The organism is Algoriphagus ornithinivorans (genome assembly GCF_900115305.1).
GTDB lineage: Bacteria > Bacteroidota > Bacteroidia > Cytophagales > Cyclobacteriaceae > Algoriphagus > Algoriphagus ornithinivorans.
Map to the genome: position 1 here is coordinate 288357 of NZ_FOVW01000006.1, position 94472 is coordinate 382828.

Below are 94472 nucleotides of genomic sequence, written 5' to 3' on the forward strand. Positions count from 1 at the left end.
TCTACCTCCTTTCGAAAGATGGCAATCAATTAACTCCTGGAGGGTTCAACAAAATTTGCAGAATCGATAATGGTTATTTCTTGGTAGAAAATGATCAAAAGGTTGGTCTGCTGGACCCAAATGGAAAGCAGGTCCTATCCACTGAGTATGAATATTTAAAAAGGGAAAGAGGAAATTGGGTCATAGCCAGGAAAAATAATAAGAGCGGTCTTATAGATGAAAAAGGAGAAACGCTCTTACCCTTTGATTATGAGGAAATCCTTTTTGATAATGCAAACAGGCAAATTTTAGTAAGGGGAAGTTATCAACCTATTGTGGTCGTAGAACCTGAAACGCAGGGAAGAAAAAGAAAAAGGGGCAATTAAGCCCCTTTTTTATTTTTTATCTCCTCTAGATTTTCCAGAATCTTTAGAATCATCATCCGATTTTGCGATTGATTCTCTCATGGAAGTATCAGACTTAATATTCTCCATTCTATAGTAGTCCATCACTCCCAGTTTTCCTGATCGGAAGGCCTCAGCTAGAGCCTTAGGGACTTCTGCTTCCGCTTCAATTACTTTCGCTCTCATTTCTACATTACGAGCTTTCATTTCTTGTTCCAAAGCAACGGCCATGGCTCTTCTTTCTTCAGCTTTGGCTTCAGCCACTTTCAAATCTGCAGAGGCCTGATCAATTTGCAATTTTGCTCCAATGTTTGTTCCCACATCGATATCAGCAATATCAATGGATAGAATTTCAAATGCTGTTCCCGCATCCAAACCTCTTTGTAATACCAGTTTGGAGATTTTATCAGGGTTTTCCAATACGCTTTTATGCGTGTCAGCAGAACCGATTGAGGTCACAATTCCTTCTCCTACTCTTGCCAAAATAGTGTCCTCTCCTGCTCCACCTACCAGTTGAGCGATGTTTGCTCTTACAGTAACTCTAGCCTTCGCTATCAATTGAATCCCATCAGCGGCCACGGCGGCTACATTAGGCGTATTGATTACTTTTGGATTTACAGAGATCTGAACAGCTTCAAACACATCTCTACCGGCCAAATCAATGGCTGTTGCCTGCTTGAAGGTCAAGTTGATATTCGCCTTATCAGCAGAGATCAAAGCCCTTATAACATTAGGCACATTACCACCCGCCAAATAGTGGGTTTCCAGATCATTGGTGGTTAAATCCAAACCAGCCTTAGTGGCTGTAATCATTGAGTTCACAATAATGCTTGGTGGCACCTTTCTAATTCTCATTCCGATAAGCTCCCCAATACCAACTCTTACATTGGCAAATTGAGCAGTAATCCAAAGATTAACCGGCACAAAGTATAAAAAGATGAAAAGTAAAATGATGCCTGCAAATGCGGCAATCAAAATGAAAATTGAACTAGATGGATCCATATTATTTGACTATTATTTTATTGTTTTCAACTTTGATAATGGTAATCTCAGACTCTACTGGTATAAAACCTGACTCGGACTTTACTTCATAAATAGAGTCCTCAAATGATGCCTTTCCAATTGGCTTGATATCTGAGATTGCCTTTCCCTTCATGCCTGCTTCCAATCCTAAAGTCCTTCCGTCGAAAGTGCCTCCTTTTATTGCAGACTTGAGGGAAAACTTATCCCAAACCCCTGAGCGAAACCCATAAATCACTGCCGCTAAATTCAAAATAGCGGCAATGCCGGTGATCCACCAGGCAGTTTCTGCAGAATAAATACTAAATGCATAAATGACTCCAGCCAAACTGATCACTAAGCCCAATATCCCCACTACCGTGGTTCCTGGAATGAATAATACTTCTGCGAGCAACAATATTAATCCTATTCCCAAAAGACTAGCTAAAATGACTATACTCATAAGTAAAGAGATTAGATTCCTAAAATACTAGAAACAATTGAACCCTTAACATTTTGCAAAAAAAAACCCGGAATTAAATCCGGGTGAAGTTTAGTAAGCTTTAGCAAATAAGACTCTGCCCTGAGATGGCTTACCTGTGAGAATGCATTTACCTTCTTCCTCTTTCTGATCCAAAGGAATACAACGAATGGTTGCCTTTGTCAACTCCTTGATTTTATCCTCGGTCTCAGAAGTCCCATCCCAATGAGCAGATACAAATCCTGCTTTATCATTTAATACTTCCTGAAACTCATCCCAAGAGTTGACCTCAGTAGTTTTTTCTTTTCTAAAGCTTAAAGCTTTTTGATATATACTATCCTGAATCTCCTCCAATAATTTAGGAATCATTATCTCGATAGGTTCTGATGAAAGATCAAAAGTAGACTTCGTTAAAGTATCTCTTCTGGCCAATTCTATGGTTCCATTTTCGAGATCTCTAGGGCCTATCGCTATTCTCAATGGCACACCCTTCAATTCATATTCAGCAAATTTCCATCCCGGCTTGTGCGTATCCCTATTATCAAACTTAACAGATACACCAACTTTTCTTAAAGCAGCCATGATTTCATTCGCCTTTTCGGAAATAGCATTCAACTCTTCTTCCGCTCTGTAAATAGGAACAATGACAACCTGAATTGGAGCCAATTTTGGAGGCAAAACCAGTCCGTTATCATCTGAATGAGCCATGATCAAGGCACCCATCAGACGTGTACTGACTCCCCAAGAGGTTCCCCAAACAAATTCAAGCCCTCCTTCTTTGGTTGCAAACTTCACATCAAATGCCTTTGCGAAATTTTGGCCTAGAAAATGGGATGTTCCGGCTTGCAGCGCCTTGCCATCCTGCATCATTGCTTCAATACAGAAGGTCTCATCAGCTCCGGCAAATCTTTCATTCTCAGTTTTTCTGCCTTTTACTACCGGTAAGGCCATGAATTCTTCAGCAAACTGAGCGTAAAGATTCATCATCTGAACAGTTTCATCCATCGCCTCTTCTTTGGTAGCATGGGCTGTATGCCCTTCTTGCCATAGAAACTCAGCAGTACGGAGGAAAAGTCTAGTTCTCATCTCCCATCTTACCACATTCGCCCATTGATTAACTAAAAGCGGTAAATCACGATAGGATTGAATCCAATTTTTATAGGTGCTCCAAATAACTGTTTCAGAAGTAGGTCTTACAATCAGTTCTTCCTCCAATTTTGCATCAGGATCCACAATAACCCCAGAACCATCTTCTGCATTTTTCAATCTGTAATGAGTGACTACCGCGCATTCTTTGGCAAAGCCTTCCACGTGTGAAGCTTCTTTGCTCAAAAATGATTTAGGAATAAATAAAGGGAAGTATGCATTGGTATGGCCAGTTTCTTTGAACATTCGATCTAGCTCGGCCTGCATTTTTTCCCAAATAGAGTATCCATAGGGTTTGATAACCATGCAACCTCTGACTGCTGAATTTTCGGCTAGGTCGGCACGCTTCACTAACTCGTTGTACCATTGGGAATAATCCTCGCTACGCTTTGGTAATCCTTTACTCATACTTGTTGATTTGGATATGAAATGTCTATATTTTTGCTAAATTGAGCGGGGCAAATATAACTTAAAAAGTATAACCCTTCACTCGGTACGCCGTATAACATAGTAACAATCCAACTTCTAGTATGAAGAAATTTTCAAAAATATTAACTCCAGCAGTCATAGGGACATTTATCCTTGCTTCTTGCAGTACATCTCAGATGGCATCTAGAGGCGAGTCGGATAACTTGTACTTCATGGCTTCTGACGCAAAACTTGTAAGTCAGTATGCGGTTCAAAATAACAGGCCTGAGACTTTTCAGGAATTTGATGCTTTGAACAGCGTGCCTGATGAAAGTTTTTCAAGCAGAAACGTTAATCCTGATTACCTTTCAAGATACCAATCAGAATCAGTAGAAACTGGTGATGAGGTAGTTTATTTCGATGAATTTGAAGGGCAAGAAAATTCAGGAAATATAGACGCATACAATAATTATAGAGTGGGTGGTGCCAATACCAGTCCATTCAGCAATCCTTCCATTAATTTCAATATGGGATTCATGTACGGGTTCAATCCTTGGGGATTTGGATTCTTTGACCCTTTCTGGGGTCCAGGATGGGGCTTTAGACCAGGCTTTAATGTAAGTTTAGGCTTTGGTTGGGGTAATCCATTCTATGGGCAGTTCGGAAGACCTTTCGGCATGGGCTTCTATGATCCTTTCTGGGGTCCAGCTTTTGGACCTAGATTTGGTGGATGGGGATTCCCGGGTTATGCATGGGGAGGCTATCCAGGTTGGGGCATTCCAGTATATGCGGGAAATCCGATTTACGTTCTTCCAGGAAGTGAATTTAGCAACAGAGGAGTTGTTAGAGGTGCTAGACCAACACGTGGTGCCGGCTTAGCAGGTACAGGCTTTGATAGAGCTAGCTCAGCTGCTTTACCTAGTACAGCCAGAGCAGAGGCCAGAAGAAATGTATTGAATCAAAACAGAAGCCTAGTAGGGTCAGATAGAGCAAGATCTACTTCTCGTGACTTCAGCTCAAGTCAAAATGACTATTATAATTCAGGTAGATCAAGAGTATCAACTTCAAGAGCGGGAGCTCGAACTGCAAGCTCACCTGCTTTAGACAGATCGTCTTCAATTAGAACAAGAAGTGCAATGCCTTCAGCAAGACCAACAATGAGATCTTACGGAAGCACAAATTCCAGAAGTAGCATGGACAATTATAGAAGACCATCTTCTAGTCCATCCTATGGTAGATCATCAAGTCCTTCTTATAATAGAAGTGCGGTACCAAGCAGAAGTGCTAGCCCTTCATACAACAGAGGTTCAAGCGGTTCAAATTCAAGAAGTGTTTATACTCCTAGCAGAGGTTCTTCAGGAGGTAGCGTAAGCGTACCAAGTAGAAGTTCTTCCGGTGGAGGAGGAATGAGTTCTGGTGGATCCCGAGGAGGAGGAGGCGGAAGCAGCTCCTCATCAGGATCCAGAGGAGGAAGGGGGAATTAATTCCCCCCTTTTTTTTGCCAAATTCTAACCAAAAAGTACATTTTTCCCGTTATATCTAGGAAATCAACAATTTATTTAATGAAAATTCAATCTTCTATTTTCATAGCATTCACTCTCTTTTTGTCTACTCTATCTTATGGTCAAAGTGGATATTTTGAGGATGCATTAAGATTTAGCCAAAACGTACCAGCAGGTTCAGCAAGAATGATTGGTATAGGAGGAACTCAATGGTCCTTAGGAGGTGACGTTTCAAACATTGCTGGAAATCCAGCAGGACTTGGATTCTTTAGAAAATCTGAAGCCAGCATCACATTTGGTTATTCAGATTGGAGAGTTGACACCCAATATTTGGGGCAGCCTAGACAATATAATACCAGTAATTTTTCAATCCCCAACCTTTCGGTCGTTTTCGCCAGCCCCAAAGGCCCTTTAAATAGAGGCGCATTTAAGGGAGGTTCATTTGGTATCAGTATCCAAAGAATTGCGAATTTTAACACCGAATACGGCTTTTTCTCAGATGAAATTGGGTCAACTTCCATCATAGATTTCTATCTCCAAAATGCTATCGGAGTTCCTGAATCTCAAATCCCAGGTCTGGGCTTAACAGGTTTAGCATATAATACTTACTTAATTAATCCATTATTGGACTCCAATGGAAATGCAATTCCCGGTGAATATGATCCGGTAATTGGGTTTGAAATCGGAGCCTTTCAGGATGAAAACATCACACAAGAGGGAAATGCAAGTCAAATAACCTTTTCTTATGGAGCAAACTTTAATCATAAGGTATTTGTGGGAGGATCCTTGGGAATTCGATCATTAAATTTTGCTTCTAGAAAAGTTTATAATGAAGAGTTTGCGGAAGGCCCATTGTTCAATACTTCTCTCAGAGAAAATTTATTTATCAACGGGACAGGAGTGAATTTAAATTTAGGTTTAATCTATAAGCCAATTGACCACTTGAATCTTGGTTTCAACTTCCAAAGTCCGACTTGGTATTCCCTTAGTGAAGAATATGACGCCAGAATTATAGCTGAGTTTGATAACTTCTATTATGCCCCTGAGGATATAACCTTAAGAAGAGAGGAGGCTGCTACAGATTTCATACTGAGTTCTTATGGGCTCAACTCACCATTAAAAGTTGGTGCTGGAGCTACTTTCTTCTTGGGGAAAAATGGATTTATTTCAGCAGATGTGGATTATGTAGACTTTAGCGCTGCAAGATTAAACTCCAATGATTTTAACGAAGGTCCGGATAACCAAGCTATCAGAGATTTCTACACCAGCACATTGAATTTCCGACTTGGTGGAGAAGCAAGATTGGAAATTTTTAGAATAAGAGCAGGCTTTGCACACTTTGGAGATCCTTACAGCAACTCTAACTTCGATAGAAGTATGCAGCAATATAGTGGAGGATTTGGAGCCAGATTAAATAATTTCACTATTGATTTTGCTGTGGTAAACAGAAGATCGAACGCTTTATATAACTCTTACCAAGTACTTGATCAGCAGGGAAATAATATTGGACCATTCACTGAGTTGAATAATAGTATTTTCTCAGGGGTTTTGACTTTAGGAATTACTTTCTAAGCTGGTGAATTAGCTCAGATATTAAAAGCTCAGTGGAGAAATCAGATCCACTGAGCTTTATTTTTGCCATATTATAATACTCTTCTCTTTCTGCCAGAAGGTTTTTTAATTTTAGGATAATCTCACCACCCTCCATGCCTTGGAACATGGGTCTATTTTGAATTCTAGCTCCCTCCAAGCGATCAGAAATATCATTTAGGGGTACATCCAAGTACACAGAAATTGCTTGTGAATTAATCAAATCCATGTTGTCATTAAAGCAGGGGCAACCACCTCCCGAAGCTAGAACAAATGATCTATCATAACTTAATGCCTGAGCCAACATTTCAGATTCCATTTCTCTAAACTTCCCCTCTCCCATTCTGGAAAAAATGTCTGGGATTTTCATTTGATTTTTTTGCTCGATCATAGCATCCAAATCATAAAAAGGGAAGTTTAAGGACTGAGCTAATTGTCTTCCAAAAGTACTTTTGCCTGAACCTGGAAGCCCTACCAAAACTACTTTTAAATGCTCGCTCATTGAATATACAAATCTAAGACCTCTGAAGCATCAGGAGTATTGTTATGATGAAACTTACCGATAACGGTTCCTTCTTTCAGCAACATGATGCCTGGGTTTGACCTGACTATTGTCTTCACTACGGTAGCATCTGCTTGCAAAGCAAGGATATTCCAACCTTGGTCTATTAACAACTGGTCAATTTCTTCTTGAGATGCCGCCGCAACCAAAACCACTTGGATAGGTGAGCTCTTTAAGTCCTTCACCAAAGCATCAATTTCATCCAAATTTGAAGAACTCATCTTAGCTCGATTGCTAATTAAAATCAACAATTTATTTCCTGAAAAAATCTCTTCAGAATAATCTCCGTCCTCATTCCAAACCGCGAAATCAGAAATCTTCGGAAGGGCTTCTGGATTTTTTAACACCATTTCCACAAACTCATATCCCCCCTCAGTTGGATATTGGTCTAAAGACACTGTTTGCCCATCTTTCTTCATGATATATGAATATTGCAATGGAGAGGATGGCTGCATACTTTTGGGGATATTGACCCCAATTTTATATGCTCTAAAATCAATAAAAGGCAGATTTCTAATCGCTGTGATTGATAAAATCAAAGATAAAACTGCCACTGCTATCACAGATTTTTTAGCCCATCCCGGGGCATGAGTTGGAAGGTGATTTCTCAATAATAAAATACCGCCGATCAAAACCATTAGGATCACATCCTTATAGAAAGACTCCCATGGAGTCAACTTTATTGCATCACCAAAACATCCGCAATCAGTTACTTTGTTGAAATAGGCCGAGAAAAAAGTCAAAAATGTAAAAAAGAGAATCATGGCCGCTAATGCCCAAGCAGTCAATTTACTCCTTACACCCAAAATCAGCATCACTCCCAAAACTACCTCAAGTACAACCAAAACAACACCTATATATAATGCGAATGGCTTGAAATAGATGAAAAATCCTGCAATGTCATTAGAAAAAACGTCAAAATACTCTTCCAGCTTAATAGCAGTTCCGACAGGATCATTCACTTTGATTAGACCAGAGAAAATAAATAGACCTCCTACCAAAAGTCTCAAAACCCACAATATTCCTTTATTAAGCATGGTAATTCAATTTTATTAAACAAAACACTGAGTAATTAATCATATCCTGATAATTCGCCTCTATTCCTTCAGACACCAAGGTTTGGCCTTCATTGTCTTCTATTTGCTTTACTCTGTAAAGTTTCATCAAAATAATATCTGTCATAGAGCTCACCCGCATATCTCTCCATGCTTCTCCATAGTCATGGTTCTTGTTTTCCAAAAGTCCTTTGGTTTGACTGACCCATTTATCGTACACAGGCTCTATGTCATCAAATGGAATTTCCATCCTTTCATCTTTTTCAAAACTAATTTGTAATAAAGCAATCAGACAATAATTAATGATACCCACAAATTCGTCTACAATAGGATCCTCAACTTTCTGATTTCCTTTTTCCTGGATAGAGCGGATCCGCTGGGCTTTGATAAAAATTTGATCTGTAATAGAAGAAAGTCTTAATATCCTCCAAGCGGTCCCATAATCGATGGTTTTCTTGCGGAATAGTTCTTTACAACGGGCAATTACTTGCGTATATTCGTTACTCGTTTTGTTTTCCAATTTATTCTAATTTAATGTTACCTGCCAACAGCGTGACTTCTTCGATCGAAGATAAATTATTTCCTCAAAAATATACACTTCAAATTAAGGGAAGGCTTATTCATTGGGAAAAGCCACAAATTATGGGTATTTTAAACAGTACTCCTGATTCTTTTTTTGATAAAAGTCGAGTAAAGGCGGAAAAGGACATTATTTTGAAGAAGGCCGAAGAAATGATTCGGCAAGGGGCAAGCATTTTAGATATTGGCGGATATAGTAGCCGCCCGGGTGCTTCGGAAGTAAGTGTAGAAGAAGAATTGAATAGAGTAATCCAACCTATAATTTGGATTAATAAAGAGTTTCCGGAAGTGCTTATCTCCATAGATTCTTTTCGATCAAGAGTTGCCAAAGATGCCATAGAATCGGGTGCTCACATCGTAAATGATATCAGCGGAGGGGAGTTGGATAAAGAAATGTTTGAAACAGTCGCTAAGCTAAAAATACCCTATATCATGATGCATATGAGGGGAAATCCGGCGACAATGCAGACAAAAACAAACTATTCTGACATTCTTGTTGAAATATTGAACTATTTCGCGGAAAAACTGGATGTTATAAGAAAGTTTGGCATCAAAGATGTAATTATTGATCCGGGCTTTGGCTTTGCAAAAAACCTAGATCAAAATTATTTTCTTTTAAGAAACTTAGATTATTTGAAGGCCTTGGGACTTCCCATTTTAGCAGGACTTTCTAGGAAATCCATGATTTATAAAACCTTGGATTGTGATTCTTCGGAAGCCCTCAATGGAACAACTGCCTTAAATATGGTAGCGCTTTTGAAAGGTGCTAACATCCTGAGAGTTCATGACGTTAAAGAAGCAAATGAAACCCTAAAATTATATAAACAATTATACCCTTGACCTTACTTTTTAAAATAGGATTCTTAGAAATATCCATCGTCAATATGATCGATATTGCGTTGGTATCTTTTCTATTGTATCAAGTCTACAAATTGCTGAAAGGGAGTGTTGCAATCAAGATTTTCTTGGGCTTCCTCTCAATTTACCTTGTTTACCTATTAGTGCGTGCCCTTAGAATGGAATTGCTTTCCTCTATTCTTGGCCAATTTATGGGAGTAGGTGTTATCGCTGCAATTATCATTTTTGCCCCTGAAATCAGAAAGTTCCTCCTATTGATTGGAAGATCTTCCTTATTGTCGGACGATAATGTCTGGAAAGACATTTTGTTCTTTTGGAGAAAAAAGGACAATTCCTCCTTCAATATCAGTCCTATAATTGATGCGTCCAAAACTTTGGCGGGTTCCAACACCGGCGCATTAATGGTTATTTCAAAAAGCACAGAACTGAAATTTTACGCTGAAAGTGGAGATATTCTGGATGCAGAGCTTTCTAAAAGATTATTGGTTTCGATTTTCAATAAATACAGCCCACTTCATGATGGAGCTGTGATTATTCATAACGGGAAAATAAAAGCAGCTCGTTGTATTTTGCCTGTAACAGAACGCGAAGTACCTGCTCAATTTGGTTTAAGACACCGCGCAGGTATAGGGATGTCGGAGGCAACTGATGCAGTGATTCTCATTGTCTCAGAAGAAACTGGCCAGATTTCAATGGCAAAAAATGGTAAAGTTTTGCATAATATGTCTTTCCAAGAGGTAAGGGAAACCCTGAACGATTACCTCAACAGCTTAGATGTAGACTCTAGGTTTGAAAACCTGGAAGACTACGAAATGAAAAAGAAAAGAAAACTGGCTATGACCAGTAAATCATAAAAAAAGCCGAACATTCAGTTCGGCTTTATCTATATCAATATCTGCTTTCTTATCAGTAAGAAGAAGAATATGGCTTAGAATTAGGCCAAATTAGCAGAATCCCGATTCTTCGGTCATCGGTCTTCCAACCGTTTAAGCAAAGAAAATATGCTTAGTGGCAAGATTGCCGATAATCAGATTATTTTTAAATAACTTTCAATTCTTTTCCTACTTCAATGAAAGCATTGATTGCCTGATCTAAATGTTCGCGATCATGTCCAGCTGAGATTTGAACACGAATTCTAGCTTGCCCTTTAGGAACTACAGGATAATAAAATCCAATCACATAAATTCCCTTTTCCAATAGCTTTTCTGCCATTTTTTGGGATAACACCGCATCATACAGCATCACGGGTACAATAGGATGAGTACCCGGCTTGATATCGAATCCAGCCTCGGTCATCTTTGCTCTGAAATACTGGGTATTTTCTTCTAGTTTATCCCGTAATTCAGTTGTCTCTGATAGCAAGTCCAAGACAGCAATTGAGGCACCTGTAATAGAAGGAGCTAAAGTGTTAGAAAACAAGTAAGGTCTTGAGCGCTGTCTCAACAATTCAATGATTTCTTTTCTTCCAGATGTAAAACCACCTGAAGCACCACCAAGAGCTTTACCTAATGTACCAGTAATGATATCCATCTTACCCATTACATTGCAAAGCTCGTGAACTCCCCTACCGGTTTTACCCATGAAGCCTGTTGAATGACATTCATCTGACATCACCAAAGCCTCATATTTTTCTGCCAATGCTACAATTTTATCGAGTTGAGCAATGGTTCCATCCATGGAGAATACTCCATCAGTCACAATGATTTTTTGTTTGGCCCCTTTAGCAACAGCATCTTTCAGTTGTGCTTCTAAATCCTCCATATTGTTATGCTCATATCTATAGCGCATAGCCTTACACAGACGAACGCCATCAATGATTGAAGCATGATTCAAGGCATCGGATATGATAGCGTCCTCAGGGCCTAATAATGGCTCAAACACCCCGCCGTTTGCGTCAAAGGCGGCAGCGTAAAGGATTGTATCTTCAGTGCCCAGAAATTCAGAGATTTTTCTCTCAAGTTCTTTATGAATATCCTGAGTACCGCAAATAAAACGAACAGAAGACATCCCAAAACCGTGGGTATCAATTGCTTTTTTAGCAGCCTCAATCACTTGAGGATGAGAGGATAGACCTAGGTAATTATTAGCACAAAAGTTTAATACCTTTTTTCCTCCGGATATTGTAATCTCAGCAGCTTGAGGAGAGGTAATAACTCTTTCTCTCTTAAACAATCCTGCCTCTTCTATGGATTTTAATTCCTCTTGTAATTTGGGTTTAAATTGATCGTACATTTTAAAATTTTATTTACTGATAATTTTCGATTCCCATTGGTCAAAAATTCTGTTTGACCCTCTGATTTTTCTTACTTTTGCGCAAGCAAACCCAAATATAAACAAAAAGCCTCGGAAGGATGAGGGCTTTTTTAAACACCTGAAAATGGAAAAAATCTTAATCATTGGCGCTGCTGGACAACTGGGTTCAGAACTTACCAAAGCATTAGCGGATAGAGTTGGAGGAGAGCAAGTAATCGCAACAGATTTAAGGGATTCTGCAAGAGATTCTTTTGATTACTGCAGATTTGAAGTACTGGATGTATTGAACAAAGAAGCGCTTTACGATTTGGTAAAAGAAGAAAATGTAAGTCAGATTTACCATTTGGCAGCAGTACTTTCTGCGACTGGAGAGAAGAATCCTCATTTCGCGTGGCATCTAAATATGGAAAGCTTACTTTCTGTTTTAGAACTTGGAAAAGAAACCAAATTGGATAAAATCTATTGGCCTTCCTCCATTGCGGTATTTGGTCCAAATACTCCAAAAATCAATACTCCTCAATATTGTGTTAAAGAGCCCAACACAGTTTATGGAATCAGCAAACAAGCAGGAGAAAGATGGTGCGAGTACTACTTCCAAAAATATGGTGTAGATGTCAGAAGCTTAAGATATCCAGGATTAATCGGTTACAAATCCCTTCCTGGAGGTGGAACTACTGATTATGCAGTAGATATTTATCATAAGGCTTTGGCAGGGGAAAAATTCAATTGTTTTCTTAGAGAGGATTCCAACCTCCCAATGATGTATATGCCTGATGCTATTAAGGCGACCTTGGATTTGATGGATGCTCCCAAGGAGGCTGTAAAAGTTAGATCCAGTTATAATCTGGCAGGAATGAGTTTCACTCCAAAGGAAATCTTCGAAAGCATCAAAAAACACATCCCTGAATTTGAAATAGAGTACCAACCAGACTTTAGGCAGCAGATTGCAGACTCTTGGCCTGACAGTATAGATGACAGCAAAGCCAAAGAAGATTGGGGCTGGCAACCAGATTTCACCTTAGATGCAATGACTAAGGACATACTTGAAAATTTACCGGATTATTTCCCTGTTGAAAAATAATCTAAAATCAAACAAAAAGCCTGGTAGTTAATTTCTACCAGGCTTTTTTTATAGTTTCTCTGAAATCAACTTTTCATCAAAACCTAAAGTCAAACTTGTATCCGGATACAGGATTATAGGCCTTTTAATCATACTGGAATTTTCAGCCAAAATAGGAACGGCAGTTTCTTTTTGTTCTAAGTCTTTCCTTTGCTGCTCGTCCATCTTACGATAGGTCATTCCTTTCTTATTGACCAATTGGTCCAATTCAGTCTTTTCTAAAAATTTGTTTAAGAGATCAGAGGATGGTTTTTGCTTTTTGTAATCGATAAACTCATAATCAACTCCCTTTGAATCCAGGTAGTCAAAGGTTTTTTTCATCGTATTACAATTCTTGATTCCGTAAACTTTCACTGACATAATTAATGTATTGAGTTTTATTTTTTAAGTAATATTTAAGCCCAGAGTCATTCAAAATCACAAATCAAAAGCTAAGACAAGCTTCTAATTTGCTGAAATTTGTCGATCCCTGACTTCCTTTTAAAATCTAATAAAAGGACAAATTGTTCCTTACTGCCCCAAATGATTCCAATTGATTAAGGTATTCCATACCAAAGGAGCATCATGGTGATTCAGAAAACGATGTAATGGGTCAAAAGTAAAGGCCACTACTCTGCCTTTACCAACCGGCACATTGAATATTCCTCCATGACCAATAATGGTTTGCTCATTTCGCACCATACCAGATCTTACATACGGAGCCTGTTTTCCTGAATCTGCTTTCTTTTCAAGGTTTTTGTTGGGATTTTCCATCCCCATTATTGGCCCAGTGTATGGTTCTTCATCTTTTAGAGGTTTGGTTCCATATTGTAACACCATCAAATCCCTTTTTGCTAAGTCAACTTGGTAAAGTGGGCCATTCCCCTTGAAAATCGAAAATGTTTCTGGATACCCATATAATATTGGGCTAGATGTATTCTTTGCTTTCACAGTGACCACCGAACCTGGATGAAATAAACCTGAGGCAGTATAAGACTCTAAATCCCTTGTGATTCCAGTTTCAGCTATCATTCTGGTAGAATTATCAATACTGATTACAACTCCACCATTTTCAATGAATTTTTTCAATTGATCAATTCCCACAAATCCAGGTCCTCCAGTCATATCATTGGTTTGATCTGGATATCCATGAGAAGGAAAATCTGCAGTCTTGGTATAAGGCATAGGGCCAAACCTGCTGTCTATTCCATGGATAAAATCCGCAGCTTCTCCCCTAGCTCTCGGGATTAGGATTACATCGAATCGGGAATTTAGGTTTCCTGCTTTGAGATCATCTTTATCAATAGAAGTGTAAGGAATTTCTCTTTGCTCAAAGGTAAAACGGGACCAGCCTTCGTCTTGCGTATTAAACCAAGTATGATAAATAGCTATTCTTGGCAAACTTACTTTTTGTAGATCTGATTGATTAGGCCCTGAATTACTTTTAATTAAATCCAAAGCAAATTTCTGCGTCAACTCTTCAGAATCGGAAGAACTTATTCCCTTGATCATAATAGACCCAGATTTTAAAGTATCTGATTCGAGGGCAAACTCAGATTTCAATACTTGAATATCCGCGCCACTCTTTTTCTGCTTGATCCAGTAAAGTGCCGGTAAGACATTATTTTGGGCCTTATAGGAAATGTAATACGTGGAGCCGGAACCTTTAACTTCTCCTTTGTATGCAACATTATTTTCTAGCATTTTTAAAGAAGACACATCAAAATCAATTGAATCTTTTGCATCAACCTCTACTCCGTATAAATAACTCAATGTCCAAGCAATGTCGTCGTAGGGCGGAAACTTTGCATCTTTTGGATAATTCTGTTCTGAAAGAAGCGTCACTGCTAAATTTCTATAAGCCTGATCCAAAAGAATGACATAGTCTTCATTTTCTGCCTGATGAACTTCTATTGCCTGAGCTCTCAATTGATTGACCAAATAAGCTGCCATGGCTGGATCTCGTTGTTCCTTTGGAATCACATAAGCCCTCGGCCCTTCGGTCTTCCCTTTACGGATAGAATTCACCCCTTTTTGATAAAAATTCCGCAATAACTGCTCTCCGTTTTGGGCAGCGTAGGTTAGAGAAGCTAATACTCCTGCCTGCATATAATTGATATTGTTTCTCGCAGACCAATACACTTTTTCTGTTGGAGGATCAGGTCTATACCATTCTCTAGTGGTGGCAGGGTCTCCAGCATACCTGGATTTCGATAAATCTCTTAGGTAGGTATTAGCCCCAGCATTTCCGAAAGTCTCATAAAAGCGTCCATTGGAATTATGGTTATTCGCTACCCAAATTCCATATCCAGGCCACCAACCATCATAAAAAGCCCATGTAAAAGCTCCAGGCATGCCTTGAGCAGCCAAAGTGGTGATATCATGGTTAGCCATAACTTGCCACTCTCCTATAGTCACAGGATCAACTTGTTCATTATAAGGCCCTGTACCGGTTGAAATATAAAGTAATGGCACAGACTCATGAAGATCCAGCATGACCGTAGGATGCCACTCGTAAAATATGGAAAATATACCCTTTGTGATAGCCTGAGAAACCTGTAGTCCATCTCTATTATTATCGTGGAATACATATTTCCCCCAATAAGGAGCTGATCTTGGAAACCCGTCATCCCACTCGGTTCTGGCTTTGGTATATCTGTTGTACCAATCCACCAACTTATCTCTACCATCCGGCTCAGAGACAGGATTAATTAAAACAATAACATTCTCCCGAATTTGCTTAACAGTTCTGTCTTCACTTGTAATCAAACGATAAGCAAGCTCCATGAGCATTTCCGGTGAACCCATTTCGGTAGAATGCATTCCACCATTCAAATAATAGACAGGCTTTGCTTTTTGAAAAATATCTTCAGCTTGGTCGGTAGAGATTTTTCTAGGATCCGCTAATTGATCAAGGTATTCTTTATAAGTATCCAGACCATTCATACTTTCGTTATTCCCGATCACCACCAGATAAATCGGTCTTCCTTCTTCAGTGGTTTCTACCTGTTGTATGGATAAATGATCTGATTTTTCTGCCAATAATTGGTAATACTGATAAATGTCAGATGTTCTATGCATGACACCGGGAGCTCCTATTATCTCTCCAAAATGCTTGGAAGGTGATGGAATACTGGGATGATCTATTACGTCTAAAACAGAGTTAGGCAAAAATCTCGCATCTGTAGTATACTCCCTGATTTTAGCATTGTAAGCTTCATCTACCTTTTGTCCATAGCCAGACAAAAAAGGTAAAATGAATATGCATGCCAGAAGAAATGATTTTAGCTTCATGGATTTTTGGGTTGGTGGTAAATAAAATTTCTTGGGGAAGAAGTTAAGGGATTTACCCGAAAGCTTTCCTGAAATTTTCATAAACAGGTCAGCCAATTTATGAGTGGGCATAAAAAAAGGCCGAATTAACGGCCTTTCACTTATGAATGGATTTCCAACATACTTTCTCTATGAGCATCAAGAATTTTTTGAATCAAATCATCTGTCAATGCAGTGGATAGAAATAAGCTCTCAAATTGAGAAGGAGCCAAGTAAACTCCTCTTTTCAGCATAGCTTGGAAGTACTTACCAAAAAGCGCTGTATTTGACTTCTTTGCAGATTCAAAATCAATCACAGGCTCATCAGAAAAGAATAAGGAATACATACTGCCTAAATGATTAACCGTGTAAGAGTAGCCTAATTCAATATTAATCTTCTTTATTCCCTCAGAAATTTTTCTTCCGATTTCATTTAGAGCTCCGTAAATCCCATGATGTGCATTTAAATGCCTCAGCATTGCCAAGCCTGCGGCCATGGCTATAGGGTTTCCTGATAATGTACCTGCTTGATAAACCGGTCCTGCTGGAGAAACATGCTCCATGATTTCTTTCTTGCCACCATAAGCACCTACCGGCATGCCACCGCCGATAATTTTTCCCAGAGTAGTCATGTCAGGAGTTACTCCATATAGTTCTTGCGCACCACCGGGAGCTAATCTAAACCCTGTCATGACCTCGTCAAAAATCAAAACGATTCCCTCACGGGTACAAATCTCTCTCAAACCTTCCAAATAGCCAGGCATAGGAGTAGCCAAGCCCATGTTACCGGGAACAGGCTCTAAAATCAATGCCGCTATTTCTCCTTTATTAGCAGCCACCAATTTCTCAATTGCATCCAAAGAATTATAAGGTGCAAGCAAGGTGTCTTTTGCTGTTCCTTTGGTGACTCCTGGTGAATCGGGATTTCCCATGGTAATAGCACCTGAACCAGCAGAAATCAAAAATGAATCTCCGTGTCCATGATAATGCCCTTCCATTTTGACAATCTTGTCCCGACCAGTATACCCTCTAGCCAGACGAATCGCAGACATGGTTGCTTCAGTTCCCGAATTAACCATCCTCACTTTCTCTACCGAGGGAACCATACTGATAATCAATTCGGCAATTTCAATTTCTCTTGCGGTAGGAGCCCCGAATGAGGTTCCATTATCCATAGCTTTAATCACAGCCTCCCTAATCAGAGCATGATTGTGGCCAATAATCATTGGCCCCCAGCTATTAATCAACTCTATATATTTGTTGTCATCTTCATCAAAGATAAATGCCCCATCGGCTCTTTTGATGAAAATAGGATCACCCCCCACTGCACGAAATGCACGGACTGGTGAGTTTACTCCACCTGGAATAAAATTTTGGGCATGGGCAAAAAGCCGCTTGCTTTCAGAAATATTCATTGATTTGTTAAAGGTTTCAATTCACCGTATTCAAAACCGAATACAGGTACATAATTATTTGAATTGCTGTTTAGAAAATTAAATCCCCAGGTTATGTTTCCTTGTTGAAACTGCTGTTGATTCAAGCTCCTTCTAAGATCAAACCCAAAGCTTGGGCTTAAGTTGGAGGAAAGCCAAAATATTAGCTCCTTCCCCAAAACAGCATTCATGGAAGGGAAGACTAAATTTTTGTTATAAAAATCCGTTTTAAACGCAATCATTTCCTCTTTATCCAAAGCTGGAGAATTGTTGGAGATAAAGTAGAAATTCTGATCCTCCAACATCTCAAAATTCGCAAAATTGAAACCAAGCCAGGAATCCATTACCAAAATCGGTAAAGAGGTTGTTACTGATTCTATCAAGGAAAGTGTAGACTGGGCTATGGCAGGATCATCGCTCAGCATTATCACCTGATCCACCTTCAAATTGGCACTATCTCTTCCAGGCCTAACTCCTAAATCAGCAAGAAAACTAGCTGCATTTCTGGGATTCAAAGGTTGGGAATCCACTATTCTAAACCCTTCTTTCGTCAATTTTTCCTTCAGAAAGGCATTCATTTTTTCATCCCTTGAGCTATTGCTGTACCCAATGGCCACTCTTTTACCCCACCTTTGAGATTTCAGATTTTGAACAATTCCATCTACTATATTCTCAGCAGATGGTCTGAATAAATAGCTATACTGCTTATCCTGAAATCTTTCTCCCAAATTGGAAAGAGGGTGGATAAAAGGAATCTTGGCATTTTCCGCAAATGCGCTCACTAAATCAGATTCCTCCAAGTAAATAGGTCCAACTATTACATCGGCACGTTTTACTGCAGGTTCTTTCAGTATATTCTGCAAGTGGTTTAAATCTCGCTTAGAATCAAAGGAAATCAAATTCACCCTTTTCCCTTCTTTTTTAAGTTGATTTACGCCAAACCGAATCCCTTCAAATAATTCATAGGTAAATGATGATGGAGAAATTTCACCAGACCTGCCATCAGTAAAAGGAAGAATTACCACAATATCCAAAACCTCATCTTTGATTTTAGATGAACCACTTAATTCTCCTATTCCCTGAAGCTCATAATACAGTGCTCTTTCTTCGGAAGAAAGTACCGATTTGCTATTCAAAACAGTACTTAAAGCTGCTGTGTAGCCGGATAATTCCTGAAACTCTCTCAAATTTCTAATCAAGAAATCAGGGCTTTGCTTGATTAGAAATTCATAAATTAAATTCTGCGCTTTTCTTTTGATCTCTTCATTTTGAAGCTGGCTAACTTCCTTCAGCCCCTGCAGTACCTGACTATTTTGAAAGTATGCTGTTGCTAAAAGGTATTTAGCCTCCTCGCCTTTATTCCAATTTCGGGATGCAAGAGGTTCAAGAAAATCTATGGCTTGATTAGGCTGATTGGCACCCAAAGCAGCCTGAGCTCCGTGAAATGCTGCGTAATTGGCTAGATTCCCATATTTTTCAACAGAAACAAATTCCTTAAAAGAATTCATGGCCTCCCAATAGGACCCGGAATTTAATTGAACTTGGGCTCGTCTATAACTCTCAGGTAAATTCTGAGACCAAGCCAAAATACTAATGAAAAAAACTGCTAGGAAAAGGAAGGATTTTCTCATGAATCAAGGGTATGAATCAAACTGAATAGACAAATTTAAGCCATTATTTCCAAACCCAAAGTTTGGACCATAATAGATTATAAAAGCAAAACCCGAAGACAAAGCCTCGGGTTTTAACATTTATTGATTTTTTAAAATTATTCCCACTCGATTGTTGCTGGTGGCTTGGAAGAAATATCATAGACTACTCTATTTACACCTTTTACACGGTTGATGATTTCGTTGGACATTTTTCCCAAGAACTCATACGGTAAATGAATCCAATCTGCAGTCATTCCATCTACGGAACCTACTGCTCTCAAGGCAACCACTCTTTCGTAGGTACGCTCATCACCCATCACCCCTACAGACTGAATAGGAAGAAGTATAGCACCAGCTTGCCAAACTTGATCATATAAACCATGATTTTTCAAGCCTTGAATAAAAATATGATCAACCTCTTGCAAGGTTTTTACCTTTTCGGCAGTGATATCTCCCAAGATTCGTATAGCTAGACCCGGACCAGGGAAAGGATGTCTTCCAATAATGGTTTCGGGAATCTCTAAAGCTCTTCCCACTTCTCTTACCTCATCTTTGAATAAGGTATTCAAAGGCTCGACAACGGATAGCTTCATGAAATCTGGAAGTCCTCCTACATTGTGATGGGATTTAATGGTGGCAGAAGGACCTTTGACGGATACTGACTCAATCACGTCTGGGTAGATCGTACCTTGACCCAGCCATTTAACTCCGTCAATTTTGTGAGCCTCATCGTCAAATACTTCAATGAATACTCTTCCGATTGCTTTTCTTTTGGCTTCAGGATCTGTTAATCCAGCCAAGGCGTCATAAAACCTTTGCTTGGAATCTACACCTATCACATTCAGACCCATGTCTTTGTAGGATTCTAGTACTTCTTCGAATTCATTCTTTCGAAGCAATCCATTGTCTACAAATACGCAGGTAAGTTGATCACCAATTGCTCTGTGAATTAAAGTTGCAGCAACTGATGAATCAACACCACCGGATAAGCCCATCACTACTTTATCTGATCCGATTTTGGATTTCAAATCTTCAATAGTCGCATCAATAAAAACATCAGAGGTCCAATCCTGAGCACATCCGCAAATAGAAACCACGAAGTTTCTTAGAAGATTTTTTCCTTCCGTAGAGTGTGTTACTTCAGGGTGGAACTGTATCCCGTAGGTTTTTTCTCCTTCAATCTTAAATGCAGCCACTTCCACAGAAGACGTACTGGCAATAACTTTAAAACCTTCCGGTAATTTTTTGATGGTATCTCCATGAGACATCCAAACAGTAGAACCATGAGTCATTTCTTTCAGAAGATCATGGTGCAGGTCAATATGGTCAAGATTAGCTCTTCCGTACTCACGAATCGTGGAAGGAAGCACCTCGCCCCCATATTTATGCGCTAAAAGCTGGGATCCATAACAAACTCCCAAAATCGGCAGCCTGCCTCTCAAGCTATCCAAATCCAAATCAGGAGCTCCTTCATCTCTTACGCTGCAAGGAGACCCGGATAAAATGATCCCTTTGATATCATCATTGATCTCAGGAACATTATTAAAAGGGTGAATTTCACAATAAACATTCAGTTCTCGAACTCTTCGGGCGATGAGTTGGGTGTACTGAGAACCGAAATCGAGGATCAAAATTTGTTCTGCCATGCGCAAAGGTAAGCAGGATGGTCGGTTTGCTGAAATACGGCAAAGAAAATTTGGTGATAGTTTTAAACAATATTCCAGTAAAATTCATAAATAAACTAATTATCAGCTATTTATAGAATAATAATTACTGCGTATCCTCTTCCTCTCCAAATAAGGTTTTTAACTCAACTGCATCTATCCCCTTTTCTTCCTGAAGGTATTTCCCAAAAACTGCAGTGGAACCATGAGTCAGATAGACTTTTTCAGCTTCAGTAGCAGTAATTGCCTGTATCAATCCCTCCCAATCAGCATGATCTGATAAAACAAATCCCCTGTCGGCTGCTCTCCTCCTTCTGGTGCCTCTAATTGCCATCCAGCCTGAACAAATCCCTGTCCTATAGGGAGAAAATTTTCGCATCCAGGGAGTTCCCATGGCCGATGGTGGCGCTATAATCAAAGCCCCTTTGTATTTACTTTTTGGAATTTCTTGAGTGACTTTTGGGACATCCCAAAGGAAAATGCCATTTGCCAATAAAGCTTGGTTGGTGTTCCAGACTGCTCCATGAACGAAAACTTCACCAATATCAGGATTCAAGTTTTGCAATATTCTTTGTGCCTTTCCTAAAGAATAAGCAAATAGCACAGAATTTCGGCCTTCGGCTGCATTTTCTTTCCACCAAGAATTGATTTGATTGAAAATCTCTTTTTGACTTTCCCATTTATAAATTGGTAGTCCGAACGTGCACTCTGATACAAATTCATGGCACTTAACAGGCTCAAATGCAGCTGATAGTCCATCATCTTCCACTTTGTAATCACCGCTGACTACAGCTACACGGCCTTTGTGTTCCAATCTAATTTGAGCCGATCCGGGAATATGTCCAGCAGGATGAAAAGAAACTTTAACTCCGTTAATTAAAAGTTCATCACCGTATTCGAGGGTTTGAAGATTGATATCCTCACCCAACCTCAATTTCATCACTTCCGCAGAGTGATGATGAGCTAGGTAAGCCCTCATTCCCCAACGGGAGTGGTCTGAATGCGCATGGGTGATCAGCGCTTTGTCAACCGGCCTCCAAGGATCAATAAATACTTGGGCGGGAGGGCAATACAAACCGGATTCTGTAAGTTCTAGCAAATTCAATTGGATATAGATCTTTGATAAATTTAAGCCAGAGAACCCCTATATTGTTTATTTCAACTCATAAAAGTAAAAAGTCTGAAAATCTCTTTCTTCAGCATTCGGGTCTTCACCGGGTTTGGCATTAACTGAATAGAGTAACTCTTTTTTTGCCTGAAGTTTAATTGGCCACTCCCCTTCCCAAAGCTTTTTATCATCTTTAAAAATCTGGTATACAGGCGTTTTATATTTATCTTCTACGCTCATATACTTTTCATCCCCAACTACTCTCCTATCTAAAGCATCAACTTCTTCATCCGGTGCTCCTTTCAAATACCAGGTTATTAAATAATCATTTGAAAAGGTGAAATTCTGATACCTAGAACCTCGAAGAACCTCGAAAAATACATCGAAGTTTTGATTGGGGATTGTCGGCTTTGTAATTTTAAAATTTTCACCAGGATTTAAATCTATAGAATCCAAAAGATTCAATTCAGGAAAAGAATACTTATATAGTTTTGGCGTTAATGTGAACTGCAAGAAAATTTGATCATTTTTCAAATAAGCATTTGGTTCATAACTAAGATATTCACCTTTATCTTGAATATAGTTTAATGATTTCGGGACTTTAGAAGAATAAAGCTGATTTCCATCTGCAGTACTAACCTTAAGAAAATCATAAGTACTCATTTCCATTAGACCATTTTTTAAAAATTGATCTTGCTCACTTTCCCTAAACCCAAACATAAATACCATTCCATCTTTTGAAATAAGACTGGGAGTATCTCCCATCAACCTTGATAAAATGTGAATTTGTGTTGGATGCTGCTCAATTAATTCAAATTCAAGATTGTAAATAAAATTTCCTGAGAAAGTTTTTACTAAAATTTTATCATTAGAAATAAATCTTGAGGCTTCAAAATATCCGGATTTATAACTATCAGGCCCGTCCTGAGCTCGATTAGCAACCTTGAGAATATTACCAGAATTGTCTGTTAGGATAAATTCATTGCTTTTAAAATCGAATAACAAAAATTTCTGAGCATCATCAGAATAATCCAGTAAAGTTGGAACAACCAAACGGCCTACCTGTATACTGTCCACCAATACTAATTCTGGGACATAAGCACCTGAGACTTCCTCGGATTTTTTTTGACTGCAGGAGTATAAAACTAAAACTGCGATAAGAGTAGAAAAGAAAAATTTCATAAAAAGTCTTTTTCCAAAACTATCAAATACTCATAAAAAAGAAAATCCTCTTTCGAGGATTTAAATTTCTTGTGGAAGTTTGTCAGGTTTGGCGTAACTAAGTCTACTCAGCTTTTCACCGACATGATACTCATCCAAACCTGAAACCGTTACAGATTCCAAAATATTTAGATCAAGAGATCCATCTTGCCTTAGCCCTTTTTCTTCCACGTAAATGTGATCTATAGAAGCTATCAGCAAAACAGTTTCATTAATTTTTAATGTTTGTGTCTCAACTAATGAACAGCCCAATTTGAGAGGACTCTTTTTAACAAAAGGGGCATAGAATTGCTCCAAATATTCCTCTTCAAGCCCAGTTTTTTCAAATTCCGAACCCTCCCATCTAGCTGAGGTCCAGTGAGCTTCTTTGTAAAATTCTGGGGTAACATGATTGAGAGTAAAAACCTCTGTTTCCAGAATATTTTCCAGCGTATCTCTTTGAACAGTATGAGGCCTAAAGAGAATCCCCACCAACGGAGGAGATGCACCTATATGAAAAACCTGAGAAAAAGGAGCCAAATTATTGATTCCTGATTTACTCTTTGTACCAATTAGGTTTAGGCTTTTATATCCTGATAGGCAATTAATCAGATTTCTTCTGAAAAATGAGTCAGATTCCAGAATATCCTCTTTGCTGAAATGCTTGATCATTTTTTAATTGCCTCTTCAATGGTATCACAATATTTGATATCCAATTGATCAATAATATTATCCGGATAGGTTTCCAAAATCTGATTCTTAGCTATTTGAACCATTTTTTCAAACCACTTTTCATCTGGAAGGATTTTACGATGGGTTTTCACACCATATGCTAACATATCTTTCTTCCAATGAATAAAATACCATTCCATTGTAGGTTGATGGAAGGCTCTCAGAGATCTCTTGTCGAAAATGAATTTTTCGTACTTACCTGCTTTAACTATCTCCCCTATTTGATTGAAAGTTTCCTTAAAATCTTCAATTGGGATATAGTCTGCAAGTAATTCACAAATCACAATTCCTTTGTCAGGATTAATTAAAACGCGTGCATACTTTTCTTCAAAAGCCAGTTCAAAATCTCGCGTTTCTGATGGATATAAGGTGTCGTTCATGGCAAGATGGTGAGGGATTAATAGACTGTATTTTTACGCTTGGTTTCAGATTGATTGACTTCGTCTTTGAATTGCTCCAAGCGAACTTCTAGGTTTGAGGCATATTCGAGAGTAGTCCGCATCATATCCTGCTGAGACTTAATTTGCTCTTTCAGCCTCGCAAGCTCTTGATTAACTTCTGCAAGCTTATTCTCATAGTCTTTCTTTAGCCTTTCTTTTTCGAGTTGGGCTTTCCTCAATTCTTCCTTAAACAATAGGAATGATTCAGGTGGAGTCTTCATATTCACAGCTCGTTCTTCTCGGGACCGTACCCTAAGTAATGACAAAATTCTATTGAAATTGTTTAAAGTTTATTTAAGATTGGACATTCCTCCATCCAAATGCACTATCTGACCTGTCATCCAGGAACTTTCCTCAGACAGCAAAAATACTGCAGCATTAGCAATGTCTTCCGGAGTGCCATATCTTCCGATAGGATGTCTTTTATTACTTGCTTCTTTTTTATCATCAGATGACAACAATGCATTTGCCAATGGGGTGTCTGTCAAAGATGGAGCTATGGCGTTTACTCGAATCTTTGAAGGAGCCCATTCGGCCGCCAATGATCTTGTCAGCCCTTCTACAGCACCTTTTGCTGCTGCAATACTGGCATGAAAACCCATACCAGTCTGAACTGCAACCGTGCTAAACATTACAACTGAAGGCGAATCAGACTTTTTCAAAGCCTTTATAGAAGCTTGCAAAACTTTAACTGCTCCCAAAAAATTAATGTCTAATTCTTTTTGGAAATCACTTATGCTAATTCTATGAAAAGGCTTCAGATTTATAGTGCCTGGACAATAAACCAAACCATCAATAACATCAGGTGAATCTGGTAACTGGTCAAAATCTTCGGTGATGTCCAATTCAGTAGTTCCATCACCACTTTTGGAGTACAAATAGAGATTTGCACCTTTTGATTTTAATGATTCCGAAATAGCTTTTCCAATTCCTGAGTTTCCTCCGATGATAACAATATTTTTTTCTTGCATAACTTGTTTGGTTTCATGTATAAAAGCATTTGATGAAGGAATTTGTTTTGGGAAAAACAAAAAAAACCGAGCTTTTGCCCGGTTTTTAAAGTTGGTTTAGTAGGATATATTTTACTTTTCTAAACTGATATACTTCAGAAATTCATTTCTAGCCTGTTCGTCTCGCTCAAACTTACCTGAATAAAAGGAAGTAACGGTTGAGCTGTTGGTATCATTGACACCTCTCGAGCTGACACACATATGATAAGCATCCATGATAATAGCTACGTCTTCAGTGCCTAAAACTTCTTTCAACTCATTTCCAATTTGCATGGTCAATCTTTCTTGAACCTGAGGCCTTTTGGCAAAATACTGTACTATTCTATTGATTTTTGAAAGACCGATCACGTTTCCATTAGAAATGTAAGCCACATGAGCCTTACCATAGATCGGAACGAAATGATGTTCGCAATGAGAATGAAACGTGATATCTTTTTCTACCAACATTTCATTGTATTTGTACTTGTTCTCAAAAAGTTTTGCAGCTGGCTTATTCTTTGGATTCAAACCTGCGAAAACCTCCTTCACATACATTTTGGCCACCCGATGAGGAGTACCTTTCAAACTATCATCTGTGAGGTCTAATCCCAAAATGTTCATGATTTCACGGAAATGCTTTTCAATCAATTCCACTTTTAAATCATCATCCATTTCGAAAGCATCCTCTCTCAGAGGGGTTTCTAAAGAAGTTCCAACATGCTCTTCACCGATTTCCTCAAATGAAGCCCGGGACAGATTAATTCCCATCGTATTCAACAAAGTTTCTTTCTGTTTCATAAAGTCGAATCGTTAATTCGAATTTCCGATCAATTTTTTCCCTCAAAATATTCCAAATAACCACTGCAATATTTTCAGCGGAAGGGTTGAGATTTTTGAATTCATCGGTATCCAAGTTTAGGTTTTTGTGGTCAAATTTATTTAATACGTGCTTTTTGATAAGATCGCTAAGCACTTTCATGTCATAAACGTATCCTGTATCAGGATCAACTTCTCCCCTGAGTTTTACTATCAAATCATAATTGTGTCCGTGGTAATTGGGATTATTGCATTTACCAAAAACAGCTTGGTTTTTTTCAGGTGACCAGGCAGGATTATTAAGCCTGTGCGCGGCGTTGAAGTGCTCTTTGCGGAATACGGTTACTTTCATTACTTCTCTGAACAGCAGTTCCATTATTTTTGTTTAATTTTTATTCAAATTCTTTAAACAGAAATTTCAAACTCCTGCTGTTCAACCATTTATTTTTTGCAGTCGGCAAAATTAACCATTTATCAAATTCAGAGGTAATAAATAGAAATTTTCACCGTAAAAGGAACAAAAGTCCACTTTATTTTAGTTCCTTAAAGTGGACGTTCGCTTATCACCCAGATTAGCCAAGTCCTTGATAATCAAATAATATCCTAGTTAAATATTTGGCTTGGCATTTGTAAAGAAGGAAAAACTATGACCCTACCTACCATAATTCACACGCTAATAAGCTTTGCTTTAACAGCAAATATCATCCACACTACTACTACTCCCAACCTCTCTAAAATATCTGAAAGTGAAAAAATTTATCAAATGATAGTTGATGATGCACCTTTGGTTCCTTCTAAAGAAATTTTTGAGCTTGCTATGAATGGGTGGGAAAAGTTGGAGAATAATTTGGAAAATCCTGTATTGACAATTATCGATTTCAGCCTCCCATCTACCGAGAAAAGACTTTGGGTAATCGATATGGAAAAATCAGAAATCTTAATCAACACAGTTGTATCACACGGTAGAAATTCCGGTCAATTGATGGCTGAATCTTTTTCCAATAAACCCGAATCTTATAAGAGTAGCTTAGGATTTTTTAAAACAGCGGAGACTTATTTTGGGAAGCATGGTTACTCATTGAGAATCGATGGACTGGAAAAGGGAATCAATGATCAAGCACGAAACAGAGCTATAGTTATCCATGGCGCAGATTATGCAAAGGAGGAATTTGCTAAGGCTACAGGACGATTAGGAAGAAGCTTAGGCTGTCCAGCACTCCCCCCTGATATCAGCAAAGAAGCAATAGACATTATAAAAGAAGGATCATTAATGTTCGTGTTCGGCAAAGCTCCTGACTACTTAGAAAATTCCGAACTAGCTCAACCTTAAAAAGATCTTAGGGCCGCTAAAATCTCAGCGTCACGCTGATAGATATCTGATCTGAAATGACCCTTTCCATTTGAGTCCGCCCAGAAAGTAAGGTAAACCAAGATAACGGGTATCTTTTTGTCCAAGTTTACAATTTGTTCTCTAGGCTGATTCATAGCTTTTTCAATTTTTTGTGAATCCCAATCTTGATTGTTTTTTAATAGTAATTGTGCTAGTTGGGTGGGATTTTTCAATCTGATACAACCATGCGAGAGCGCTCGTTCTTCCTTTTCGAATAGGTTTCTCGTGGGAGTATCATGAATATAAACGCTGTACTTGTTCGGAAACATAAACTTAACTAGTCCAAGCGAATTATTTTGTCCTGGCTTTTGCCTAATCAAGTATGGAAAGGACTTGCTGCTAAAATCTACAGTAGAAGGATCTACATATTTCCCTGATCGGGTAATCACCTCCATATTATTTCTAGTTAAATAAGAAGGGTTTTTTCGAATTGCAGGAAGGGTTTCATTCCGCATAATGGAATAAGGAATATTCCAATATGGACTGAAAACAATATAACTCATCTGAGCTGAAAAGACTGGAGACTGATGATAAGGCTGGCCAACAATCACTTTTTCAGAAAAAAGCGTGTCCCGATTATCAATAAAGTCCAATTCAAAATTGGCAATATTGACCAAAATGTAGGTGGAATTTTGAATTGTGTCCGGAAGCCACCTCAACCTTTCCAAGTTTACTGAAGCTTTATCGATCAAACTTTTTGGAGATTGATTAAGAGCCTCCAAAGTCATTTTACCTAAGATTCCATCTGCATCAAGTCCATTGTCTGCCTGATATCTTTTTACCGCTTCAATAAGAAGAGAGTCATAGAGTTTTGACGATTTATCAGCAACAGTAGATCCGACAAGATATCCCCAGAAAATCAATCTATCTCGTAAAGCGGGAATAGAAGAATTAGTCTCACCAAATTTAATTGATTTGTTTTCTTTGACTGGTTTCCAATCCAAAGAATCATTTTTCGCAATGGATTCGAGATTTCTGACTACTTCTCTGCCCTTTCGATAGATTTCAAATTTAGGATAAACAGACTGGATCACTGGCCGAATTTCCTTTCTCATAAGAGCAGTATGCAGTAATTCTATATAGTCTAATTGCTTTTGAATAGGCTCAATTCCCCAGTTACTTTTCAAGGATGATGGGTCAACTTTTCCAACTTCCAAATGAGTAACCAGCTTGAAAAACGCATCAGTCAAAAGCAAATCAAAATCAGCCAAATCACTGAAATCATTCGCATTTTTCTTCTTTTTATTACTTTCAAAAGCTTCAAAATAGGTCTGAATTAATTTCAAATTATACTCTTCAGGGTTTAGCCCATCATATTTTGACTGGATGATCTCGTAGCGCATCTCATATGCAAATTCGGTCAATTCCCCATTGAAAGACCAAACTGGGTTAAACTCTCTCGCTCCGTAAAAAGTATGAATTTCACTGGATGTCAATAATGGCAAGCCCCTCACTTCCAATTTTCTTTGGGGTTGATCGGTCTCCAGGATAAATCTGATCTTATCAGCAACCTCCTTTTGACTGGGAAAAGCCGAGCAAACGCTTAAGAATAAAAAAACCGCCATTAAAAAGAAGCGGTTTATATAGTGGCTATTAGCTTTCATAAATTTTGAATTATTCTTCGACCTTAAAATCCTGGTATTTTCTTCCCAAAGCCCAAGACTCTTTCAACATAGTCAAAAAATCTCCCATTTTGGCTAAAGGAATCAAATTTGGTCCGTCACTCAATGCCTTTGCTGGTTCTGGGTGGGTTTCAATAAAGAAGCCATCTATTCCTGTTGCGGCAGCTGCTCTCGCTAAAACCGGAGCAAACTCTCTTTGACCTCCGCTGCTTCCGCCTTGGCCTCCAGGCTGTTGAACTGAGTGGGTGATATCAAATACCACAGGAGCAAATTGCCGCATGATCGGAAGACCTCTCATATCTACAACCAGATTATGATACCCCAATGAGAACCCACGCTCGGTCAAACAAACATTTTCATTTCCGACAGATCTTACTTTCTTGACTGCATACTGCATGTCTTCAGGAGCCATAAACTGACCTCTCTTAATTTTTACAGCCTTTCCGGTCTCTGCTGCAGCCAGAAGTAAATCTGTTTGCCTACATAAGAAAGCCGGAATCTGAAGCACGTCTACTACTTCGGCCACTTCAGCTGCCTGATAACTTTCATGAATATCAGTTACCAAGGGCACATCCAAAGCTTTACCTACCCGTTGCAAAACCTCCAAAGATTTATCCATTCCTATGCTTCGGAAAGAATTGGAAGAGGTTCTATTTGCTTTGTCAAATGAGGCTTTGAAAACATAGTGAAAGCCATTTTCCTGAGCCCAAGCCTTCACTTTCGTTCCTATTTCCAGACAAATATCATAGCTCTCCACGGCACAAGGGCCAGAGAAAAGGACAGGTTTATCGGAACCTAAAACAATTCCCTCTCTGATTTTCATGGTGCTTGTGGTTCTATTCATCTTCTTTTGCTTTAACGATATGATTTTCTATCAAAGGAATCAATTTGCCTTTGGAATGTAATATTAAGTCTGCTACTTCTCTGAAAACACCTTTTCCTCCTGCAGCAGCGGTGATATAATCTACTTGAGGTTTGACATATGCCAGTGCATCTGCTGGAGCTACTGAAAATCCAATTTTACTTAAAATAGGCAGGTCAATCAGGTCATCTCCAATATAGGCGACCTCATGCAGTTCTATTTCCAGCGTTTCCAGGATTTCGCTTAGTTTTTTCCATTTATCCTTTACCCCGTGATAATGAAAATCGAAACGCAATTCCTCGCATCTATTCTCCACTACCTTGGATGAGCGACCTGTAATTGCACCCACCATAATGCGGTTTTTTCTCAAATGCTGTACAATCAAGCCATCTTTGACATTGTATTTCTTATACTCCGTGCCTAAGTCATCATAGATGATCCCACCGTCGGTCAGCACACCATCTACATCAGTAATCAGTAATTTGATAGCGGATGCTTTTTGCAAAACCTCCTCTGAAATCCCGGAAAAGAGTTGATTGATTATTTCTTCTGTTTCCATTGTATAGAGTATAGGTCTAGTCTTCGTTGTTCTAAGTTTCTTACACTTCCAGCTTTTCTTTGCTTAGTCAAAAGATCTAAGTCCACATCCGCGACAATTGTAGTTTCTGCATTTTCAGATGCTTGGGCTACGATTGAATCATGTGGAAATGAGAAATCTGAAGGGGAATATATAGCAGCCTGTGAGTATTGAATATCCATGTTTTCCACTTTTGGAAGGTTACCCACAGAACCTGTGATCGCTACATAGCATTCGTTTTCGATTGCTCTCGATCTTGCGCAGGTATTTACCCGTAGGAAAGCATTTTTTGTATCCGTCCAGAAAGGAACAAATAAAATATCCATGTTTTGCTCTGCTAGAATTCTCCCTAATTCAGGAAACTCCACATCATAACAAATTAGAATTCCAACCCTTCCTGCATCCGTATCAAAAACATTGATTCCATTTCCGCCCTGAAGCCCCCAATATGCTGCTTCATCTGGTGTAATGTGAAGTTTGTATTGCTTGGCATGCGTTCCATCTCTCCTACACAGGTAACTTACATTTCGAAGTTTCTTGCCATCATATTCCGGCATGGATCCAGCAATAATGTTCACATTGTAAGAAACCGCCAAATCACTCATTCTACTCACAATCTCTTCCGTGTAGTCTGCCAGATTTCGGATTGCTTCTGAGGCATCCATATCATTAAACTCAGCCAATAGCGGAGCATTGAAGAATTCAGGAAGTAAGCAAAAATCCGATTTATATCCAGAAACAGTATCGACGAAAAATTCAACCTGCTGCATCAGATCATCCACATTGGAAAACCTTCTCATTTTCCATTGAACCAATCCTAGACGAACAATGGATTTTTTATTACCAATGAGTTTTTCGTCTTTTTCATAATAAATATTGATCCATTCAAGTAAAGTTGCGTAGGCTCTGGAATCAATATCCTCCGGAAGATATTTCGTGATCACCTTCCTCACGTGGAACTCATTGGCGAGTTGGAATGAAAGAACGGAATCGAAAATCTCCTTATTCTTGACCAAATCGATGTACTTCCTTGGAGTCATTTCATCGGCATAATTAGCATAGCCGGGAATTCTTCCACCAGCAATGATGGAGCGGAGATTCAGGTTTTCGCAAAGCTCTTTACGGGCATCATAAAGTCGACGACCCAATCGCATTCCACGATATTCTTGATGCACGAATACATCCGTGCCATAGAGCGTATCACCCTCATCATCATGGGTATCGAATTTGCCGTATCCGGTGATTTGATCGTAAGTATGGTTATCTCCAAATTGAGAATAATCAACAATTATACTGAGAGCAGCAGCGACTACCTTTCCATTATCTTCAATACAAATCTGACCTTCAGGAAAAACCTTCAGCTGGTTCTTCAATTCCTGACGGGTCCAGGCCATGCCTTTATCTTTGTATATCGATACCATGATATCACGGATATCATCGAAATCGGAAAGCTTAATATTTCGGAGTTTTAATCGGTGCTCGAGTTCTTCTCTGTGTTTACTCATGTCACAAAATTAACTAAAATCAATCGATAATTTCAGAAGGGGAAAATTTCCAACCTATAAACAAAATAAAATATGGATTTTTTAATCCAGCTAAAATTACTTTAGATTGGGTATTCAATTCTGATGATTAATCGACGAATTTCGAAAAATACAGCGATTTTCTATGCAAAGTGAAGCAAATAATACAAAAGCAGCTCCTGTCTCTAATTTTATAGATTGGCTTGAGGAAATTTTAAATGTCAGTTTGGTCAATTTGGGTGAGTCTAAACTAACAATAGGCCTACTTCTTACGCTGATTTTTTCATTTATCGCACTTTTTGTGATTTCAGAATGGATTCGAAGACTCTTAGTCAATAAAATATTAAAGCGCTACGATATCACCACCGGAACCAGGCAATCCATTGGAACCATGGTCAAATATATCCTGATTTTAGCAGGTATATTTTCAATTTTACAAACGAACGGAATTGACCTCAGCGCATTTGGAGTTCTTGCAGGAGCTATTGGTGTTGGTATTGGTTTTGGTTTGCAAAATGTGACCAACAACTTTATCAGCGGTTTGATTATTCTATTCGAGCAACCCATAAAAGTTGGGGATAGAATAGAAGTTGGAGATGTGACTGGAGATGTAATCAAAATTTCTGCCCGCTCAACCATGATAGTCACCAACGATAATATCACCATTATTGTCCCGAACAGTCAGTTCATTGATAGTCAGGTAATTAATTGGTCTCATTCAGATAGAATGGTCAGGTTTAATTTTCCTGTTGGGGTTTCTTACAAAGAAAATCCACAAAGGGTCAAAGAAATTTTATTGGATGTGGCCAAGAAAAATCCGGGGGTACTTAACACTCCTGAAACTGATGTACTCTTCTCGGATTATGGCGATAACTCCATTAATTTTACTTTAAGGGTTTGGACTTCAGAATATATCAACAGACCCAATGTGCTCAAAAGCCAACTTTATTATGAAGTATTTAAGAGGTTTGGTGAAGAAGGAATTGAAATTCCATTCCCTCAAAGAGACTTGCATCTAAAATCAGGATTTGAAAATTTAAAAAATTAGGCTATTTTTCGATAAATTACCTGAGGAGTAGGCTTACAACTGGCCTAAAGATGAGAAAGTTACTTCTAATATTATTTTTATTTATCAGCTTTGAGTCTATCTCCCAAAGCTTCTATCGCTATCGTTTTGAGGAGCCATGGTCTTTTTCTGCCAGTATCGGACCTACTCAATATTTTGGAGAATTATATTCCTTTTGGAAATATAATGAGGGGGTTCAGCCGGATTGGAATGCTAATATTGCATTCCATTATACAATAGGAACTCATTTACGGGCAAGAGGAGATTTTTCATATTATAAAATGTCGGGTCAAGATCCTCCTTCGGATCCAAGAGCCTTCAGAACTCCCAGAAATCTTCATTTCCGAGCTCAGAATTGGGAAGTAACAGGAATTATCGAATACTATTGGGACCCTGTGAAGGTTCCTAATATTCATAGACCACTCTGGAACCCTTATATATTCGTTGGAATAGGTATGTCAACTAATAACCCAGAAGCTCAACTTGATGGAGAATGGGTAGACCTGAGACCTCTTCAATTAGAAAACAATCCTTATGAAAGGTATATTGTAGTTTTTCCTATGGGATTGGGATTCAAATACAAACTTAATGTCTACATGGATTTGACATTTGAAGGGAATTACAGGTTCACTTTGACTGATTACATGGATGATATTTCAGCCTATAATATCAGTGAATTTTACCTGGACTTAGTTGATGACTATGTAACGGGAAGAAATCCCGATAGATTGAGGCTAGCTATTAGAAACCCGGGTTTTTTGGATGACAATGGTATGCCGGATGTAGATAAAATCCTTCGTAATGGTGGAAGAATACGTAGAGGTTCGGGCCTTACTCACCGCTTTGATGGCTACATGACTGTCAATGTTGGGCTGGAAATCCACTTCTCCAGAGATATTTTTGACAACTGGATTTTCAGAAACAGAGTTAACGAAAAGAGATTCAGATTCTGGTAAACCTGCTTTTTATCATTTTTCATTCTTCATATTTCCATTAATTTCCGTAAATGATTTCCTCTAAACGAGGTGTTATCTTTCTATGGAAAATCTTAACTATTGGGAATTTATAGCAGGATTGGGAATTTTCCTTTTGGGAATGCACCAAATGGAAAGTGGGCTCAAAGAGCTTGCTGGTAAATCCTTTAGGACCCTACTCCAAAAATTTACCAACAAAAGCTGGAAAGGTATCCTTACAGGAACCTTTATTACTTCAATTTTACAGAGTAGCTCTTTAGTTACTTTGATGGTGTTAGCATTTTTAGGAGCAGGTCTCATCAGCCTTCAAAACTCCATTGGAGTAATACTAGGAGCTAACCTAGGGACTACAGTTACCGCATGGATAGTTGCCACTTTAGGGTTTAAAATCAGCATTTCTTCTTTTTCACTCCCATTTATAGGAATAGGAGCCCTTTTTTATCAATTTTTTAGTAAAAGAATATATCTGAAAAATTTTGGCCTCCTTCTATTAGGTTTCGGGTTTTTATTTTTTGGGATTGATTTAATGAAAACCTCCATTGAATTGCTGGCTCAAAAAATGGAATTGAGTCAATTTGCAGAGGTAAGACTGATATTCTTTTTAGGGCTAGGCATTGTTCTTACTGCTTTGATTCAATCCAGCTCAGCTTCACTGGTAATTTTACTCAGTGCATTAAATTCGGATGTAATCACTTTAGATCAAGCGGCAGCTGCAACAGTGGGAGCTAATATTGGAACAACCATCACTGTTATTATGGGAGCAATTGGTGGAACTCCCGATAAAAAAAGGTTGGCTTCAGTCCATTTCATATTTAATTTCTGTACTGGGATACTGATTTTTCCATTTATCCCCTATTTCATCACCGTCTTAGAAAACAGTAGAATTGGAGGAGATCATTTGATCTTATTGGTTGTATTCAACACGTTGATGAACCTAGCGGGAATTATCATTTTCTTTCCTTTTTTGGGTTTTTTGAGATCTTGGATTAATCAACGTTTTAAAACCAAAAAAATCAGCTTAACCTCATTTATTCACAATGTAGACACTTCTGTTCCGGAAGCAGCCATTAAAGCTGTAGAGAAAGAGCTGGACTCGGTTTTCGACCGCACCAAATTCTTTATCAAGGAGACTCTGGGAATCGAGGCAAAAGCAGGAGAACATGAAAGTATTTGGCAAAAAGTATTGGGTCGCTCATTTGAATTAATCCATGTCTACAACGAAATCAAAGAAATCGAAGACGAAATTACAGAGTATCATATAAAGATTCAAAGCGAACCAATCTCTGAAGTTGAGGCAAGACATCTAAGTTCGCTCATGGAATCGCTTAGGTCCATGGTTTATTCAGCTAAAGCTATGAAAGGCATCACCCAAAACATTAAAGAGTTAGAATCAGCTGAAAGAAACCTACCAAAAAAATTCCTGCTTAGGATTCAGGATCATGCAAAAGTGTTATTTGAACAAATAGAAAAGCTGAGGCTGGAAGAAAAAGAAAACAGAGAAGTACCTCAATGGCTACAGCAACTTCAATATCAAGATCAAATTTTTATGGAAGACTTATACAAAGAAGCAAAAAGCCATCAGACAGATATTCCTTTTTCTACCTTAAGCAATGTTGGAAATGAATATTGTAGAAGTCTTTACAGTTTGGGTGTTGCTGTCTTGCATTGGCAACACCCAAAAACTGAATCATCTAATCTAGATCAACCAAAATAAGCTACTGCTTGATACTCAAAACGCCCAAATTGCCTTTAAATAAGACCGTTTCTGTAGTTCCTACTTGATAAGAAAGACTTTTCTCATGGTGGCCTGTTTCAATTGCTATCCATTTGATACCATTTTCAGAAGTGAAGTTGATAATTCCATTTTCCACTTCTTTTGCATTGTGAATATGCTGATGAAAAACAATTTCCTCATTTCCTTTTTGAAACATATCCATTCCTTTTTTGACTTCCTCGGAAGAAATAAAGTGATCGGGAGTATTCACATAAAGCAAATGAACACTACACTTGAATGCTTTAAGGAGGGATTTAATGATTGAAAAGCTTTCTCTTGATTTAAGATGGAAATTGGAACAAAAAGCAATTTTCCTTAGATCATTTCCATCCAAGGCTTCCTTCACAGCCAAAACAGGACAAGGAGAATTTCTCAATACTTTTTGCAAGGTAGAGCCTATAAATTTCCCCTCAGAATAACCTTTCCCATAAGCTCCCATTACCAGAAGCTCAATATTTTCTTCCTTAATCGTCCTCAAAATCATTTCTGATGGAACTCCTACCTTCACTTGATAATCTACCTGAGATTTAGCAGGTGCAATCTCTTTTACATATTCCGGCAAAACCAATTCAGCTTCTTGCTTTTGCTCAGTTAGCTCAGAGTATTTCTTCTTGGCTTCTTCAGAAAGTTTTTCAAAGTCGACTTCCGAAGGGATGACCGTAATCACTAAAATATTGGCATTGGTTTTCGCGCTTATTTTCTGTGCAGTCTTGAGGGCTGCAAGAGAATAAGAGGAAAAATCAAATGGAACAGCAATAGTTTTCATGGCTTCTAGATTTTTGATGTACCCACAAGTTCATGAAAAGCAGGACAAATTCCTTTGAAAAAGGTCAGTGAAAAAACTGATAAAAATCAGCAAATCAGCTCATTAAAGCTGCACTTCCATCATTAAGTCACATCTGCAATATTTTCCATCCCGAACTGGCACTTCTTGAAACCCTAAGTTCTGGTATATTTTCAATGCTGCCTGAAGCTTAGTATGTGTATATAAAACCACTTTACGGGCACCCATTTCTTTGGCTTTTTCCAAAATTGCAATGCCAAGCTTCTTCCCTATCCCCAAGCCCTGAGCATTCTTGGAAACGCCCATTTTGATCAATTCATAGGTTTGCTCATCAATTTTGGAAAGTCCAACAGTACCTACGATTTCCTCTCCTTTTTTGGCGAAAATAATGGCGCCTCCTTTTTCCAAAATCGTTTTTTCCGGCTGTTCCAATTGTTCTTTATCAAATGGCTCTATAGCAAACAGCTCTTCTACCCAAGCCTTATTGATGATTTCAAAATGAGTACGAAGTGAATTTTCGAAAGGAATAATTTGAATAGCTTCCACAATTACAGATAGGTTAAATAGGTAGTTATGAATTATTCTGCTAGATTAGGTTGGTTCAATCAAAAATCCAATGAAAAAATTACTTGCCCTCGTTTTTATCTTCTTTTGCTTTTCGAATTTTAGCAATGCACAAAGCCCAGAAGAAAAATTAAAAGAATTGGGAATAGAGCTTCCCGAAATTAGTGCCCCCATTGCCAATTATGTAAAGTGGAAACAAGTGGGTAATCTGATCTTTTTGGCTGGGAATGGACCTGATATTTATGGAAAAGTAGGAGCAGATTTGAGTCCTGAGGAAGGCTATCAGGCTGCTAGGGAGACCGGTATTGAAATCCTCGCGGTGCTTAAAGCAGCAACTGGAGGAGACTTAAGTAAAATCAAGCAGTTTGTAAAGGTGCTGGGCATGGTGAATTCGGCACCAGACTTTACCGGACATCCTGCTGTTATCAATGGTTTTTCTGATCTGATGGTCGAAGTCTTTGGAGAAAAAGGAAAACATGCCCGTTCGGCAGTAGGTGTAGCAGCCCTACCGAATGACATTGCCGTTGAAATCGAGGTGATTGTGGAAGTGGAAGATTGATGATCAAGGCTTTTTTTTCAATTCTTATGCCTTTGGCCCTTCTTTTCGCAACAAAGGAAAAGACCTTCTTGCCAGAATATATTTATGTCGATGGATTGGCATTTCGGCAACAAGGACTGAAGGGGATTTTTGAAAAGTACGGACCAACAAAGAGTACAGAAACCGACTACGAATGTGGTTTCCATTCCAATCAGGAACAGGGAAAAAGCTATTATCAGCTAACCTATGATCAAGTCACTTGGATAGGGAATACTGAGGAAGGTTACATCCCAGAATTGGTTGTTTTCGACCCGGAAGGTAAAATGAAATGGACGTATTATGAGGAGATCGAATTCAGTGGAAAAAGCACCCTTCAGGAAGTTGAGCTTTTTATGGAAAAAAAAGCTGAACCCATCGAAATTAACGGAAGAGATGATGAGCTATTATCTAGTATCAAGGGCCGATTTACTGATGCCGATGAAGGGTTTTTCTTTCTTTTTCGGGAAGGAAAGTTGATTGAATTTCAGTATTGGAGTCCTTGTTGAAAAGAGAGAGAAAGGAACTGTGAAAAACTCCAATTCAATAAAAAAAGTGCATTTCTAAGATTTAAACAGAATTAATAAAGTCAGAAGTATAACTAAGAAAAAGCTCTTAGGATCATTTGAGTTTAACTGAAAACAGGGAAGCCAAAAACTGGATAGAGTAGGCAGACTTTCAAATAATTCATTATGAATAAAATAAAGACATCACTCTATTTCATCATTATTTTGCTGGTAATTCATCACAGCCCTGTTCTCGCCCAAACTCCAAGCGATTCCACTCTAATAAGGGAAACAGTTCTGAATTATCTTGAAGGGATGGAGACCAACAATCCCCAAAGAATTGAAAAAGCTATGCATCCCGATTTGGCAAAGCGGACTATAGAAAAAAATAAGGAAGGCATGGAATATCCTTTAAATATGACGGCAGCAAGCTTGATAGGATATTCTAAAGAATTTGATTTCGGCCTATTCTACAAGGGAGATATTGACCCTGAAGTAACTTTAAAATCGGAAGTCACCATTTATGAAATATCCAATGGTATCGCAACTGTAAAGGCGGAGACAAACAAATTTGAATTTGTCGATTATATCCACCTTGGAAAATTAAATGGAGAATGGAAGATTATCAACATTCTTTGGGTAATGACGGGAAATACGAATAAATGGATGAATCAGGAGTAAGAGATTAAGTCAAAACATTACTCAACTTCTTTACTATCATCGTTCTAGGTTTTTCTAAAAAACTACAATTATTTTGAATTCTAGAGGCTTCTTATCTATTGAATTAATTCAAATCGAATATTATTCAAGAATCCGTTTACAATTACTTATTAAATCAATGGTAGACTAGCAACCATTTCAAAAAAACAGGGCGACTCTGAAAAGCCAGATGAGTAGGATATTAAAATTAATATTATGAATAAAAACGTCATTTGGACTTATTTACTTGCCTCATCTTTAGGTGTTCTTTCTATAGTGCTTCCAATATTTTTTCTGCCCGATATAAAACAGTACGATTCTCCATTATTTTCAATTATCAGAACCGGGGTTGAGGGAATTTCATATTGGAGTTTTGGACTGCTTTTTCTAAGCGGTTTTGTAATAAAGATTTTTAGTCAGGCTTCGAGCTTGAAACTAGGTTTGGCAACCATGGCCCTCTTTCCAATAATGGTAATTCTAGAAATAATTGTTGATCCAACATCTCACAACATGTTTCCATTCGAATTTATATATTATGGAATACTCACCGTTCCTGCTATAACTGGAGCTTACATTTCCCAAGGGATTTTTAAAAAAGGAGAAAAAAAATAAACTTCATTTGAAATACTTTTTTTGATTGAAATTGACTGCTTTTAAATGAGCTAGTGCTACTATTTTAAAACTTCATCAAAATTTTCAACTCGCAATGAAACACCAATTACTTCTACTTACAATCTTGATATCTACCTCAGTTTTAGGACAGAAAAATGAGAATAAATACATCGACGATGTACAATCCATAGATGCAATCATTACGGCCTATTACGACGTGGTATCAGGATCTAACGATGAACCTTGGGAATTTGAAAGGGATCAATACATCCATTCAAAAAATGCATTCATTACTCGATTGGATGAAAATGGTACAGCCGAAACCCATTCCTTAGAGGCAGAATATATCCCTCTTGGATTATACCCCAAAGAGGACTTTTATGAAAAAGAGCTTAAAAGAGTAGTAAGCCATTATGGAAATATAGCCCAAGTTTGGAGTGCTTTTGAAATCCGAACTGATCCCAATGTTGAAACCCAAATTAGAGGCCTGAATAGTATCCAGCTCCACTTTGAAAATGGACGCTGGTGGATAGATAGCTGGACTTGTGAAATGGAATCAGAAAATAATAATTTATTATCCGACTTTTTAAAAGAGGAATAAACCCATTTCAATAATTTAAATACTCAAGTCTAAATAAGATACTTAATAAAAATCCTTACTTAATACTTGGTACATAGTACTTTGTACATCGTACATCTACTTTATACACTCACCATCTTCACCTCCCACAAATCTCCTTATAGGGACAATATTCACATTTTTTCAAAACCTCTGTTTGATCAAAGGGGATTTCTGGATTGTATAATTCCTCAAGCAGTTCTTTTAATTTGGTTTGAAAATCCGGATCGTAGTCTTTGTAATCCAGGACTTCTATTCCGGTTTTTCGACCTTCCTTTTGGTACAAATAGGGATCAAAATTATCATTGAACACCTCTTTTAAATTGAAAATTGTAGGCTTCAAAGGAGCAGTATTTTCAGGATGGGTTCCTTGATAAATTAATCCATAAAACAGCGTTTGCATGGCCGCTTTGTTCCTTTTCTCTAAGCCTCGATCAAAAAGCGCATCAAGATCAGGAAAGGTTTTCTGATCTCCACCAGATTTGTAGTCTATCAAGCGGATCACCCCATTAAGTTCATCTACCCGGTCAATGATTCCTCTCAAAGCCACACGACGAGCTCCATTCAAAGTATTAATCTCCAGCGTAGTTTGGTACTTTTTTTCTTTTTCTAAAGAGATTAAGCGAAAGGGTGCTGTACTTGCATCATATGCTAAGACTTGATCTACATATCCCTGTATCACATCACGAGCTATGGCCAATTGACCATTGAGTTTGGTTTCTGCTTCGTCTTCAAGATGATAAAAATCGCGAATGGCTTTTTCAACTGCAGGAAAAATCCAGTTTTTTCGTAATTCAGCGAAATCCCCTTCTTCGATTTGAGTTCGTTTTTTTCGTTGGATAAAACCTGAATACAAGTTCTCCAAACTGTAATGAGCCAAATTCCCGAAGACTCCGGCATCAATCTCCTCGCTCACTTCCTCTTTTTCTTTGATTCCAGCGATGTATTGCAAGTAAAATTTGAGTCGGCAATCCAAATAGACATTTAAAGCAGAAGGAGAAAAGGCAGTTTCCGAGTGTCCATCCGATCCTACTAAATACCGTTCCAAGGTCTGAAGAATGGAAGGCGTCTTTTCAATCCGGATTGCGTCGGTCGATTTTTGGTCTATGGGAACATAAATGACTTCCTCAGATAGGTCTTGATTAAGTTCCACCTCCATCTGCTGCAGGTATCGGCTCTTTTCTCCTGCTTTACCCTGATCAGCAGCAGTCGTGTAGATCATATGAACCTCCTCTGCAGCATGCAGTAGTCTATAGAAAGTATAAGCATAAATGGCGTCATTTTGCTCCTGAACCGGCAATCCAAATGCCCTTCGGATAGTAAATGGAATCATGGAATTCAGACCGGCCGATGGTGGAAAACTGTCTTCATTCATGTTACAAATGATAACCCGACGGAAGTCCAGATTACGGGATTCCAAGACCCCCATAATCTGAAGTCCGCGAAGGGGCTCTCCCTCAAAAGGCAATTTGACTTCCTGAAATACCTGTCGGAACAAGCGGATAAAAAACTCCCGATCAACCGAAAACTGCTCCTCTTTTTCGAAGGTTTCCCTCAATCGGGTCAATTGCTTGAAACATTGGAAAAGGTAGTTGCGCTGAAGCATGTCGTCTTTAAGCAATTCGGCCAATTCCTGCATCAGTGTGCTCAGGTAAGGGAATAATTGGTCAGCCTCCAGCTTTTGGAAAATCAATTCAAAAAGCTTACCTCCCTTTCCAAGTTCTGTCCTGGAAATATACACCTTGTTCATGGCCTGAATCTCTCCCAACACTCCTTTGCAAAAGCCCTCATTTACACTTTTCAGATAAGTGGACGAAAGCAAGTTCTTAATAGGTTGATGATAGAAGAAAGGCTCTCCATTTTCTATTTTTATGAATCGCTGCATTTCTAAAACAGCCTCTAAAAAAGCATAGACAGGAGCATTTTTGACCGGATACCCCATGGTCACGTTGACCTGATTGATGCGCTCCGGTAGAGAATGTAGAACCGGAAAGAGTAATTGCTCATCCGGTAAAATCACGACTGTCTCTTCCAGCGCTTCCTGATCCGGAATTTGTTCCAATAATGAACCTACCAAATTTGCCTGATTCACCTTTAGAGGGGTGGCATAGGTTTTAATTTTTGAATCCTTACTTTGAATCAAATTTGGAAGCTCCTTGGGAAATGTAGGACCCAAAATTGAATCTTTCCTGTACTCACGGAAAAATAGTCCAGCTTCTTGGTTACCATCAAGCGTGTAATAAGCATCAACATCCCAATGGATTTCTGCGCCAAACTCCTTGATAAAATGTTTAATCAGGAGTTCTTCCGTTTTGGTAAAAGCATTAAAGCCCAAAAAGATATACTTTTTATCAGGCTTTTGGATTTCACTTAGGCTCAAAGCCACTTGTCTGTACAGCTTACCTGAATAAGCCAATCCAGATACCTCGAGGGAAGCTTGAAAGGCACGATAAAGCGGTTTAAGTACTTGCCAAAATTTCAGAAATTTTTCCTGATGCTTCTTGTCTTGGCTGATAAAGGAATTCCAAAATTGTCGGATCAACTCAATTTGATTTTCAGTCAAAAAACTTAAATCCGACTCCAACTCTTTGATTTCGGCCAAATGGTGATAGAGTTTATCCGGATCGGCCATAAACTGATCCACATCATTGAAATCTTTCAGGATCATTTCACCCCAAAAGAAAAAGCGATCAAATGATTCGGGCTCAGGGTGCAAATCTCCGTAAACCCGGTACAATTCAAAAATCAGTGTTAAATCATCTGCCGGACGTTTTCCCGCAAATCCATAAAACACATCCTCAATCGTCTTAACTTCAGGCATCCAGGTGGGCTGATCAATCAAGGTTCCCATATGCTGCGTAAAAAACAATCCAGCTCTTCTGTTAGGTAAAACCACAACTACCTCTCTTAAAGATTCTGATTCCTTCAGGATTTTTTCAGCAGTATTTCTTAAAAAATTATGCATGTACTTCTTCGATTTTTCCAGTTTCTAAATAGCATAAATAACCCTTGCATGGCTTTGCGGTAAGTGATTTCACGAGTTCCATATATTCCTTGACCTGCTTGCCATAGCTGTCCCGTTCTTCTCCAGTTTTAAAATCTACTACCACCGCTTCACTTTGGTGGAGAAGAATACGATCAGGTCTTTTCTGTTTACCTCCAGGCAATAGAATGGCCTGCTCATTCAATGAAATCTGAGCGGGATCAAACCAAGAAGCAAAGAGTGGATTTTCGAACAAGGACTGAAGCTGAGAAAGAACTTCTTCTTTCTCTTCAGAACTCAACCTTCCTTCAAAATATAGACTTTCCAGCTCCAATTTAGCCTGAGCCAGGGTATTGGATTTCTCTAAAATTTCATGAACAAGCAAGCCAAAATTTCGCTTTTTCCGCTGCTCTATACCTTCAGTGGAAAAATCTACAGCATATTGTTTGACCTCCAATAATTCTTGCCATTTCTTATAAGTCCAGCGCAGGGGTGGCGTTTGAAATACCGTTTGATCTGGAATATTGGATTCTGGCCAATCTCCCCATTGAAAGATCTTTGACTCTTGCTCTAAGGTTCCCAGATTTTGAATTCCGCCTTCTAAAATCTGTTGTAAATGGAGCTCTAGGTAATTTTGAGAATTAAAAGAACCCTTATAGGGAGAAAGAGACCAAAATACCTCTTCTGCTCGGGTAAGGGCCACGTAGATCATATTCAAGCTATCCAAATAGGCCAATATTGCCTCTTCACCATAGGTTTCAGCGAATAAAGACTGGGCTAGGCTACTCTGCAGCTTCAATGGGATAATTGCCTGAATTCCAGTTTCGGCATCTTTAAAGGGAGACCAAACGATATTGTCCTTGGTGGTATCAAAAATGGTCCATTTCAAAAATGGCATTAAAACCACTTTGAATTGGAGTCCTTTAGACTTATGAATAGTCAGAATTCGCATGGCATCATGTCCTTCAGGGATCTTTACCGTACGCTTCTGCTTATTGTCTTGCCACCAATCCAAAAAAGCTCCCAGATCTGAGCGATTTTTTGAAATAAAATCGAAGACCGCTTCCCGAAATCCAGAAATATAGGCCTTCTCCAATCCCGTCTCTTGAATTAGAAGTATGCGAATCAACTCTTCGGTCATTTCCAACAAAGAAAGTTGCAACAATGCCTGTTCCTGCGCTTTAAATAATTCAATCTCCTTAGCAAAATCTTCATCAATCTGATCCAAGGAAAAAAGGTTATGATCAACTTTCTGATCTAAAAGTACGGCTCGATAATACCACATGGTCTTAAACTGCACCTCATCATCGGGTTGATACAAGTATGAAAGTGCAGCGACTAGGGCTTTGACTGAGGCTGCCTTATGCAAATACATTGATTCATCCGAAAGCACATCGTATCGGTATTGATCGCTAGTAGCTTCCAGCATGAGGCAATCAGCTATCAGCTCACCTTCTGACTTGGTTCTAACCAAAAAAGCGATATCCTTAAATTGATAGCCCAAATCCTGAAGTTTCCTGACCTGTTCAGGAATTTTTTCAAGGACCTGTTTATCAAATTTACCATCCTCTTCCAGCTCCTTATTCTCTTCCAAGAATTCCATCCGCACCATACCCTGAAAATTAGATTGCTTTTTTTTCGAGGATACTTTTTGCTTTACATCGGCATAGGCTTTGGACAAAATACTTGGATCATCCACCCCATAAGTGTCAGAAAGCACCCGCTCAAAAGAAGTTGGGAGCGTTTCAAACAGTGCATTGTTGAATTCAATGATACGAGCCAAACTCCTATAATTGGTATCCAAATTCTCTGTTGTAATCAAATGAGCACCTATCTCCTCTTCCACTCTTTCAAGGAGGAGTTTCATTTCTCCTCCACGCCAACGATAAATAGACTGCTTAACGTCCCCTACCAAAAGATTACGATGACCAAAAGAAAGGGAATTTTCAAGTAGAGGCTTGAAACTAGCCCACTGAAAGCCCGAAGTGTCCTGAAACTCATCTATCAGAAAATGTTGGTATTGATTCCCTACTTTTTCATAGATAAATGGGGCGTCATTTTCATAGGTGATTTCTTTGAGGAACTCATTGGCATCCGAAATCAAAAGCATGTTTTCTTCGGATTTGATCAGGGATAAATCATCCAACAGATTCCTAAAAACTCCATAAACGTAAATATTTCTAGAAATAGCGCTGATGGTATTCCATTGGAAAAGCAAAGGTTCAAATTGCCGGAGAATATCATTTAGACCTGACTGAAAAGCACTTTCAATTTCATTGATTTTTTTACTTGATTTAGCATACCATTTTCCAGGATTATCAATGGCCTCAACCATTGTTTTTGTAATATCTGGAACGACCTTGTTTCTATCACCGAGTTGATCAAACTTCTTTGCAAAGGAATTGGAACTACCACTAAAATCTGTCCATTCCAAGCCATGAGCGATTCTTATTTCATTGGCTTGCTGTTTTAAATCTTTACCAATTTTGATAAGACCATCTCTTCGACCCTTAACCAGTTTTTGGAGTTGATCGACATTTTCTTTCTCACTCAAAAAGGACTTGATTTCGCCTGCATGTTGTTTGAAATTCTCTTGAAAAATCTGTTTCCCCAAGCCCTGAATATTTCTCCGAATATCCCAGGTTTTCCCATTTTGGATCTGCTCAGTTGCGTAATCAACCAGCCATTTATGTAGGAATTCATCATCCATCACCTGCATGACAACTCTATCTACTACCCTTTCGAGAACTCCATCCTGATCTAATTCTACATCAAACTTCGCATTGAGATCAATCTCACGGGCAAATGCACGGACTACTTTTTGAAAAAAGCTATCAATCGTGCTGACTGAAAAATGACTGTAATCGTGCAAAATAGCCGTCAGTGTAGCCTTCGCCTTATGCTTCAAACCTTCAGCATCCACTTGCAGAAATTTCATTAATTCCTGATCCATAAACTCCGCCTCATCCACCTGCTGAGACAATCTTGACAGCACATTCAAAATCCTCTCCTTCATCTCCTGAGTGGCCTTATTGGTAAAAGTCACTGCTAATATCTGCTTGAAAGCTGTTGGTGGTTGCTTTAGTGCCAACTTGAGATACTCTAGTGTAAGCGTATAGGTCTTCCCAGATCCTGCTGAAGATTTGTAGATGATAAAAGGTTTGTCTGACATAGCTCGGAAAAAAGTGAATTTGAAGATAGGAAAGCTTGATGAAATTGAAGGAGTGAAATTTTGATTTTGACAAAAAATGTCGTGCATTCTAAAGAATCCTTACATCCATCAAAAAGCTATAGGAAAAAGTTTGATTTTTCGAGAACTTCAATCGTCAACCAATAAACCTATGAAAAACCTATTTTACGCTTTTCTTTTTTTCTTCTGCATCCAATCAGTTCAGGCCAAGGACGGCTATGATTTGTGGTTGGACTACAGTTCCATCAAGACTCCCGCTATTCGATCCGAAGCCGAATCATTCTTTAGTGGAATCTACTTTTTTGGAAAAAACCCAACATACAACGCCATCCAATTTGAAATGGAAAAGGCTATTCCGATAATGATCGGGAAATCGCCAATCTATGCAACTGACCGGATCAATTCAGCTAAAATGTGGCTGGGTACCAGAGAGGAACTTGCTCAGGTCATAGGCTTAGACCAACAAATGGAAATCAAAAATTTAGGAGATGAAGGTTACTGGATGGGTCCAATCGAATTTCAAGGTAAGACCTACTTTAGCATTATTGGAAACAAACCAATAGGTGTCTTGTACGGCGTTTTTAGACTACTCCAGGAAATTCAAAGAGAACAGATAGATTTTAAGGAAGAATTATCTGATAGTCCCAAGGTGAAAATCCGAATGCTGAATCATTGGGATAATTTGGATCGAACTGTAGAACGTGGCTATGCTGGATTTTCGATTTGGGATTGGCATAAGCTTCCAGGCTACGTGGATCCTCGGTACATAGATTACGCCCGGGCTAATGCCAGTATCGGAATAAATGCAGTTTCGCTCACTAATGTGAATGCAAATGCCTGGATTTTAAGGCCAGACTTCATAGAAAAAGTGAAGGTCTTAGCAGATATTTTCCGCCCTTATGGGATTAAAGTCTATTTGACAGCTCGATTTTCTGCCCCTATCGAGCTTGGTGGATTGGAAACAGCAGATCCTTTAAACTCTGAGGTTGCAGCATTTTGGAAGGAAAAAGTAGGGATGATTTATAAAGCCATTCCAGATTTTGGTGGCTTTGTAGTTAAGGCTAATTCAGAAGGACAGCCCGGTCCTCATGAATACGGAAGAAATCATGCAGAAGGAGCCAATATGCTTGCAGATGCTCTCGCTCCATATAAAGGATTGGTCATTTGGAGAGCATTTGTATACTCACACGAAATTGATGAGGATCGCCACAAACAGGCAAATTTGGAATTTGAACCTCTGGATGGAAAGTTTAAGGAAAATGTGATCATTCAGGTAAAAAATGGGGCAATTGACTTCCAACCTCGGGAGCCATTCCATCCTTTATTCGGAGCTGTAAAAAGTACAAATCTTGGGATGGAATTTCAGATCACCCAAGAGTATTTGGGACAGGCCACACAATTAGTCTATTTAGGAACTTTTTGGGAGGAGGTATTAAAGTCTAATACCTACAGACCAAAGTCTTCATCAACAGTGGCTAAAATCATTGATGGAACAGATACTGGGCAAAAATTAACCTTGATGGCTGGAGTATCGAATATTGGAACTGATAGAAATTGGACAGGGCATCTTTTCGGGCAGTCCAACTGGTATGCCTTCGGAAGATTAGCCTGGGATCCCTATTTGAGTTCTGAAAAAATAGCGGAAGAATGGTCAGAATTAACTTTTGGGCCTAAGCTAAGTGGAATTGAAAAGATTCAAGGAATTATGATTAATTCTCATGAGGCAGCCGTGAATTACATGACTCCTTTGGGCCTGCATCATATTATGGGCAGAAGTCATCACTATGGCCCCGGCCCTTGGGTCGAGGGTGGAAGAGCTGACTGGACTTCCCTTTATTATCATCGTGCGGGATCAGATGGGATAGGTTTTGATAGGACTTCCTCAGGGAGCAATGCCTTAAATCAATACGCTCCTGAAATCGCAGAGGTATGGTCTGATCCAAAGAAAATACCTGAGAAATATCTGCTTTGGTTTCACCACCTACCTTGGGATTTTGAGTTAAAATCAGGAAATTCATTATGGAAAGAAATCACTCTACATTATGATCAGGGAGTCAAAAGCTCCAGAAGTTTTCTCCAGACTTGGCAATCATTGGAGAATGTCATTGATGAGGAACGATTTGATCATGTTAATCAGCTATTGAAGATTCAGATCAAAGAGGCCGAATGGTGGAGAAATGCCTGTCTTCTTTATTTTCAGACATTTGCAGATAGACCTTTTCCTTCTGAAATTGAACAACCTGAAGGAGACTTGGAATATTACAAAAGCCTGAGTTTTCCTTTCGCGCCTGGAATCAAGCCTAATTGGTAAAATGGATAGCTATAAAATCCCATCTGGAACCAGTATTGGCCATGTTCACTTGAAAGTGAGTGATCTTGAGCGTTCGATTGACTTTTATTGTGGGCTCTTAGGCTTTGAATTAATGATGAGATATGGAAAAGATGCAGCTTTTATTTCAGCGGGAGGATATCATCATCACATAGGTTTGAATACATGGCAAAGTAAGAACTCTCCCCCTGCCCCAAGAAACTCACCTGGCTTGTTTCATACGGCAATCCTTTTACCTACCCGAAAAGACCTAGCCTTTCTTTTCAAAAGGCTAGCAGATCATTCCTACCCCTTGACAGGAGCTGCAGATCATGGAGTTTCTGAGGCATTGTATCTGGATGATCCTGATGAAAATGGCGTATAGCTTTATTGGGATAGACCTCGGGAACTTTGGCCCAAAGATGAATCGGGAGAGCTGACTATGTATACCAGAAGACTTGATATTAATTCTTTGCTCAGTGAATTAAATCCATGAAGAAATACATTTTCCAAAGTGAAAGGTTAGGTTTTCGAACTTGGTCTGAATCCGACTTAGAAGCCATTTTTCAAATCGATTCGGATCCCGAAATCATGCATTTTTTCGAAAAACCATTCACTTTGGAAGAAAGCCAAAAGCGCATTCAAAAGATGAATCAAACCTTTCAAAAAGAGGGGTTTTGTTATTTCGCGGTAGACTTTTTGGCAAGTGGTGAATTGGCCGGAACCATAGGTTTGGGAAGGAAGGATTTTGAAGCAAGCTTCACTCCCTGTATTGATATAGGTTGGAGACTTGCGAAAAAATACTGGAATCAGGGTCTTGCTTCCGAAGGAGCCCTTGCCTGCATAGGCTATGCTCGGCAATTAGGCTTAAAAGAAATATATTCTTATGCCACTACTGCCAATCAAGCCTCCCTTCAAGTAATGCGTAAAATAGGAATGAAATTCATAGAGGAATTTGAGCATCCTGAACTTTTAAATCAACCCAGATTACAGCCTTTCAGCCTTTTTAAAATTTCTTTGGATAGTTCAATCGGTGGAGATTTAGTCTAACCTTAAATTAGAATAATCCATTCAAAACCCTTATATTCAGTCACTTAATTTTATTTATTACCTTGAAACCTCCCATTGAGGGATGCTCTCGGTCTCCGTCAAGGAGTTTTTTATCTATTCTTTACTTCCCAACAAAACCTAACACTTATGAAATCTTTAAAAGGAAATTATTCCTTAATAACCCCCCTATGCTTATTTCTGATTTTTCTAATAAGCTCTTGTATTCCAAATGACATAGAAACTGTGGATCCGATGAATGATCCCCAGCTTGAATACTTGGAAGATAGTCCTTTTCCCAATCCGCTCGAAAATCTTCGGATGGATCCTATGACCCTTAGTATGTTAGCAAACTTAAGAGCAGCAACAGCTAAATATCAAAAATTTGATGTTGCTTTAGAAGATGGGTATTTACAAGGTTCAGATTGCGTTGCTTCTCCAGATGGAGGAATGGGTTATCATTTTGTGAATTTCGAAGAAGTGGATGGGGAATTTGACCCCACCAAACCTGAAGCTTTGCTATACGAGGAACAATCCAATGGAAGAATGCGGCTTGTCGGAGTAGAGTTTGTAATTGTAGCTGATTTATGGGACTTGGAAAATGATGATATCCCATATTTTGGAAATCAAAAATTTGAAGAAGCATTTCCACCTGCTCCTCTTCCCTTCAGAAATTACCAGCTTCATGTCTGGGTTTGGAAAAATAATCCTGAAGGAATATTCATGAAGTGGAATCCTACTGTTAAATGTTCGGACTAATTTGATGAAAAAAGCAGGCTTTAATTTATTGCCTGCTTTTTTTTAAACAAAAATGCCGCCCCTTTCGGAGCGACATTTTACCCAACTCAACTATTCAAAAAATTATGCTATTCCTAGGAGCTAATATTCCTATTGATTTCTTTTTGATTAGAATCCGAGTTTTGTGATTTTTCGAATTCTTGAATGTAAATACGAAGAGTGATAAACAATTGGATTGAAGGATGAAAAAATTACTTGGATCTTATCGCTGAGACCTCATTTAAATAGAATTCTTATCCATTTAGATTTTTAATTTCCAAAGCTTGATTTAAATTCAATGATTCATTGAGCCCTCATTTTAATCCCGTCATGATACCCTATTTTAGATTCGTATCAGTTTTATTTTTTTCACTAACCTCCTTTTTATGCTTTGCGCAGGATAATAAAGAAATAGACTCATTGCTTGCTCAAGGCGATAGATACCTTTATGTGGACTGGGACAGTTCAAAGATGTTTCTTCAGCAAGCCGAAACTTTAGCTTTAGAGTCTCAGAATGAGAAAGACATGGGTCGGGTCGCCAATATGCTGGGCTCATTACATTATGTCGGGGGAAATTATGCAGAGTCCATGCGAAATTTTTCTAAAGCAAATGATATTTTCAACAGAAACCCCGACAAAAAAGAATTGGCATATGCTTTAAATGGACGCGGACTTATCTACCTGAGTCAGCACGATTATGCCAGAGCCATTGAAATCTGGGAAAGATGTATTCCGCTAAACAGAGAATTAGGGGATGATTATGGGCTAGGCAAGAGCTATTTCAATAAAAGCATTGCGGAAATGGAGCTAAAGCAATACCAAAAAGCTGATGAATCCCTGACCACTGCATTGAACCTTTTGGAAAAATTCAAAGAAAAACCATTATATGCAATGGCTTTAAACCGCTTTGCCAAGATAAATTTCGAATTAAATGATCTGGTAAAAGCAGAAGAGTTTTATACCAGAGTTTTGAATATCAAACCTGAGGTTACTACTTGGGAGAAAACATTTGCGAATACCGGATTGGCGGAAATCTACCTGGTTCGAGAAAACCCCGGTAAAGCATTGCAATATGGACTTATTGCTGAGCAGCTTGCTGAAAAAGCTAAGGCATTTTGGGACAAAGAAAGGGCTACTAAAGTAATTGCAATTGCTTATGAAAATCTAGGCGACTATGGCAATGCCTTGAAATACACTAAACTCAATAAAGCCTATTCGGATAGTCTATACAGTGAAAACAAAAACTCCGAAATCAGTTATTTACAATTACAGCTTACAGCTGCAGACAATTTGAATTTACTGAGAGAAAAAGAGATTGCTGAGCAAGAAGCAGCTTTCAACAGCAAATTAGCTATCACTTTGATCATTGCTCTAATAGTAACGATTGTTGGTTTTTTACTATATGCCAGGCTTCTAAAACAAAAAGAAGAAATCAATACCCAATTGGAAGCCAAACAAACAGAAATAGAAAACCAAAATCAAAAATTGGAAGCCATCAATGAAGAAAAAAACAAACTCTTTTCTATCCTTTCCCATGATTTGAAATCCCCTATTAACTCTGTAAAGCAGCTATTGGAAATTGAAGAGAAAGGTTTCTTGAGCGAATCAGAATCTCAAAAAGTAAGAAAAATGCTGATTCGACAAGTAACTGAAACAGACGAAATGCTCAGTAAACTTCTTCGATGGTCACATGCTCAATTGGATGGTATTTTGACTAATCGAGTTGAGACTCAGTTGGCTCCTATGCTTCAAGACCAAATTGGACATATGGAATATCAAACCAGTAATAAGAATATTCAAATTGATTCTACAGGATTGAAAAGTCCGGAAATGGTATTGGTGGATCCTCAGCAAATCAGTATAATATTTCAAAACTGCCTTCATAATGCAATCAAGTTTTCAGAACCTAATAGTCAAATCAAAGTTTGGCTGTCAGATGAAGAGGAAACTTATCAAAAACTCCACATAAAGGACTTCGGTATAGGAATCGATGCCGAAAAATTGGCTGAAATTCAATCCCAGCAAGTACGAGTAAAATCAACAGACGGAACTCTTAAAGAGAAGGGTACAGGTTTGGGACTTCAGCTGGTGAAACAGTTTATGGATAAAAATCAAGGAATTTTCGAGATTAAAAGTGAGGTAGGAAAAGGAACTGAAATCATTTTGAGTTTTGAAAAAATCAAAAGAGAAACCCCTTCAAACCAATTAACCTCCTGAAATAGCAATTACTAATGAAAAAACTAATCATAACTCTGCTCGCCATTTCCAGTTGCACCTTATTTACCTTTGCACAAAATCCAAGCACCAGAGAAATGGATAGGATTAATTGGATGGAATTTGCAGAGTTTGTTCCTGAAAAAATCAACACGGTCCTCTTACCTACTGGCACTTTAGAACCTCATGGCGTTATCAATAACGGAGCTGATAATACCGCTCCCTTTGCCATGGCCAAAGACTTGGCAGACAAATTAAATGCGCTCATCGCTCCTACGCTTAATTATGGAATCACAGGTTCCATGGCCAATTATCCCGGTGCATTCCAGATCTCGGAAGAAGCCTATGCACCCTTTATCCGGGATATTTTGAAAGGATTGGCCAGAAATGGTTTTAAAAACATCATTATCCTGAACGGTCATGGTGGAGGTCAAACTGCCGTTCTCCAACAGGTTGCCGAAAAAGTTTCCAATGAATTGGGTGTTCGCACTTTAGTGATCAACTGGTGGACCTATGCTTCGGACGTGACCATGGAAGTTTTTAAAGAAGATGGAGGTCATGCAGGTTTGAATGAGACAGCCTATATTCAGGCGATTGATCCAAGTCTAGTTCACAAAGAACGATACAATCCCAACCAAGCTACCGCTTATCCTCAGAATAAAGCCTGGTCTGCGGTTCCATTTCCCTCTTCAATCGGATTATATCAGGAAGGACAGGGTTATCCTAATTTTGATCAAAAGCAAGCAGACGAATACTTCCGGAAAGTCAATGATAAAGTGCTGAAATTGATTCAAGACACCATTGCAAAATGGGAATTGGCAGGCCTTTAATCCGGAATAAATCATGGCTTACTTTTCCGATCAAAAGTTTAAAAACCTAAATCAATCTGAGTTTGAAATCGGTGAATATGATACTTGCGGCTTCGAGAACTGCAATTTTTCCAATTTCAACTTTCATGGAAGTACTTTTGAGAATTGTGTTTTCAAATCCTGTGATTGGAGTAATACCAAGGTATTCAAATTAGCCTTTCAGCAGGTCAAATTTGAAAACTGTAAAGTGCTGGGCGTACATTTCAATACAGCCAACCCATTTTTATTGGAATTCAATTTCCAAAACTCTCAGTTGGATTACTGCAACTTTTTCAATCTTCAGCTCAAGAAATCAGTTTTTCAAAATTGCAAACTGACTGAGGTAGACTTCAGCCAATGCAATCTGACTGAGGTAAACTTTCAAGGCTCTGACTTATCCGGGACAGTATTTGATCAGACTGTCTTGGAGAAAGTTGATTTCCGAAACACCCAAAATCTCCGTCTTGATCCTGAAATCAATAAAATCAAAGGAGCACGATTCGACCTGGATGGCCTTCCCGGATTATTGGAGAAGTATGGGATCAAAATAGGCTAAATCCAAAATTTACTTTTCTGACATTTTCTTTCAAAACCTATCAAAATACTTGACAGGAAGAATACTTTTTGTTTACATTATAAACATGTAAATGTTAATAATATTAACATTTAGCTTACTGGAATCAGCTTATATAAAGTGTCCGTTATGCTGCTTCTCCAGAAGCAATATTGCTACAAATCCACCGTCCGGAGACGCAGGACTGCGAGCACATTTCGATAAGCATCCTTATGAAGTTTATCCAAAGCCTTAGAGGTTTTAAAAACTTCAAAGGTTTTCAGGGTCCCATTCACAAACCTTCGAGGTCTTAAAACTTCAAAGGTTTCCAGAGTCCCATTCACAAACCTTCGAGATCTTAAAGACCTCAAAGGTTATCACACTAATTCTTAAATCAAAAATGTTCCTTAACTGCCATTCTCACTTCAGCTTCAAATACGGGACGATGTCTGTGGAAGCGCTGATCGCTGAGGCGAAGGGCAAAAAACTTGATGCCCTAGCACTGACCGATATCAATTGTACCGCTGGTATATTCCCTTTTATCCGGGCAGCCCAACAGTCAGGAATTCATCCTGTCGTAGGAATCGACTTCCGCAACGGAGTTCAGCAACAATACATTGGCCTGGCCCGAAACCAAGAGGGCTTTTTTGAACTGAATGAGCATCTTTCCGAGCACTTGATACACAAGCGGGAATTCAAGCCCAGAGCTCCCGAATTTGAGCATAGCTTTATCATCTATCCATTTTCTGAGAAGGCTTTTCCCCTGAGGGAAAATGAATTCATCGGCGTGCACCCCGGGCAGCTCAACAAACTCCTCACCTCTCCCTGGTACCGCAAAAAAGAAAAATTGGTACTGCTCCAGCCGGCGACCTTCAGCTCCAAACTGGAATTTAACGCACACCGCCTTTTGCGCAGCATGAATCTGAATACCCTGCTTAGCAAACTCTCCCAAGAGGAGCAAGCGGATCCCAGTGATCAGTTTTATTCTTATGCCGATCTCATCTCACGTTGTGAAAATCACAGCTACCTGCTCGTCAACGCTCAGAAACTACTCGAACAATGCCAGTTCTCCTTTTACTTTCAGGCTGTCAAAAACAAACGGGACATCCTGGGTTCGGACTGGGAAGACTTTGATTTTCTGCGACAGGAAACTTTCAAGGGTGCTATCCGACGCTATCCGGAACTCGGACCACAGATCAGTCAGCGGATAGAAAAGGAACTGGAACTCATACAGCAAAAAGGCTTTGTATCCTATTTCCTGATCAATTACGATATTATCACTTTTGCGCAGCAGCGCAATTTCTATCATGTGGGTCGTGGATCGGGAGCCAACAGCATCGTGGCTTATTGTCTGGGCATCACGGATGTGGACCCTATTGAATTGGACCTGTACTTTGAGCGCTTTATCAATCTCTACCGGGAAAATCCTCCCGACTTTGACATTGATTTCAGTTGGACAGACCGGGATGAAGTCACCGATTACATCTTTCGCAAATACAATCAGGGCAAGCACGAGCATGTGGCGCTTCTGGGCTCCTATAGCACCTTTCAGTACAATTCCATGCTGAGGGAATTGGGAAAAGTTTTTGGGCTTCCGAAAACTGACATCGAATCCCTGATCCACCATGCAGACAAACCCGGCTATGAGGCGGATCAGTTTGGCAGGTTGATCATCAAGTATTCCAAAGTCCTGCATGACATGCCCTCCCATCTGACTATTCATGCCTGTGGGATTCTGATTTCTCACAAACCCATCCATTACTACACCGCCACAGACATGCCTCCCAAGGGCTTTCCGCTTGCCCATATAGACATGCATACTGCAGAAGATATTGGACTGCACAAATTTGATATTCTGAGCCAAAGGGGCTTGGGTCATATCAAGTCTGCCTTGGAGATTATTTACCAAAATCAGGGAATTAAAGTGGATATCCGGCAGGTAGAGAAATTTAAGAAGGATCCGAAAATCAAGGAACACCTGAAAACCGGGCATACCATAGGAGCTTTCTATGTGGAGTCGCCCGCCATGCGCATGCTATTGGCCAAGATGAAAGCGGATACTTACCTGGAACTGGTAGCTGCCAGCTCCATTATCCGCCCAGGAGTAGCCCGATCAGGAATGATGCGGGAATATATTCTCCGACACATCAGCGAAGAGCGGAGAAAGCAGGCGCACCCTGTCATGTGGGACATCATGCCGGAAACCTATGGCATTATGGTCTATCAGGAAGATGTGATCAAGGTAGCCCACTACTTTGCCGGGCTGAGTCTGGCAGAAGCGGATGTACTGAGGCGGGGCATGAGTGGAAAATCCCGTTCCAAAGATGAATTTCAGCGAGTAAAGGATCAGTTTTTTGCCAATTGTAAAAAACTGGGCAGAGAAGATTCGGTAGCAAAGGAAGTCTGGCATCAGATCGAAAGCTTCGCAGGTTATTCCTTTGCCAAGGGGCACTCGGCCTCTTTTGCAGTGGAAAGCTACCAAAGCCTGTATCTGAAAGCCTATTTTCCGTTGGAGTTTATGGTAGGCGTGATCAATAATTTTGGGGGCTTTTATCATACTGAGTTCTACGTGCACGAACTTCGGATGAATGGAGGGGAGATTCAAGCTCCTCATCTCAACGAAAGCGAGTACCTGACACGCATCAATGGCAAGACAGTATTTCTGGGATTTATTCATATGAAATATCTGGAAAAGGCCACCGTAGAAAAACTACTGACTGAACGCAGGAGGAATGGTGCTTTTCTGGGCTTGGCAGACTTTGTTGCAAGAGTAGAAATCGGCTTGGAGCAGCTTCTGATTTTGATCCGGATGACCTGTTTTCGTTTTACGGGAAAAACCAAACAAGAACTCCTATGGGAAGCTCATTTCCTGCAAAACAAACGAAAATCGGTCGTGAGCAACCATGAGCTCTTTCGCTCACCTTCAGCAGAAATCAGTTTCGGAAAAAAGCCTCCTCAAGTACCCGATCTGGACGAAACAGATATCCGGCAGGAAATATTGGATCAGATCGATATTCTGGAGTTTCCGCTGGACTCCCCTTTTCATCTGGTCAAAGACCAAAGTATCCAAGGCATCAAAGCCCGGGAAATGACACAGTACTTAGGAAAGCAGGTGACAATCTTGGGCTATTTGGTCACGGTAAAATATACCCGAACGGTCAAGGGAGAGGTAATGAATTTTGGAACTTTTCTGGATCGGGACGGAGACTGGATTGATACCGTGCACTTCCCTCCTGTGGTCAAAAAATATCCTTTCAAAGGTCGGGCGATCTACAAAATTCAAGGAAAGGTAGTGGAAGAGTTTGGGTTTTACTCCATCGAAGTCAATACGCTGGAACGAATGGCTTATTGGAATGCCGGAGATAATTAGCGTGAATGAAAACTATTCTAAAGCCTTTCAAAAAAAGGCAAGCTTGCTTGCAAAGAGTAGAGTTTATGACTCTGTAAGAGCCAAAAGATGCCATGAAATTCTAATGATAATACTACAGCACCTAAGAAAATCTTTATAAACTAATCCAAACAAGAGATTGTAAATCCATATAAACCTCATATACAAGACTGTACTAAATACTCGCTACCCTCTCAAAGGAGAAAATCACTGTAAAAGCGCTCTCACAAATGATATTTTTTGCTATTATCTCAAACAGATTTAAATCAAATTAAATTTTTCTAAGAAAAACTGTATTTATAGCTATCAGAATTCTCTTCAAGTTTTAAGAAAGTTTTGCTTATTTAGGATACAAAATTGACTAGTTTGTAGAAGGAAATGTGCAGAATAATCAGGAAAGCTCCTCAAAAATATTTTTATGAGTCAGGATCATAATAGAAAACAATCTGTTGTATTTTTTTCAGATATAGTTGGCTATACCCGACTCATGGGAAAGGATGAGGATCATGCTTTTGACTTGATGAAAAAAAACCTCGAGATCCATGCTGATATCTTGGGTCACTATCGGGGAAATATCATCAAAGAATTGGGTGATGGCATACTAGCTACTTTCGAGACTGTAGACGAAGCTCTGGAGGCGAGTTTAGAGATTCACAAAAGGCTTCAAAGTATTCCGGACATGCAAATTCGAATTGGATTGCATTGCGGAGAAATCATTTTTGATCACGGGGATGTTTTTGGAGACGCAGTCAACCTAACTGCAAGAATTCAGGGAATAGGTGTTCCATCCTGTATTTTAATTTCAGAAAAAGCAAGGGAGCAACTTCCTGCTAATACAAATTTCAACACCCAAAAACTAGGGATGTTCCGCCTCAAAAATGTGGAGCATCCGGTTCAGCTCCATGCAGTAACAAATCCACCTTGTGCGGTTCCTAAGCGATCTCAAATACTGGACAACATCCATTTTCAAGAAAAAAACCCTTGGAAGTTTTGGGCGGTTTTGAGTGTATCCTTCATTTTGTTGACCTATTTGATCTATTCAATTTTATGGAATACATCTGTTTGGGAAAAAGAAAAGTCAGTAGCAATACTTCCATTCACCAATTTAAGCAACAACTCCGAACAGGAGTTTTTCTCTGAGGGGCTGACTGCCGATGTGATTACTCAGGTCTCCAAAATCGGAAGCATCAAAGTAATCACCAAAGATGCAGTGGAGCCATTTAGAGGACCCGACCTTCCATTGGATTCCATTGCCAATACCTTAGGAGTAAGCACCGTTTTAAAAGGCAATATCAGATGGATTGGGGATAAAATCCGAATCAACGTGCAACTCATCGACCCTTCTGAAAATAAAAATCTCTGGGCAGAAACGTACAACCGAGAAGTCAGTGACATTTTTGAAATCCAAGCTGAAATCGCTTCAGAAATCGCACGTGTACTCAATAGTAATCTCAGCGCGGCCGAAAAAGATCAATTAAACAAGGCTCAGACAAGTAGCTTCGATGCCTATGAACTCTATTTAAAGGGAAGGGAGCTTTATTCACTTTACAGGAAGCAAACGACGCTGGAGGCTGCAGAATTATTCAAAGAAGCTATACAAATCGACCCTCAATATGCATTGGCCTATACCGGTTTGGCAAATGCTTATGCTCAATATCTTTATTTTGGAGAGGGAGACCAGTGGCTAGACTCCAGTATGGAAGCCAGTGCCAAGGCTTTGGCTATAGATCCATATCTCGCAGAGGCCTTTACTGCGCAAGGTTCAGCTTACTACTACAAGGGACAAAATGAATATGCCAAAATCTCTTTTGAAAAGGCTTTGGTACTCAATCCCAACCTAAGCACTGCGATGGGTAACCTGGCAACAGTTTATTTCATCAGTGGAGATTTAGCCAAATCATTGAAGCTTCAATCCAAATCAGCCTCTCTCAATCCCACAAATCATTTACCCTATCAGATTACTGGTTGGATTTACCGGGTATTAGATCAATTTAACGAAGCCCATGATTGGATAGATCAGTCAATAGAGATTCAAAAGGATCCACTTAGCTACGAGCAAAAAGCCTTTACTTACTTTGAACAGAATAAGATCAAGGAGGGGGTCGAAATGGCAAATCAGGTAATCCTTGTCAATAAGGACACCACCTCTCTGGGTTTTGTCGCCGCCGGAACAATTCATTTTTTTGCAGGAGACTTCGAAAAAGCGGCATTTTATTTAGAGGAATCTTTAAGAAAAAAACCGGATTATGAATCTGATGAATACTTTATCTCTCCGGTTTACCTGAGTTATATCTACAAAACCATGGGTAAAACCAAGGAGGCCAATGCCCTTTTGGATAATGCCATTTCTATAAGAAAAGAAACCCTGGAGTCTTTCAAAGAAGACTTCAACTTATGGCTTGACTTGGCACAACTAGAGGCCGTGAGAGGAAATATTAATCAATCGAGCACTTACTTAAAGGAGGCCTATAACAGGGGATTTAGAGATGACTTTCAATTAGTCAACAATCCGATTTTTAAAAATTACTTGAGTCATCAGCCCATTCGCTCCTTACTGAGCGAACTGCAGAAGAAGCGAATGGAGATGAATCAAGAATTACAGACTAGCGACCTGCTACGGAATAAGTAATCCCTCCACATTGGATAGTAGACATTCTGGATGGTGCTCCGCCTTTGGAGTGAACCAATCCTGCCACCAAGGCTGCCGCCATAGATGTACCAGACATTACCTGATATTGGTTTCCAGGAAAAGTGGAAATCAGATTGGCTCCCGGTGCAAACCAATCTATTGGTGGATTTCCTAAATTGGATAATCCACTGCAGCCACCCATACCTTCACAAGTAAAGTCCAATGCTCCTACTGTAAATATATTGGAGCCATTGATACAACCAGGCAAGTTTTCATTTGCAGAGGAACTGTCATTTCCAGCAGACATGACCACGGTGATACCCTTGGATCCTAAATCGGAAATGATACCATTTAAGAATGGCTCAAAGTTAGCGCAATTGAGTCCAACAGCAGCACCTAGGCTCATGAGGACTACATCGCTGGAAACTCCAAATTTTTCTACATGATCCAAAGCTAATACCAGACTTGACCAGCTGCCCATTCCGTTTTTATCCAAAACCTTAAGAGAAATAATCTCTGCTCCAGGCGACATTCCGGTTATACCCGGGTTGCCTCTTCCTGTACCTGCAGCTAACCCGGCGCAATGCGTACCATGTCCCGCAAAATCAGCAAATGGATCCGACTCAGTGGATACAAAGGAAACCGAGAAGTTTCGATTTGGATTAACATTTAAATCATTATGTCTAGAATCTACCCCAGTATCAATAATCCAGATAGAAGCACTGGAATTAGAGTTTTGAGAGCCTCCCATCAAAGGAATAGCACAACTAGATTTGGTTGATTCGTTATAGAACAAATCTCCCAAACTCTCTCCTTGCATTCTAGGACGAGAGCTTTGCATTCTTGGTCTTCCCTGCATAGTAAAATCCTCCACTACTCTATCCACCGAAGGATCAGATTTTAGAAGATTAACCTGAGAAGAATTTAGATTAGCTACAAAGCCAACTGCTCCATCAACAAACTTTTTTGCCTTACCGGGAGCAATATTTTTTTGTCTTAAAAAGTTATCGACTTTACTTAATTTTTCAGTCCTCTTGCCAGCATTTTGATTTGCCTGCATTTGCCTGTTTGGATTTCTAGTTTGGTTTTTCCTGATAGGCTCCTCAAAACTATCTTTGAAAACCACCACAAAATTCTTGTTTTGGCTATATCCTAAAGATGAAAAAATCATCAGGGCTAGGATAAAAAACACTTTTCTCATAATAAAATACGTTAAGTTGAAACTCAACTTACTAAGTTTTATTGAAAAAATTCAAACATTACTTGGAAAAAGCAAATATAAAATCGACCAACTTTCAGCTTTAATTTGCTTTATTTCAGATAAATAGGCTTCCCAACTTCTTATTGAAGCTTTCCGACTATATATACTGGATCTCCTTCGCCTGAAGCTGCCCCTCTTTGAACAGTTTTCCAAGTCACAGGATTAGGATTTCCGTAAAGAATTCCTGAGAAAATAGCTGCGGAAAAAGAGGTTCCTGATACTACCGTGTAATTAGGTATAGAATCTGCTTTTAAAGGTCCAGTTGTGAATATATACTCCCCTGGTTCCAAGTAATCAATAATTCTATCAGTCTCACTGACATCATAATTAGAAAAGAATGAAAATAATACTGAGTTTGAAGAAAGCACCTCAACAGATCCTACGGTGTAAGTTTTCGCTGTATTCCCCCCTGTTCCTTCATAATTAATACATCCTGGGAAATTAGTGTCAGAAGGTTCTGCCTCATTACCCGCTGACATCACTACGTTTATTCCAAAATCAACCAATGCCTCTATTTTTTCTTTGATTTTACCGCTAGTGCAGAAATTTGGTCCTGAACCCTGTTGCCCCAAGCTAAGGTTGACAATGTCTCCTGATGCGCCATTTAGCAAAATATACTCTAGAGCATTTTTCACCCTGTTTTCAGTAGATTTTCCTTTATTGTCGAATACCTTTAATGAAACCATTTTAGCGCCAGGATATACTCCATTCATGTGATATTCTTGCAAATTGGGAGGGTTCGACTTCGCTCCTATAATTCCGGCAATAAATGTCCCATGTCCATCTGAATCGACAAATGGATCATTTGCATTCATAGCGAAAGATTTACTCAAAGCAACTTCAGATGAATCAAATGAAATGTCCGGGTGTGATTTATCTATCCCAGTATCAACTATCCAAACTCTTTGAGATTTTCCTGGGAAATTGGAAACTCCTCCTCTAATTAATTGAATGAATTTGCTGGTTTGATTCAAACTATCATACCGCAATTGCTCTTGCATCATAGGCCTCCGGCCTTGAGGTATCAGCTCAGCCTGCATCATTGGTCGCCTGCCTTGAATTTCTATATCAGCTTTAGTCTCAAATTTTGAAGAATTAGAATTGACGTAAGATTGAATAAGTATTGAGTCTTGCTTAGTAACCCCGTCAATCAATACACTGACTTTATTGTCTAAGACACTAATGTTTTGGACATGGATGTCTTTGGGGAGTTTTATTACATCTTTAAGATGTTTTTGCACCCTAATTTTTAAACCGTTAATCCTCCCAGCACAAGCCATCGGATTCGGACAATTTCCTGAACCCAATTTGAAGGGTTTGAATTGAATATCATCTAAAAAAACCAATTCAAAAGGATCAGAAAGTTCTGTGGTTAGGTTAGAATCCTTTGAGTCTTTTTCACGGGAACAAGCTCCCAATAAAAACAACATCAGAAAAAAAGCGGAATATCTCATAGCATTAAAGAAGTATATTTATTTAAAAATCAAGCATTTAAATTAAATCAAAAGTCTTGAATTCAAAAATTAATTTGAATAAACCATTATCCTGATTCCTTAGAAAGCATCTCTCGGTACTCCCCTAATTTAGCTTTTACCTCATCTTCTAACTCAGGTTCTTTGATTCCCTCCAGTTCATTCATTTTTTCTTGGATCACTTTAGCAACCAGCAATCTTGCTGCCTCCTTATTATCAGCAGGAATGATATACCAAGGAGCGTGGGGTAAGGAAGTTTTATTAATTGCTTCTTCATAACAATCCTGATATTTTTCCCATAAAGCTCTTTCCTTCAAATCTCCCGGGGAAAACTTCCAATTATGCTTTTCATTTTCCAGTCTTCTTAAAAGTCTCTGCCTTTGTTCCCCTTTACTCAGGTGAAGAAAGAACTTCAACACGACGACTCCATTTTCAGCGATATGCTGTTCGAAATTTCTTATTTGTTCAAATCTTTTTTCCCAAAACTCCGGGGTTATGTCTGCCACTGATTCGACTCCAGGAATATTTTCTCCCATGATATAATAAGGATGCACCCGTGTCACCAAGACATTTTCATAATGCGTTCTATTAAACACTGCGTACTTTCCCCTTTCAGGTAAAGCCAGATAATGTCTCCATAAATAATCATGCTTCAGTTCTTTACTGGTGGGAACCTTAAAGCTGTGAACCACTACTCCCCGCGGATTAAATTCCTGAAATACTTCCCGTATCAAACTATCCTTTCCTGCAGTATCCATTCCTTGCAGACAAATCAATACTCCATACTTACCATGGGCATACATAGTGTCTTGATGCTTACTCAAATCTTCCCGCACATCATTTAATTCATCCTTGAGTTTCTTCTCAGAAAGTCCCAAATCCATATAAGTTGACCTTTCGGATAATTTAATTGGCTCTTTAACCTCCAATTTTTTAATATCGAATTGCTTCATAAGAGTGCTAATCATTTTGTCAAAAGTGTACCAAACAAGATAATATTTTATATTCACCCTTTCAGTAAAAATTAAAAAAACCATCACCCAAAATGACTCAAATACCTATTCAATCCGGTTTAAGTAATCGGTACCTAGCCTTGGATGTTTTGAGAGGCATGACCATTGCCTTTATGATCATTGTCAACACTCCTGGTAGCTGGTCTAATCTTTACGGCCCATTAGCTCATGCGGATTGGCATGGCTTCACACCTACAGATTTGGTTTTTCCAACCTTTTTATTCGTTGTGGGAAATGCAATGAGTTTTGCGATGAAAAAATTAAATGACATGTCTTCTTCCCAGTTTTTCAAAAAAGTGGGAAAAAGAACCTTATTGATTTTTGTTATCGGCTGGCTATTGAATGCATTCCCGTTCTTTGATTACAACGAATCCGGAGCAATTGAATTTATTACCCTTTCAGAAGTCCGCTTTTTCGGGGTTTTACAGAGAATAGCTTTGGCCTATTTCTTTGCCGCCTTGATCCTATACTGGGGTGGACCCAAGATTGCCTGGATATTTTCAGGAATAGCTTTACTCTCCTACTGGCTGATTTTATACTTCTTTGGAAATGCCTCTGCACCTTATAGTTTGGAGGGAAATGCAGCTCTAAAATTAGACCTACTTTTGATTGGTTCTGATCGAATGTATATGGGAGATGGAATCCCATTTGACCCTGAAGGAATCTTAAGCACTCTTACTTCTATTGTCAATGTCTTAGCAGGATATATCGCTGGAAAGTTTATCCAAAGCAAAGGGAATCTACCTTCAACTGTCAGAACCCTTTTGATTTCAGGGGTGATATTAATTGCCGGAGCCTATATCTGGGATTTGGGCTTTCCTATTAATAAGAAAATATGGACCAGTTCCTATGTACTATTAACTGTAGGTTGGGACTTGATAATTCTTGGAGCTCTTATTTATTTGATTGAAGTTAAAAACCAGCAATCATGGACTTATTTCTTTCAGGTTTTTGGTAGAAACCCCTTAATACTGTATGTTTTATCTGGAATTGTTATCTCTATTTTCTATATGATTCCGGTTGGAGAAAGTACTTTCAAGGGATTTCTCTATGATAATTTCTACACTTCCTGGCTCGGACCAAAAAACGCTTCTTTCCTTTTTGCCATCAGCTATATGCTATTAATCTGGCTGATAGGATTATGGATGGACAAAAAGAAAGTTTATATTAAAGTATAAATCAAAGCCCGAATATATGGATGATGCAGCCCAAACTATGATTGAAAACCTCCAGAAAAACACAGGAAAAAGTCTAGAGGAATGGATTGAAATTGTCAAAAAACAAAAATTAGAAAAGCACGGAGAAATACTCAAGTTTCTGAAAGGAGAACATGGCTTCACCCATGGATTTGCTAATCTAATTGCCCATAAAACACTCAAATCCGATTCAGGCTCTGCTGATGATCTTGATACTCTTGTACAGGAACAATATAAAGGAAAAGAGCATTTCCTTGCCCTATACGAGAGTATTAAAAAGGAAATTGAGAGTTTCGGAAACGATATAGAGTTTGCTCCAAAAAAGGCCTATGTGAGTGTAAGACGGAAAAAGCAGTTTGCGATGATCATTCCTGCAACAAAAAGTCGAATGGAAATCGGATTGAATTTAAAAGGTCAGGAACCCGAGGGAATACTGGAAATCGACAGCAAAACAAATGGGATGTGCAGTCATAAAATCAATTTGACTGGACCAGACCATTGGAATGATGAGGTGAAAGGCTGGTTATTGAAAGCTTATGAGGGGGCTGGATAAAAAAATCAGCCTTCTATTTCCTGAATTAATTCCTCGTACCAGTCCTCTCCATACTTTCTTACCAAAGCATCTTTAAGAAAACGGTAAAGTGGAACCTGAAGGCTTTTTCCAAGCTGGCAGGCAGGGTCACAAATATGCCATCTATCGTAATTTAGCGCATCAAACTGATCGTATTTTGTAACCCTTATAGGATACATATGACAGGAAATAGGCTTTTTGAAATCAACTTTGCCATCTAAATAAGCCTGCTCTATCCCGCATTTTAAGACACCCTTTTCGTCATAAAGGGCATAAGCGCATTCTCTATTGTCGTCGATTGTTGGAGTGCCTTTATCTCCGTCTTTGTCAATCACCCATACGCCCTGTTTTTCAATGGCCGCTCGTCCTTCTTCAGTAATATAATCTTTGACTATGGGGTAAATTTTTTCTAAGATCTCGGTTTCCTCATCCTCTAATGGTGCTCCTGCATCTCCTTCCACGCAACATGCTCCTTTGCAGGCTTCTAAATCGCATACAAAAAAATTCTCCTTGATGTCGTCAGACAAAACCGCATTTCCAACCAGTATCATAGACTTTTATTTTGAACAAAGGTACATATCCTATTGAATTGCCAACTCAGTTTTTGGAATCAAAGTTCTTCTTTCTTACATAAACACCTTTTACCAAACTGGCTACCAGCTCACCACTTTTGGATCTAACTTCACAAGGAAACTCAAAGACTCCTTTTCCTTTTTGATCTACTTCTTCTTTAATCCTTTGAATCTCTGATTGACTCAGCTGAAACTCAGCGAAAACAAGTCCTTTTCCTGGGCTTTTAAAATCAATAAAGGCCGTTTTATCCCAAACTATGTACTCTCTTCCCAAATTGATCATCAAAATAAACATGAAAAATGGATCGCACATGGCATATAATGATCCTCCAAAAGCTGTTCCAACCAAATTCCTATTCCACCAAGTCAATTTCAACTGAGTTTTGAAATAGGTGAACTCCTCATTATAATCCACCACTTTTATCCCTGAAAATAAATAGGGAGGATACCAATTGATCTTTCTGATCAGTTTTTCAAATTTTGATTTCTTGTCTGAGTTCATTGCGAAAAGATAAATAAAAGGGGCAAAAAAAGAACCGCTCCTATCGGAGCGGCTCAACCCAGCACTATGAAGAAAAGCTATTTTTAGCCTTTGGAAATAAGAACATTACCTAGAGCAAAAGGTTTTCAGAAGTTTTAAAATTTTTAATTTTTTTTTTCAATAGATCTAAATACACCAAAAATCAATGATTTAAATGGTTGAATAAAGTAATTAGATAAGCAGATTAATCTATATAGGGAAAATTAGCGTTCTTTGTCATGTGCAAGTCGGCTTGTCGCCGTTGCCTCTCGATTTTATCGGGATGGTAAAGGAGGAAAGTCCGGGCAACACAGAGCGCCATACTTCCTAACGGGAAGGGTATCCATCAGAAAAGTTGGGTATACAGACAGTGCCACAGAGAATATACCGCCCTGATCGTTTTCGGTCAGGGTAAGGGTGAAAAGGTAGAGTAAGAGCCTACCGGTTGAATGGTGACATTCAGCGCATGGCAAACCTTATGGGTTGAAAGATCAAATAGGCCCCGGGCAAAGAGCTGCTCGTTCGATTCCTTTCGGGGATTCCGGGGTGGGTAGATCGATAGATCCTGACTGCGAAGTCAGGGCTAGATAAATGGCAGGCTTCTTCTGATTTTTCAGAAGAAACAGAACCCGGCTTACAGACTTGCACTTTTTCTCTTAAATTAGCCTTATGTCGAAAATACTGATCATTGATGACGAAAAAGTCATCAGAGCCACCCTCAGGGAAATCCTGGAATACGAAAAATTTGAGGTTAGCGAGGCCAAGGACGGCGAAGAAGGCCTGGCCAAATTGAAAGAAGAAGAATTTGATTTGGTTCTTTGTGATGTAAAAATGCCTAAAATGGACGGAATAGAAGTTCTGGACCAAGCCAAGGCATTGGAAAAATCACCTCAGTTTATCATGATTTCTGCTCATGGAAGTATTGAAACAGCCGTAGAAGCCACCAAAAAAGGAGCTTTTGATTTTATCCCAAAACCACCCGATCTCAATCGCCTGCTTCTTACAGTTAGGAATGCATTGGACAAAAAAAATCTGGTAACTGAGACCAAAGTCCTAAAAAAGAAACTTTCCAAGAAGTTTGACATGGTAGGTGAATCCAAACCTATCCTATTGGTCAAAGAGACCATTGAAAAGGTTGCCCCTACAGATGCCAGAGTACTGATCACTGGGCCTAATGGAACAGGAAAAGAATTGGTTGCCCACTGGATTCATCAAAAAAGCAACCGAGTATCCAATCCCTTTGTAGCAGTCAATTGTGCAGCCATTCCTTCTGAGCTAATTGAATCAGAATTATTCGGTCATGAGAAAGGGGCGTTTACTTCAGCTCACAAGCAAAGAGCCGGGAAATTTGAGCAAGCTCAAGGGGGCACACTTTTCCTGGATGAAATTGGAGATATGTCTCTTTCTGCTCAGTCTAAAGTGTTGCGTGCGCTTCAGGAGAATCTGATCAATCGTGTTGGAAGTGATAAAGACATCAAAGTAGACGTACGCGTTCTAGCTGCAACGAATAAGGATCTCAAAAAAGAAATTGAAGAAGGAAGGTTCAGAGAAGACTTATATCACCGACTGAGTGTAATTCTGATTCAGGTTCCAGCTCTGAAAGATAGAAAAGATGACATCCCTTTGTTGATAGACAAGTTTTTAGACGATATCGCTCAGGAAAGTGGCGATGCCAAAAAGGGGATTACTAAAGAAGCTTTAGCTAAGCTGCAGGAATTTCCTTGGACAGGAAATATCAGGGAACTACGAAATGTCGTGGAACGTCTGGTAATATTAGGGGAACCCACAATTAGCTTGGAGGATATTAAAAAATATGCTGACTACTAAGAGTCAGCATTTTTTTTATACGTTAGCTTTCTGCCCAACTTCTGCTTTTGCATAGGCAGGACAAGGCTTACTGGAAGCACATGCACCTAGTGCTAAAATTCCGATCAATAATGCGATAGTGGCTAATTTTTTCATGTGTATTTAATTGATTTTCTAAGGTCTAAAGGAATCTCGCATGCTTAATAGTCATCCAAATGTGTGATGGCTACGTCATGCTCGATTTAATGTGTCGATAATTATTTCTTTTCTCGGTCAACTTCAACTTCCTGAAGAATTAAAATTATCTCTGAATTCAATGAAATTGAGACTCTTTTGATTTTGATCGAGAAAATAAGCTGTCCAAATATGTTTAATAAATTTTAAGTAAGCAATTACTGAACCAACAAGTTACATCCCCGGATTTCAGAATTGTCAAATCTCCCCAAAACCTCTAAGAAACCTCTCTCATCTATCCTGCCCAGATCCTGAGTTTCTATAAAAGAACAGGAATGGAAATTAGCCAAATCTATCACATTGATTCCGCCTTGAGAACGATTAGTCCATTCCAATGGATCATTGACATCTCTTAACATAACGCGCATACTCAGCGGTAAGGTATATTTCCCCTCCCCTTTTGAATAAGCCTGAGACATCAACTCAGTCATCCCATATTCCGAATGAATATTGTCAACATGGAAAGATTCTTTGAGTATTTGATGAACTTCCTCTCTAATCATTTCTTTCCTTCTCCCTTTCATCCCTCCTGTTTCCATCACAATTAAATTTTCTGATTGGGGAAATTCCTCTTTTTTTTCAGCTAAATCCAAAAGCGCGAATGTCACACCCAACAACAAAACCTTTTTTGAATCTTTAGAAAGAAGCTTCAGTTTTTGAAAAAGCTCATCATGATTATATAAATAAAAGCCAGAATGCTCCGAGCCTGACTTTTCAATAAAATGAGCAGCCATAGACACCAAGCTACTCCCTTTTCTCTCTAAATATGCGGGTAATAAAGCCAAAACATGAAAATCCTTTAGCTTCCCATATTCTTGTTCAAAAGTTTTTTGCGCTTGTTGTAAATACCAGTCCTCAGACCAGAAATAATGTTTGCTGGTAATCATCCCTGTGGTCCCGGAACTGGAGAAGAATCCTTCAAATTGATCCAAAGGACCAGATACAACTGGAAAGTCTTTAAAAAAGCGAATTGGTAAAAAAGGAATTGACTCCAAATCATTGATTTTTTCAGGGTCAATTTTCCTTGCTTTCAGATAAGCACTATAAATGGAATTGTGTTTTGCCTGAAATTCAAAAATCTCCAAAGCCAGATTTTCAAAGTTTTCAGACTTTAAATTCTCTACCTTCTCAGAAAAACTTTTAAAATCCTGCATCGTTTTATAATTTGCATCAACCCAATCGGATCCTAATTGGTTCTGTTTGTAAAATTAATCCGCCTTATGCGTTTAAAAAGTTATTTCAGCTTATTCTTTCTTGTCCTTTTTGTGGGAGCATGCGTGAATCCACCGGATAATTTTCCAACAGTCCCTTCTATTACCTTTGAATCATTAGAATACGTTCCTACAGCCGGACCGGATTCATTGATTGTTGGAATAGATTTTCAAGATGCAGAAGGAGATTTAGGTTTATCTGCAACAGATATCAATCCTCCATTTAATGCCTTTGATTTTCAGAGAGATGCGGCTGGAAACTTAATTACATACAGCAAAAGACCTGCTTCTGCACCAACATATAATCCGATCGATTACGTAATCAACCCGATTGTCAATAATCAAACTGTCAATGATACTATTTGGGTTAGGCAGAACCCCAATCAGTACAACATTTTTGTAAAGTTCTTTATCAAAAGAAATGGGAGGTTTACCGAATTTAGGTGGCAAGACCCTCCATTCTTCACCACTTTCAATGGAAGATTTCCAAGAATATTAACTTCAGAAGAAGGACAGGCAGTAGAAGGAAATATCAAGTATGCCATGCTTTCCTCAGGTTGGGAAGCTATCTTCCGAAATGACACTATCAGAATTGACGTTCAAATTCAGGATAGGCAATTGAATCGAAGTAATGAAGTATCCAGCCCCGAATTAACACTCAGGCAGATAACTCGAAATACCCCATAAAAAGAAAGGGCGGTGATTATTCACCGCCCTTTCTTTTTTTATGCTAACCCAATTACAAAGCTGGATAGGTTTTTGGATTTACTTCATGCATTATGCTGTAAACCTTTTCCACCACGTCTTCGATACTTGGCTTGGAGAAATAATCTCCGTCCGATGAGTAGGCTGGTCTATGCGCTTTGGCTGCTAATGTTTGAGGGTCAGAGTCCAAGTATCTAAATACTTTTTGACCTTCTATCACTTGCTGCAACATAAACGCTGAAGCTCCTCCAGGAACATCTTCATCAGCAAAAATTACTCTATTCGTTTTCTTCACAGACTCCCCTATAACGCCATGTACATCAAATGGCAATAAAGTCTGTACATCAATTACTTCTACCTCAATTCCTATTTCAGACAATTCTTGAGCAGCATCCATTACAATTCTGCACATAGAGCCGTAAGTCACGATAGTTAAGTCTTTTCCTTCTCTTAATATTTCTGGTTTACCCAAAGGAACTGTGAATTCACCGATATTTTCAGGAAGCCTTTCTTTAAGTCTGTAGCCATTAAGACATTCTACGACAATTGCCGGCTCATCAGACTTGAGCAAGGTATTGTACATACCAGCAGCCTGAGTCATATCTCTCGGTACGCAAACTACCATTCCTCTTAGCGTAGAAAGAATCATACCCATTGGAGATCCAGCATGCCAAACTCCTTCTAGTCTATGACCGCGGGTTCTTACGATTAAAGGAGCCTTTTGACCTCCTTTAGTTCTGTATTGTAGGGAAGCCAAATCATCAGAAAGCATTTGAAGGCCATAAAGCAAGTAATCCAAATATTGAATTTCTGCAATTGGTCTCAAACCTCTCAAAGCAGCACCAATTCCTTGGCCGATAATGGTACATTCGCGAATACTGGTATCACTGACTCTCCACTCTCCGTGTTTTGCCTGAAGACCTGCAAAAGCTTGATTAACATCACCGATTTTCCCTACATCTTCTCCGAATGCAAAGAATCGAGGATCGTTTTCTAATTTATTGTCAAAGAATGCCTGCAAAACTTCACGCCCATCCACTACCGCAGATTTTTCATTGAATTCCGCAGGAACTTCATCAATTTTCAACACAGACCATTCAGACTGAGAATACAGATGGCTGCTGTAGCGGTCATGGTTCAATTCGGTTTGCTTTTCGTACCAAGCTTTCAATTCATTCTTGCCAGAATTAGAATCGAATCTCAAAAGCAGTAACGCTTTTCTCACCGTGGAAACCACATCCTTTCGGATGGGATTGATTGTCTTTTTCAGTTCATCGGCCAACTGATCCAACACCACTTTTCTGGTACTGTCTTGTGCTGCTGATTTTATCAATGCAACAGCCTCGTTCAGCTCTTTTTTGATTTCACCGCTGAAATCTGACCAAGCTGCTTCTTTCTCTTTTTTGACCTGAGCTTTTGCCTCTGCTTCTATTTTATCCAAGGCATCAGCTGTAGCTAATTCATTTTCAAGAATATACTCTCTAAACTTTTTAATGCAGTCCCAGTCTTTTTCCCAGTCCAGTCTTTCTTTGGACTTATATCGCTCATGTGAACCCGAAGTACTGTGACCTTGCGGCTGAGTCATTTCTTCTACATGGATCAAAACAGGAACATGTTCTGTTCTTGCCAATTCTCCAGCTTCTTGAAATGCCTGAAGCAATGCCTCATAATTCCAGCCTTTTACTTTGATGATTTCAAAACCGGCTTTTTCTTCAGTTCTCTGGAAACCTGCTAAAGCCTCTGAAATACTTCCTTTGGTGGTATGAAATTCTTTTGGAACTGAGATTCCATATTCATCATCCCAAATGGAAATCACCATCGGCACTTGCAAGACTCCCGCAGCATTGATGGATTCAAAAAACATTCCTTCCGAAGTAGAAGCATTTCCTATTGTACCCCAAGCAACCTCATTACCATTAACTGAGAATTGCTTCAATTTCTTCATGCCCTTATTGATTCTAAAAAGCTTGGAAGCATAAGCCAAACCCAAAAGTTTGGGCATTTGAGCAGCTGTTGGAGAAATATCAGCCGCTGAATTATTCATTTTAGTCAAATCCTTCCAAGAACCGTCCTCATTTAAAGAGCGGGTTGCAAAGTGACCATTCATTAATCTACCTGCACTTGCCGGCTCCTCCTCTACATTAGTGTAAGCATAAAGCTGAGCAAAATATTGTTTAACATTTAACTCACCCAAAGCCATCATAAAAGTCTGATCACGGTAATAACCTGATCTAAAATCTCCTAATTGAAAAGCCCTTGCCATTGCAATTTGAGCAAGCTCTTTTCCATCACCAAAAATACCAAACTTCGCTTTTCCCATGAACACCTCTTTTCTTCCCATCAGGGAAGCGTGTCTGCTAATCATCGCTATTCTAAAATCTTCCAAAATAGCTGAAGGCTCCGGGACGAAGGAAGGCTTGCTTTTTTTTATCTTTTGTAATTCTGACATAGACTTGTTTAATCTAAAGTTATTTGGGTTTGGGTGCGCACAGTTCTAGTGCAGATCAAAAATAGCCAAATCATTTTTTTTTACAAATTTAAGCTGAACTTATTTTCAGTTTAAAATTTGGTATTTTGGTTAAATATTAATCCAACGACAAATTTTATTCTGTTAATACTATTAACACTGATTAAATATTTGATTTAGACAGATTTAGATTATTCTGTAATTCCGGTTTTTATCCATACTATATTCTCAAAATATTCAACTTTTAAAATTTAAATTTTGAAATAATCAGCATTTTCCAGCCGAATTTTAGAAGAATCTTTTGATTTTCAAGATTTTTCAAAATGAGACCAAATACTATTCTTAAAAATGCGATTAGAATAAACTGGCTTACTATCTTTGCCGCCATATTTAAATCCAAATAGACTTGCCATGATAATAGGTGTTCCAAAGGAAATTAAAAACAACGAAAACCGAGTAGCTCTTACTCCTGCAGGAGCGAAAGAATTGGTAAAAAGAGGCCATACCGTATACGTACAGCACACAGCTGGAGAAGGTAGTGGTTTCCCAGATGAAGAATATGAAAATGCAGGCGCAAAAATTCTTCAAACTATAGAAGCTACCTACGAGATCGCAGAAATGATCATGAAGGTAAAAGAGCCTATTGAATCTGAATACAAACTCATCAGAGAAAACCAATTGTTGTTCACCTATTTCCACTTTGCTTCTTACGAACCACTAACCAAGGCTATGGTTGAAAGCAAGTCGGTATGTTTGGCATATGAAACTGTAGAGAAAGCTGACAGAAGCCTTCCACTTTTGATTCCAATGTCTGAAGTTGCCGGTAGAATGGCTGTTCAGAAAGGTGCTAACTACTTGGAAAAACCATTGAAAGGAAGAGGAATTCTTTTAGGTGGAGTACCAGGTGTATTGCCTGCTAAAGTTTTGATTTTAGGAGGTGGAATCGTGGGAACCCAAGCTGCTTGGATGGCTGCGGGATTAGGAGCTGACGTAACAATCATGGATGTATCACTTCCAAGAATGAGATACCTGGATGATGTGATGCCTGCAAATGTGAACACCATGATGTCAAACGAATATAACATCAGGGAAATGATCAAATCTGCTGATTTGATTGTTGGAGCTGTTTTGATCCCAGGAGCAAAAGCGCCTCACTTGATTACCAGAGACATGTTGAAAGACATGAAGCCAGGAACCGTATTAGTTGACGTGGCCGTGGATCAAGGTGGCTGTATTGAGACCTGCAAGCCGACTACACATGAGAACCCAACCTTCATCATTGATGATGTGGTTCATTACTGTGTGGCTAACATGCCAGGAGCTGTACCTTACACTTCTACTTTGGCATTGACTAACGCAACCCTTCCTTACGCAATCCAACTTGCAGAAAAAGGCTGGAAACAAGCTTGTAATGACAATGCAGAATTGAAATTAGGATTGAATGTAATTCAAGGTGAAATCGTGTATAAAGCAGTAGCTGATGCTTTTGACATGCCTTACGCAATGGTTGAAAAATATCTAGCAGACTAATTCATTTCCTGCTTTTAAATATTAAATCCTCCAGACTGACTCTGGAGGATTTTTTATTGGTTTAAAGCCCAATAAATCATCCTAGTACCAAATCCTATCATGATAAGTCCCACCAAAAAGCCCAATATTTTCATCAATCTAGGTGTTACTAATGGCCTTAATTTTTTTGCTACATAAGCCTTAAGTAGATCAATAGAAAAAACGGTTCCTAAAATACCTGAATAATAAATACCTGCTTCTGCTTTTCCATAGTCAGGTTTCAAATGCACTAAGCTGGTTATCGAAACCCAAAATAACAGCACAAAGGGGTTTATTCCATTGATGCTAAACCCCTTCAGAAAAGCTGTCTTTTTTTGGATTGGCAGAGTAATCCCTCCAGAATTAGGACGGGAAGTTTTGGCTTTGATCAAATTACTAATCCCAAAACCAAATAAAACCAGGCCTCCGAAAACCCCTAAAACGAATTCAAAATGATCAATTCCAGAAAGATAGCTGACACCAAAATAGGTGATCAAAACATAGATACAGTCAGACACCAATATCCCTAAAGCGGCCAAAGCAGCATATCTAAATCCATGCTCTAAGCTACTTTGAATCAGCGTAAAGAAAACAGGGCCGATGAGGGCAGAAAGCAAAAGCCCCATACTCAAGCCTTCCAGTAGAGCGGCGATCAAAGATTATCTCCTTTCTTATTTAAAAACTCTCTCCAAGATTCGGCTTTTTCTCCTTTAAGAACTCGGGGAAATTTATTTTGACCTCCCTCCTTCCCCTGACTTCTCATCCAATCATAAAAGTCAGAACTGGGTCTAACCTCACAAAACACCTTTTTTAAAGCGTGCCTTCTCTCAACAGCATAATCGTCGTTCAGCTCTTTCAGCAGGGCATCAATTCTTTCTCCCAACTGCTGGGCATCCACTGAATCATTGGTCCCGATGTACCAATGGTGGGCAAATAAATTTTTGTAAGGCTCACCCAAAACAGTGAATTCTTTGATTGTAATATCAAACTCGTTGGAAGCAAGCTCTACTGCCTTATTCATATTATCCACCGACAAATGCTCTCCGCATAGACTCAAAAAATGCTTGGTCCTGCCAGTGATAATGATCTCAGACTCCTCCTTTGAAACAAAGCGAATAGTATCCCCAATCAAATATCTCCATGCTCCGGCGCAGGTTGATATCAGTATCGCATAATCTTTTCCTTCCTCAACCTGATCAATTTTCAGTGTCTCTGCATCTTGGCGAATGGAGCCATTTTCATCGAAGTTTTTGTCGTTAAATGGCACAAATTCATGGAAAATCCCATTGTTCAAGACCAGTCTCATTGACTTTCTTCTAGGCAAAGCTTGAAAAGCCAAAAATCCTTCAGAAGCCAAATAGGTTTCTATATAAGTAAGCGGCTTTCCCAATAGCTTTTCAAAGCCTTTTTTATAGGGTTCGAACGAAACCCCTCCATGGACAAAAATCTGAAGGTTGGGCCAAATCTCATGAATATGGGCCACTTGATATCTTTCTATTATTTTCTCCAATAAGATTTGCAACCAGGCCGGAACTCCCACAATAATCCCAATATCCCATTTAGGTGCTTTTTCGACTATTTGATCCAGCTTGTCTCCCCAATTCTTATTTCTGGATATTTTTTTCCCGGGCTTGTAAAAACGCTGAAACCAAATAGGTAACTTTCCAGCAGTGATTCCGCTCAGATCTCCCGAAAAATAGGTGCCATTAAATTCCAAATCAGTACTTCCGCCCAACATCAAGATACCTTTGGTAAAAAGTGATTTAGGCAAGTCATATTTCGATAGACTTAAAATCTGCCTCACTCCTGTTCTTCGGATGGCCTTCACCATATCCTTGGTGATTGGAATATATTTCGAGGCGGCTCCCGATGTTCCTGAACTCAAGGCGAAATGCTTTACTTTTCCCGGCCAAGTGATATCTCTTTCCCCATTGAGTAATCTATGCCACCATTCTTCATAGATTTTGTCGTAATCATAAATCGGAACTGAGTTTTTGAATTTTTCATAAAACTGATCATTTCCTCCTTTGAAAGATTTTAAAATTCCCGGAAAATCATATTTTTCTCCAATGGCAGTTCTATTTGAGGCTATGAGCAGTTTTTTCAAAGCCTGTTTTTGCAATTCTATAGGTTGAGAGTACTCTTGCTCTAAACTTTCTCTCAAGCGAATGCCTTTCTTTAGTAAAGTACTGATGATCGCCATATCTTTGTCTTGGCCTTTTTCAAAAATTTAAGAGCTTAAAAATAGAAAATGGATATCAAAGCAAATCTTGAAAGCGTAAAAAAAACCTTTAAAAACCCCGACTGCCTACTCGTGGCAGTAAGCAAAACCAAGCCTATATCTGACCTCAAAGAGGCTTATGAGGCCGGCATTAGGGATTTTGGGGAAAACAAAGTTCAAGAGCTTCAGGAGAAGCAACCTCAACTCCCTGAAGATATCCGATGGCATATGATCGGGCATTTGCAGAGAAATAAGGTCAAATACATTGCACCTTATGTGCATTTGATTCATGGGGTCGACTCCTTCAAGCTTTTAAAAGAAATCAATAAGCAAGGGAAAAAGATTGATAGAAAGATTCCTGTTTTATTGCAGATGCATATCGCTGAAGAAGACAGTAAGTTCGGCTTCGACAGAAAAGAAATGGATGAAATGCTGGCAGATCCGGACTTTACTGAACTTACTCACGTAACAATCAAGGGACTGATGGGAATGGCTACCTTCACCGAAAATGAAGAACAGATCAGAAGAGAATTTCAGGGTTTGAAAAATCACTTCGAAGAACTTAAAACCAATCCCCTTCCCGAATTTATGAAAATGGAAGTTTTATCTATGGGAATGAGTGGTGACTATTTGATTGCGCAGGAAGAAGGCAGCACCATGGTCAGGATAGGTTCTGCAATTTTTGGAGCAAGAAATTATTAATCAAGAGCTAATGAACGGAAAACAATTGATTATGCTAGCTGGGCTATCAGGGGCTATTGCGGTAGGCTTAGGAGCATTTGGGGCACATGGATTGGCAGATACACTGGCTGCAACAGGAAGAGCCGACACCTTTGAAACCGCGGTGAAATATCACTTTTACCATACATTGGCACTTGCCTTAATCGGTATCATCAAATTGATCAAACCCAATTGGAAAAGTTTGGTTTTTGCTTCTTGGAGTATGATTTTCGGAATAATCGTCTTTTCAGGATCTCTTTATATTCTTTCCCTGTCTGGTGTTACCTGGTGGGGAGCCATTACTCCATTAGGTGGAGTAGGTTTTATCATGGGTTGGCTTGGATTATTTTACTCAGCACTTCGCAATGACCAAATTCTTGCAGATTAGAATTATTACTATTTTTCTTTTTTTGATCGTCTTTCAACAGGCTCAGGCTCAGTTGACAAGAGATCAGTATATACAACTTGAAAATGCCTTGGGAGAAGGGAGCTTTTTTTCTGGCCATTTGACAGGTTTCATGCTTTATGATCTGGATTCTCAGCGGGTTTTATATGAGAAAAACTCTCAGATCAATTTCATTCCTGCTTCTACAACCAAGCTTTTTACACTTTTTGCTGCCTTAGCCATACTTCAAGACTCTACTCAAACCCTACGATACCTTCCAGCCGGTGATACGCTGAAAATCTGGGGAGCAGGCGATCCCAGCTGGAAATACCTAAGTTTTCGCCAACCGGATTTTGAGAAAATCTGGAAAAACTATCGGGTTATTCAATTTTCCGATGCCAATCAGGTGAGTCCTGCATTTGGATATGGCTGGCAATGGGATGATTATTATTACGATTATTCAGCTGAAAGAAGTCCATTGCCTATAGCGGGGAATTTGTTGGAGGTTAAAAAAGTCGGTAACCGGCCAGAAGTTTTACCAAGTAGATTCCAAAAATCTATTCGAACTACCACATTACCGATTAAAGAATTAGAAAGAGACTTTCATTCTAATACCTTTTCTTATAACCCAAGCACTTTTGTCGGCAGGGAAAAATATATACCACTGCTCACTTCCGGCAACTTAACTGCTGAATTGGCTCAAGAAATCACAGGTAAAAAGTGGATTTATAAGAAGGAACCTTTACCTCCAAACCATAAGGTATTCCGAGGCGCTCCTTTAGTTCCCCTACTGCAGGAAATGATGCTAGAAAGTGACAATTTCATAGCTGAACAGATGCTTTGGATGGTTTCTGATCGAATTTTTAAGACTTTAGATACAGAAAGAGCCATCGAGTTCATCAAAAAGACCTATTTCTTTGACCTTCCTGACCAGCCCAAATGGGTAGATGGAAGTGGGCTTTCCCGTCATAATCTCTTCACTCCCCGCTCTATGGTAGGATTGATTGAAAAGCTTTACCGCATACTTCCCGAAGCCCAATTATATCAACTGCTACCCACAGGTGGGAAAACAGGCACTTTAAAAAATAGCTTTCAGGCGGCTCAGCCCTATGTTTTTGCTAAAACAGGGACTATCAGTAATCATTACAGTCTGGTGGGAATAATTAAAACAAATAGGGGAAAAACCTATGCATTCGCATTTATGAATTCTAACTATCTACATTCGGCTTCCGCAGTAAGAAGAGAGGTGGAGAAAGTAATGATTCAGGTTCGAGATTTTTTTTAGAGTTGGGAGACGGGAGACGGAAGATGGAACTTTAAGTCCGATGTCGGGTGACCGATGTCAGATGAGATAGGGAGATAGGAGTTTATGTTATGACCCTTTTAAAGTCGTCGATAGTCGATTTTACACAACTATTACAGTGCAGTTTTAAACCAGAAAAAGAAATGCGAATGATGAATACCCCCTTTTTTACCAGGTACCAAATGAAATAAGGTTTGAAGTCTGATTTTAGGTGCTGTGGTCTGTGGTCAATCGACGAAATTCTAACTTTTTAAAAAATTTTTCCGAAAACTGTAAGGAAAGGAAGATGCCTTGGTCTAAAGAAGAAAAAACCAAAACCATGAAAAAGTTAATTCTTCTATTCTTTGTCATTTTCTCCAATCTATCTTCAAGCTTCGGTCAGGAACTACAGGTAAAAATCTCAGGAAATGGCCCGGCTGTTATCTTGATTCCGGGACTTTCCTCCTCAGGGGAAGTCTGGGATGAGACAGTAGCCGATCTCTCTCGAAATTTCCAGTGCCATGTTATTACTCTTCCAGGCTTTGCCACAAATCCTGCGGGAGATTTACAAGCTGGTTTTATTGACACGATGGAAAGCCTGCTTAGCGAATACATTCAAAACCAACCCGGAAAAGTTTTCCTTATTGGACACAGTTTAGGAGGCTTTCTTTCCCTTCATCTGGCTAAAAATCTTCCTGAAAAAATTCAGAAAGCAATCATTGTGGACTCCTACCCTTTTTATTCAGCAGCCTTTAATCCTGCTGCCACTGAAGAAAACATGAAAGGAATGGCTAATCAAATGAAAGAGTTGATGTTGGCTCAAAGTCCTGAACAGTATCGCAAACAGCAAGAGTCTACCATGCCTATGATGACTACCAATCAAAAGAAACTGCCTTTGGCAGTAGAATGGAGTATGGAAAGCGATAGAATGACCACTGCTCTGGCTATGTATGAATTAATGACCACGGATTTCAGGCAGGAATTAACTGAAATCAAAACTCCAATCATGGTTTTAGGAGCTTGGTATTCGGGAAAAAACTATGGATTGACAGAAGAAAGTGTTCGAGAAAATTTTAAAAGTCAATACAAATTGGCCCAGAATGTTCAAATTGAAATGGCGCCAACTGCCCACCATTTTATCATGTGGGACAATCCGGAATGGTTTATGGAAAAAATAAGCGCATTTCTGCAATGAGAACCCAAAAGGAAAAGGATTTTGAAGCCTTGTACCTAAGTCACAAGGATAAAATTTACCGACTATGCCTGGGATTTGTTCGGGATAAAGAACTTGCCAATGATCTTTTTCAGGAAATTCTGATCAAGATATGGAGACACCTTGACAGCTTCAAAGGAGAAAGCGAGATCAGTACGTGGATCTATCGAATCGCCTACAATACTGCTTTGACTTTTTCCACAAGAGAAAAGAAACAGGGTGAAAAGAAAGTGGAAATTCCGGATAATCTTAACCTGACAGAACCGGAAAACTTATCCCAAGAGCTGGAAAACCGACTTCAACAACTCTATCAGGCCATTTCGGAACTGAATGAATTAGACCGGATCATTGCCACTTTACTTTTGGAAGGCAATGCCTACAAAGTAATCGCAGAGATCAGTGGAATCTCGGAGAACTATGTCGCAGTCAAAGTCAACCGCATCAAAGCCCTATTAACCCAAAAACTCAATCCTCAAACTCATGGAAACTAATTTCAACGATATACAACAACTCTGGAAAAGTCAAAAAGCTGTCAATTTTGATATCAGTGGACTGATTCAGCAAATGAAAGCCACCGAAAAAAAGCAAAAAACGGAATGGATCATTGGTATAGCCTGTGTGCCGATTACTATATCAATTCTGGTCTATGCCCTTCCGCTTAAAGACAGCCCTTTGGGAATTATCACGCTGCTGATTATAAGTTTCGGAATGTCCTGGGTGATCTGGCTCAACAGTAAATCCTTACTGGGACAAGTAGAAAACGCCGAGCGCTACAATCAGCGAGACTATCTGCAAGAACAGATTCAAAAACTCAAACTGCGTGGCAAAATCATCCAAAAACATATGATTACCTATGGTGTTATATTGGCTTTGGCGATTAATCTTGGCTATTTGGCAGTTTTGGCCCCATTATCCTTACAAGTAAGAATTGGTGCTCATGTAGGAGCGACGCTTTTCATCGCCGTGATCATGTGGTTTACCCTAAGAAAGAAGAGTAAGAAATTTGAGACCGAATCCCGTCCAATGATTAGGCAATTGGAAAAACTACTCGAAGAATTGAAAAACTGAGAGAAAGCCCTGTCTTTTGACAGGACTTTTCTTTTACATCCTTCGGGAAAAAAGGTAATTTCAAGCCAAATATTGCCAAAATGAATAAACGCACTTTTCTCAAATCACTTGGTGTCTTGGCCGGAGCCAGTCCTTTCTTTGGATTCAATTCCATTTCTTCTGAAAGTAACCCAAGTACTTTACTCCCAAAACCCCTCAAAAAAGGAGATGTGGTCGGGTTAATAAGTCCCTCAGCTGCTACTGCCGACAGGATGCAATTTACCTTCGCTAAAGAAGCTTTGGAGGCGCTTGGTTTCCAAGTTAAACTCGGAGAAAATCTAAAAAACAGAAGAGGTCATTTGGCTGGCACCGATCAGGAAAGAGCATCTGATTTAAACCAAATGTTTGCTGACCCGACTGTCAAAGCGATAATTTGTATTCGAGGAGGTTCGGGTGCCTCACGGATTTTACCAATGATCAATTACGAATTGATCAAAAATAATCCCAAGCCATTGATGGGCTATTCAGATATTACCGCTCTTCACTGCGCCATCCATTCTCAAACAGGCCTGATATCTTTTCATGGCCCCAATGGAACCGGCAGTTGGAACAGTTTCAATGTTCAAGCTTTCAATCAGCTATTTTTTGAGAAAAAACTGGTTCAATATAAAAATGAACAAGTCAAAGGGGACGATTTGGTTATCAAAAACAATAGGATCCAAGTTCTCAAAGCAGGAACTGCAGAAGGGAAAATTTTGGGTGGGAACCTAACAGTCTTGACCGCACTGAGTGGCACTCCTTATTATCCAGATTTCAAAGATTCCATTCTATACACAGAAGATATTGGAGAAGATCCTTATAAAGTGGATAGAATGATGAGTACTTTGAAACTCAACGGAACATTAGACCAGATTAAAGGGTTTATTTTTGGTCAGTGCAGTGACTGTGAGCCGGGAGGTGGTTATGGTTCATTATCCGTAGATCAGGTTTTGGATGATTATATTTTGCCTCTCAACATTCCGGCTTATTCAGGTGCAATGATTGGCCATATTTCTAAACAATTCATCATCCCTAATGGAGCTGAAGTCAGAATGGATTCGACAAAAGGTACCATAGAGTTGCTGAAACCAGTATTTCAATCTTAATGAAATCGAGCACTACGCAAGGTGACACAAAGAGAAACGATTATAATCAAAGCGAAGATTCCATCTGACCTTTGAAAAAAAATATAAACAGATGAAAATGTATAGTTTATTTATTTTTATATCAGTTCTTTTGGCTTGCAACACAGCGAGCATAGAGCTTCCCCAAAATTTAACCACCGTGAAAGATCAACCTTTAACCTACCTTGCTTTAGGAGACAGTTATACGATTGGAGAGGGAGTACCTGAAAAGGATCGATACCCCAACATTCTGGTTGAAAAATTAAATACTCAGACCGAACTCAAATGGGGCAAACCTGAGATCATTGCCAAAACCGGATGGACTGTTGACGAATTGGATAAAGGAATCAATGAAGCTGCTCCAACAGGCACTCCCTATGATTTAGTCACCTTATTAATCGGAGTAAATAATCAATACCGAGGACGATCCGTAGACGATTATCGGGTTGACTTTGAATTAATGCTTTTAAGAGCAATTGGATTTGCAGGAAATAGACCAAACCGAGTAGTGGTCGTTTCTATCCCCGATTGGGGAGTTACGCCTTTTGCTGATAAACGATCCACTGACAAACAGAAAGTTGCTGCTGAAATCGACGCCTACAATCAGGCCAAAAAAAGCGTTTGCGGGAAATTTGGAGTGAAGTTCGTAGAGATTACTGAACATTATCGCAGAGTGGGTGCTCAGCCTGAAATGGTCGTTGCGGATCAGTTGCACCCATCAGGAAAAGTTTACGAACACTGGGCTTCTGAACTATTCAAGGTTGTAAACTCTATCAAGTTTCAGCAATAAGCCTTTCCTTGATAGGATCTTTTTTGTCATTCTGAATATTTCTCCCACTTTCCATGCCTTTTAATCTCCAGAAAGGCTAAAGATTTTAAAACAACCATTTGGTTAAGCTTAGAAATAGTTTCTTCTATAGGATAAGATATTTCAATAGAGAGATATAAGATCATAGCCTCTAAAAAGATAGTAGCGTATAAAACTAAATCTTTTGGGAAAATGAAACCTATACTCAAGGCTTGTATCAGTCAATTATAAATTATTCCATTTCCAGCATCGGGGCATTTTCAAATGAATGGGAAATATCCTTACATTTATTGTAGAAGGGAAAGTGCCTGTCTGGGCTAAATTAATTGAGATGAAGGCGAGCAAATACTTATGCCTACTTTTAGCCATTTTATTTTCCTGTGCTGAAAAGGAAACCAAAATCATTTGGGTATATCCGTATCCCCTGAATTCAGAATTATATCCCAATGCCGAAGCAGGAATTTTTTTTCTTACTCAAGATAATGAAGAGATAGATTACTCTAAGTGGAAACGTCAATCGGAGAGTTTCGAAATTAAAGGCTTTAAATTTGAAGAAGGATATTTTTACAAACTAAAAGTAGAATATGAAGTGGATCAACCTTTTCAAAAATTCAAATTGAAGTCCATTTTACAGAAACAAAAAGATTGGATAGGATCAATCAAGGGAGCTTGGCAAAATATATCCATACCGGAACAACCCTATTTTCCAATTTTTATTCGGATTCAAAAATTAAGCAGAACGCTTGAAACGTATGGAGGTTGTTTTAAGGGAATCACAGGAATGGGGGAAGTGGGGGAAAGAAAAATCCAATTAGCGCATACCTATTATCGATTGGAGGCCGATAAAATTTGCCTTGGCCAAAGCCCAATTCAGGAGGGAGGCTTTAGTTTTGTACAATCCACGACATACTACCAACTCACAACAGAAGGCTTTTTAGAGTTTTTTGATGATAAAGAAAATCTTCTAGCCAGATTACAACCATCCGAGTAAAAATCTCTTTTATCCTTGCTTTTTGACCGCTTTTTGTGAAGGATATGCTTATTTTCACGTTTGGAAATTCCTACCATTTTCAAGCTTTATAAAAGCCCTAAAATCTATGAAAATTATCTGCATCGGCCGTAATTATGCGGCTCATATTGAAGAATTAAAAAATGAGACACCAGGAAATCCGGTAGTTTTTTTGAAACCAGATACAGCTTTATTGAAAAACGGAGCGGCATTTTATTACCCCGATTTTTCGAAAAACATTCATCATGAAGCAGAATTGGTATTGAAAATCAATAAAGAGGGAAAGTATATTCAAAAGAAATTTGCTCATAGGTATTATGAGGAAATAGGATTGGGAATTGATTTTACGGCCCGTGATCTTCAAGATCAATGCAAAGCCAAAGGTTTGCCTTGGGAAATAGCAAAAGCCTTTAATGGCTCTGCTCCTATTGGAGATTTTATTCCCGTTTCAGAGATCCCCAACTTGGAATCCATTGACTTTCACCTTACCATCAATGGGGAAATCAAGCAACAGGGAAATACCAGCTTAATGCTTTTCAATTTTGCTACGATAATTGAATACGTTTCCCAATTTTTCACGTTGAAGAAAGGCGATTTGATTTACACAGGAACTCCAGCGGGAGTTGGTCCTGTCAAAATTGGAGATCGTCTAGAAGGATTCATTGGAACCCAAAAAATGCTTGATTTTGAAGTTAAGTAAACTACTACCCGTATTCATTTTATTTCTTTTTATTGGTCAAAATTCATTCTCTCAAGGAGTCATCCGAGATTATTTCCGTTCTCCAGTCAAACCTGGGGGAAGGAATTATTTGTCGGGAAATTTCTCTGAATTAAGACCAAACCATTTCCATACTGGGCTTGATTATAAGTTTGGAGGTGTGGAAGGAGAACCCATTTATGCAGCTGCAGATGGTTGGGTTCATCGCATAAAAATTTCCACTTACGGCTATGGAAATGTCATCTATCTCAAGCACCCTTCAGGGCACATAACTCTTTATGGGCATTTAAGGAATTTCAATCCCAAGCTTCATCAATACATGATAGAACGCATGTACGAAGCGCAAGTCAATGAGTTGGAATTATATCCCACACCTGGAGAGCTAAGTTTCAAAAAAGGCGAACGAATAGCCGACGGAGGGAATACAGGGAGTTCAGGCGGACCTCATTTACATTTTGAAATAAGAGACAGTCTGGACAGAGCTATGGATCCGCTTCTTTTTGGTTTTCCGGAAATCCTGGACAACATAGCTCCTACTCCACAGAAATTAGCACTTGTCCCCCTTCAAATTGATTCCAGAATTAATGGAAAATTCGAGCGGATGGAGTTTACTCCTATTGCAAGCGGAGGTGTATATAAAATTCCCGAAACCATTCAAATCACTGGGAAAGTGGGTATTGAAGTGCAGGGCTTCGACCAATTGGACGGAGCAAGTAACAGGAATGGCTTCCCGTATTTTGAAATTCGGGAAAACGACTCCTTGCTTTACCAATTAACAGTGGATAAGGTGGATTTTAATTATACCCGACAGTTTTTGTTGCATACGCATCAAAACAGGTTTTCAAAACTCTACTATCAACCCAACCTGAAATTTGAATATCTCAGACCTTATCAGGCCGGGATAGGACATATGGAATTGGAGCCGGGAAAAAGAAAAAATTATGAATTGCGCCTGATCGATGCTTTGGGGAATACTCAAAAAATTCAATTCTCAATGCAGGGAAAGGATCAGGAATTTGTAATCGCAGATGGCGCTGCTCCGACCAGAGCCCAAGTGGATTATATGGGAAACATCCTAAAAATTAAAGCCCCTATATCCAAACTGGGAGGCTTGGCTAAATTTTACGTGGGTACCCGGACTTTTGAAATGCTGCCTGCCTATCAAGACGCAAATAGCCGGACTTATTTGTGGGATATGCAATTTGGAATTCCTGAAGAAATTGATCTTTGCTCAGAAGTAATTAGCACCCCACTCAAAGCAGCCATTCCTGCTGGAGAAGAAAAGCTTTTTGCGCAAAGAGGTGTTCAGATCAAATTTGATAAAAACACCCTATTAGATGACCTATATCTAAGAATTCAGGAAAGTGGAACCGGTAGTGCTGCAAGATTACAAATCAATGATCCTTCGGAATATTTATGGAATTCTATGGAAGTTCTCTGGAACACCAGTCCCGGAAATTTGAATAAATCCAGAACTCATGTATATCAAGTTAATAGCAGAGGCAGTAAATCATTTGTAGGAGGAACTTGGGAAGACGGGGCAATCCGCTTTAAAACCAGAAATTTTGGTACTTTTATGCTTGCTGAAGACATCAAGGCTCCCAGCATAACTCCGGTAAGGGTGAATGCCACTGAAATTCGCTTTTCCATTCGGGATGATTTATCCGGAATTCAGAGCTTCGAAGCAAAAGTGGATGGGAAATGGGTGTTGATGCGGTATGAGCATAAGCAAGCCTTGATCTGGTCAGAAAAACTGGATAAACAACCCTTCCGTGGACCTGTTATTCTTAGGGTAACTGACATGGCTGGAAATGTAGCCGAATGGAAAGGAACCATCGCTTAATTCATGTTTCATTAAAAAAAATTAAACGTATGTCATTAGAAGTAGGCCAAAAGGCACCAGATTTTGAAGCAAAAATTGAAACAGGAGAAACCATCAAACTCTCTGATTTTAAAGGGAAAAAAGTAATTCTGTATTTTTATCCTAAAGACAATACTCCCGGCTGTACGGCTCAGGCTTGTAACCTGAGAGATAATTATGAGGCCCTGCAAAAAGCCGGTTATGTAGTTTTGGGGATCAGTTCAGACTCTGAAAAATCCCATCAAAAATTCATTGAAAAACAATCTCTTCCTTTCTCTTTGATCGCAGATCCAGATCTAAAAGTGCATGAAGCTTATGGCACTTGGGTAGAAAAGTCCATGTATGGAAGAAAATATATGGGAACTGCAAGAACTACATTTGTGATCGATGAAGAAGGCAAGATTGAGGAGATCATTGAAAAAGTAAAAACCAAAGAACACACTGCTCAAATCCTAAAATAAACCTCCGTAATGGAAAAACAATCTATCGAACAACTCCAAAAAATCTGTACTCAACTCAGAAGAGATGTACTGAGAATGGTGCATGCTGTGCAATCCGGACATCCCGGTGCTCCACTTGGCTGCGCTGAATTCTTTGTGGCCTTATATTTTGATCAGTTGAGACACAATCCTGACTTTAAAATGGATGGAAAAGGCGAGGATATTTTCTTCCTTTCCAATGGCCACCTATCTGCCGGCTGGTATTCAGTCTTGGCTAGAAGCGGTTATTTTCCAGTTGAAGAACTCAAAACCTTCAGAAAAATCAATTCCAGACTTCAGGGTCACCCTGCCACTCACGAGCACCTACCAGGTATTCGTGTAGCATCAGGTTCTTTGGGTCAAGGGCTATCTGTTGCACTAGGTGCTGCCCAGTCCAAAAAACTGGAAAAGGATGATCACTTGATTTATATCCTAATGGGTGATGGAGAGTTGCAAGAAGGTCAGGTATGGGAAGCTGCCATGTATGCTGCCCATTTTGGGGTTGATAATTTGATCGCCACGGTAGATTACAATGGCCAACAGATTGACGGGCCAACTACAGAAGTGATGGACCTGAAAAATCTCAAGGCTAAATGGGAAGCTTTTGGTTGGGAAGTAATCGAAACCAAGAAAGGAAATGATCTAAAGTCTGTTCTGGAAGGTCTTGAAAAAGCCAAGTCCTTGACAGGAAAAGGCAAGCCTGTGATGAACCTACTGTATACAGAAATGGGCTATGGTGTTGACTTTATGGTCGGTACTCACAAGTGGCATGGCTCCCCTCCTAGCGACGAGCAATTAGCCAATGCCTTAGGACAGTTAGAGGAAACCTTAGGCGATTATTAATCTACCCAACACAAAGAATATCATGAGCTTAGACTTAAAATTTACATATACTGAGAAAAAAGATACCCGTTCAGGTTTTGGTGATGGCTTCTTGGAAGCAGGAAGAAAAAACCCAAATGTAGTTGGCCTTTGTGCGGATCTGATTGGTTCTCTGAAAATGGGAGCTTTTCAAAAAGAATTTCCTGAGCGCTTTTTCCAGACAGGAATTGCTGAAGCAAATATGATAGGCATTTCCGCTGGTTTGGCGATAGGAGGCAAAATCCCTTTTGCAGGAACCTTTGCAAATTTTGCAACAGGAAGAGTGTATGATCAAATCAGACAATCCGTTGCCTATTCTAATAAAAACGTCAAAATATGTGCTTCTCACGCCGGTTTGACATTGGGTGAGGATGGCGCAACTCACCAGATATTGGAAGACTTGGGGATGATGAAAATGCTTCCACACATGACTGTGATCAATCCTTGCGACTACAATCAAACAAAAGCTGCGACCTTGGCAATTGCCGAATACGAGGGACCGGTTTATTTGAGATTCGGACGTCCAAGCTGGCCAATATTTACTCCTGCAGATCAGAAATTTGAAATCGGAAAAGCATGGAAAATGATAGATGGTAAGGATGTGAGCATCTTTGCTACAGGTCATATGGTTTGGGAAGCGAATGTTGCTGAGGCTATGCTAAGAGAAGAAGGTATTTCTGCTGAAGTAATCAATATCCACACGATCAAACCTTTGGATGAAGAGGCTATTTTGGAATCTGTCAAGAAAACCGGATGTGCCGTCTCCGCTGAAGAGCACCAGATCAATGGCGGATTAGGTGATGCGATAGCTCAGACCTTGGCAAGAAACAATCCTGCTCCTTTGGAATATGTGGGTGTCAATGACAGTTTCGGAGAATCAGGAACTCCTACCGCCCTTTTGGAGAAATATGGACTAAACGCAGCCAATATTGTAAAAGCTGCCAAGAAGGCCCTATCCAGAAAATAAGTTGTCGAATAAAACTAAAAGCCACATGCCAAACGGTATCGTGGCTTTTTTTAGCTCTTTATGAATCTGCATCTTTCAGAAAAAATCCAATTATCCCCCATTGTCGAAAAAGACACAGACTTGCTTTTTGAATTGATGGAAAACATCTATAAAGAAGCCTATCAAGACTTCTGGCAAGACAGAGGAGATTGGTATTTAAACTTGATATACAATAAGGAGAATATTAAAAAAGAGATTGCCAGAGAAAGGGCTCACTACTTTTTCGTCTCTTGGGAGAATGAAATAGTAGGGATTTTAAAATACGATTTCCCATTTTCTCCCAGAGAAATCCATATTCCTAATGCCATGAAATTGCATCGGCTTTACCTGAGTTCTCGGACTCACGGCCGAGGAGTTGCAAAAGCATTAATGATTCATATAGAGCAGGTAGCCAAAAACAATCAATTAGATTCCATTTGGTTGGAGGCTATGGTTTCTAAAGCCCAAGCCAAAAGATTTTATGAAAAATGTGGATATCAAAAGATCTTCGAATATAGCCTCGACTTTGAAAAGTTGAAGGACGAGTTCAGACAAATTCAGATTATGAAAAAGGATTTAAATATATAAGGTCTTCAATAGCGGAAAGCTTCATTTTTAATTCTGCTGAATGTATCTTAAAATCTGAATGTTTTACTCATGATTCCGATTTACAGACCCCTCATTTTAATTTTTCTGTTTTTAGCAATCTCCTGCCAAGTAAAGTCTATTAGTGACTCAAAAGATCAATCGGAGCTTAAATCTACTTTACTCGAGAACGAACCCTCATCTCAACTTAAGCAAGAGGAATTGGTAGGAGTTTATTTTATGCCTTCTTGGGACACAGATCCTGACCCTAATAGAGACAGGGATAATTTTTGGTCTTGTTTACAAAATCCAGAAGACTGTGCCAATTTGAAGAATCCTGCTATATGGGGACCAAGGGGAAGAGTTTATAATCGAAATTACCCCTATGAAGGACCTTATTTAGACAGGAAACCGGTCAAGGAATTAAAAGGATTTTATAAAAGGGATGACAAGGATGTTGCTAGGATACAATTGGAGTTGATGAAATCTTATGGTATAGATTTCTTTGCTTACAACTGGTTTTATGGCAGACACTATTATTATCATCTTTATTTTGGCCCTCAGTCACGTATTTTTTACCCTAAAGGATGGAAAATAGATTCCAGCAGAGATGGAAGAGTTGCTGTTCCAGGTTTGGAAGAATGGAATGAACAACTGGAGATATTACTGGAAGTCAATGCAAAGCTTCCCGAAAAAGATCAACTGAAATGGGCAATTAATTGGTGTGATGACAGTGATGATCGATGGATGAACTGGCTAAAAATAGGATCTCCGGATGAAATGGCAAGAAAAGCGAATTATCCGGGTGAGAAGCCAACGAAGGAACTTTACTTGCAGGTTCATGAGAAAATTACCAGAAGATGGACGGACTCTTATTTTAACAGGAAAGATTATTTAAAAACAGAAGATGGAAGACCCATAGTATATTTCTATTTTCCACAAGATGCCGAAGCTCGGGCAGCTTTTTATGGATTAGAGTTAAAAGATTTACTAAATCTTTCCCAAAGAATTGCCAGAGAGCAGGGCTTCCCCGGAATCAAATTTATCGCAGTGATGGCGGGCCCCATGTTAGAGCGTGAAAGGGCTTATGGTTTACCCACCAAATGGCAAGCAAATAATTCAAATAGACCTTGGGAAGGAGGAAGATATGTAAATAGGCTCTTACTTCAGGAATATGTCCCGAGGCTCAAAACAATGGGATTTGAAGGAATGACAGGATATGTGTATCATAATTTTTTCGAAAAAGATAATCGCAGCTATGCTGATATGAGGGAAACCTATCGAGGCCATTGGACCATGTGGAGCGAGCAGTTTAAAGAAGATCCTAATTTCGAGTATCAAGTTCCTGTAGCTATGGGTTGGGATATGCGTCCGGCAGGTGGCACATGGCCTCAGCAAGCTGGATTTCCTTCAGAGCCTTACAAGGACAATGTTCATAGTACAAAATCCACTTTTCAAGCTAAGCTAAAAGAAGCCCAGGAGGTATCTCTAAAATATAGAAACACCAAGGGTAATACGATTATGATTTGCTGTTGGAATGAGTACCTGGAAGGAAATCACATAGAGCCGACAGTGGGTCATGGATATGATTATTTGGAGGCTATCAGAGAGGTATTTGGGGGTAAATAATAAAAGGTTGTTGATTTTATTTTCTTTAATAATTCAAGAAAATACCTTTTTATGATAAATATCATATCATAAAAAAATCTTAAAACTTAGGTTTAAAGCTTAATCTAAGTTTTATGAATCACCTTGCAAGCTTGGGAAGAGTTTCCCTCTTTATCATTTATTTCTGGTTTGGAATTTTAAAGGTTATTGGAATATCCCCAGCCGAACCTTTAGTAGAAAACCTATTCAATCAGCTTTTGGGGGGAATTATTCCTTTTGAGATTTTCAATCAAGCTTTTGGTCTTGGGGAATGTTTGATAGGAATCTGTTGGCTATTTCCAAAAATCTCTAAAGTTGCCTTACTTGTTTTACTTGGACATATGATTTCCACATTTTTACCAGTAATATTTCTACCTAATGAAACTTGGCAAACCTGGTTTACCCCCACCTTAGTTGGGCAATACATCATCAAAAATTTAGCATTGATTTCATTAGCTCTGATGATCAATCAAGAACAAACTAGAAGGCTTATAATTAAGGGTCCTAAGGAATTAGGAGAAAACTATATTGCTGAAAGAGTAAAAAATAAATATGTAGCATAAACTATTGATTCCCTAAAGCTTAAAAATTCAAAAGCATAATAACTTGACAAAGCAGTCATTGGAAAAAATCCTTTAAGAAAGAGTTAACAAAAAAAGTCCCAACTCATGATGAGTTGGGACTTTTCAATTTCAGGGCTTGATGCCTTACTTGATTATCAATCGCTTGGTCATTACCATATTGCCCATTCGAACTTGAACCGTATACATTCCGGCAGCCAGGCCATCTAAGTTGAAAGTTTGAGTAAATCTACCTTCTCTTATAGCCACATTCTCTCCTACTACCCTACCTATAGCATCGTAAATTTGGATCGCAACTGTTCCTGAAAGATAATCAAGATCAATTAGGATATTGGTTTCGGAGCTTGCTGGGTTTGGATAAACGAAGAACTCACCTGGTTTCAACTCTCTATTCAAAACAATTTCCTTAGAAATAGTCTGACCTGCTCTGTCTGTGCTAGAAACTCTCAGACTTAAGCTTGCAGGAATTGAATTGCCCATCCATATCAATTTATTTCCATTCAATTGTACTTCAGGATTCTCATCTAGGCTATAGCTATGGATGTTATCCGCAGGGTCAATGGTATTCAAGTAGCCAAGAACCTCACCAGACTTCAAGTTAGATGCAAACTTGTTATTGTCCACTACTATATCCAGCGCCTCTGGCTTATTCAATACCAATACCTGAATAGAGATCGGTTCATCCAAGGAATAGAATTCATTCGCGATCAGATCTGCTTTCAGTTCGTAGATGCCCGGAGTCAAAGGATCGTAAGAATCAGACTGAAGGGTCATCGGAAGTTTCTTCGCTTCAAACCAAGTCAGGCTCATTTTCTCAACTTCCTTCTTGACAGTTTCAATTGGGGTATTCCAAGGTACTTGGATCAAATCGGCTACAACACGTTTGTTGCCTTTCTTCACTTCATGAATCACGATAGATCCGCCGCCTTGACCATTGTTTCCAAGGACAGTTGCATCGGTACCATTTTCATCCTTACCGATTTGGTTATCATAGATTGTTGTACCGCCAGTAGCTGTCGTGATCTTAATTCTGAATCGGTCAGGATTGGTTCCTCCATTCCAGTTTCCATCAATAGCCACTACTACAAATTTGTATCCTGGCTGTCCGTTGATAGTACCTGTTCCTCTATAGGTAGCCTTACCACCGGAGATCACCAATGATCCAGATTCATGCATGGTACTCTTAAAGTTGATATTACCTGCGTTAAACTGGAACTCAGTATTTCCATCAACTTGATTTGAGCCCTTCTTGTATTTCGAAACAAATCCAAAGTTGGCTTTTCCAACTGCAGTAGGATTATCTGGCATAGCACCTTCTGGAGAATTGATCCAGCCACCGCCAGTTACGAAGCTGTCATTTGGATCATATACCGGGATATAAGCTACAGAGCTAGCACATCCAGTTCCTGCGATTGCAGTGACTTTGTAGACACCGATTGCATTAGTAAATGCGTTTGTCTGGTGTGTAGCTATTCCAGAAGCATTGGTTAAAACTGGAGCAGAGGTAAATACCGTTCCACCAGCTTCATTTTTCACCACAAAGACTACGCTTACACCTGCCAAAGGAGCTCCACTCGGAGATGGAGTTACAGTTGCATTTAAGGTCGCAGCTGTTCCAATTTGAACAGGAGTTCCGGATGCGGAGGCGTCGATGCTAACCCCGTTAATAGTGAACTGTCCAGAAATGAAGGTTAGGTCATAATTTGGATTCAATACCAAGCTACCTTGATTGATTGAATAAACTCCTGTTCCTTCTCCACTTACTCTTGCGACATTGCCAGTAAAGGCATCTGTAAAAGTCAAGCTACCAGAGGTTACTTGATAAGTCAAACCTGGATCCACCTGTCCACAATACTTGCTGTTATTATCAGCGGTAACCGTTATTGGTCTTTTGGTGATCGTGAACTCCGCAGTATTGTACGTAATGTCATAGTTACTCAACACCCCTGCTGGACTCAACTCCGCACTGATTTCATACGGCCCGCCA

The 94472-nt window shown here is 39.2% G+C and carries 83 protein-coding genes, 1 other RNA gene and 1 pseudogene (1 of these 85 only partly in view); 47 read left to right on the forward strand and 38 right to left on the reverse strand.

The window, feature by feature from the left end; all coding sequences use genetic code 11:
- On the forward strand, positions 1-365 hold the final stretch of the coding sequence (locus BM073_RS11225) for a WG repeat-containing protein (protein ID WP_091654166.1). Its footprint begins 1204 nt before the window's first position; 365 of the gene's 1569 nt are visible here — the last part of the coding sequence; its start codon lies beyond the left edge, outside the window; it ends in the stop codon at positions 363-365.
- A gap of 9 nt (positions 366-374) precedes the next feature.
- On the opposite strand, the gene floA is transcribed toward BM073_RS11225, so the two are convergent.
- The 3 genes from floA to proS form a co-directional block, all read right to left on the reverse strand.
- Positions 375-1385, reverse strand: a complete 1011-nt coding sequence (gene floA, locus BM073_RS11230) for a flotillin-like protein FloA (RefSeq protein ID WP_091654167.1) — start codon at positions 1383-1385, stop codon at positions 375-377.
- A 1-nt stretch (position 1386) separates the two neighbouring features.
- Complete coding sequence (locus BM073_RS11235; protein WP_091654169.1) at positions 1387-1845, reverse strand: NfeD family protein; 459 nt, start codon at positions 1843-1845, stop codon at positions 1387-1389.
- 90 nt (positions 1846-1935) lie between these two features.
- Positions 1936-3417 carry a proline--tRNA ligase gene (gene proS / locus BM073_RS11240; protein ID WP_091654171.1) on the reverse strand — a complete coding sequence of 494 codons (1482 nt, stop codon included), beginning with the start codon at positions 3415-3417 and terminating at the stop codon, positions 1936-1938.
- Between the two features lie 122 nt (positions 3418-3539).
- On the opposite strand from proS, the gene BM073_RS11245 reads away from it, so the two are divergent.
- Positions 3540-4901 carry a hypothetical protein gene (locus BM073_RS11245; protein ID WP_175557894.1) on the forward strand — a complete coding sequence of 454 codons (1362 nt, stop codon included), beginning with the start codon at positions 3540-3542 and terminating at the stop codon, positions 4899-4901.
- 78 nt (positions 4902-4979) lie between these two features.
- Complete coding sequence (locus tag BM073_RS11250) at positions 4980-6491, forward strand: OmpP1/FadL family transporter (protein ID WP_091654172.1); 1512 nt, start codon at positions 4980-4982, stop codon at positions 6489-6491.
- Here BM073_RS11250 and BM073_RS11255 read toward each other — a convergent pair.
- From BM073_RS11255 to BM073_RS11265, 3 genes are read right to left on the reverse strand one after another with little or no spacing between them, the layout of a single operon-like run.
- Positions 6481-7011, reverse strand: a complete 531-nt coding sequence (locus BM073_RS11255; RefSeq protein WP_091654174.1) for a shikimate kinase — start codon at positions 7009-7011, stop codon at positions 6481-6483. The two genes, BM073_RS11250 and BM073_RS11255, sit on opposite strands and share 11 nt — an antisense overlap.
- Positions 7008-8108: a BT_3928 family protein gene (locus BM073_RS11260; RefSeq protein ID WP_091654176.1), complete on the reverse strand. Its 1101-nt coding sequence runs from the start codon at positions 8106-8108 to the stop codon at positions 7008-7010. Before BM073_RS11260 ends, BM073_RS11255 begins: the two co-directional genes overlap by 4 nt.
- The gene (locus BM073_RS11265; RefSeq protein WP_091654178.1) at positions 8101-8646 is read right to left on the reverse strand and encodes a DUF1599 domain-containing protein; all 546 of its coding nucleotides are present in this window, start codon (positions 8644-8646) and stop codon (positions 8101-8103) included. The genes BM073_RS11260 and BM073_RS11265 overlap by 8 nt, the downstream gene beginning before the upstream one ends.
- 14 nt (positions 8647-8660) lie before the next feature.
- On the opposite strand from BM073_RS11265, the gene folP reads away from it, so the two are divergent.
- Complete coding sequence (gene folP / locus BM073_RS11270) at positions 8661-9545, forward strand: dihydropteroate synthase (protein WP_091654180.1); 885 nt, start codon at positions 8661-8663, stop codon at positions 9543-9545.
- Entirely contained in the window at positions 9542-10417 is an 876-nt protein-coding gene (cdaA, locus tag BM073_RS11275) for a diadenylate cyclase CdaA (RefSeq protein ID WP_091654182.1), read from the forward strand. Before folP ends, cdaA begins: the two co-directional genes overlap by 4 nt.
- A gap of 184 nt (positions 10418-10601) precedes the next feature.
- Here cdaA and kbl read toward each other — a convergent pair whose 3' ends face one another.
- Positions 10602-11795, reverse strand: coding sequence for a glycine C-acetyltransferase (gene kbl, locus BM073_RS11280; RefSeq protein WP_091654184.1), 1194 nt, complete (start codon positions 11793-11795; stop codon positions 10602-10604).
- 145 nt (positions 11796-11940) lie between these two features.
- Here kbl and BM073_RS11285 point away from each other — a divergent pair, with 145 nt between their 5' ends.
- Complete coding sequence (locus BM073_RS11285) at positions 11941-12897, forward strand: NAD-dependent epimerase/dehydratase family protein (protein ID WP_091654186.1); 957 nt, start codon at positions 11941-11943, stop codon at positions 12895-12897.
- A gap of 48 nt (positions 12898-12945) precedes the next feature.
- Here the strand turns inward: BM073_RS11285 and BM073_RS11290 are convergent, their stop codons facing one another.
- From BM073_RS11290 to BM073_RS11350, 13 genes are all read right to left on the reverse strand, one after another.
- A complete protein-coding gene (locus BM073_RS11290; RefSeq protein WP_091654188.1) occupies positions 12946-13296 on the reverse strand; it encodes a Spx/MgsR family RNA polymerase-binding regulatory protein in 351 nt (116 codons plus the stop codon).
- 150 nt (positions 13297-13446) lie between these two features.
- Positions 13447-16209: a M14 family metallopeptidase gene (locus BM073_RS11295; protein WP_091654338.1), complete on the reverse strand. Its 2763-nt coding sequence runs from the start codon at positions 16207-16209 to the stop codon at positions 13447-13449.
- Between the two features lie 140 nt (positions 16210-16349).
- On the reverse strand, positions 16350-17642 hold the full coding sequence (hemL, locus tag BM073_RS11300; protein ID WP_091654189.1) for a glutamate-1-semialdehyde 2,1-aminomutase: 1293 nt from the start codon (positions 17640-17642) through the stop codon (positions 16350-16352).
- On the reverse strand, positions 17639-19291 hold the full coding sequence (locus tag BM073_RS11305; protein WP_091654191.1) for an ABC transporter substrate-binding protein: 1653 nt from the start codon (positions 19289-19291) through the stop codon (positions 17639-17641). Before BM073_RS11305 ends, hemL begins: the two co-directional genes overlap by 4 nt.
- A 137-nt stretch (positions 19292-19428) precedes the next feature.
- The gene (guaA, locus tag BM073_RS11310) at positions 19429-20958 is read right to left on the reverse strand and encodes a glutamine-hydrolyzing GMP synthase (RefSeq protein ID WP_091654193.1); all 1530 of its coding nucleotides are present in this window, start codon (positions 20956-20958) and stop codon (positions 19429-19431) included.
- A 124-nt stretch (positions 20959-21082) separates the two neighbouring features.
- Positions 21083-22081 (reverse strand): ligase-associated DNA damage response exonuclease, encoded by a 999-nt coding sequence (locus BM073_RS11315; RefSeq protein WP_091654195.1) that lies wholly within the window; start codon positions 22079-22081, stop codon positions 21083-21085.
- Positions 22082-22129: 48 nt separating this feature from the next.
- Complete coding sequence (locus BM073_RS11320; protein WP_091654197.1) at positions 22130-23266, reverse strand: hypothetical protein; 1137 nt, start codon at positions 23264-23266, stop codon at positions 22130-22132.
- 60 nt (positions 23267-23326) lie between these two features.
- Entirely contained in the window at positions 23327-23956 is a 630-nt protein-coding gene (locus BM073_RS11325; RefSeq protein ID WP_091654199.1) for a flavin reductase family protein, read from the reverse strand.
- A complete protein-coding gene (locus tag BM073_RS11330) occupies positions 23953-24396 on the reverse strand; it encodes a hypothetical protein (protein ID WP_091654201.1) in 444 nt (147 codons plus the stop codon). Before BM073_RS11330 ends, BM073_RS11325 begins: the two co-directional genes overlap by 4 nt.
- Before the next feature lie 17 nt (positions 24397-24413).
- Positions 24414-24677 (reverse strand): hypothetical protein, encoded by a 264-nt coding sequence (locus tag BM073_RS11335; protein WP_091654202.1) that lies wholly within the window; start codon positions 24675-24677, stop codon positions 24414-24416.
- A 69-nt stretch (positions 24678-24746) separates the two neighbouring features.
- Entirely contained in the window at positions 24747-25427 is a 681-nt protein-coding gene (locus BM073_RS11340) for an SDR family NAD(P)-dependent oxidoreductase (RefSeq protein ID WP_091654205.1), read from the reverse strand.
- Between the two features lie 111 nt (positions 25428-25538).
- The gene (gene folE, locus BM073_RS11345) at positions 25539-26243 is read right to left on the reverse strand and encodes a GTP cyclohydrolase I FolE (protein WP_091654207.1); all 705 of its coding nucleotides are present in this window, start codon (positions 26241-26243) and stop codon (positions 25539-25541) included.
- Positions 26203-26613, reverse strand: coding sequence for a 6-pyruvoyl trahydropterin synthase family protein (locus tag BM073_RS11350; protein WP_091654340.1), 411 nt, complete (start codon positions 26611-26613; stop codon positions 26203-26205). The genes folE and BM073_RS11350 overlap by 41 nt, the downstream gene beginning before the upstream one ends.
- A gap of 294 nt (positions 26614-26907) precedes the next feature.
- Between BM073_RS11350 and BM073_RS11355 the strand changes: the two genes are divergently transcribed.
- Entirely contained in the window at positions 26908-27591 is a 684-nt protein-coding gene (locus BM073_RS11355; RefSeq protein ID WP_091654208.1) for a murein L,D-transpeptidase catalytic domain family protein, read from the forward strand.
- On the opposite strand, the gene BM073_RS11360 is transcribed toward BM073_RS11355, so the two are convergent.
- Genes BM073_RS11360 through BM073_RS11375 form a run of 4 tightly spaced genes read right to left on the reverse strand, consistent with a single transcriptional unit; the run spans position 27588 to position 32217 of the window.
- A complete protein-coding gene (locus BM073_RS11360) occupies positions 27588-29255 on the reverse strand; it encodes a L,D-transpeptidase family protein (protein WP_091654210.1) in 1668 nt (555 codons plus the stop codon). The two genes, BM073_RS11355 and BM073_RS11360, sit on opposite strands and share 4 nt — an antisense overlap.
- A gap of 10 nt (positions 29256-29265) precedes the next feature.
- A complete protein-coding gene (gene kdsA, locus BM073_RS11365; protein ID WP_091654212.1) occupies positions 29266-30117 on the reverse strand; it encodes a 3-deoxy-8-phosphooctulonate synthase in 852 nt (283 codons plus the stop codon).
- Entirely contained in the window at positions 30110-30694 is a 585-nt protein-coding gene (locus tag BM073_RS11370) for a KdsC family phosphatase (protein ID WP_091654214.1), read from the reverse strand. The genes kdsA and BM073_RS11370 overlap by 8 nt, the downstream gene beginning before the upstream one ends.
- Positions 30676-32217, reverse strand: a complete 1542-nt coding sequence (locus BM073_RS11375; protein WP_091654216.1) for a bifunctional GNAT family N-acetyltransferase/carbon-nitrogen hydrolase family protein — start codon at positions 32215-32217, stop codon at positions 30676-30678. Before BM073_RS11375 ends, BM073_RS11370 begins: the two co-directional genes overlap by 19 nt.
- Positions 32218-32380: 163 nt before the next feature.
- On the opposite strand from BM073_RS11375, the gene BM073_RS11380 reads away from it, so the two are divergent.
- From BM073_RS11380 to BM073_RS11390, 3 genes are all read left to right on the forward strand, one after another.
- On the forward strand, positions 32381-33283 hold the full coding sequence (locus tag BM073_RS11380) for a mechanosensitive ion channel family protein (protein ID WP_091654217.1): 903 nt from the start codon (positions 32381-32383) through the stop codon (positions 33281-33283).
- Between the two features lie 50 nt (positions 33284-33333).
- Entirely contained in the window at positions 33334-34257 is a 924-nt protein-coding gene (locus BM073_RS11385; RefSeq protein ID WP_091654219.1) for a hypothetical protein, read from the forward strand.
- Positions 34258-34339: 82 nt separating this feature from the next.
- Positions 34340-35989 carry a Na/Pi cotransporter family protein gene (locus BM073_RS11390; protein ID WP_091654220.1) on the forward strand — a complete coding sequence of 550 codons (1650 nt, stop codon included), beginning with the start codon at positions 34340-34342 and terminating at the stop codon, positions 35987-35989.
- A gap of 1 nt (position 35990) precedes the next feature.
- Here the strand turns inward: BM073_RS11390 and BM073_RS11395 are convergent, their stop codons facing one another.
- Together BM073_RS11395 and BM073_RS11400 are read right to left on the reverse strand one after the other, a co-directional pair.
- Complete coding sequence (locus BM073_RS11395) at positions 35991-36815, reverse strand: universal stress protein (protein WP_091654222.1); 825 nt, start codon at positions 36813-36815, stop codon at positions 35991-35993.
- Between the two features lie 102 nt (positions 36816-36917).
- Positions 36918-37379, reverse strand: coding sequence for a GNAT family N-acetyltransferase (locus tag BM073_RS11400; RefSeq protein WP_091654223.1), 462 nt, complete (start codon positions 37377-37379; stop codon positions 36918-36920).
- Positions 37380-37449: 70 nt separating this feature from the next.
- Between BM073_RS11400 and BM073_RS11405 the strand changes: the two genes are divergently transcribed.
- From BM073_RS11405 to BM073_RS11425, 5 genes are all read left to right on the forward strand, one after another.
- Positions 37450-37956 (forward strand): RidA family protein, encoded by a 507-nt coding sequence (locus BM073_RS11405; RefSeq protein WP_091654225.1) that lies wholly within the window; start codon positions 37450-37452, stop codon positions 37954-37956.
- 32 nt (positions 37957-37988) lie between these two features.
- On the forward strand, positions 37989-38480 hold the full coding sequence (locus BM073_RS11410; RefSeq protein WP_139217486.1) for a hypothetical protein: 492 nt from the start codon (positions 37989-37991) through the stop codon (positions 38478-38480).
- 183 nt (positions 38481-38663) lie between these two features.
- Positions 38664-39158: a nuclear transport factor 2 family protein gene (locus BM073_RS11415; RefSeq protein ID WP_091654227.1), complete on the forward strand. Its 495-nt coding sequence runs from the start codon at positions 38664-38666 to the stop codon at positions 39156-39158.
- Positions 39159-39392: 234 nt separating this feature from the next.
- Positions 39393-39788, forward strand: coding sequence for a hypothetical protein (locus tag BM073_RS11420; protein WP_091654229.1), 396 nt, complete (start codon positions 39393-39395; stop codon positions 39786-39788).
- Between the two features lie 94 nt (positions 39789-39882).
- On the forward strand, positions 39883-40389 hold the full coding sequence (locus BM073_RS11425; protein WP_091654231.1) for a hypothetical protein: 507 nt from the start codon (positions 39883-39885) through the stop codon (positions 40387-40389).
- Positions 40390-40507: 118 nt separating this feature from the next.
- Here the strand turns inward: BM073_RS11425 and BM073_RS11430 are convergent, their stop codons facing one another.
- Both BM073_RS11430 and BM073_RS11435 read right to left on the reverse strand, forming a co-directional pair.
- On the reverse strand, positions 40508-43372 hold the full coding sequence (locus BM073_RS11430) for a PD-(D/E)XK nuclease family protein (RefSeq protein WP_091654232.1): 2865 nt from the start codon (positions 43370-43372) through the stop codon (positions 40508-40510).
- Positions 43365-46562, reverse strand: coding sequence for a UvrD-helicase domain-containing protein (locus tag BM073_RS11435; protein ID WP_091654341.1), 3198 nt, complete (start codon positions 46560-46562; stop codon positions 43365-43367). The genes BM073_RS11430 and BM073_RS11435 overlap by 8 nt, the downstream gene beginning before the upstream one ends.
- 169 nt (positions 46563-46731) lie before the next feature.
- On the opposite strand from BM073_RS11435, the gene BM073_RS11440 reads away from it, so the two are divergent.
- From BM073_RS11440 to BM073_RS11480, 9 genes and pseudogenes are all read left to right on the forward strand, one after another.
- The gene (locus tag BM073_RS11440) at positions 46732-48891 is read left to right on the forward strand and encodes an alpha-glucuronidase family glycosyl hydrolase (protein ID WP_091654234.1); all 2160 of its coding nucleotides are present in this window, start codon (positions 46732-46734) and stop codon (positions 48889-48891) included.
- A 1-nt stretch (position 48892) separates the two neighbouring features.
- Positions 48893-49384: pseudogene (locus BM073_RS11445) on the forward strand (VOC family protein).
- A complete protein-coding gene (locus BM073_RS11450) occupies positions 49381-49938 on the forward strand; it encodes a GNAT family N-acetyltransferase (RefSeq protein WP_091654236.1) in 558 nt (185 codons plus the stop codon). The pseudogene BM073_RS11445 and the gene BM073_RS11450 overlap by 4 nt, the downstream one beginning before the upstream one ends.
- 147 nt (positions 49939-50085) lie before the next feature.
- Complete coding sequence (locus tag BM073_RS11455; protein ID WP_091654238.1) at positions 50086-50694, forward strand: hypothetical protein; 609 nt, start codon at positions 50086-50088, stop codon at positions 50692-50694.
- Positions 50695-51042: 348 nt separating this feature from the next.
- A complete protein-coding gene (locus BM073_RS11460; RefSeq protein WP_091654240.1) occupies positions 51043-52929 on the forward strand; it encodes an ATP-binding protein in 1887 nt (628 codons plus the stop codon).
- Between the two features lie 14 nt (positions 52930-52943).
- Positions 52944-53756: a creatininase family protein gene (locus tag BM073_RS11465; RefSeq protein WP_091654242.1), complete on the forward strand. Its 813-nt coding sequence runs from the start codon at positions 52944-52946 to the stop codon at positions 53754-53756.
- Between the two features lie 13 nt (positions 53757-53769).
- Positions 53770-54330, forward strand: coding sequence for a pentapeptide repeat-containing protein (locus BM073_RS11470; protein WP_091654244.1), 561 nt, complete (start codon positions 53770-53772; stop codon positions 54328-54330).
- Positions 54331-54727: 397 nt separating this feature from the next.
- Positions 54728-57697 carry a DNA polymerase III subunit alpha gene (locus BM073_RS11475; RefSeq protein WP_091654247.1) on the forward strand — a complete coding sequence of 990 codons (2970 nt, stop codon included), beginning with the start codon at positions 54728-54730 and terminating at the stop codon, positions 57695-57697.
- A 436-nt stretch (positions 57698-58133) separates the two neighbouring features.
- Positions 58134-60344, forward strand: a complete 2211-nt coding sequence (locus BM073_RS11480; RefSeq protein ID WP_091654248.1) for an adenylate/guanylate cyclase domain-containing protein — start codon at positions 58134-58136, stop codon at positions 60342-60344.
- On the opposite strand, the gene BM073_RS11485 is transcribed toward BM073_RS11480, so the two are convergent.
- The 3 genes from BM073_RS11485 to BM073_RS11495 form a co-directional block, all read right to left on the reverse strand.
- A complete protein-coding gene (locus tag BM073_RS11485) occupies positions 60319-61545 on the reverse strand; it encodes a S8 family peptidase (protein WP_091654250.1) in 1227 nt (408 codons plus the stop codon). The two genes, BM073_RS11480 and BM073_RS11485, sit on opposite strands and share 26 nt — an antisense overlap.
- Positions 61546-61685: 140 nt before the next feature.
- The gene (locus BM073_RS11490) at positions 61686-63059 is read right to left on the reverse strand and encodes a S8 family peptidase (RefSeq protein ID WP_091654252.1); all 1374 of its coding nucleotides are present in this window, start codon (positions 63057-63059) and stop codon (positions 61686-61688) included.
- Between the two features lie 86 nt (positions 63060-63145).
- The gene (locus tag BM073_RS11495) at positions 63146-64030 is read right to left on the reverse strand and encodes a PPK2 family polyphosphate kinase (protein ID WP_091654343.1); all 885 of its coding nucleotides are present in this window, start codon (positions 64028-64030) and stop codon (positions 63146-63148) included.
- A gap of 92 nt (positions 64031-64122) precedes the next feature.
- Here BM073_RS11495 and BM073_RS11500 point away from each other — a divergent pair, with 92 nt between their 5' ends.
- Both BM073_RS11500 and BM073_RS11505 read left to right on the forward strand, forming a co-directional pair.
- Positions 64123-65268, forward strand: a complete 1146-nt coding sequence (locus BM073_RS11500) for an acyltransferase family protein (RefSeq protein WP_091654254.1) — start codon at positions 64123-64125, stop codon at positions 65266-65268.
- Positions 65269-65284: 16 nt separating this feature from the next.
- Positions 65285-65839 carry a DUF4287 domain-containing protein gene (locus BM073_RS11505; RefSeq protein ID WP_091654256.1) on the forward strand — a complete coding sequence of 185 codons (555 nt, stop codon included), beginning with the start codon at positions 65285-65287 and terminating at the stop codon, positions 65837-65839.
- A 5-nt stretch (positions 65840-65844) separates the two neighbouring features.
- Here BM073_RS11505 and BM073_RS11510 read toward each other — a convergent pair whose 3' ends face one another.
- Both BM073_RS11510 and BM073_RS11515 read right to left on the reverse strand, forming a co-directional pair.
- The gene (locus tag BM073_RS11510; RefSeq protein WP_091654258.1) at positions 65845-66408 is read right to left on the reverse strand and encodes a DUF3109 family protein; all 564 of its coding nucleotides are present in this window, start codon (positions 66406-66408) and stop codon (positions 65845-65847) included.
- A 46-nt stretch (positions 66409-66454) separates the two neighbouring features.
- A complete protein-coding gene (locus BM073_RS11515; RefSeq protein ID WP_091654261.1) occupies positions 66455-66931 on the reverse strand; it encodes a DUF4442 domain-containing protein in 477 nt (158 codons plus the stop codon).
- A gap of 258 nt (positions 66932-67189) precedes the next feature.
- Here BM073_RS11515 and rnpB point away from each other — a divergent pair.
- Positions 67190-67602: RNase P RNA component class A (gene rnpB, locus BM073_RS11520), an RNA gene on the forward strand.
- A gap of 16 nt (positions 67603-67618) precedes the next feature.
- Positions 67619-68776: a sigma-54-dependent transcriptional regulator gene (locus tag BM073_RS11525; protein ID WP_091654262.1), complete on the forward strand. Its 1158-nt coding sequence runs from the start codon at positions 67619-67621 to the stop codon at positions 68774-68776.
- Between the two features lie 371 nt (positions 68777-69147).
- On the opposite strand, the gene BM073_RS11530 is transcribed toward BM073_RS11525, so the two are convergent.
- Positions 69148-70143, reverse strand: coding sequence for a long-chain-fatty-acid--protein ligase (locus BM073_RS11530; RefSeq protein ID WP_091654264.1), 996 nt, complete (start codon positions 70141-70143; stop codon positions 69148-69150).
- Between the two features lie 66 nt (positions 70144-70209).
- Between BM073_RS11530 and BM073_RS11535 the strand changes: the two genes are divergently transcribed.
- Positions 70210-70887, forward strand: a complete 678-nt coding sequence (locus tag BM073_RS11535) for a hypothetical protein (RefSeq protein ID WP_091654266.1) — start codon at positions 70210-70212, stop codon at positions 70885-70887.
- Positions 70888-70939: 52 nt separating this feature from the next.
- Here the strand turns inward: BM073_RS11535 and BM073_RS11540 are convergent, their stop codons facing one another.
- Positions 70940-73354, reverse strand: coding sequence for an alpha-ketoacid dehydrogenase subunit alpha/beta (locus BM073_RS11540; RefSeq protein ID WP_091654268.1), 2415 nt, complete (start codon positions 73352-73354; stop codon positions 70940-70942).
- A 429-nt stretch (positions 73355-73783) separates the two neighbouring features.
- On the opposite strand from BM073_RS11540, the gene ald reads away from it, so the two are divergent.
- Positions 73784-74902, forward strand: a complete 1119-nt coding sequence (gene ald, locus BM073_RS11545) for an alanine dehydrogenase (RefSeq protein ID WP_091654269.1) — start codon at positions 73784-73786, stop codon at positions 74900-74902.
- A gap of 53 nt (positions 74903-74955) precedes the next feature.
- On the opposite strand, the gene BM073_RS11550 is transcribed toward ald, so the two are convergent.
- Positions 74956-75576 carry a LysE family translocator gene (locus BM073_RS11550; protein WP_091654271.1) on the reverse strand — a complete coding sequence of 207 codons (621 nt, stop codon included), beginning with the start codon at positions 75574-75576 and terminating at the stop codon, positions 74956-74958.
- Entirely contained in the window at positions 75573-77123 is a 1551-nt protein-coding gene (locus BM073_RS11555; protein WP_091654273.1) for a GH3 family acyl-acid amido synthetase, read from the reverse strand. The genes BM073_RS11550 and BM073_RS11555 overlap by 4 nt, the downstream gene beginning before the upstream one ends.
- Positions 77124-77171: 48 nt before the next feature.
- Between BM073_RS11555 and BM073_RS11560 the strand changes: the two genes are divergently transcribed.
- The 17 genes from BM073_RS11560 to BM073_RS11645 all read left to right on the forward strand — a co-directional run bounded on the left by BM073_RS11560 (position 77172) and on the right by BM073_RS11645 (position 92467).
- A complete protein-coding gene (locus BM073_RS11560) occupies positions 77172-77843 on the forward strand; it encodes a YggS family pyridoxal phosphate-dependent enzyme (RefSeq protein WP_091654276.1) in 672 nt (223 codons plus the stop codon).
- A gap of 10 nt (positions 77844-77853) precedes the next feature.
- Positions 77854-78249, forward strand: coding sequence for a DUF423 domain-containing protein (locus BM073_RS11565; protein WP_091654278.1), 396 nt, complete (start codon positions 77854-77856; stop codon positions 78247-78249).
- Positions 78227-79531 (forward strand): D-alanyl-D-alanine carboxypeptidase/D-alanyl-D-alanine-endopeptidase, encoded by a 1305-nt coding sequence (locus tag BM073_RS11570; protein WP_091654282.1) that lies wholly within the window; start codon positions 78227-78229, stop codon positions 79529-79531. The genes BM073_RS11565 and BM073_RS11570 overlap by 23 nt, the downstream gene beginning before the upstream one ends.
- Before the next feature lie 337 nt (positions 79532-79868).
- On the forward strand, positions 79869-80723 hold the full coding sequence (locus BM073_RS11575) for an alpha/beta fold hydrolase (RefSeq protein ID WP_175557897.1): 855 nt from the start codon (positions 79869-79871) through the stop codon (positions 80721-80723).
- Positions 80720-81232, forward strand: a complete 513-nt coding sequence (locus tag BM073_RS11580) for an RNA polymerase sigma factor (RefSeq protein ID WP_175557898.1) — start codon at positions 80720-80722, stop codon at positions 81230-81232. Before BM073_RS11575 ends, BM073_RS11580 begins: the two co-directional genes overlap by 4 nt.
- Entirely contained in the window at positions 81222-81809 is a 588-nt protein-coding gene (locus tag BM073_RS11585) for a hypothetical protein (protein WP_091654285.1), read from the forward strand. The genes BM073_RS11580 and BM073_RS11585 overlap by 11 nt, the downstream gene beginning before the upstream one ends.
- A gap of 80 nt (positions 81810-81889) precedes the next feature.
- The gene (locus BM073_RS11590; protein ID WP_091654287.1) at positions 81890-82933 is read left to right on the forward strand and encodes a S66 peptidase family protein; all 1044 of its coding nucleotides are present in this window, start codon (positions 81890-81892) and stop codon (positions 82931-82933) included.
- Between the two features lie 178 nt (positions 82934-83111).
- A complete protein-coding gene (locus tag BM073_RS11595; RefSeq protein WP_245756406.1) occupies positions 83112-83741 on the forward strand; it encodes an SGNH/GDSL hydrolase family protein in 630 nt (209 codons plus the stop codon).
- A 349-nt stretch (positions 83742-84090) separates the two neighbouring features.
- Entirely contained in the window at positions 84091-84750 is a 660-nt protein-coding gene (locus tag BM073_RS11605; protein ID WP_217643107.1) for a DUF4377 domain-containing protein, read from the forward strand.
- A gap of 106 nt (positions 84751-84856) precedes the next feature.
- Entirely contained in the window at positions 84857-85468 is a 612-nt protein-coding gene (locus BM073_RS11610; protein WP_091654293.1) for a fumarylacetoacetate hydrolase family protein, read from the forward strand.
- Entirely contained in the window at positions 85455-87329 is a 1875-nt protein-coding gene (locus BM073_RS11615) for a M23 family metallopeptidase (protein WP_091654347.1), read from the forward strand. The genes BM073_RS11610 and BM073_RS11615 overlap by 14 nt, the downstream gene beginning before the upstream one ends.
- 29 nt (positions 87330-87358) lie before the next feature.
- On the forward strand, positions 87359-87808 hold the full coding sequence (bcp, locus tag BM073_RS11620) for a thioredoxin-dependent thiol peroxidase (protein WP_091654295.1): 450 nt from the start codon (positions 87359-87361) through the stop codon (positions 87806-87808).
- Positions 87809-87817: 9 nt separating this feature from the next.
- Positions 87818-88669, forward strand: a complete 852-nt coding sequence (locus tag BM073_RS11625) for a transketolase (protein WP_091654297.1) — start codon at positions 87818-87820, stop codon at positions 88667-88669.
- 22 nt (positions 88670-88691) lie between these two features.
- Complete coding sequence (locus tag BM073_RS11630; RefSeq protein WP_091654299.1) at positions 88692-89654, forward strand: transketolase family protein; 963 nt, start codon at positions 88692-88694, stop codon at positions 89652-89654.
- Between the two features lie 60 nt (positions 89655-89714).
- Entirely contained in the window at positions 89715-90260 is a 546-nt protein-coding gene (locus tag BM073_RS11635; protein WP_091654300.1) for a GNAT family N-acetyltransferase, read from the forward strand.
- A gap of 69 nt (positions 90261-90329) precedes the next feature.
- Positions 90330-91886 carry a glycoside hydrolase family 99-like domain-containing protein gene (locus BM073_RS11640; protein WP_091654302.1) on the forward strand — a complete coding sequence of 519 codons (1557 nt, stop codon included), beginning with the start codon at positions 90330-90332 and terminating at the stop codon, positions 91884-91886.
- A gap of 113 nt (positions 91887-91999) precedes the next feature.
- A complete protein-coding gene (locus BM073_RS11645) occupies positions 92000-92467 on the forward strand; it encodes a hypothetical protein (protein ID WP_091654304.1) in 468 nt (155 codons plus the stop codon).
- Between the two features lie 144 nt (positions 92468-92611).
- Here the strand turns inward: BM073_RS11645 and BM073_RS11650 are convergent.
- On the reverse strand, positions 92612-94472 hold a 1861-nt coding region (locus tag BM073_RS11650), incomplete at its 5' end, for a T9SS type A sorting domain-containing protein (protein ID WP_139217487.1).

Excerpts from the sequence above, each read along its gene's own strand:
- floA (WP_091654167.1), bottom strand. The coding sequence starts at position 1,385 with ATGGATCCATCTAGTTCAATTTTCATTTTGATTGCCGCATTTGCAGGC.
- BM073_RS11235 (WP_091654169.1), bottom strand. The coding sequence starts at position 1,845 with ATGAGTATAGTCATTTTAGCTAGTCTTTTGGGAATAGGATTAATATTG.
- proS (WP_091654171.1), bottom strand. The coding sequence starts at position 3,417 with ATGAGTAAAGGATTACCAAAGCGTAGCGAGGATTATTCCCAATGGTAC.
- BM073_RS11245 (WP_175557894.1), top strand. The coding sequence starts at position 3,540 with ATGAAGAAATTTTCAAAAATATTAACTCCAGCAGTCATAGGGACATTT.
- BM073_RS11250 (WP_091654172.1), top strand. The coding sequence starts at position 4,980 with ATGAAAATTCAATCTTCTATTTTCATAGCATTCACTCTCTTTTTGTCT.
- BM073_RS11255 (WP_091654174.1), bottom strand. The coding sequence starts at position 7,011 with ATGAGCGAGCATTTAAAAGTAGTTTTGGTAGGGCTTCCAGGTTCAGGC.
- BM073_RS11260 (WP_091654176.1), bottom strand. The coding sequence starts at position 8,108 with ATGCTTAATAAAGGAATATTGTGGGTTTTGAGACTTTTGGTAGGAGGT.
- folP (WP_091654180.1), top strand. The coding sequence starts at position 8,661 with ATGTTACCTGCCAACAGCGTGACTTCTTCGATCGAAGATAAATTATTT.
- kbl (WP_091654184.1), bottom strand. The coding sequence starts at position 11,795 with ATGTACGATCAATTTAAACCCAAATTACAAGAGGAATTAAAATCCATA.
- BM073_RS11285 (WP_091654186.1), top strand. The coding sequence starts at position 11,941 with ATGGAAAAAATCTTAATCATTGGCGCTGCTGGACAACTGGGTTCAGAA.
- BM073_RS11290 (WP_091654188.1), bottom strand. The coding sequence starts at position 13,296 with ATGTCAGTGAAAGTTTACGGAATCAAGAATTGTAATACGATGAAAAAA.
- BM073_RS11295 (WP_091654338.1), bottom strand. The coding sequence starts at position 16,209 with ATGAAGCTAAAATCATTTCTTCTGGCATGCATATTCATTTTACCTTTT.
- hemL (WP_091654189.1), bottom strand. The coding sequence starts at position 17,642 with ATGAATATTTCTGAAAGCAAGCGGCTTTTTGCCCATGCCCAAAATTTT.
- BM073_RS11305 (WP_091654191.1), bottom strand. The coding sequence starts at position 19,291 with ATGAGAAAATCCTTCCTTTTCCTAGCAGTTTTTTTCATTAGTATTTTG.
- guaA (WP_091654193.1), bottom strand. The coding sequence starts at position 20,958 with ATGGCAGAACAAATTTTGATCCTCGATTTCGGTTCTCAGTACACCCAA.
- BM073_RS11320 (WP_091654197.1), bottom strand. The coding sequence starts at position 23,266 with ATGAAATTTTTCTTTTCTACTCTTATCGCAGTTTTAGTTTTATACTCC.
- BM073_RS11325 (WP_091654199.1), bottom strand. The coding sequence starts at position 23,956 with ATGATCAAGCATTTCAGCAAAGAGGATATTCTGGAATCTGACTCATTT.
- BM073_RS11330 (WP_091654201.1), bottom strand. The coding sequence starts at position 24,396 with ATGAACGACACCTTATATCCATCAGAAACGCGAGATTTTGAACTGGCT.
- BM073_RS11335 (WP_091654202.1), bottom strand. The coding sequence starts at position 24,677 with ATGAAGACTCCACCTGAATCATTCCTATTGTTTAAGGAAGAATTGAGG.
- BM073_RS11340 (WP_091654205.1), bottom strand. The coding sequence starts at position 25,427 with ATGCAAGAAAAAAATATTGTTATCATCGGAGGAAACTCAGGAATTGGA.
- folE (WP_091654207.1), bottom strand. The coding sequence starts at position 26,243 with ATGAAACAGAAAGAAACTTTGTTGAATACGATGGGAATTAATCTGTCC.
- BM073_RS11350 (WP_091654340.1), bottom strand. The coding sequence starts at position 26,613 with ATGAAAGTAACCGTATTCCGCAAAGAGCACTTCAACGCCGCGCACAGG.
- BM073_RS11355 (WP_091654208.1), top strand. The coding sequence starts at position 26,908 with ATGACCCTACCTACCATAATTCACACGCTAATAAGCTTTGCTTTAACA.
- BM073_RS11360 (WP_091654210.1), bottom strand. The coding sequence starts at position 29,255 with ATGAAAGCTAATAGCCACTATATAAACCGCTTCTTTTTAATGGCGGTT.
- kdsA (WP_091654212.1), bottom strand. The coding sequence starts at position 30,117 with ATGAATAGAACCACAAGCACCATGAAAATCAGAGAGGGAATTGTTTTA.
- BM073_RS11370 (WP_091654214.1), bottom strand. The coding sequence starts at position 30,694 with ATGGAAACAGAAGAAATAATCAATCAACTCTTTTCCGGGATTTCAGAG.
- BM073_RS11375 (WP_091654216.1), bottom strand. The coding sequence starts at position 32,217 with ATGAGTAAACACAGAGAAGAACTCGAGCACCGATTAAAACTCCGAAAT.
- BM073_RS11380 (WP_091654217.1), top strand. The coding sequence starts at position 32,381 with ATGCAAAGTGAAGCAAATAATACAAAAGCAGCTCCTGTCTCTAATTTT.
- BM073_RS11385 (WP_091654219.1), top strand. The coding sequence starts at position 33,334 with ATGAGAAAGTTACTTCTAATATTATTTTTATTTATCAGCTTTGAGTCT.
- BM073_RS11390 (WP_091654220.1), top strand. The coding sequence starts at position 34,340 with ATGGAAAATCTTAACTATTGGGAATTTATAGCAGGATTGGGAATTTTC.
- BM073_RS11395 (WP_091654222.1), bottom strand. The coding sequence starts at position 36,815 with ATGAAAACTATTGCTGTTCCATTTGATTTTTCCTCTTATTCTCTTGCA.
- BM073_RS11405 (WP_091654225.1), top strand. The coding sequence starts at position 37,450 with ATGAAAAAATTACTTGCCCTCGTTTTTATCTTCTTTTGCTTTTCGAAT.
- BM073_RS11415 (WP_091654227.1), top strand. The coding sequence starts at position 38,664 with ATGAATAAAATAAAGACATCACTCTATTTCATCATTATTTTGCTGGTA.
- BM073_RS11420 (WP_091654229.1), top strand. The coding sequence starts at position 39,393 with ATGAATAAAAACGTCATTTGGACTTATTTACTTGCCTCATCTTTAGGT.
- BM073_RS11425 (WP_091654231.1), top strand. The coding sequence starts at position 39,883 with ATGAAACACCAATTACTTCTACTTACAATCTTGATATCTACCTCAGTT.
- BM073_RS11430 (WP_091654232.1), bottom strand. The coding sequence starts at position 43,372 with ATGCATAATTTTTTAAGAAATACTGCTGAAAAAATCCTGAAGGAATCA.
- BM073_RS11435 (WP_091654341.1), bottom strand. The coding sequence starts at position 46,562 with ATGTCAGACAAACCTTTTATCATCTACAAATCTTCAGCAGGATCTGGG.
- BM073_RS11440 (WP_091654234.1), top strand. The coding sequence starts at position 46,732 with ATGAAAAACCTATTTTACGCTTTTCTTTTTTTCTTCTGCATCCAATCA.
- BM073_RS11450 (WP_091654236.1), top strand. The coding sequence starts at position 49,381 with ATGAAGAAATACATTTTCCAAAGTGAAAGGTTAGGTTTTCGAACTTGG.
- BM073_RS11455 (WP_091654238.1), top strand. The coding sequence starts at position 50,086 with ATGAAATCTTTAAAAGGAAATTATTCCTTAATAACCCCCCTATGCTTA.
- BM073_RS11460 (WP_091654240.1), top strand. The coding sequence starts at position 51,043 with ATGATACCCTATTTTAGATTCGTATCAGTTTTATTTTTTTCACTAACC.
- BM073_RS11465 (WP_091654242.1), top strand. The coding sequence starts at position 52,944 with ATGAAAAAACTAATCATAACTCTGCTCGCCATTTCCAGTTGCACCTTA.
- BM073_RS11470 (WP_091654244.1), top strand. The coding sequence starts at position 53,770 with ATGGCTTACTTTTCCGATCAAAAGTTTAAAAACCTAAATCAATCTGAG.
- BM073_RS11475 (WP_091654247.1), top strand. The coding sequence starts at position 54,728 with ATGTTCCTTAACTGCCATTCTCACTTCAGCTTCAAATACGGGACGATG.
- BM073_RS11480 (WP_091654248.1), top strand. The coding sequence starts at position 58,134 with ATGAGTCAGGATCATAATAGAAAACAATCTGTTGTATTTTTTTCAGAT.
- BM073_RS11485 (WP_091654250.1), bottom strand. The coding sequence starts at position 61,545 with ATGAGAAAAGTGTTTTTTATCCTAGCCCTGATGATTTTTTCATCTTTA.
- BM073_RS11490 (WP_091654252.1), bottom strand. The coding sequence starts at position 63,059 with ATGAGATATTCCGCTTTTTTTCTGATGTTGTTTTTATTGGGAGCTTGT.
- BM073_RS11495 (WP_091654343.1), bottom strand. The coding sequence starts at position 64,030 with ATGAAGCAATTCGATATTAAAAAATTGGAGGTTAAAGAGCCAATTAAA.
- BM073_RS11500 (WP_091654254.1), top strand. The coding sequence starts at position 64,123 with ATGACTCAAATACCTATTCAATCCGGTTTAAGTAATCGGTACCTAGCC.
- BM073_RS11505 (WP_091654256.1), top strand. The coding sequence starts at position 65,285 with ATGGATGATGCAGCCCAAACTATGATTGAAAACCTCCAGAAAAACACA.
- BM073_RS11510 (WP_091654258.1), bottom strand. The coding sequence starts at position 66,408 with ATGATACTGGTTGGAAATGCGGTTTTGTCTGACGACATCAAGGAGAAT.
- BM073_RS11515 (WP_091654261.1), bottom strand. The coding sequence starts at position 66,931 with ATGAACTCAGACAAGAAATCAAAATTTGAAAAACTGATCAGAAAGATC.
- BM073_RS11525 (WP_091654262.1), top strand. The coding sequence starts at position 67,619 with ATGTCGAAAATACTGATCATTGATGACGAAAAAGTCATCAGAGCCACC.
- BM073_RS11530 (WP_091654264.1), bottom strand. The coding sequence starts at position 70,143 with ATGCAGGATTTTAAAAGTTTTTCTGAGAAGGTAGAGAATTTAAAGTCT.
- BM073_RS11535 (WP_091654266.1), top strand. The coding sequence starts at position 70,210 with ATGCGTTTAAAAAGTTATTTCAGCTTATTCTTTCTTGTCCTTTTTGTG.
- BM073_RS11540 (WP_091654268.1), bottom strand. The coding sequence starts at position 73,354 with ATGTCAGAATTACAAAAGATAAAAAAAAGCAAGCCTTCCTTCGTCCCG.
- ald (WP_091654269.1), top strand. The coding sequence starts at position 73,784 with ATGATAATAGGTGTTCCAAAGGAAATTAAAAACAACGAAAACCGAGTA.
- BM073_RS11555 (WP_091654273.1), bottom strand. The coding sequence starts at position 77,123 with ATGGCGATCATCAGTACTTTACTAAAGAAAGGCATTCGCTTGAGAGAA.
- BM073_RS11560 (WP_091654276.1), top strand. The coding sequence starts at position 77,172 with ATGGATATCAAAGCAAATCTTGAAAGCGTAAAAAAAACCTTTAAAAAC.
- BM073_RS11565 (WP_091654278.1), top strand. The coding sequence starts at position 77,854 with ATGAACGGAAAACAATTGATTATGCTAGCTGGGCTATCAGGGGCTATT.
- BM073_RS11570 (WP_091654282.1), top strand. The coding sequence starts at position 78,227 with ATGACCAAATTCTTGCAGATTAGAATTATTACTATTTTTCTTTTTTTG.
- BM073_RS11575 (WP_175557897.1), top strand. The coding sequence starts at position 79,869 with ATGAAAAAGTTAATTCTTCTATTCTTTGTCATTTTCTCCAATCTATCT.
- BM073_RS11580 (WP_175557898.1), top strand. The coding sequence starts at position 80,720 with ATGAGAACCCAAAAGGAAAAGGATTTTGAAGCCTTGTACCTAAGTCAC.
- BM073_RS11585 (WP_091654285.1), top strand. The coding sequence starts at position 81,222 with ATGGAAACTAATTTCAACGATATACAACAACTCTGGAAAAGTCAAAAA.
- BM073_RS11590 (WP_091654287.1), top strand. The coding sequence starts at position 81,890 with ATGAATAAACGCACTTTTCTCAAATCACTTGGTGTCTTGGCCGGAGCC.
- BM073_RS11605 (WP_217643107.1), top strand. The coding sequence starts at position 84,091 with ATGAAGGCGAGCAAATACTTATGCCTACTTTTAGCCATTTTATTTTCC.
- BM073_RS11610 (WP_091654293.1), top strand. The coding sequence starts at position 84,857 with ATGAAAATTATCTGCATCGGCCGTAATTATGCGGCTCATATTGAAGAA.
- bcp (WP_091654295.1), top strand. The coding sequence starts at position 87,359 with ATGTCATTAGAAGTAGGCCAAAAGGCACCAGATTTTGAAGCAAAAATT.
- BM073_RS11625 (WP_091654297.1), top strand. The coding sequence starts at position 87,818 with ATGGAAAAACAATCTATCGAACAACTCCAAAAAATCTGTACTCAACTC.
- BM073_RS11630 (WP_091654299.1), top strand. The coding sequence starts at position 88,692 with ATGAGCTTAGACTTAAAATTTACATATACTGAGAAAAAAGATACCCGT.
- BM073_RS11635 (WP_091654300.1), top strand. The coding sequence starts at position 89,715 with ATGAATCTGCATCTTTCAGAAAAAATCCAATTATCCCCCATTGTCGAA.
- BM073_RS11640 (WP_091654302.1), top strand. The coding sequence starts at position 90,330 with ATGATTCCGATTTACAGACCCCTCATTTTAATTTTTCTGTTTTTAGCA.
- BM073_RS11645 (WP_091654304.1), top strand. The coding sequence starts at position 92,000 with ATGAATCACCTTGCAAGCTTGGGAAGAGTTTCCCTCTTTATCATTTAT.